This is a genomic window from Bradyrhizobium sp. SPXBL-02 (assembly GCF_051853065.1).
Classification (GTDB): domain Bacteria; phylum Pseudomonadota; class Alphaproteobacteria; order Rhizobiales; family Xanthobacteraceae; genus Bradyrhizobium.
The window spans coordinates 504,806-620,148 of the sequence record NZ_CP182474.1 but is presented as its reverse complement, the minus strand read 5'-3'; the positions used below and the strand labels follow the sequence as shown (position 1 = coordinate 620,148).

Genomic DNA, 115,343 nt, shown 5'->3' with positions numbered 1-115,343 from the left:
TGTCGTTTCCTTGATCTCCTCGGGGACGAGCAGGCCGTGGTCGATCCAATCGCGAAGGCCATCGAGCAACCGGTTTAAGATGCCGGAAGCCTCCGCCTTTAGCTTTGCCGATAGCTGTCTATCAACCTCCTGCTCGGGAACCGTTATTGCCCAGCGCACCATGATCAGGCGGCGCCACGTGCCCTGAGACGCCTCGCCACCGTCCACCTTCGGCCGGTAGTTGCCCGACATCGTCAACTTGAACTGCGGCTTGAAGCTAAAGAAGCCCTTGTTCAGCTCCCGGGCTTGGATCGTGTCGCCTCCGGTCAGAAGCTTGACGTGGCTCTCCGACAGGCGCGCGTTGCGCGCCGGCTCATCAGTATGGACGAACCTAATTCCCGGAAGGAGCGCGAGATCCGGTGTGGCCTGACCTCCGCTTCGCCCCCTGCCATTGTCCATGAAGGTTTCAACGGCAAGCGAGCACGCGTAGTCGCCGTAAATCGACGCCCACGCCTCCACCAGCGTCGTCTTGCCGTTGCGTCCCTTTCCCCAGAAGAACAGCAGCTTCTGTTCTGACGTATCGCCCGTGAGCCCGAGTCCAGCCCATTGGTGCAGGAAGCGCTGAACTCTTGCCGAGGGCTGCACTTTCTTGAGGAAGGAATCGTACACCGGGCACGTCGCGCTTGCCTCGTACTCGGCATCAATAACCTTCGTAATAAGATCAGCGGGATCATGCTCATAAAAGCTAATCGGATCCTCGTCGCCGCAGTTGCGATTGACCTTAAGCGTCCCATTCTTTGTGTTGATCTTCATGGGATCCGCGTCGAGCCGCGCCTGGTCGACCGCCATCATCGGCTCGGCCTGCTTGCGCAATGCCGTCAAATGCCGATCGTTTTCTGTCTCTCGACCCCAATCCCTCAATTTGTCGGATAACCTGATCTCCCGCTCACATTTGGCACCAGGAGAGCGAACTTCGACCACCGTGTCTTCATCGCTTCCGGACAGCGCACTCGCCTCGCGCTGAATCGATCGCGCCACGTACTGCGCTGCAATTCGCGCCGCGTCCTCCGCGCCATTCATCGTCCATCGGCAGCCGTCCCACTGAAACCACCCCCGCGTCGGTACCGCCATCAGCCGATCCTGCATCCGGCGGGCAAAGCGTTCGGCATTGCCTAGGTCCGTCAGGGGACACTGAGCCAGTTCTCCGTCGAGCTGAATCTGGTGATCCTCATCCAAACCGAGGCGCGCGAGAATAGAGGCGGCAATCTTCGGGGCCGCCGGCGCGAGGTCAGCAACCCGCCCAGCAGGCCGATTTTTGGCTCCGCGCGTCGCGACTGACCTCGGCTCCGCGAGACCGCGCGCAAAGCCTGAAGCAATGGTCGTTTTTGACTTTTGAAGATTTGGCCACTGCCCCGCAACGGCCTCAAGGGAAGAGCGGGCAACTATTTCGTCGAGATGCCCGGAGGCTACAAGTTGCGCCAGCTTTATGGAGCTATGAAACAGCGTCTCATTGCGAGTCCCATCGGCCGCGTTTCGCAAGGCGCTAATCTCATCGGCGAGCGCCTTCAACCCGTAGGCCTCCTTAGACGAAGCACCGGCGGTTTGGGGCGCCCTGTAGTGCCGAACTGGTGCCGCCAAAAAGCCCAGCAGTTCGGCCGGCGCCCAGGCCTCAGCAGCATCCTCCTCGCTTTGCCAAGCATAGCCGAAGCCGTCAGACCGAACTGAAGGAGGAACAATGACGTATCCGCCCTCCCCTCTCACATCGACCCGCTTCAAGATGCCGGCACGATTGCGTGGCATCGCCGCGCCACCTTCGGGCAATCGATAGTACAGATGCAAACCGCCGCGCGGAGTGCGGCAGACCCTTGTCGGCGGCAGCGGGCACCCCAGCGTGGCCTCGAGACGACCGAGGATTTCCACGGCGTCATAGACCTCGCCTGTCTTGCTATCCGTTCCGGCGTCGATATCGACCACGAAGGCGCCTATGGGCGTGCCTGTCGGCACCCCTATCATGGCGTTAGGATACTTTCGCCACCAAGCTTCAATCTGCGCCTTGTCAGTAGTGGCCTTCTTGAGGCCGCCGGACGCTGGGATGGCTTTGCCGGTGACCGGATCCGCGTCTGCCTTGACGAGAGGTTGCTTAGTCTCGGGATGACACGGGAAAACCGGCCAGCCCTTCGCCGCGTTCGCCAGCGCCGCGGCCGCCATGCTGCTGCCGGGCTTCCCGGCCCCTTCCCTTTCCCGACTATTCATCGTGCTTCCTTCCACCTCGAAAACGAGGTCGAAGGAGGCCGTCAATCCAATGATTCGCGCCCGCGGCCTACTTGCCGGTTTTTTGAGGAGGTAGGCCTTTTTGAGCGAGGGCTGGGACGAACTTCCCTTCGTGCAGCTCCATTTCCCTCTTTGCTTTCCTTTGGCGCCTTTCGAGATCGTCCCTGGTTGCGTCGTCCTGGCCACTGGAGTTGAGCATCAGCTCAATGTTCCAATATTCAGCCTTGGCACGGCTATAACCGTGCAGCGCGCTAATCAGCTCTCGCAGTTTATATCCAAGGGCCATCTTGTCTTCGTCATGCTCGCCGGTCGCGAACTCGTAGACCATGTGTACGAAGCAGAAAAACGGCGAGCCTTCTGACGAACTGCCACTTCCCGGGTGATAGGCATCGAATACTTCGAAGGCCTCTCGAATGAACCTGTTCTTCACCGGGCCAAGAAATCGCTCTTCATAATTCTGAGCGCCACCTCGGTCAGCGACCTGACCGTCGCCAAACATCGTTTGTAACTTGCCGACAACCCCCTCCATCTGGTCGGCTATGCGGGAGGATAGTCCAACGAATTCACCGGCACTTCCGTCTTCGTAGGACGGCAGCCATCGAGGCTCGACACCATCGCGATGAAGTTCGGAAGGCGTTCGGAGATGGAAGCGGGACCATTCTCCGAGTGAGACAATCGCCAAATTGGCTTCGCGAAGACGGTCTCGGGCTTGGCCGAGTTCGGCGACGACGTCTTTGACCCTTGGTGCCTGACGAGCCCGATACAGCGCACTATTGAGCGCCTCCGCCAAACTGTGGACTTCCGCACAGGCCAAAAGGCGGGGATCCTGTGCCGCCATCACCTCTCGTGCATCCGCTGGGGCATGCGCCTCCAGCCGGCGTTCGAAGGGCGCCAGTAAAGCTACTGCTCCTTCGAACGCATGTTGCGGGCCCTTCGGCTCGATTTCTGCGTTTGGTCCTGGCGCAAAGTGATGGTTAGACATGTTCGTCCGCAGGCCGTGAATCGGTTTCTGTAAACCTAGCCCAGAACGGGTGAGGTTGACCGCCGGACAACTCGCCGAATCATCTGCAAACAGTGCGGATGATCACAGGATCTCCACACATTCCTTCCGCCGACGACCGAATTGCCGAAATTGCCGAACTTTTGGCGCTCGGCCTCAGCCGGATTCAGGCCCGAAAGGCAAGCGGATTTTCCGACCACACGGGAGATGTTTCACTCGACATCTCGCCCGACCAGAGCGGACATGCCGCGCCTTTGGAATGGAGAATGGCGGATGGCTAGCGGCGGCGTTTTGGCGCAGATTTCGGCCCTTAAGACTGCCCCCGTGGGCACGCTGAAGGCGCGCTGGCGCGAGCTGTTCGGCTCGGAGCCCCCTCCCTACAACCGCCGTTTCCTCGAAAGCCGGTTGGCGTACCGCATCCAGGAGCTGGCGTACGGTGGACTGTCAACCGACACCGTCCGGCGGCTGGAAGCCCTGGCGGCCGACCTGCCAACCAAGGGCAGCAAGCGCGTCCGGCATAAAAATTCGGACCGCCCCGTCAGCGGCACCCGGCTCATCCGGGAGTGGAAGGGCGTCGAGCACCGGGTAACGGTCCGCGACGCCGACTTCGAGTACCAGGGCAGGCCATACAAATCGCTTTCTGCGGTCGCCAGAGCCATCACGGGCACGCGGTGGAATGGCCTGATCTTCTTTGGCCTAAAGAGCCAGCGGGCATCCGCATGAGCAAGCCGATCGTCCGCAAGCTGCGTTGCGCGGTCTATACCCGCAAGTCCAGCGAAGAGGGCCTGGACATGGAATTCAACTCCCTGGAGGCCCAGCGAGAGGCATGCGAGGCCTATGTCGCAAGCCATAAGCAGGAAGGCTGGCTTTTCGTTCCTGATCAATATGACGACGGCGGTTTCTCCGGCGGCACGCTGGAGCGCCCTGCTCTCAAGCGCCTCTTGGCCGACATCGAAGCCGGCAAGGTAGACGTGGTCGTAGTCTACAAGATCGACCGGCTGTCGCGGTCGTTGATGGACTTTTCCAAGCTGGTGGAAGCTTTCGACCGGCGCACGGTGACCTTTGTCTCCGTCACGCAGTCCTTCAATACAACGACCTCCATGGGGCGGCTGACACTGAACATCTTGCTCTCCTTTGCCCAATTCGAACGCGAGGTAACCGGTGAGCGCATCCGCGACAAGTTCGCGGCTTCTCGCAAAAAGGGCATGTGGATGGGCGGCTGGGCGCCGTTCGGCTACGAAGTCAAAGATCGCAAGCTGGTGATCAATGACCAGGACGCGGAGACCATCCGGTGGATCTTCCGCAGGTTCGTGACTTTGGGCTCGGCCACTCTCCTCGCCCGAGAGCTTAAGCAGAAGGACCTCCGAAATCGCTACGGCCAGGCCATCGACAAGGGCGTGCTCTACAAAATGCTGAACAATCGGACCTACATCGGGGACGCGGTTCACAAGGGTACGGCCTATCCCGGCGAGCACAACGCCATCATCGAGCGCAAGCTTTGGGACCAGGTGCACTCCATCCTGCAGGAGAGCCCTCGCAAGCGAGCCGCAAAGCACCGGGCGCAGACCCCTGCCCTGCTCAAGGGGCTGATTTTGGACTCAGTTGGCGTTGCAATGTCTCCCACTCATACTCGCCGTCGGGGAAAGCTGTACCGCTATTACGTCAGCCAACAAACCATCAAAGGCGCGGCTGCATCCAGCGCGGCCTTCCGCGTCCCCGCAGGGGAGATTGAGGAGATCGTCGTGGACCAGATCCGCCGCGTGCTTGCCTCCCCTGAGCTGATCGTGGCGACCTGGAAGAAAATGCGAATCCACGCGCCCGGGACGACCGAGCGATGGGTCCGCGATACCCTCGTCCACTTTGATCAGCTGTGGAGCGAATTATTCCCCGCGGAGCAATCCCGCATCCTCCAGCTCGTTGTGGCTAAGGTCGTCGTCGCGGCTGCAAAGGTCGATCTGCATCTTCGGGTGGACGGCTTCGCGACGCTGGCCGCGGATCTCAAGGCCAGCGGGACGCTCGCGGAGGCCGCATGACAAACAAGCCGAAACAGAATGTGCGGCTCAGCCGCGACGGAAGCGAGCTCGTTGTTAGCATCCCAGTCGACTTCCGGCAGAGCGGCGGCCGGAAGCAAATCGTGGTTCCTGCGGGAGTAGAGGACTGGACTGCTCCTCGATCACGCCCAAGCAACAGTCTGATTGCTGCTCTCGCGAGAGCGCATCGATGGCGCCGGCTCATCGAGATTGGACATTATTCTTCGGCCGCAGAGCTTTCCAAACGTGAGGCAGTTAACGAGTCCTACGTCTGCAGGGTGCTCCGCCTTACCCTGCTCGCTCCGGATCTGGTCCAGTCCATTTTGGACGGTCGGCAAAGCAAAACACTTGAGCTGAAATCGTTGCTGAAACCATTCCCCGCGGACTGGCCCGCACAACGAACTCACTTCCGTTTTTGAAGTGCAGAGAGCAAGATGGGCTCGCAGAGGTGTGGTCACGGCCTCAGCTCACTGCGAAAAGCTTTTTTGACATAATGTGCTGGCTAGCAAACGGAGTTCGAGCGCAAGTTAGGTACAGTTGGGTGGGAACCGAGAACCATCGACTTCAGCATTGAAAAAATCAGAGGAACTTCTGCGTTGCTTTTGTAGCAGGGTTTTGTATTCCGTAAAGAGCCTCACGAGAGGTCGTTGTTGGGACTGGCGTGCATGACGTGGCGTAAGGGGTTCTTTCGAGCTTGGGTTGTTCTCGCGGTCCTGTGGGTAGGCCTCGCTGTTCTAATCTCAAAGCCGCAAACGTACGCGGGCCTATGGCGCGCACCGAAATACGAAATTGAATTGGGCAGCGGTCAGCGGATCACCCTAGACACCTCGATGAGACGCCGTGACCTCGCTGATGTCCTGAATGTGGAGCTGAAGCAGGAAGCCACACGACCTGGCGGAAAGGTCGAGACGACCACCCGCGATGATATTCTCACAGCGATAGACGCCAGATACAGTACTGCAGGTGATCAGGCGCAAGAAGCTTGGCTAGTTACCCTTCTGCCGCCTTTCGGCCTACTGATCCTAGGTGGGGCCATCGGTTGGGTTCTGAGTGGCTTTCGCCGGGCCTAGCCCGCCTCAGAGCACCCGCAGCTCTCTGCACAATGGCACCCTCCATTCAACGGTATGTAGACAACGCCGTCAAAGTCAGACGGCCTTTCATCCTCTTGGCTCACCAACGCCGCTACTACCTTTGCAGCAGAGCCTTCATGCTGAGAGCCAAGCCGATACATGGACGGCTGCGCCTTCAGCGCGTCAAACATCAGGCCTCGTCAATGTCATCTTCGTCGTCAGGCGAGAGGCCGAAGTTGGCCGGGTTTTCCAGCCTATAAGACTTTCCTTCACGCGCTAACGTTCCAACCACACGAACGTATAGATGCTGATGGTGGGCCATGACAGCAGTCTGGTAGTCGCGGTCCAGTAAAGCGAGAGTAATTTTGCGCGACTTTCCTTCTACCGGGGCCAACACAGTAACCATACCGAAGGAGGCCGTCTCCTCTCTTTGCAGCTTAATCACGGGCCCTTTGATCTCGTAGTTCTCAACTCGGTCAAATACTCGAAAGAGCCGTGCAGCTTCTTGAAGGGTTGGAACGATGTCACTGCTTATGAGGGTGCGGGAATGGACCTCATTCGGTGTGGGCCGATTTAGCGCCCACGAGACGGAAAGTTCAACGGAGGCTGGGTCGGCCGCAGCAAAGAGGCCAGCTATGCCCTCGCAAAGATTAGCGCTAACGCCGCTAGCAACGGCCTCTTGAAAGGGACTGAAATCAGCTCCCGTGACTGAGCTTTCCGCTGCGCGGACCGCGAGGTGCACGGACCGCGCCAACGTCTGGACCACTCGCCGCTCAAAGGGCTCCTCAGGAAAGAGGTCCGTGTCGCTGTGTGGTGTCAACTGCGGTGCAACCGGTGACAGAAGGGTGAGCACATAGCTCCCATGTTCCGTCTGACCTAGTTTTGCTTTCCTCATATAGTCACTAGCGGCTTGTGGGCGCCGAGAATGGAAGACGGCTTGGGGTTTCACCGTCGAACATGCTGCCGCATACAGCGTGTCTCTAGCCCGTTCGAACAGCAAGACCCCCTCCTCGATGTCGACAGTGCCATCCGCCGTGCGTGTGGATTGAGACGCCAGTCGGACAATATCAAAACCAGAGTTGTACAAGTCGCGGAGGATTTCGAGCTGTGAGCGATTTTCGACAGCCTCAAGCTCGCGGAGAGCTTCGCGAAATAACAATGTATAGTCGGCTGCACTTCGATCCGCCGGGATGATTATCTCCGCTTTGGGATGTGCGGCGTTGTGCCAGACAGTGAACGGCCGCCCTGATGCTTCTCCAAAGCGCTCCCAGCCGTGGGCTCGCAGATATCCAATGGCGTTGAGATGCCGGATCGCGCCAATGGCAAGCTGGTCCTTTATAGAAGCCCTCATAGCTCGATCCCATCAGCTATCTTGGCCATCATCGTTTGCAAGACTTGTGGGCCGAAAACGTTCATTCTGGATATATGAACTGTCTGAGTCGCGGTGTTAGTGCTCGATGGCATCGACTTCAGGGAAACCCAATACGCGCAGTGCCTAAGCAGGAGAGCGTGCTCGGACTGCATGATCCACTCTTGAACATCGTCAGGGACAAGCACCAGAACCAAAATGCGAGGAATGCAGACCTTTACGTCTCTCAAGGCGTCATAGGTATCCAAGTCCAAAGAGTATGATATGGGATCGCTCGTGGCCATACCGCTCCTCTCGCACTTCGCTTGAATGTCGATTTGCGGTTTGTTCAAAATCTTTCCTTGCACGCGCGAGCGCACAAGGTAGTCAACCTTGTCGTTGTCTAGGGTGACGGCCTCAACTCCGCACCCTGCGGCAGCGCAAATCGCGCTTATGTACGATCCAGAAAATGCGTCCTGCCGATGAGAAATGGCTGCGTAATCTGAAACAGCTAACATGAGCCCCTGCCCGCTCGCCCTTCGGCAGTCTTGATTGAATGTTGGCGGCGTGCAATCCCAAAATGTCGTGTTGCCCCTCCTTGGCCCGAACTATCGCCGGCTACTGCGCCGTACGGCCTATTCGCGCCCGCCTTCATCGGCGCTAACCACGAAGCTCGTTCAAAACCCCATGCAAAACGGAATCCGAGGGATTCCAAAACGAGCGTTGTATAAAATCCAAATGGACGACTGGATTTTTTGGCGGTCTTGCCAGGCAAGTAAGAAACGAATTCTTCTGCTTTTCCGACAACTGAAATGCTTGATTTTCAAGGCATTTATCGTCCGTTAGCCGCTCGGAAAGTACAGAGGCTTGGAGAAAGCAGGGCGATGGAGCAGGCTTCGGCTACAGACCTAATTTGCTGAGTACGGTTCAGCGTCAAAAAGCTCGGGAAATCAGCGACAGTAGAAACTTAGACTGGCAGGGAGAGGGGGTTCGAAAAAGGGGACTGGCGGAGGGAGAGGATCTGGAAGGAAAATTGCTCCAGCACTACCTCCCAGGTTCCGCTTGGCAGGCAGGTAGGCCAGCACTGCCAAGCTTCTCCGCCCGGGATGGAGGCGACAATAGGTTCATCGCCGATACCCTTGCGCGGGCCTTCAGGAATTCGCTGCAGATAGCCGGATCAGGATGGAGGTCACCTCCGAAGCACCGCGGCAGGCCCGTAGAGTGGGCTAGAGACCGAGCTCGGCTCGTCCTGGCCCGCTTGCGGGTGCCGGTCCGGGAATCCTAATAGACAGGCGAGACGGGGGAGACAGACCAGCAAGCTCCGGGCAGTCGCCGCCAGCCCCCCAGAGCGGCCGTCTTTTCCAAAACTAGCATCGGGTCTTGATCTCACGCGGGAGTTGCGTTTGGATATGCCCCTTTCTGGGGGGAAAGAAATGCGTCGGCTGAGTTTTGCCATGCTCTGTGTGGCACTAGGGGGATGTTACGCGACAGGCGCAGATGTGCGCGCCAAGCTGGGCCAAGACTACGTCGGGCAGAATGTTGATGCTCATGCCGTTCGGTGGGGGCCGCCAGCCAGCAGCTTCAAGATGAATAGCGGCGATACTGCATATAGCTGGCAACTGGCGTCTGGGAGTTCATTTTCGGTTTCCCGTGATGGCCAATCGAGCGCATCAGGAAGTTCGCGGGCATACGCTTGCAAGGTCAACGTCGTTGCAGCGCCGAACGGAACGATTAAGAGTCTCGATACCGAGGACAAGGATAAAAGCCTCTATTACGGGCCCATCCCTACTGGTGTCCAGCTTGGCAGCGTTTGCGCTGAGCAACTTGGAATGAAGCAGCAGTAGGGCCGCGCGCCGTGGAGCTAGCGTAGTTTGTCGGTCCCGATGTGGAGCGTCCAAAGTGATTTCCAAGGTAGTTTCGCTTTTCATCATCATGCAACTGTTGCATGCCCCGTCGGCACTCGCAGCCTGCGGAGACAATGGAGGTCCGGGCTACCGAAACCAATCTGGAAAGTGCGTCGGTTGGGAAGCGCTTGCGCGCCAGTGCGGCAACCCGCCCTCAACGAAGTGCACACCTGAACGCGTTGCTGAGGACTCTGGAGAGGCTGCGGCGAAAGGGGCAGCCATTCGAACACTAATGGATCACTCACATGATACGAAGAAGATGCCAACTAATCCTTGAGACACGAAGTCACGGTCTCACATTCCGTGCTGCTGCACTCACAGCTACCATCTCATTGCTTGCCATCCCGGCCCTTGCTGCGATTGATCAGACGATCCGCCCGAGTCACATCGGTCAGACCACAGGCGACTTCGATCAATGGCAGCGGATCCCACTTCAGTCCGGGCAGAGGTTTTTGCGTAGGACATCGCAAATCAAAGTCGCTCTTCGAACGGGGGCCCAAGCATGCAAGGGCTGATCCGCATTCCCGGTGCACCCGCTTCCAACTTCGACACGGGGCCAGGCCTGACCATAGTTGACTTGATCAATACCGGAGACGAGATCAGCGGCTATTCCGAGATTTTGGCCTTAGAAATCCTTTTTACGCGGAGAGCTCTTGGACAATCATATGAAGCGTACGTAGCCGACGTTGGCGACAGATAGCAGTCGCCTCTCAAATACGGATCGCATACCCTGAATGCAGGCGTTCTATTTCATGGGGGCAGGATCGGACTAAGTGGAGGTGACGAATGAGTAATGCGCTCGTCATTCACAAGGCTCACCTGCCGAAGGCCCTTCTCGGGGTTAGAGCGGCTCAGTACGTCCGAATGTCTACTGAGATGCAGCATTATTCAATCCAGAATCAGGCTGCGGTCATCGCCGCCTATGCGCACGCTCACAATCTCACGCTCGTCCGAACATACAAGGACGAGGGTGAAAGTGGACTGCTCATCAAGAACCGCCCCGGTCTACTTCAACTATTGGAGGATGTAGAGAATGGGCAAACCGACTTCGGTCACCTCCTGGTTTATGACGTGAGTCGATGGGGCCGCTTTCAAGATGCAGACGAGAGCGCGCATTACGAGTTCATCTGCAAGCAAGCGGGCGTCAAGGTCTCATATTGCGCTGAGCAATTCGACAATGACGGCACCATGCTTGCGAGCATCGTCAAGAACATCAAAAGAGTAATGGCGGCGGAGTACAGCCGCGAGCTTTCGGTGAAGGTCTATGCCGGCCAATGCCGGTTTGCTCGTCTTGGCTACAAGCCGTGTGGTAACCCTGGATATGGTTTGATGCGGGAGCTTGTTGACGAGAAGGAGCAATCAAAGGGCATTCTGAAGAGGGGGCAGCGCAAGTACCTCGCCACTGATCACATCCGAGTTCGTCCCGGGCCCCCGCGAGAGGTAGCCACGGTCAGGTGGATATTCAATCGTTTCCTTGAGGTGAAATGTGAAACGGTTGTGGCTTAGGAGTTAAACAAGAAGAAAGTCCCGAGCCGTTCGGGGACGCCATGGACGCGGGTGATGATAGCGGCCATTCTTCGGGACGAGAGCTACATCGGGAATCTGATCTTCAATCGGCGATCATGGAAGCTGCGCCAAACTCGCACGTACAACCCTCCTGAACAATGGATTAGGGTTGAGGGTTGTCTTGAGCCCATTGTTGACCGCGAGGTGTTCGGAAAGGTCGCCAAGTTCATTAGCGAGCGACGTGTTGATCTTACTGAAGAAGAAATGATTGTCCGGCTGCGAAGAGCTTTGCTCAAGGAAGGGAAGTTGAGCAAGGGCATCATAGACCGCACACCGGGTTTGCCCTGCGTGGCAACGTGCCAGACACACTTCGGTAGCCTGCGGAACCTATATCGATTGCTCGGCTATACTCCCAGGCGGAACTACGAGTTTTTGGAGTCGAGACCTGTTTGGTCCGAACTCAAGACAAGGCTCGCTTCTCGCATTGAAGCCGCCGCTCGAAAGGCGGGCTTTCGGACGAGCACTGGCGGGTGGACAGATTCGCTTCGCGTGAATGGCTCGATTTGCGTTTCGATTAGAGCTGCACGCTGGACCCCGGGATTGGAGGAGACCCATTCCCCACATTGGACCATTCAATGCGATACGCATGTGCCCGCTGGGTGGATTGCTGCCATAAGGCTAGCAGCGCATAACAAGGACGTGCTTGATTACGTGTTGCTGCCGACCGATGGGAAGGTGAAAAGAACAATTAGATTCTCTGACAGGGCCCGGGAACGCCGCGACATCACCTGCTTCAAAAGCCCTGACGCGCTCGTTCGAGCAATCACCCGGAAGTTAACCAGGCAAGCCCGTGCCTTCCGGCCCAAGTTAGGACCGCTGAACAAACAACCGAAAACAGACCTGCCCAGAACCAAGAACGGCCGCGCGCGGCACTGATTGACCGAAGGTAGAGGAATGCGCCGAGTATTTTTCCATAGTTCCTTCGGAAGTCCCCATTGAGCTTCGCGATTTTAGATAACTCAGTAGATGCTTCGACTTCATCAGCCATGCCGCTGGTTCCTTTGAATCGGTGAGCCAGCGCCCTATAAACCACTGTTTTGCCCGACGGCGCAAGCAATGTTTCGTATTTTGCGAATTTTTCGATCTTCGCGACGCAGCCCTGCTTTCAGCTGCGTTGCCTGGATTGCGCCCCTAGAACTGGATCCAACTAGAGGGACGGGTCTCAGGAGCTTTACGGGGCGTGTCTGTCCTGGATCTCGATAACTTCCGAGAGCAGATCAGCTGTGACTTGCAAGCTGTTCCTCACCTCCTCGAGCCTTCGACTGCATAGCAATGCGGGACGGTGCGATAGCCTCAAGACGAACTCGAACACCCGATCCGAGTTGCGCATGAGCTGCAACAAATGCTCGCCGCTTGGACCGTTCGAGCCCGAAAGCCAATTCTTAGCTGTTCTTTCGTTGGCGCCCGTCCATCGCATCAAGGTCTTATGCGCTTGATGCGAGTTGCCAAGCTCGGACTTCAGGATATCGGCAATCAAGCTGGCATATGTCGACGAGGCCGGCACGTCCTCAGCTGGAAACTTCTTGCCCGTTTTCGGAAACATGTTTCCCCCCGAGCTAAGTTATAGTTTCAAGGACTTGACCATACATTCTTGACGCTAGTGGGGCGATGATGTTGCAAGACACGTCTCATTCAGAGACTGAACTCGAAACCCGGACCGGCAAACCCGCTGCGGAATACGTTCGGATGTCGACCGACCATCAGCAATATTCGACGGCGAACCAGTCACAAGCCATTCGCGAGTACGCTGCTCGTCACGGCTTTCGGATTGAAAAAACCTATGAGGATAGTGGCAAGAGTGGCCTCAATCTCGACGATCGCCAGGCCCTCAAGCAGCTCATCGAGGATGTCCAAAATGGCACGGCCGAATTCGCGACCATCCTGGTCTATGACGTCAGTCGCTGGGGCCGTTTCCAAGATGCCGATGAAAGCGCCTATTACGAATACATTTGCAAGCGAGCGGGTATCTCGGTTCGCTACTGCGCCGAACAGTTTGAGAATGACGGGAGCCCGGTCTCGACAATCGTCAAAGGCGTCAAACGCGCCATGGCTGGTGAGTACAGCCGAGAACTTTCGGTCAAGGTCTTTGCCGGCCAGCGGCGGCTGATCGAGCTTGGCTATCGCCAGGGAGGGCCGGCGGGATATGGGCTACGGCGGCAACTGATTGATCAGAATGGCATCACCAAAGCCGAGTTGGTGCGCGGCGAACACAAGAGCATCCAAACGGATCGGATTGTGCTGATCCCGGGCCCGGAGCAAGAGATCGAGACGATCCGCTTCATTTACGAGGCCTTTGTCGCCCAAGGTAGGAGCGAACGGGAAATTGCGGATTGCCTCAACAGCAAAGGCATCACCACCGATCTTGGTCGGCCTTGGACGAGAGCCACCGTCCATCAAATCCTCATCAATGAAAAGTACATCGGCAACAATGTCTGGAATAGATGCTCGTGCAAGCTCAAGGGCCGGCGGGTCTACAATCCGCCCGAGCGCTGGATCCGTCACGACCAAGCCTTTGAGCCCATCGTTGATGAAGAGACATTCAGATCCGCGCAAGCGATCATTTCCGAACGCTGCAAGCGCTACTCTGACGAGGAACTTCTCGACGTGCTGCGCGGCCTGTTGGAGCAGCACGGCTATCTCTCCGGGATCATTATCGATGAACTTGAGATTGGGCCGTCCAGCAGCGCTTATCGCACCCGCTTTGGAAGTTTGATACGCGCCTACGAACTCATCGGCTTTAGCCCAGACCGGGATTACCGCTACATCGAGATTAATCGCGCGTTGCGGCGAATGTATCCTGACTTCATTGCTGCAACGGTGCGCGGAATCGAGGAAATTGGGGGATCGATCCGCCAGGACGCGAAAACTGATCTCCTCACCGTCAATGACGAATTTACCGCTTCCCTTTGCCTGGTCCGATCCCAGGAAACCATGGCCGGCTCCTACCGCTGGAAGATCCGCTTTGATGCGGGCCTGCGGCCGGACATCACGGTGGCCATCCGGATGAACCAGATGAACAGCGCTGTGCTCGACTATTACTTGTTGCCACGATTCGAAATGGAAGCAGAGCAATTGGCTCTCGCTGAACATAATGGCTTGGCACTCGATGCCTATCGCTTCGACACGCTGGACATGTTGTTCGAACTAGCCGCCCGCTCACAATTGATGGAGGTCAGCTATGGGATCGGCTCAATGCATTGAGATCATTCCGGTTGGGGCCATCGACGTGGTCAATCCGCGGGCCCGCAACCGCCGGATTTTCAAGGAAATTGTGACCAGCGTCGCCGAACTCGGCTTGAAGCGGCCGATCACGGTCAAACGCAAGGGTTGCGAAGGTGACCCCCGTTACGATCTGGTGTGTGGCCAGGGGCGCCTGGAGGCCTATCAAGCGCTCGGACAGAGGGAGATACCGGCTGTCGTGGTCGATGCCTCCGCCGAGGACAGTGCGATCATGAGCCTGGTCGAGAACTGCGCCCGGCGGCAGCACCGCGCCATCGACTTGCTGCACGATATCGAGGGACTGCGTGGCCGCGGCTACGATTTCGACGACATCGCGCGCAAGACCGGCCTCAGCATCGAGTATGTCAAGGGGGTGACCAGCCTGCTGGAAAGCGGCGAGCACCGGCTGTTGCGCGCCGTCGAGGCCGGACAGATGCCGGTCAGCATTGCCGTCATGATCTCGCAAGCACAGGATAGCGACATCCAATCCGTCCTGCAGCAGGCCTACGAGGAACGCCTGCTGCGGGGCCAAAAGCTGCTGGCGGCCAAGAAACTCATTGAGCAGCGACGACGTCGCGGCAAGGGCTATAAGACCGGCCCCCGACGGACCGATGGGGCGCCGCTGAGCTCGAATGCGCTGTTACGGGCCTACCGGCAGGATGTTGACCGCAAGCGGATCCTGATCCGCAAGTCCAACAACACCAAGTCCCGCCTGATCTTCATACTTGAAGCCCTACGCAAACTCCTGGTCGAGCCGGACTTTTTGTCGATCTTGGAGGACGAAAAGCTCGATACTTTGCCCAAGAACCTGGCGCTGCGGCTGCATGGGCAGGCATAAGTCATGGCACGCCGCCCCCATATTTCAGTGCGGATGGGCTTTGAGGAACGGACGGCCACGGTCAGACTGGCCGATATCCAGCCCTTAAAGCTCGTGTCCGAGGAGGTGAAGCGTTCGCCAAAATACCGGCAGATCGCAGCCTCCATTGGCGAGATCGGGCTGGTCGAGCCGCCCGTGGTGGCACGCAGCCGCGACAATTCTGGCAAATTCCTGCTCCTGGACGGCCATTTGCGGTTGGAGGTCTTGCGAGACCGTGGACTGCTCGAGGTCGAATGCCTGGTGTCGACGGAAGATGAGGCCTTCACCTACAACAAGCGCGTCAACCGCATAGCCATTATTCAAGAGCACCGCATGATCCTAAAGGCAATCGAGAACGGGGTGTCGGAGGGACGAATTGCCAAGGCGCTCAACGTCGACGTCGCCAGCATTCGCCGGCGCCGCAAGCTGCTCGACGGCATCTGTACGGAGGCAGTCGATTTGCTCAAAGAGAAGCATTTGACCCTCAACTCCTTCTCTGAGCTGCGCAAGCTCGCGCCCTTGCGGCAGATCGAAGCCGCCGAGCTGATGATCGCAATGAACAACTTTTCCAACAGCTATGTGCGCTCGCTGGTGGCGGCGACACCCCGCAATCAGCTGGCGGCCGGCTACACCCCGCGTACGCCGAAAGGGCTGTCGGATGAGCAATTGTCCTTGATGGAACGGGAATCGGCCTCGCTCGCCCGCGAATTCAAAGTGGCCGAACAGACCTATGGCACCGACCATCTCGATCTGGTTCTGGCGGTTGGCTACGTCTCAAAGCTCTTACGCAACGGAAGGGTGGTCGGCTATCTCGCCAAGCACTTCCAGGAGGTGCTGTTCGAATTCCAACGCATCACCGAATCCGAGGCGAATGCGGCCTAAGCCTTTGGGCCGCAATTGAATCGATTTGGCTTCATTCGCGTATGCGTTGTTATGGAAAAACTCAGTCCCTGGGCCTCGCCTAATCGAGCGTACTTAAGCAGTCTGCCTCCGGCGCCTTCCTTTGGAAACCGGTTTGCATACTTCAACGCATCGGCAGGATGTACTGCTTTACGAGGTCACTTAAACCCGCCACCGCGGGCGCGCCTGCTCCAAATCGGCTGACTCAATGGGGAGCGACGCGTTACGCGCACTCACATCCGTGAGGCACATAAGCGAGCCTTCGATTCACACCTGCTGTCGTGCACTCGGCCGCGAACCTCTTATTCTGACACTGCGATCCGAACCGATCACGTCACCACCAACTTCGGTGGGACAGCCGTCCAGAAAGGACAACCACCATGCGCAAGATCCTCATTGCCACCCTGACCGCAGCCTCGCTGCTCTCCCTCGCCACCGCCGCCAACGCGGGCTATTGGCTGCCGGGCCCCTACGTCCCGACCTGCATCTTCACGATCTACGGCCCGGTCTGCGGCTAAAAATCAAAGCCGCTTTATCGACCTGCGGGGCGCCGGCAACGGCGCCCCGTTCGTTTGCCGTTCAGCCAAGGCACTCACTTCCGTGAAGCACATAAGCGAGCCTTCGATTCACACCTGCTGTCGTGCACTCGGCCGCGAACCTCTTATTCTGACACTGCGATCCGAACCGATCACGTCACCACCAACTTCGGTGGGACAGCCGTCCAGAAAGGAACAACCACCATGCGCAAGATCCTCATTGCCACCCTGACCGCAGCCTCGCTGCTCTCCCTCGCCACCGCCGCCAACGCAGGCTATTGGCTGCCGGGCCCCTACGTCCCGACCTGCATCTTCACGATCTACGGCCCGGTCTGCGGCTAAAAATCAAAGCCGCTTTATCGACCTGCGGGGCGCCGGCAACGGCGCCCCGTTCGTTTGCCGTTCAGCCAAGGCACTCACTTCCGTGAAGCACATAAGCGAGCCTTCGATTCACACCTGCTGTCGTGCACTCGGCCGCGAACCTCTTATTCTGACACTGCGATCCGAACCGATCACGTCACCACCAACTTCGGTGGGACAGCCGTCCAGAAAGGACAACCACCATGCGCAAGATCCTCATTGCCACCCTGACCGCAGCCTCGCTGCTCTCCCTCGCCACCGCCGCCAACGCGGGCTATTGGCTGCCGGGCCCCTACGTGCCGACCTGCATCTTCACGATCTACGGCCCGGTCTGCGGCTAAAAATCAAAGCCGCTTTATCGACCTGCGGGGCGCCGGCAACGGCGCCCCGTTCGTTTGCCGTTCAGCCAAGGCACTCACTTCCGTGAAGCACATAAGCGAGCCTTCGATTCACACCTGCTGTCGTGCACTCGGCCGCGAACCTCTTATTCTGACACTGCGATCCGAACCGATCACGTCACCACCAACTCCGGTGGGACAGCCGTCCAGAAAGGACAACCACCATGCGCAAGATCGTGATTGGCACCGTGGCCACGATCCTTCTGCTCGTCGCGACAGCATCCATTTTGGGCGTAGCGGCGGCATCCGATGACGCACGCAGGAGTTTCACTGCGCCGATGTACTCAAAGACACATAGCCAGGCCGGCGGCATCCTGTGCGCCCCTAAACTTTCGCACCGTTGGCAGATCAACCCCCGCGAGCTGAAAGTACTTGAGATTTGCCGCTAGGCCTGCCCCTACTAACAAAAGTTAGTAGTCGGTACTGACAACTGCAGCCCTCGAATCTCTCATACCTACGGCCTATGGTTAGCTCGCTTGACCGGGGTGCTAAGAATGGAAACACCTGTTGACCAACACGCTCAGATATCTAGCTCGATGACGCATGAAGCCCTGAAACGTTCGGCTGGGCGACTTCGCGACTTTTTCAATCCGGCCGCGGCCCTCGATGCATCTAAACGTAACGAGGTCGAGCGTCTTCGACTAAGCGATCTTGCCGGCCGAACACCCTACTGGCTAGCCGTACTGGCGGATGCCTGCATAATTGTATGGTTCTTTGGCACCCGCGACGCTTCTGCTTCCTCTGTGGGAATGATAGCTTGGACCTTCGGCCTGATTGGCGCTCTAATTTCCTATGCATTCCTATCCCGTTGGCTCGCACGCCTACCGGACGACGCTCCACCAGGGGAAATTAGACGCTATCACTTCATCTGGTGCGCATGGCTAACAATCGTTTCGGCCATATGGCTTTCAGGAAACAAAGTCCTTGCGCATCAACCTGCTCCGTACGGGGTCACCTTTGACTTGGCGCAGCAGACGTTTGTGTATCTGACATTTGTTGGCCAGTTTATCAGCGTAATCTGCTTCTCTCCAAGCGTATTGGCCATCTTCGGAGTGATCGTTGTAGCTAACCTTATTCCTTTCGAGCTTCATATCCTCCAGGACCTACGTCACCACAATCAAGGCCTGAGCCTTCTTAACACTCACATCTTCTTCACAGGCCAATTGGTCATGTTCTTCCTCGTTGGCTGGTTTTTTTCAATTAGCCAAAAGCGCTTCTACATTCGCCAGGTACTGCTACGCCACGAAAGGATTCAATCTGAGCTCGAACGTTCTCGTGCTGAAGCGGAAAGAATTCGCGCAAACAGCTTCATCACCGCAGTAGGCCACGACTTAAAGCAGCCGCTTCAAGCGAGCGCTCTCAGACTGAGGTCCCTAAAGAAAAAAGTCGCCAACATGCCCGATCTACGGGAGACCATCGAAGAGCTGGAACGCCAAAACGTCTCCTTGCACGAAATGGTGGATGCTTCCTTCGATCTGTCCCGATTAAATGCAGGCACGTGGAACGTCGAACCAAGGGAAGCGGTCCTGCCTGCGATCGTATCGATGGTGTTGGACGAATTTCAATATCAGGCAACTCACAAGGGCCTTGCGCTGCATAGCGAGCCTATCCCACCCGTCCTGGTGAAGACCGACCCAGATGCACTTGCCAGAGTTTTGCGTAACCTAGTCGGGAATGCGATAAAGTATACTCCCTCCATGTCGAGAGGCGTCGCTGGCCGGGTTGCACTTTCCTGCCGCCAGGAGGACGCGACAATTGCTATCAGCATAACGGACAACGGCATAGGAATTCCTTCTGACCGCGCCCACGAAGTCTTCGAGCCATACGTCCAGCTTGACAATCCGTCTCGCGATCGAGCGAAAGGCTTTGGTTTAGGATTGTCGATCGTAGACCGATTGATCAAGTTGTTGGACGGACACTCAATCCGTCTGTGCCAGCTCCCTGAAGGGGGCTCTCAATTCACCGTAACGCTTCCATTTGTCGCAAGAATTCCAGCCGAATTGTTAGAGCGCGACAACACTGAGCATGCCCCGAACTTGGCGGGGACGAGGGTTGCGATCATTGAAGACCAATTGTCGGTTAGAGACGCAATCAGCGATCAGCTACGCGATCTAGGCTGCAGCGTATATGAAGGAAGCACCGCCGACGAGGCGATGCAAAGCATGATTGACAGCAACGATGCCGACTCTGGCCCTGACTTCATTTTGGCAGACTACCGTCTCGCGGAAGGGATAGACTCAGGCGCTCATACTGGGATTGACGCCATCAAACGGTTACGACTGCAATTTGCCATTGAGATACCCGCTGTAATCTGCACCGCCGAAACGCAGCCCGAAATCCTCCAAATGATCGCTGTCGAAGGGCTTGAAGTCATATCGAAAGGTCCACGAATGTTCGATGAGTTGCTTAACACGTTGACCCGATTGGATCGACGGTCTGTCCCAAAGAATGCGGCCGCATAGCGCGCAGTCGCTGACGTCGACAATGATGGCGTCTAAAGCTTGATCTCTGCCTTCTTGACTACATCTGCGAGAGCAACACGCGAGTTGATGTTCAAGCGCTTATAGATTGACGTTACGATCTGCCGAACGTTCGCTTCTGTCGTGTTCAACTCGTTCGCGATTTGCTTGTTGCGAAGCCCTTTGCTTACTCCTCGCGCCACATCCCATTGGCGCGGACTGAGATCGACAGTGCGCGAATTTGTTGGTTTTAGGAGAAGTGACACTACCTCATGGGGTATCCAAGCCTCACCTGCAAGGATCCTTTCCAACCCCACGAACATCTGGTCGATATCCGCTCCTTTGAAAATGACCGTCTTAGCCTTCAGCCCTAAGCAGGATCTAACCACATCTGCGGCCGCGGCATCTCGTGGAGATATGCCGGTAAAGACGACCACCGCGGCATCCCGCGCATTATGTTCCTGAAATCTTTCTAACGTTCCAATGCTTTGATTCTCAGAATCCAAATTTAGATCGAGAAAAACGAAGTCGGGATTGTAGTCAGATTCAATCGCATCCGTCGCCTGCTTGAGCGTATTAAGCGTTCTCACGTTTACTGGCACACTGGCCGTCTGTTCAAGATATCGCTTAAGGCCGTCACAAATGATCGGATGGTCATCGACCACTAGTATTTCCATGGTCTGCCTCCGTGCAATAAAGGCAACATGATGGCTCAATTTTTGATTGCAATCAATCGCTCGTTTGCCGCACCGCATCAGCGAACGGGCGCACCTTATGCCAGGAATCGATGCTCGAACGAGCCTCGCATCTGCGGCGGCGACAGCGAGCTAGCCAGCTCTCGAAAGACCAGCCTCTCTGAAACGCCTACGACCATCGATTCGCTCGACGAATTCGTTCGCTTATCCATTGTTATGGAAGAAGTCGGCCTTTGACCGATCCGGCCCCGCTGACCAGCCTGCCCGCAAGCTTTGGAAGCTCGCAACTAAAGCGGCCGAGCCAACTCGAGATATCGGCAGAACGCGTTTGCCAATTGCATCTGGCGAGGCGTTCGGCACTCGACCTCGAACAGGCGCGGACAGGCAACCAAAATACAGATGCACTTCGCACGCGAAGTGGCCACGTTCAGCCGATTTGCGCTGTAGAGAAACTCCATTCCCCGCGGGGCGTCGGCGTGAGACGAGGTGGTCATCGAATAGATCACGATCGGCGCCTCCTGTCCTTGAAACTTGTCGACGGTGCCGATACGCGCACCCGGCAATCGTTCCTGAAGTTCGAAGACCTGGGCGTTATAGGGAGCGATGATCAGGATGTCCTCCAGCCGGATTGTCGCTTGCTGGCCTGAACCGTCGACCCAGCTTGTGTTGCCGGCGAGAATTTCATCGACGAGTTTCTTAATCTCGTCCGCCTCTTCGGGAGACGAATTCTGGCTGCCGACATGCTGGACACCAAGATAGCGCAGGCCCACCCCGTTCACTCGGCTCGATGACCGAATCTCCTGCCGCTCTAGTCCCGCACGCGAACGAAGTCGGCCTTCATAGAAGAGCTCCGACGTGAAGGCGCAGATATCGGGGTGTAAGCGCCATGTCTCCTCAAGGAAAAGCCCGTGGTCAGCCCCGATCGTTGCATGTTCACCTAACACATGATCAAGCGCGGACGTTGCAACGCCATCGGGATGGCTTCCCTGTATCGGCTGCTCAAGCTGCCTTGGATCGCCCAGAAGCACGATGCTCTCAGCCGCCTGCGAAACGGCCAACACGTTTGCCAATGACATCTGCGCCGCTTCGTCCACGAACAGAACATCCACGATTCCTGCCGCGTCCGGACGCGCCCAAAACCAGCTGGTGGCACCGCCGACCTGACAACCATTGCCGAGCCCGTCGACGAAGTCCGCGTTCTTCGTCGTTTGCTGCAGTCCCGGACGAGACGTCGGCTCATCCTTGACCTTCTGGATGCATTGAATGGTCAGACTTTGCTCGGCGGCCGCTTCTAGGGATTTATCGAGTAAGTGACGAATGACCTTATGGCTATTGGCCGTAACACCAACCGTCCGCTGGTCACGCATAAGCGCGCAGATCATACGCGCACCGGCATGAGTTTTGCCGGCCCCCGGGGGCCCCTGCACAGGCAACACGCTCTGATCAAGCGAGAGTGCAGCCCGTATTGCGGTCGCTAGCGGCGGCTCGCCGGCTTGTTCGAACACCTGCCCGGACAGACGTGGAGCGACTTTGAGCAGCAAGTCGCGAGCGGCACGATAGGCACCAGGCCCAATGATCCCGCAGTCCGCGACATACTCACCAATCCGGAACACCGATTCAGCGAGAACCTGATTGTCGATGAACTTATGCGCGAACACGGCCTCGGGATGGAAACTCGCCGTATCCTGGCGCTTCTTGATATCGATCGTTCTGGCCTCATCGGAGATCGCTACGACGCAGCCAAGCTTGTCGCCGCCTACGCTTCTTAGATCATCATCAGCGCGAACATCCGTCTCTTGAACCTCGAAGCTATAGCGGTGAATCGGCGTCTTTGCTGTTCCACCAACGTGGCTGACAAAGGTTAGTCCCGCCAACCCTGCACGCTCATACAAGAGATCCTCGGCCGACAAATCGCTCAACCGAAAATACTCCCACCAAACCGCCTTGTTCTCGCGCCCGAAGAAGTCGATTAGGTGAGCCAGCAGCCAGCGCGCCTGCTGCTCTGGGCTTCGTTCGGCGACGTCGTCCGGAACGTCGCCGGTCAACCGTGCGACAAGTCCGGCGACCCGGCGCTTCCAGTCGCTGAGATCCTGGCTAATTTCGGCAGGCTTGGGCGGCGGCCGATCGATCGTTTTCCCCTGGGCGATTAGCCCGCTCCGCACCTCCTCAAGCCAGTCCCTCAAACCGCGAGTCGAGGCGCAGTCATCCCGATTGTATCCGATAATGGCCGCCTGGTCGCCGGCATCAATCGCATCAGCGTCGGCCAGTTCGAGGCTGGCCTGCACGCGCGCCATGGCGCCGCCCACATCGATCAGCGGAACAGCCCGGTCAAACCGGTACAGCGGCTCGAGCTTCTTGATCGAGTAGCTTTCGACGCTGGCGCGAATGCTCTGCCGGACAATGGCATAGAGGTCCACGAATACGCCGGCGCGAAGCAGGTTGTCGACCTCGTCCTCCCGCGAGGCGTATCGCCCCATCAATCGCTTCAGCGCGGCCGGCTCATAGGGTGCGAAGTGATAGATGTGCAAGCCGGGGTGCTTGGCCAGCCGCTCCGTCACGAAGTCGATGAATCGCTCGAACGCGGCGCGTTCGTGCTGCCGTGTGGTCACCCAGTCGCCGACATAGGCGTCTGTGCCGTCGTCATTGGCATAGAGGTAGCCGAACAGGAACTCGAGCCCGCCGCCGTTCACGAACGGGTCGCCCTCGAAATCGAAAAAGATGTCGCCGGCCGAGGGCTCAGGCAGCCGGAACAGGCCAAATTCCGGTAGCCGCGGCAGCGGCTCGTAGAGCACCTCGCCCGCAATACGCCCCTCCACCTGGACCCTCGCCTGCTCGCGAACCTTCTCGTAGCTTGACGGAGTGCCCCGGTCGGGCCGCCACTGCAGCGGAATGGGCAGCGTCGCCAGTGCTGCCATAGTACCCGCACCTCTCCGGAGCAGCTCCTCGATCTGCGTTTTGGCTATCCCTGCGACAAGCGACAGGTGATCGTCGGCCCGCCGCCTCGAAGCACAGGGCTCGCGCCATCGGCAGACCTCGCAGTGCTCGATCGGGTCGGGATAGAGTCCATCAAGCGGGGGCGCAGCCGCAAAGGTCTCCAGGCTTTGCTTGATGCGTCGGTAGAACGCGGCAAAATCGGCCACACGGTAGGCCTCAGGCAGGTACTCCGTGCCGGGCGTGACAACATGGGCCGCCTCAGGGACCTTATGCTGCGTGACCGCCAATAAATCCGAGTAGAGGCTCAGCTGCAGAACCGTGTTGCCCTTGGTCTCGCGGGCCAACTTGGTGTCGGTGACCTGGTAGGACCAGGCGCCCAAACCGCTCGGTGCCTCGACTCGCCGCAGCACGTCTGCGCGACCGCTCCAATGCCCATTCCGTAACGCCGCCTGAACGATTACCGCATCGCCCCGCACCATCGCTTGCCGCGTCTGGTCAACCGAGACGTGATCGACACCGACGCCGGCGATAACTGTGACGGTCCCGCCCTCCTTGGCCAGATGATCGACGAAACCCTGCTCGTGAGCCTTGCCGCGCTGCACCAGGGCATCGAGGGTCGGGTCATCGCGGAGTTTTGGCTTGGCCAGCTCGCCCTGGGCGACCTTGAGGTCGAGGTGTGTGAGGTAACGACAATTCAGATGCCCAACCAGATCGCTAGCGCTGAAGACAATCGTCGCGCCGTGCTTTTGCATAGCCTGTCCCGAGCCTGCTGCCCCATCCTCGGGGGCTTCCGCCAGCAACGATATCGGCCTTCAGACGAGCGCGAAAGGGAGGATGCGATACGCCGCTGCCGAAATAGACCTGTTTAAGGTCCAATCTACGAGGCCGTGGCGTACTAGCAGCGCTTTTGCAGGACTCGCTGCGCGCCTGACCGCATCAGATAATTAGGGAAGACGCTTTGCCCTTGAGTGGGTCGACAGACTATCGACTCGAGGTCGCGACTTCGACTAACCTGTCATTACCGCAGGGGCTGACAGTAATGAAGCTATTCTTCGGGGCCGGCTATGCTCATCCAATCACACTATGCACAGACGTGCGCGACAATCTTCCGCTCGACCGGAAGTACCACTATCGCGACGGACGAAGTATGGCCGAGGCAGCTAAATGCTGGTGCGCCGCAAGCGGATCTCTTCCAGACTCAATTTCCAAGGCAGTCGGAAGCAACGAACTCACGACTGCCCATTTCGAGTATCCGACAAGGGTCTGGGGCGGCGGCGTCTCCATGACAGACATCATGGCTTTCGTTCCTGACGGCATCGTTGCCGTTGAAGCGAAAGTCGACGAACCTTTTGACGAACTCGTGTCCTCCTGGATCTTTGAGGAAGAGCACAAGAATTCCGAGTCCCCGCCTCACCGGACGGCCGTCGTAGAAAGGTATGCTAACGCGCTGCGACTGAACTCTGCACAGCTCTTGGATATAAGATATCAACTCCTACAACGAACTCTTGCTGCTGCGCTCACAGCACGAGAGAACTCCGCTCCTAAAGCGTGGATGATCGTGCAATCCTTCTCGCCGGCTGGCGCTCAGATCAAATCCCAAAATCGAGAGGACTTCGACCGGTTTGTTAAACTGGTCGGGTCGGCACCCACGATTGAAGATGTTCAGGTTCGCCTTGCCTGGGTATCCGATGCTTTCTCGTAATTCATGGATTCTGTACTGGATTCGTGCGCCTCGTTTTGAAAGCCCACTAAAGGGAGCAGTTACTTCATGCCGGAAGACGTTGTCCTTCCTCGCTTGTACGAGAGAGATATCGATGTACTGCTGCAAGAAGAGCTCATATTTAGCCAAGCCGTCCGCGATATATTTTCGAGTCCTTTGGGTTTAGATGGTCCACTACAGGTCACTGAATGCTCACTATCGGTCGTGGACGGCACAGGCGAGACGGATTTATTAGCGCGTTTCCTGGTTGGCGGCAAAAGCGGCGTTCTTTTGATCGAAAACAAAATCGACGCCGCATTTCAACCAATGCAGCCCGAACGGTATCGAGCTCGAGCGAACGAAATGGCCCGCGGCGGTCAACAGGCATATTGTGTCTTGATCGCGCCCAGCAAGTACAGCGAAGGCAATTCAGCAGCGGCACACTTTGACGGCTGTGTTTCCTACGAGGATGTCGCACACGCCATCGGGTCCCAAGACACCGAGCGAGCAAAACATCGAGCCGCATTGCTGCTTCGAGCGGTGCAACAAGCCAAGAGCTCGTACATAGTGATTCCGGCGCCGGAAGTCACAAACATGTGGCAACGAATATATGAGATCGCCCGAACCGAGTTCCCAGCGCTACAGATGAAGCCCCCGACCGACAAAGGCCGAAATTCTTGGTGGGTGATCTTCAAAGGTGATCTGCCAGCCCGAATCACCATTGACTGGAAAGTAAAGAACGGAGTTATGGATCTGTCGTTCTGGAATGGGGCGCGACACAAGCCTTCACCCGAGTCTCAGAAGCCCCCCGAAGCCTCCTTCCTGATCAGTGGAACGACTACAATATTTCGAGTGCTGGTCGAGAAGCCATCGAAGGATTGGGTTGAGTTAACAGACCAGCAAATTCGTAGAACTTTGGCGGTGGCGCAACGATTACTCAATTTCCACAATACTTATGCCAATGAGTTCGAGCCGCACCATAGCGCAGGTCGTTCAACACTCGATGAGGCTGGCAAGACGTGCTGATCTCAGCAAGATGAAACACCAGAAGTAGGTCAGGAACGGCGGAGCACTCGGGGCGAAGCAACTGTTCGTCTTTCAGGAGCCAGAGCCAGGTTCTGGCTGAGCGCCATACGCAGGTCAGTTGTTATGGAAGAAGTCGGCCGGTGGCCTAGCTGCTTGGTAACACAAACAGATCGAGTTTAGAGCTTCTAATCGGTCGAACCGTGCTGCTTCAAGGCAGCTTCGATGTACTCCGACATGGCGTTCAACCACGCTTGTTCATGCTTCGGCAGAAAGTCGGTTAGCCTAGGCATCTTACCGGCGGCGGTGCGAACCGCCGATTCCTTGCCATCCTTCGTTTCCCTGGCGAAACCACTAATCAACTTCGCAAGGCGCTCGTTATAGGCTCTCCCGATATGCGTCCGATCCCACCAACTAGAAGGACCTGTTTCCAAAAAGCCAGACTTGTCAATCGTTCCTAGATTCAGAGGATTCCCTTCCGGGAAGGCATGCTTAAGGTTCAAAGCTCTCTGCCAATCAGCCGTGACTCCGAGCGCATCAGCTTTAGCCAAAAAGCCCTTCAGTATGGCCGACATCCCCGGATTCCGCTTATCGAGAACCTCGTAGAACTCGTCCTCCCCCATGCTTATAAGCCGGGGCTTGTCCGTTAGCCGAGACTCGGCCGCAGCGCCGCTAATGACAATCTGCTGCTCACCCTTGCCGCTGTCCTCGATGCGAACAACTCCACGTTCGATCAACGCAGTCTTTGCGAGCACTGAGGGCGTAACGAACGTGGTTGAACTGTCCGAGCTCGCGTAAATTGCAAGCTCGACGAGAGCAAACGTAAATCGATGGCCTGCGTGAGTCTGAAGTAATTCAGCCAAGAGTTCCAGATCCTCACGGATACCGTCACCTACCACCGCGATGATCGCTCTTCCTCTTTTAAGATTCCTGGCGATCGCGTCTGCGAACTCTGCTTCGTCTACACCCTCATCCCTCTCCTTGACTATCTCGAACAAGGACTTTGAGGCTAAGTTTGCGGTTGTTCTAGCCTGCTCAACAGCCGATTCAAATTGTTCATAGCTCAGCCGAAAGATTGCGGCCGCGTACTCCATTGCTTGTGCCACAACTGTTCGTCGAGCTTCTGGATTGCGCCACAGTTTCGCTTCAACGAACAGCAAGCCACCATCAGCAGTCGCGAAGACGTTATCCATGGCTCCGGTCTTGCCAGCGCCAAACGCAAGGGGAAGCTCGCGACAAAGCGGCACGACATTCCCGAACCCGGGTTCGATCTGCTCCGTGGGCAGCAGTTCTGGATGATCGAACAACAGCTTTTGTAGCCAGGCTTCGTCATACCTACCCGGATTAAGTTTACCTGAGAGATCCACCCTGCCCAAAGGACGCGCTTGGTCGTTAGCGATGATCAGAGGCGTACCGTCGCGACGGCGCATAGCAACTCTCTCAGTAATGAATGGTTAGGCGATCGCACGGACGCCGCGGCTGAAGCGCGTACGCCCTGATGTGAAGAAGCCGCCGCATCGCGCGCGCTCAGAGCACGATCCACATACTTCGACATATCCGTTCTTCCAATCGGAAATCGATTGTACAGCGAATGGCCAAATAGTTCGGTCAAGCGTGCAGCGCGGCAAGTTGTATATCGAAACGTTGATACGTGCGGCGGTGAGAAGCTCGACCGCCTCAGTGAGTTCAGTCCTGTAGTCCATCGGGTCAATCCATAGGAGCGCTTCATTTGCGAGCGCAAAACCCGTATTTTCCATACCCATAATCGCGACATGGTCAACGAACGGAAAATTGCGAGACAACCAGCGGCAAGTCTGTGCGATAGCAGGAGCAGTCAGCGCGTGAAGAACGATCCTGATTTCAACGCGCTGACGACGGTCTTTAAGCTTAAGAATGCCGAGGAGCGTCTCGTCAAAGGCTCCCCTCGCTTGCACGACATGATCGTGAATGTGGTCGACGGCCGAATAGACCGGTATTGCGGCAATCAGGTTTGGGTGCCGAGTCGAACTCCAAGCATCAACGATCTGAGAGTCCGCGAACGCTCTGCCGTTTGTTAGTACTTGAACCGCGGTATTTGGCAACTGGTCGCGGCATTCGGCCATAACCTCCACAAATCTGCGCCAATTAGTCAACGGCTCGCCACCCGTGAAGGTTAGAGCCGGCAACTCCTTATCGAGGAGTGGCAAACTTTCTGAGATCTCATCTAAGATCCAAGAATCGTCTACACTTTTCGGAGGCTGTGAACACATAAGGCAGTAGTTGTTGCATCTCTCCGTGACCAAGAACGAATTATGCTTCGATCCGTGTCGGTAGAGCGAGCGAAAGCGTTTAGAGGCGTGTTGAATGCCGATAACGTCGCCGGGGACCAGGTAGTCAAAATGCTTTGGCAGCACTATCGAGCGTTCCGTCCCCTCTGCAAGGAGCGGCGCCAGTTCATCGCCAAGTCCAAGCACTGAGCGCCAATTATGTAACAGTGCGCGACCAAGCTCTTCGATTGTTCGAACGACCGCGAAATCGAAGGGGCTTACCGCACTGGATCGGTCTGGTTGATTGAGCCGAACCACGGAACGTTCTCGACTTGGATCTAGACCATAACATTCGATGGCCGTCCCAGATAATTGAAGCTTGGTCACGTAGCCCAACTCCGCAGAATTGCTGCATCCGATGGCGCCTCCAACATCCGAAGAAGCAAGCGCATCACACCCTTTTGTCTCGCGCAGAATGCAGACAGCGGCTTGATGCCAAGCGCATCGCCCTGCGTCGCGTGGTGATAAACCGGGTCAGCGCCACAATGGGGTTCAAATACGCAGCTTGAACATTCCGGAGCACATTGAGTTAGCGACGACGAGATTGTGTCGATGAGACGATCCGACATGATTAAGGAGCGATAGTCGTCCTTGTTGACGTGACCGAGACGAAATGTGTTGTCGCCTGCCTCAGCCAGCATACGACCTTCGTCTGACGCAAAAACGCTGCCATCATAGTTGTAAACGAGCGCACCGATTCCGATACCTGCGGGACTACGAAGGTCAACATAACCGATAGGTCGATCCGACATCATCCTAGAGAGGATCAGCGCTGCATAGAACTCTCTGAACGGTTTGCCCGAGCGATTAATCTCGATGATTCGGCGTAGACCATTCTCGTAGAAAGCGAGCCATTTCTCGATATCGTATCGATGATACTGTTTGGTCTTGATAGCGAAGCCGAAAGGCGAAAGCGGCCTGAGGAAGATGCCGTCCAACTCGAGCTTCAGGTACTCATCGATAATGTCGTCGACACGATCCAAGCTCGCTTCGGTTGTCGTCATTAGCGCTCCGACCCGGTCAGGACCAAGCACTTCTTTGGCTCGCCTCAATCCGTTGACAGCAAGCTCGTAGCTATTCCCACCCGGCCTTGGACGATTCTTGTTGTGCAGATCTGCAGGGCCATCCAATGAAGTTGAAATGAGCACATCGTTTTGTTTGCAAAACGCAAGAATCTCGTCGTCCAGAAGGGCGAGATTCGAGGCGATCACAAAATCAACGGCCTTGTTTGTCGTGCTGGACTTGGCCCGCGCCGCCGAAATGATCGTTTTGATTAGCGGAAAGTTTAAAAGCGGTTCACCGCCTTGGAACTCGATTTTTATCCGTGGCGAATGGCTTTGAAACGCAACATCGAGGGAGCGCTGGGCGGTCTCCTCGCTCATGTCGAAGCGGGAGCGATCTGTGCTTTGCCGAGAGACTTGGCAGTACGGGCAAGAGTGCTCGCAGCGAAGGGTGACTACGAAGATGTGCAGAGGCGTGACTTGACGTAGGAACGACATTCGGCTTCGCAGCCGAAGAGCTAGTAGCTGTCGTTGAGATTGCTGACCTTCGCGAGTAACCAAATGAGCGGCATAGGCACGCTCATAAAGTCCATCTCCTGGCTGGAGCTGCAGATCAACGAGCTTATTGAGCTCAGCCTGGGTCAAACGAACAAAGTCGCCGACCAAGTTCGCGACCAGGTAATCGTTGGACGAGCCGATTCGTTCGAAATTGAATGGCAGCAACGTCAATGCGTCGCCTTGAGCACTGAATGCGTCAGGCGGTAGAAACTTGGCCATACCGGATGCCTAGCTAGCTGCCCTGAGATGAGGCGAGGGAGCCGAAGGCAAGTGCAAGGATCACGTTCCGCACACCCTCCGTCCTCTCGGCTACACGCATTCTCAAGTTTTCATCGGAGACGATTTCAAGGAAACGCTCTTTAAGCTCAAGGGAGGTCAACGAAAGGCGCGAAGTCGATTTTGACGCGAGATGGCAGACAAACCGATCCCCATCTCGTTCAATTTGACACGTGGCAATCCCAACTAAGCGATAAACGGCGGCCTCGAGCGCCCCCAGAGTTTGGACGCTCGAGTCGAAATTGACCGTTACACTTACGGTGGGTGCGCTCGCGTTAGTATCGGCTAGAGGCATGAGACGCATGCGAAGCATGAGACGCATGGGAGGCGTGCGACGAATGTCCAGCCACAACGATCGTTCCATCCGAAGTCGTGGTTGTTACAAAGCCAAGCAGATCCTCGCCCGCCCGCACAAAGGTGTTGGGCGTGAGCTTTGCCGTCGCGCTATGTTCGTTTCGGCCCAACGCACCTGCATCGGACGTGGCTGCCGGTGCCGCTTCGGCGACGGGCATAGCAATGGTTGTGAGAGAAGCAAGAGCCGCGCCGAGTGACAGAATGTTCTTATGATTTTTCATCACGTTCCCCCAATGCGTAAAGCGATAATGAGCTACATCAAGATGGCTTCTTGCGTCCAGATGGAATCGCTAACCACCGGTAGATAATTAGTTGGTCACAACCCGTAATTATACGGGTGTTCCAGGAGACGGAACTGCGGCGGATAACGCAAGCACTCGAATTGCGGCAGCGTGAGCGAAATCGGATACCGCGAGAATTTGCACGGGATCGGAGCAACGGCGATGGAGTTCCGAGCATCGGCACTGGTCACACCGCGAAGCCGTACGCCTAGGCCAAACTAGAAAACTGATCTTCGAGAAGCAGGATAACGCGCTCGATAGACCGCACTGCGCCGCCAGGCACGGTGTCGCGCGACGAAATTTGGGTAGAGACTAAAGTGGTACCGATCCATTCGCTTCAGTCTTTGCTTCCTACCAAGGCTTCGCGCATAACTTGCAAAAAGCAGGAAAGAACAATGCGAGACCGTTTGGTTGCTTCTGCCGGGTTTGCGGCACTACTAATTTTCTCGTCGAATGTAGATGCCCCAGCACAAGCGATCGAACTTCTTCAGTCGCGACCGGGACAGCCTCTACCATCTATGGGCGGTTACGGTCGACTTAACCCCGCGGCGAAAGCCGAGGAACGGGCCAAGTACCAAACGTTTCTCGGTGAGAAGCAAGAGCGCGAGATTGCAGCGCTGAAGCAAGGCGACAAGCCTTCCCCTTACATTGGAATAGGACTTTACAACCCTAGCCAATTTCCGACGTTTGATGCCCCCGCTCTTACCCAAAGGCCATGGATCGTTAGCATCGAGGGTGGCAGCCCGGCGTCCGCGGCTCAGCTTCAGCGCGGAGACATAATCAGAGCAATTGACGGAAAGCAGGTTTCTTCACCAGCAGACGTTACGGGCATCGTGGCATCGAAGGGGATCGGGGCCGAGCTGACGCTAATAGTCGAGAGAGACGCGCGCGACATCAATGTGTCCCTCACGATCGGAAGACGGCCCAGCCTCTCAGGCCTCGAGGACGAGGTCGCGAAGAACGTCTACGACCTCTGCATCTCCGGTGTGATCCAAGGCGAAAGCTCAAGCGCGCCAGAGGCGAGCGCTGCGAAGCAGCTTTGTAAGTTAGCGATCATCCAGGCTCACGAAAAGACGAACGAGCCATTCTTCCAAAAGCTAAAGAATCAATTCTCTTCGTGTGACACCTCCATTTTATCCGACCAAGGCAGGCAACAGGTTTACCGTTCGACGAAGGCGATAGATTTGAGCGACGAGGATCTTGCCACGATCCTTCGCGTCGCAGCGTTCTGTCGCATGAACAAGCAGCCCGATCTGCCTGCATCTTTCGCGATGTGGAACGCGTCTTCGTCCGTTTTGGCGACTTACGGCGCCGAACGCAGAAGAGAAACCTCAAGCTTTGTCGAAGCTCGACTCATGGCCGAGCATTCAAAGCTGAAGAATGAGAGGGAAACGCAACACGTCGCATCGTTGACTAGCGCCGGCTACAAGTCAATTTCGATCCGAGAATTGAAGATCGACGCACGTTCCCTTCACGGCAAGAAGGTCGCTGTCACCGGTTTAATGGTGCTCATCGACAACAACACCGCTGCTCTGCTGCAGAACCAGCAGGATACCAACCCTGTCGGAGTTCTGCTCGGGCAAGCGTCTAGAGAGACCAGAGAGCAAACTATCGGCCGCTGCACCAATTCGCGCGGATGTCCGATCGAGATCAAAGGAACGGTAATAGGCGACCGAAACTCCGCATTGATCGCGGCTGACTAATCGACGTCACTGAACCGGTGCCTCTCACCCGCGCAACGGAAATCAAACGAACAAGGCAAGATTTGCAATGAGATGTTGTGGAAGAACTCAGCCGTTGGCTGACGTAAGCGGCCCACCATCTGGTCGCGAAGCCATGAGGGGCCAGGGCAAGCGCGTTCCTAAAGCATCAGCTCGCGAAGCTCTTTGTCGATCGCCTGCCAGGGCGCGTTGAGATCGATCGTGTAGATCGAGACCGTTCTACCTGCGATCTCATATCGCTGCCGAATGTGGCGATCCACACGAGGATAGATAAGCACTCCGCTTGCCTGGATATGCCCCAAGGGACGTGCGTTCAGAAGATAGCTGCATATCTGGTACAGATTGTCGCTGTGAAACTTCTCGGTGCCAAAATAGGACCCGACACTCCGCTGATAAAACTTGGCGTCAATGATGCGATATTCGCCAGGGCGGACGGCTGAAATGTCGGTCTGCATTCTCGGCAGCAACCGCAACTCCGGATCTGTCACACTGGTTGCCTGCCAGGCGATGTTTTCGGCCTTGACCTTCCAATCGGAACATTCGCGCGCGATGAAGTTAAACAGAAAGGACTGAAACAGGAGCGCCATCTTCGTTTCGTCTCGCGTGAAGTCGCGAAACTTCGTCTCCCCAGTCCCTTCATCCACCAACAAAGACTCAAATACAAGTTTGCATACATTCAGCAAAAATCGATAGAAGAGACTATTAGATGTCACGCGCACGGTTTCGAAATCTCTTTGAGAGAGCCGGACGCGGCGTATGCCATGTAATAGTTGGGCTGTGCGATAGGCCCTGTGGCGGAGCCTCGGATCCAAATCCCGTAGCTCGAGCAACGCGACCAGAGTTGATTTCAGGATGCGATTCGCTGGGGTGTCGACCGTCAGCTCATCGAAACGGCAATGAGCCCGTCCTTGGAAGAACAACGAGCGGCGCAGGCTCTGCGATATGTCGATACGGCCGCGAATTCCGCCAATCTCTTCCTCACGAACATCGTAACTCTGCTCCAAGCCGCGACGAGCCAAATGATGAATGCCATCACAAAGCACAAGAGCAAACAAGTCTGCCAGCTCCGTCGACCGCAAGGAACTGACGTCAACTAAGTTCCCCTGATCTAGTCTGTCCCACGCATAGCAGAGCAAATAGTAAAGATTTGCGATCGGAATCGAGGAGCTCATAGCCTAGACCTTGAGCAACTTCTTTCGCCACTCTTCGGCACGCGCACCCTCGTACCAGTACTCTCGAAGCAGAGGAATGATTTCGAGATCAACTACTTCGTTGTAAGCATCTTCGACATCACCGGCCACGGGGAGATCACAGAAAAAGCTGTGCCCAACGACAAAGCCCGGCCCTAGGTCCCGATCTTCGGCGATCATTTTGTTCAATTCACTGAAGCTCTGCTTCAGATGCGAGAAGAGATCGTCTGACATACCGTTAGACAACATGTGGGATCTGAACTGCTCAGTCTCAAAGCCGGGCATGATTGTGAAGAAATCAAACCGGCGTCGTAGAGCATAGTCGACCAGCGCCAAAGATCGGTCCGCGGTGTTCATGAGGCCGATGATATGAACGTTTCCCGGCACATAGAAGCGCGCATCATCGTCAGTCGAGTACGCCAATTCGACCGCATAGAGCTCTGTTCGCTTATCGGCTTCGATAAGCATCAAGAGCTCACCGAAGACTTTGCTTAGATTGGCGCGATTGATCTCATCGATGACAAAGACGTATGGCCGGGCCGGATCTGCGAGCGCGCGTCGACAGAACCGCATGAAAACACCATCCCGCCGTTCAAATCCACCTTTGCCATCGGGCCGGTAGCCTTGGACAAAATCCTCATAAGCATACGAAGCGTGAAACTGGACTATACCGACGCGATCTGATTCCAGCGCTTGAGTTGCTGCTTGCGCTAATCGCCGAGCCAAGAATGTTTTGCCTACTCCTGGCGGCCCTTGCAAGACAAGGTTCTTTTTCAACTCCAATCGCTGGAGTAATCGCTCGAAGAACTCACGCTCAACGAAAATGTCTTTCAAGAGGTCCGCTAATGATAGCTCCTGGACCGACTGTTGATTAATCGTCTCGACTGTCGAATGAAGCGTACGTTCATATCGAGCGATCATAGTATCCAATCGCTCCGTTAGCTTATTCAATTCCAGTCCGTCAGGAACGGTAAATGAGGCATCTACGAAGGAGTCGCCATAGCGCTCTGCCTCTCTGCCATGCTTCTCGCGCAGCAGTTCTGCCACCGTACTTAATTCAGAAGTATGGTCCCAGCTCTTCTCGGGTGGATTGGTTTCGCTCACGCCCAAGGCGAGGATCAGGACCTTTGCTTCCCGATAATAAAGTAGGACCGGATAGATGCCTTCGCTTACTTTCTGGCCAGGAGCCAAGAAGGCAACCCAAGGCACTCGAGAAAAAACGCCCTGACCGAAGCTAACCTTTACTTGAAGACTGCCATACTCCTTCGGATACTCGCTTGTGCGAAGATCTTGGCCAGCATCCGCTTGAGCTAAGAACCTGGAAACGAGATCGCCGATCAAGTCCTTCGGCACTATCGAGAATCCCAGCTTTCTAAGGATTCGAAATGAAGCTGTATCGTCTCCTCCAGAAAACTCGTTCCTGGGCAGCTCCTTGCCGGTGGCATGTTTGTAAGCAAGTGAAAAAACAAGCTTGGGCGGGTATCGCTGGCCATCGTCTACAAGATCGTATTTCGACGACCTCGCATCCGGCGGCACCCCTCCGTTTTTGAGCTCCTGGATCGCTTGCCGCACGTGGCGTGCGGCGATTGCCGAAGTATCAGCTTGCCAATCCTGCTGCCATAGCTCCCGAAGTGGGCTTCTATAGTAGTCCAACTCCGCCGTTCCATATTCTTGCTCGAGCTTGGCTCTCGTCTTGTGCAGCAGCCTGTCAAGCTCTACTGCCGACATCTTGTTCGCTTCTGAAGGGGATGCGCCCGCAAAGCGCTCGGCAAGCGCTTTGCGATCGCCTGCAGAAAATACCCTCTCGAATTCATCAGGGAATAGAAGATGGAGAATCATGTGCCGGAATTGACGCGCTTGCGCGTCCGGCACGGATTGTAGCCACTCTGCGAATTCCCATGGGCTGTCTAGCAGCAGAGCCTGACGATCATCGCTCAGCTGTCGAAACGAAAGAAGAAAATTCAGACAGAACGTTAGCTCTCTTGGCCGGTGATTGCTGTAACCGGGCCCCGCGCTCCCAATACCGGAGAGAACATCATCGGCCAGCCATTCGCTGGTGGCAGGGTATGGCGACTGTGACCACTCCCAGATGGTTCTGATATTCTCGCGCTTGCGCTCCGGAGAGATGTTGCTGGGACACAACAACAAAAGCCATAGTACTTCTGCTGCCAATTGCTTGATCAGACCGGTGCATCCGCTGAGCTGATCTTGAAGTTTCGCAGAGAAGGGCCGATCAGTTTCGTCAGGATTTTGAGTAAAGACCTGATCCAAAACCTGGAGGTTTGCAGTTGACCAAACCTGATCAGCAGTGAAAATCGAATTTTCCCGTCTTAAAGCGACATCACGCCAGTTCTTCGCGGCACGCAGCAATTTCGGAGCACCTGTTGGATAAAAGCGGCTCACTGCTCCCCCTGATTTTCTGTGCTTGCGAATCAGGCTTTCACTCTAATCGAGAAAGCTTTGCTGAAACACTGCCAGCTCTCCGGCCCGGGACTTGTTGAGCATCGCCCCTATTGCAGCGCCGAAACATACGCGGAGTTTGCGAAGGTTCAAAGAAGTCCCATGAGGCGATCCACCCCTCCGGACTTTCTCAATCGAGGAGAAAAAACCTGCACAGGGGGAGTGGGGCCGGTCCACAGCTCGAAGCCCATTGAGGAAGCGACCAGCCCCACCCTGGATCCGCTCCGCTGTCCCTGCCCAAACCGTTCTGAACTCTTTGCGTACGAACCAGGGAGACTGATCCTAGAATCCCGTTCTAGACTTCTGAACACCCCCTCCCCTGTCAACCGGGCTGTCAACCGCGTCAACCTTGTCAACCTCACTTTTCAGCACCTTCAGCTACCGCGGTGGCGGGGTGCGAATTACCCACGGCCGGTCGGAAAGCCAGAGGGACCCGTGAAACAAAAAAGGCCGACCGCGATGAAGCAATCCACCGGCTGGACAGCAGCGTTAGGGGAGCACACATACACTAAGGGCATGGCGCGTACCAGGCATGGTAGCACACCGCCGAGGCGGCTCTCCCGGCCGGTTCTGTCTCACTAGCCACCTGTCGTGAATGGCGTGGCATGGGCAGCTTGTGACCCTGGCTGCGTAAAAACGCGAACAGTCGAAAGCCGGCTAGAATAACGTTCTTTTGTTCGCCATTTCGCTTGAAATTGCTTGCGAGCATGAGCGCTACATCGGCCTTCACTTGTCCTATCGCATTCGACCGTGGGGCGTTTTCACACAGCCAAGACCCGACGCGGAAGTGTCTGATGAACGCTCACTGTTCTGAAACGAGAACGGCTGGACTTTCATCGCTTCTGTCGGCCGGCGCGGCAAAGGCTGCGGTGAAGATCGTGCTATCTTCGGTCGACGTGGCAAAGATCCGTCCGCCATGCGCCCTTGCAATTTCCTGTGCGATGTAGAGCCCCAGTCCCAGTCCCTTCTGGTTAGGGACAACGTCACCTCGCTGAAACGCGGTGAAAAGATGCGGCAGCGCTTGCGCGGGGATCGGCGGTCCTTTGTTGATCACCTGGATCTCAAACCCCGCGTCGCTGGATCTTGCAACAACTCTGATGGGCTCATCGGGCGCGCCATAGGTAATCGCGTTCCCGATCAGATTGGACAACATCTGACCCAATCGGCCCGCGTCGACGTCTATCGCCGCCGGTGCGTCAACATCCGACAAAATGCGGCGCTCGGAGTGAACGCTTTCGAACTCGGAAACGATCTGCTTGATGATGGGTTCCAAGTGCTGGCGTCTGGAGCTCAGTTGCATCCCGGCGCCCATGCGGAAGCGGGCGAAATCCATGACATTGTCTATCAAGACCGCCATCCGATTCACGCTGCCCTGCAAGAGTGCAATCCAATTCTTGCCTTCCTGATCGACCTTCTTGTTCAGGAGCCGCAAGCCGCCCTGGATCGAGGCAAGCGGATTTCTGAGATCATGGCCGAGGACGGCGATGAATTGCTCACGAAGCTCCGCGTTCTTCCGTTCCGCGGCAAGCTTGCTCTCGGTTAACTCCACCCGTTCGGCTGCGTCGAGATGAGCCGCGATCAGCTCAGCAAACAGCTTGAACATGCCGACGACTTCAGGGGTATTTAGCTTGCGCGGTTTCGGGTCGATCGCGCAGAGCGTCCCGAAGAATGAACCATCGGGAAGAATAATCGGCACCGAGATATAGCTCTGAAAGCCGTACTGGGCCGGAGTGTGGTGATTGCAGTATTCTGCGGCCTCGCTGACATGGTCGATAACCACGGCCTCGCGGCTCTGGCGAATTTCGTGGCAAATCGTGCTCTCGACCTTCAGCTCGTCACCCGGTTTCAGCCCAAAGGCAAGGTCGTCTCGCGATGCACAGGTGATCCATCTGTCCTCGGTGACGCGGGCAACCGCGGTGAACCCCATGCCTGTGGTCCGACTTACCACGTCAAGTATGGTCGGTACGGCGGCAATTCCGCTGATTTTGGCGATGTCGCGTGCGAATTCCATTCGCCCCCCGCAACCGGAACTCTTTATCCCGGTCTGAACGGCCCTTTTAGACTAACTGTAATTACCTGTCTGCATGCGAAAGGAAGCAACCAAGCAACCGCTGTTGGCCCAACGCCGCCGTGGATCGGGGTGACCAGTGAGGGCAGCTTTTGGCCCTTAGCTGGCCTTACGGAGACACCGGCGCTAGGTCTGGCGCGGGTTGGAAATCGGACCTCCCATACACCGTCCCCGAGAAAGCGGATGCAGTCCCCATAATGACTAACATCCATTGATTTGGATCAAGTGGGACAAACGTGTGGCGGCGCCGAGTAACGGCGATCTCCGAGTACCGACGTTACGATGACGCGCGATCGACCATGGATAGAGCAGGCGCTCGTTTGGGCCTTGGCCGCGGCCGGATTGCTCGCCGTACTCTCCATGGCCCTATGAGCCTTGCTGAAAGCAGCGGCGGGAGTGGCGCCCAGTTACTAACATGCGAGAGCCCAGCATAGCAGGGGGGCTTATCCGCCTTGAAACTGCACGCCGGACGACCCGTGACAACAGCTAGGATCTTTGATTTCGTCTCGCGATCTTGCCGAATGTTCGGTGGTGAAGGTTTGTTGCGGAGGACATAGGCGAGCTATCCCGGTGCATTCGCATCGAGATGCTTCCCATGTCCTCAGCGATCATGCTCGGCGGAGCCAGGCCCGTCGCTATCGGACCCTGCACTGCCGATGGGGGACGTGCAGGTCGCGTCTACTTACGGCACCGCTCATCGCGCCGGCAGCCACCCTCACGCTTGAGGCCGGGTATACCTTAGCTGCATCCCACGGTAGGTATCATCGTCGACGCCGCCGCCGTTAACCGACCAGCACCAACGAACTCACGAGATTTACTGAACTTTGGCACTCTTGAGCGTTGTCAGAAGATCCGCGAACCTTTCTCTCATCCGCGCACGGTGCGCCTCATCGTATTCCGCTAGAGCTTCAGCCCTTAGTAGCGTCCGTAGCCGAACGACCCGGCTCTGAACTTTGTACGCATCCTCAAGGGCGATACGACGCCATATCGTCGGGTCGGGGCGCCATTGGGTGACATACGCCCGCCCATCCTGTCCCGCTCCAACTTCACCCCTGAGCCACCTGCGATATGATGACGACAGGCACCAAATCGGCACGTCTTCTAAGGTGTCGAAATAGTCCTCTCCGCTCGCCTCAACTCCAAGCTCATTTTGGGGTGAAGACGGTCGCCCCAGCATCATCCTTGCGATAATTGCGAGTAAATCTGAGCGAAGTCGGTGGTCCTTCTTGGCAGTATGGTCACAAAGCTGCTGGAGCTCGGCCACGTAGTTCTCAATCGCTTCCCTCTCTGGGAGGCTCAAGAGCGAGCTGCGGGGCAAGGTTGGAAGGTTCTGATGAAACTTCCCGTCCTTTTCCGATCGCTGCTCGACCATCTTGACTAAGTCGAGCCGCAAGGCGACCCATCCCGGCAAGGACGGCATCTGAGGTAGTTCCCGCACGTCTGGCAGCACCAGCGGCTCCGGAATGACCATTGAATCCATGCCGTCTTTCCAATGCGTTCAGAATCCAATTCCGCCAGGTTGCCGACCAATCGCGCTTCATTGCGCCGGCACCGGACTTAGCGGTCCAATAGTTTGCGAACTTCTCGGCTTCCAGTTGTGTGCGTTCGTTGGTGAGACCGCGCTCTTTGGCGAATCGAAAATCATCTGAAGCCGGAAACCAGTTCGGAGGCAGGCGGCACCCCCGCGCTTGCTTTTGTTTTCGGCTAGGCTGCACTCGCCTGCTGGTCCGTTCGAGTGCAGCAACGAATTGTACTGCACCCTCGACCGAGCCCCCGCGCTCGAAGTAGGCCTCCAGCTCTTGTGCGATCGGCGTCAGCGCCGGAGGGGAGCTTCCGGCTGTAAAGAGGTCGGCGTCTTCATGATCGGTTATCATGGTCGGCGGCTACGATCGCCTACCCTGCCCGACGGTGCCCCTCAGTCCATTCCACAAGATCCTGCCGCCGATACCGAACGGCGCGTCCGAGCTTAATGAACGAAGGGCCAGTGCCGATCCGCCGCCAGGCCTGCAAAGTTCGAAAGGAGATCGAAAGCAAGCGCGCGGCCTGCTTCTCATTCATCAGGGCAATATCGCCGGGTTCAGCTGCAGTCATCCGAGCCTCCAGAGCGCGATTGTGTACGTCTCAGCGCGAGGAGTAATGGGGTAGGAGTGCCGGAGCCAATCCACTTCACGTCCGGATTGGCCAGTTCGGTACGCGGCGGCGTCCGGATTGGCGAATCCAGTCTTGTCAGCGCACGTCGCCAGCCTCTATCAACGCTTCACGAAGCCGGTCGGAGATGGTCTTCGCGGCGAGCGGCTTGCACTTAGGAAATTGATTCGTCCTAGCCTGATTGACGGCGACCTCGATTTTTCTCGCCGTGTTCAGCACCTGTCCTTCTAAGTTCGGAAACCGTTCCCAGAAGTCCTGTGCAATCGCCAGGATCAGCTTCCGCTGGGCGGAGCCCGTTTCTTTCCTGGCCTGCCAACCCTTGGCCCTGTTCTTCCTTGAAGTCTCGCCGTCAATTGCTAGCTCGTTCAGTTCTCCAGCCGCGGAGTGGAGGTGGTAGACGTACATTGCCCGGAATATATCGCTCAACTCATCATCATTGAATTTCGTGTGCAGACGGGTGATCGCGTGCAAAAGCTCGGCCGCGAGGCGATCTACTGTCAAAGGCTCGGTCGAGTCTTGTGCAATGCCGAACCAGAGGTCTTCGTCGGCCACTATCCCGTACTCGTCAGGATCATATCCCCAGTCGCGCTCGATCGGGATGACCTCCGTTTTATCTGTGGGCAAGTCCTTTGCATCCAAGTGAGCGCGTAGCCGATCAGCAAGAGCCGCTAACGCTTCCTTCCCGTTAGGGCGGAATATCCGCTTATGCAACGTGGGCTTGGTGTCCCGAACATCCATATCCCTCAGGAAACCTCTGCTCCTGTAGCTGACGATCACCTCTCCGTCTTCTTCCAAATAGGAAAGCTCTTTCACCTGCTCGAGGGGAACTGCGTTCTCCTCTTTCTTTGCCATGGCCATCCTCTCGGTGATTCGCGTGATAGGTCGCAATTAAAAGCATGTAGTCGTCGCCAATACAGCAAATTCCCCAATCATCCACTGCGCCCGAATGCGACGAAACGCGTTTAAGGCCCATCAACTGCGGAAATTCAAAAACAGCCTGGCATGGGCTCGCCGACGAATGCACTTTCCCGGACATGCAGTCGAAGGCAGATCATCGCAATCGGGACGATTTGGCAGAAGTGGCAGCCATTTTGGCAGCCGGCCTTCTGCGTGTTCTCGACCGGAAGTCCAGTCGAAATTTGGCCCGTGCGGCTAATTCTCCGCTCGACTGTGACGGGCGGTCTGAGGGTGATGTGGTCCGACAAGTCCAGGAAGTTACCCCGTGAAAGCGTCCGTTTTATCGCAATTGGCGGCCCTAAAAGGCGCCCCCGCCCCCGTTCTCAAGGCCCGCTGGCGCGAACTCTTCGATAGTGAGCCGCCCGCCTATAACCGCCGGTTTTTGGAGAGCCGGCTGGCCTACCGCATTCAGGAATTGGCCTATGGAGGCCTGAGCCGGGAAACCACCGAACGGCTCAAGGCTATGGCTGAGCAATATGCCCATCAGAAGCCGGCGGACCGCAAGGCCCGCCCCCCTCTCCGCCCCGTTTCCGGGACCAAGCTGGTCCGCGAATGGGAGGGTGTGGAGCACTGCGTCACCGTTCGCCACGATGACTTCGAATATCTCGGCCGCCCCTACAAGTCCCTGTCTTCGGTGGCCCGCCAGATCACTGGCACAAATTGGAATGGTTGGGTCTTCTTCGGCTTGAAAAAGTCGGCTGGCAAATGAGCTCCCGCAAAACGCAAAAGGGCCGAGCTTCCTTATTCACTAACTCCCTTGAGAGCGCAGCCCCAGGGCGCCCCGACGTCCGTAAGGTCCGTTGCGCCGTCTATACCCGCAAGTCCAGCGAGGAAGGCCTCGATATGGACTTCAACTCGCTCGACGCTCAGAGGGAGTCTTGTGAGGCTTACATCGTGAGCCAGCGAGCGGAGGGCTGGATAGCGATTTCAGAGCGCTACGATGATGGCGGGTTCTCAGGCGGTACCCTCGAGCGACCTGCCCTTAAGCGGCTTGTCGCTGCGGTCCAAGCCGGCAAGTTAGACGTCATTGTCGTCTACAAGATCGACCGGCTGTCGCGGTCGATGCTCGACTTCCTCAACCTTGTGGAGCTCTTTGAACGGTATGGGGTGACGTTCGTCTCGGTCACCCAATCGTTCAATACCAAAGATGCCATGGGCCGCATGGCCCTCAACATCCTCGTGACTTTTGCCCAATTCGAGCGCGAGCTGATCGGAGAGCGCATTCGCGACAAGGTTGCGGCCTCTCGCAAGCGTGGCAAATGGATGGGCGGGTGGACGCCGCTCGGTTATGAAGTCCGCGACCGCAAGCTGCTCGTCCATGAGGCCGATGCCGAGCGTGTTCGGTCCATTTTTCGGCGCTTCGTACAGCTCAAGTCCGCGACCCTGCTGGCCCGCGAGCTCGTTGCGGCCGACGAACGAACGCGATACGGACAGCTCCTGGACAAGGGGGTGCTGTATAAGATCCTTCACAACCGGGTCTATCTCGGCGAGGCCGTTCATAAGGGCACCTCGTATCCGGGTGAGCACCAAGCGATCATCGATCAGAAGCTCTGGGATCAGGTCCATGCCATCCTCAAGGAGAGCCCGCGCAAGCGCGCCAACAACAGCCGGGCACAATCCCCTGCCCTGCTGAAGGGTCTGTTGTTCGGTCCGGATGATGCAGCGATGTCGCCAACCCACACCCGGAAGTCGGGCAGGCTTTACCGCTATTACATCAGCCAGACCGCGATGAAGCAGGGTAGATCGGACTGTCCTGTCAAGTTGATCCCCGCCGCTGAATTAGAGAAAATCATTATCGATCAGGTCCGGCGGTTGCTGCAGGCCCCTGAAGTCATCGTTCAGACATGGCGTGCTCTCCGCAGGCAATCCGCGGAGGTCAGCGAAGCGGAGGTGCGGAGCGCCCTGCTTGGCTTTGACGATCTTTGGGAGGAGCTGTTTCCGGCAGAACAGGCACGGATCGTCGCATTGCTCGTCGAGCGCATCGACATCCATGCCGAACGAATGGACATTACTTTGAAGATCCAAGGCCTTACATCGCTCTCCTCCGAATTGCAGCCTCAGCCCTTCCAGCAGGCCGCCGAATGAACCGCCCGACCACCCTCACACTCGGCCCTATCGGTCAACCCAAGCTTAGCCGCGACGGCAGAACCATGGTCGTGAGCATCCCGTTTTCATTTCGGCGATCGGGTGGACGCAAGCGCGTGGTCACACCTTCCAATGCTGATGCTTGGGCGCCTGCCAAACCGCAGGTGGACAGCACGCTCATCAAGGCGGTGGTTCGGGCCCATCGCTGGCGCAACATGCTCGAGTCCAACATGTTCAGCACGGTGCGCGACCTCGCCAAGGCGGAGAAGATCAACGAGTCTTATCTTTCCCGCGTGCTTCGGCTGACGTTGCTCTCGCCGACCATCACCGAAGCCATCCTGAATGGCGTGCAGCCCGAAGGCCTCGAGCTAGCGCAGCTGTTTAAATCGATCCCATCCGAGTGGGACAAACAAGAAGCCACATTTCGTTAGCAACAGCATTTAGGCCTACCGGTTCTTGAGGGGACAGGTAGCCACCAAAGTTAGAGGCGCGGAATTCGCTAATCGAATGTTATGGAAATTTTACTCCGTAGATAACAGCTCTGCGACCAAAGCTTACAAGTCCAAGCGCTCAGCCGACTCGCGAGGTACGAAGCTCAATACCCCTGCCCGAAACTCTTATCCTAGCGGCGAACTCTAGGTTCGAACAGGTCCTAGTTAATGCTTAGCTGTAAGCATCGCTGCTATCGCAAGGAGAAGCACGAAGCCAGCGATTAGAAGGAGTATTTTGCGCCTGAGAGAGCGCTCTGTATCAAATCGCTGACCGCAAGTTGGACAGAGTGTTCGCAGACCGAAATAGGTTCTCCCGGAAGGGAGTTTGCCGCCGGCAATAACGGCCAAGACCACTAATAAGATCGTTGGTGGCGCACCGAATAAACCCGCTACGCTTGTCCCAGTCCTGACGTTTCTACGGACGCCCTGCCCTTTTGCTAAAGACGCTCCACAATGATAGCAGCCCGCCATGCCTGAACCTCACTATCTACATCGATAGTATGTTGCATTACCCTTAGCGCTCGACCAAGACAGCGCTGCCCCAGAAACAGTGAAACTAATTGTTGCTGGCCACCTATCCGCACCAACCTGACAATGGCCTCGCACCGTCCAGCCAGATCGACTGGGAAGGAAAGCGTCGAACGTGCAGACGCCTCCCTCCGTTCGAGCCTCTTGAGCCGAGATCGTAAGCTGAGTGCCCTGCGTACATGCCGCATCAGTAGCCCAGCCGCCCAGAAATGAGCGATTACGGGCGATTGCCTGAGGCGATTGCAACGCTTGAGTTGTCATCGGGTCCAAACGGCTGTCGGGCGGCAAGTGATTGACGATCTTAAATTCCCGCAATGCGCTGAGCGCGGTGGGGGTCCAGGAGGACTCAATGGACGCGGTAAACCCCAGGTCCTTCAGCCGACCAATCGCAGGATCGGGCATGGCGGTGTTCAGGACCGTTTGGGCGACGCCGAGGTTGGAATCAGTTGGTGGCTGCGGCGGAGGTTTAACCTCACGGGGTGGATCGAGCGGCGGCGCCACCAAGGGAGCAACTGCCGCCTCTATGGTGCTCTTTTGCGGCTCCTGCGGAAGACGCTCGGCTCGCGGCGGGGCAAGTTGCACCGAACTCCCAACCTGAGGCGTTACCGTGGGTTGCGCAGTTATCTTACCAGGAACACTCACGTTGGGCGGACTGCTGCTTGTGCCGGTCGCGAAATTCGGAGCCGCTGAAGGCGCGCTCGCCGACGATCGGGATGGGGGAGGTGTTGACGTTACCGAGGCGGCCCTCGGGCCACTGCTATTTGCACCGGCGACGATGAATGCAGCGAAGCACGCCACTCCAAACACCCAACGTCGAGCAGCGACGTCACCAAACACCCGCACCTTTTCGTCGGCTTCGGCTTGCTTGAATTCAATCCAGATCGCTCGCGCTCGATTGGTAAGATCGGTCCGCGACCGCCCGATTTCTGCCGCAGCCGTCCTGATAGCGATCAAATCGGCCTTCAACGCAGTCTCAAGATTAATGCGCCTTTGGGCAATGTCGGACTTCACTTGAGCGATATCGCTGGGATTAACCGGCTGACCTGGATTGAAGACAAAGCGTCGCTCAAGATCGGAACGCCATGACAGCAGAAGTCCAGCCGTCGCAGGTCCGAAGCCTGGAATTTGCTCGATGCGTTGCCGTGAGATATCTGCCGCGGTATCAATCCCGTGCGACCGCAACGTCGCTTTCCTCGCACTGCCGACGCTCTTAATTTTCGCGTTTACGAGGCTAAACCGCTCGAGAAAATACTTTAGTTGCAACTCCCGCTGCTTGCGAGATAAATCCGCTAATCGCCGTGCTTCTTCATTGGGGAGATCGTTGTATTCGCGAATTCTCAGCTCGGATTGTCGTCTTGCTTCGTTGAAGCGCGATGCATCTCCCTCCGATCTATAGCGCTGATCTACCTGATCCCAAGCTTGCTTGAGCTGATGCGAGCGAGGCCCATTGGCATGCAGTTGCTTCGGATTTTTAAGCGCAAAGTATGCGGCCGCAGCGAGGGCCCCTACGCCAAGCAAGGGGGGAACATACCCCAGCCTCAGAAGGACCGCCGCCGCAACGCCGCCAAGTGTTGCAGTCAAAAATTGTCCCCAGGAAGCATCGAGCGCACCTTTGTTTTGAACACTCGGTGCGCTCTGAACGGCCGGCATTGCAGAATATAGTGCCGGTGCGGTTCCCGGATCACTCACCCCACGGATCGCAGCGATGAGCTGTCCGAGATCCAGTGGGGTCGTCGGATTGATATTGATCGGGGATGGAAATGCAACGAAGCCCGGAATGGCCTTTTCGAGCGCGCACCATGGGCAGTTTGGTGCCGACGAGAAATAAAAGTGGGCCGCCGACGCGGTGCACTTAACGAGCTGCGTCTCAGCCCGCTGTAAAAGCGAGATCCAGTCAGCCGGCTTAGGTCGGCCGTTATTTGCTCCGCCTGGCCCGAAGCAGGCTTCAAATGCGGTCGCCAGCTCCCGTGGGACATAGGAGAGCGTCGGTGCGAATGGTGGAGGCTCGGTTTGAGTGCGGGACTTATCCGACGAGTACGCAAATCGGTACTCAGCTATCGCCCGCTCTTCAGGCATGTCGCCGCGACCAAGATATCGACCAGAAAATGGATGGCGCCCAAGAAACAGCAAACTGAAGATTGCCACGCCCAATCCAAATGCGTCGTGGTTGGGCGTCCGATTTATATTCTCAAGCGACTTCCCTTGTAACTCTGGAGGTGTGTAGTCCGGTACGCCCACCGAACAATAGAAAATCCTCCCGTCCTTTGAGAACTGAAATGAGTCGCAGTCGATGAGAGTCGCGGTAGCGTCGGCGCCAACCAGAATACCAGAGTGATTTAGATCGCCTACAACGCAGCCGGTCGAATGCACCGCGGCAACCGCTCGTGCGATATTCAAGGCTGTTCGAAGTAACAACCGGTAGTCTGCGTTCGGAAACTCATTCCGCCGACTTGCAGGCGAGTACAACTGGTGAACCGGCTTTTGCTTCCCGATGCGCCGCATCGTGAACCCAGCGAACGTGCCAGCCCCTTCATATAATGGAGAAAGGGGGAATGCCGCGTTGGATACTTGGGTCTGTATCCCACTAGCGACCATAGCGGCGATCTTTTGCTGCCGCTCCCGTGCCTTATCGGGGTGGTAAATTTTAGCTACAAGGTCCGGCTCGCCGACTATCTCGAAGACAGCCCCTTCGCCGCCGCGCCCCAACAGCTTACCCAGTGGGATCGCCTTCCTCTGCTGATCAAATATGCTCTTGAGGCGCGACATTGCGGAATCGACGTGCGAGCAGGAGGGTTTTGTCGTCATCAGTCCTGTCGCAAACCGACGGACTATTCAGATAATTGCAGAGATGTCGCGACAACTTTCGATTCTTCCCGGTCACGCCGGACCTGAAGCCGGAGAACATTTGGTTGAAGAAAGGCGAGAACGCACTGCGCGTTGAGAAATTTAAGACGAGATGCTCAATGCCGTCCGTGAAGACAGCTAACTCAGACACGGAGCCCTCAATATCATTCAATTGAAATGAAGGCTCGGGATCGTCCGTTACAAAGTAGGTCGTCGATGCATATTCCCCGTGAGAGGGCCAGCTACCAACGATCCATTCTTCGGAATCGGTCCTGCGATAGACAGCTGCCCCATCGCCAACATGTAGAACTTTGGCGGCGCCATTCCCAATTATGCAGCCAACTAATGTCGCGGCAAAGTCGCGCGGAGCAAGCTCTGCAGCCCTCGAAGTGATCTCAATACGTCCGCGCATGTCGTCGAGCCAATCGCTCGCGATCTCGCGAGACAGACCTCCCAAGGTTCCACCTTCCTCCAGGTAGCACCTTACGCTTCGGCAAAAGGACCGGACTATAATGCGAGAACCAATAGAGGATCGCGGGGCGGATCCCGCCCCATCGGAACAGACCGCGAGTAGCGCGGATTCATTTTTGCCGCGGACAAATAGGCATGCCCCCGCGTCGTCGCAGCCCCGATGAACCCGAAGATGCGAAGTACCCGTTGCGCTCGCAGAAACCCATGCCCAGTCAGGTCCAGTCATCCCGCCGTGGCCCACCCGTCAGGAGCAGTGGGATTCTGAAGGGGCACTTGATCGCCTGGATTAGACTTGGAGACGGATGAAAGCGAGGCCGAGAGCCACTGGAAGAATTCTTTGAACTGAAGACCCTTCAGTTTCAGAGGCTCGCGAGTCGCAATCCTGCGCAAAGTGCCGAAGTCAGCACCTTCCACGCCCACGGCATAAAACATGAAGGATTTCGCCGCCTCTCCCTCGTGGACTAGCTGAGTAGCCCGGCTTACAGAGTCAGTCGGCGAGCCATCGGTGATCAAAAAGACCCAAGGGCGATAATGCTTGACGCCGGCAGAACGGTAAGTGGCCTTCCTTTCCCTCAGCATGTCGAGGGCGCGCTCAATAGCCTCCCCCATCGGAGTGGCGCCCGCGCTTTCGATCCGTGGCGGATAAAAATTATGAACTGTTGCGAAGTCCGATTGCACTTGGACAGGCCCGAAGGTGATGACTGCCACTTCAACCCTCTTGGCCGCCAGGCTGTCCGCCGACAGTTCATCCCGAAACGCTTGAAGGCCATCGTTGAGTTGCTGGATAGGAGCACCGCTCATTGACCCAGAATTGTCGAGAACGAGGATGACCGGGCAACGATTTTCGGGATTTTCCACGAATTCGGTTGCATTGAACGGCTGTTGTGCAAAATCGGCTTCTGACATGCTTGCCCCTCGGAACTCTCAAAGGAAAAAACGATCTCAATCTAGCGTATCGCGCTTTACAGCTAAAAGAAGTACCCTGGCCTGTTTCTTCGACTAAGTGAGGAGACAGACTTCGTGACGCTCCGCTCACATCGCTACTGCCGTCGAGGGCTAAGCTTCTCCTCTGTGGCTCGGCTCTAATAAGCGAGGACAGCGGGTTTAAAAGCGGCGTTATCCAACGGTCGGCCCCGCATTCGTAAGCGCTGACGGCACTTCGATCTCGCTGGAAATAAGGATGTTATCCTTGAGCAGCTCGCTATCCTCCTCCTCGATTGATAGAGTTACCCCCAGCAGGTTCGCTGCTGTTGGCTCATCGGGCGCCGATTCCACCGATGTCAGCGTGCGGTTTACTGCTCGCGTGCGCGTTTTTAGTTCGTCCACAGATCTCGACGCCGTTCCAAGCTGGTTTGATATCTTCTGAACAATCTTGTCATAGCGGCCAAATTCTGTGCGAACCGCACCCAACACCTGCCATACTTCGCTTGAGCGCTTTTCTATAGCAAGGGTTTTGAAGCCCATCTGCAGGGCGCTTAGGAGCGCGGCAAATGTGGTGGGACTTGCCAGAGTTACTCGATACGTTTTCTGTAGATACTCTAAGAGCCCTGGCTGTCGCAACAGCTCTGCGTACAGACTTTCGGTGGGAATGAACAACAAAGCGAAGTCGGTTGTGCGCGGCGGGTTGATATACTTCTCGCAAATTTCCTTAGCAGACGAACGAATTCGATTTTCCAATTGCTTGCGATAGAGAGCAACTGCTTCAGAGTCTCCAGCTTCGGATGCCGCAACTAAGTTGTCATAGTCCTCGCGGGGAAACTTCGCATCGACAGGGAGAAGAACTGTTCCACCGGCATCTTTTCCGGGCAGCTTGATGGCAAATTCGACACGCTCTCCTGTGTTATCTCGCACGGCAGCATTCTTCACGTACTGCTCGGCGGAAAGGAACTCTTCCAGCAAGAGTTCTAGCTGCACTTCACCATACGTTCCGCGGACCTTAACGTTCGTGAGTACTTTTTGCAGATCGCCGACATTTGCAGCGAGGCGCTTCATCTCTCCAATGCCCTCATGAAGCGATTTCAGTTGTTCGACCACTCGCGTGAAGGATTCTCCGAGCCGGGTTTCAAGAGTTGTTTGTAGTCGTTCGTCAACGGTTTGGCGCATTTCGTCAAGCTTTGCCGAGTTCTCCTGACGTATCGCGTCGAGCCGCGCTTCTACACCGGTCCTTAATCGGTCAGTCGCGAGCTCCTGCTTCTCGACTAGAACATTCAACGCAGAGGTGTTTGCGTTAAGTCGCTCTTTTTGTTGCTCACTTGCCTGGGCGAGTGCGTCAGTCACTGTCAGTTTGAGCCGGTGAAAACTCGAATCGATCTCACCTTTCAGACTTTGGGATGCCGCGCTCTGCTTGACGATCGCGTCATCAAGCTTCGCTTCGATGGTGCTCCTAAGCGCGTCGCGGTGGGTGGAGGCTTCAAGTGCGCTCGTTCTAAGATCGTCGTTCAGCTTTTGAGCGATGACATCTACTCGCTTTTCAAGAGCGCCGATGCCAGTGTCGAGTCTCGCGCCAAATGCGGCGAAGCTTGTCTCTGCGCGACTACCGAGCCCGTTGAAAGAGCTTAAGATAAGCTCTTGAAACTTTATCAGCCCGGAGCTGAGTTCGCTTCGGGCGCGCCCGGAATTGTCGTCGAAGGTACGCCGTAAAACCTCACACTCGCTTCTAATTAACGCGGACAGTACTTCCGGTGTCAAAAAAGGTTGGGAAGCAATTTTTCCGATTTGTATGAAAGCGGCAATAGATGACACCGCGGCGATTAGGGCGAGAACTGCCGCGCCCGCGCTTAAGTACAAAGTTTGATCCATCCCGCCCCCCGGCGACTTACAGCTCAGGTTAACCCACTGCTGGTTGCAATCACAATAGACCGCGCGGGAAAAAGTTGCAGATCGACGAGTTAGCTGAAGCAACCCTCGGGAGGCAGAAACCATCACCGCTTCGGCGTCTAAGTTGCTAGGAGCGTCGAAATTTTGCGCCTGCGTCCCTCTCGCGTCAGCGAGAGGGATACAAACCGCCGCGCAGCCAAGCCGCTGATTTTCGGAGAAATGCCGTACTAGACTGATTTTGCGGGTTCAAAGATTCGGAGAAAATTCGGTTCTCCGGATGCATTCAGGCCCTTGTAAGAGGACCGCTGGGAGTTCTCCGTCCGCGGGAATGCAGGAAAACAGCCGAATTTCTGGCCTGTCTGCAGCGCCAAGTACGACCTGTTTCTGATCGGGTGGCGGAGAGAGTGGGATTCGAACCCACGGTACGGTTTCCCGCACACACGCTTTCCAAGCGTGCGCCTTAAGCCACTCGGCCATCTCTCCGGAGCGCCCTCTCTTGAAGGGGCGCCGACGATTTTGCAAGGGATCGGGGGATAAATCAGGTGATTTTCCGCAACTTATTGTATTTACAGCACAATATGAGGCTCGATACGTGCCGGACGGGCCTGCCGGCTGAACCACGGGCGGCCCTGGCGCGACGATTCACGGCAAGCCGCCAAACACGACCGGGGAGGCCATGACCATCACCAAGACCATCGCCGCCTTGAGCCTGATTTCGGTCCTCGGCTCCGCTCTTGCCACGCCGGCCCTGGCTGAGGTCTGCACCCGGCAGGGCGTCGACGTCAGCTGCGACGACGGCCGGCGCGGGGTGCTTTCGGGCGATTCCATCCTCTGGCCGGACGGCACGCGCTCGAGCTCGACGCCGCATCAGAGCGTGATCATCGGCAACAAGAGCTCCGTGCATGTCGGGCCCGGCGTGTTCGTCGGCCAGGGCAAGGGCGTGGTGCCGCTGGACGATCCGAACGCGCCGAACAAGCGGCAATGCGCGATCCTGGATGGCGTGTCGTATTGCTATTGAGGTTGCCGTTTTCACCTCTCCCCGCTTGTGGGGAGAGGGAGACGAGCTAGTCTAGATCAACCGCACGCCTGAGATCGCCGACTTCAGCCAGCGCAGCGCCTGCGGCGGCTGGGCTGCGAGCGGGGCCACGGCCGCCTTCTCGGTGCGGCACTTCTCGAGCTCGGCGACGAAATCGGCGGACCATTGCTGGATGGTGTGGCCGCGCAGCTTCTTCATCATCGCGTCCCAGCGCATCTTGCGCTCGGTGAGCGGCATGGATGCGGCGATCGCGATCGCGCGGGCCATGCCGTCGATGTCGTGCGGATTGACCAGCAGCGCGGCGTCGAGCTCGTTGGCGGCGCCAGCGAACTTCGACAGCACCAGCACGCCGGGATCGGCGGGGTTTTGCGCGGCGACATATTCCTTGGCGACGAGGTTCATGCCGTCGTGCAGCGGCGTCACCACGCCGATCTGCGCGGTGCGGTAGAGACCCGCGAGCACGGCCTGGCTGAAGCCTTTGTTCAGATAGCGGATCGGCGTCCAATCGACCTCGCCGTGGCGGCCATTGACGTCGGAGACGAGACGCGCGACCTCGTTCTGAAGATTGCCATAGGCCTCGATGCCGCCGCGCGAGGGGTTGGCGATCTGGAGCAGCGAGATGCTGCGCGCAAACTGCGGCTGCTCGGTCCAGAGCCGGTCGAATGCGCTGATGCGGTTGACGAGACCCTTGGAATAATCGAGCCGGTCGACACCGATCGCGAGGCGCTCGCCGTTGAGGCTGCGGCGCAGCCGCGACACGTCCGGATGCGCGGCCGACTTCGTGGCATAGGCCGCGAACTTCTCCGCATCGATGCCGATCGGGAAGACTTCGCAGCGCGTGCGACCGTGCTGCGAGATCACGACACCGTCCTCGATGGTGAGGCCGAGCTCGCCGCCGACATAAGAGAGGAAGTTCTGCCGATCTTCCTCGGTCTGGAAACCGAGCAGATCGTACGCCAGCATCGCCGTGATCAGCTCGCGATGGTTGGGCACGCCCTGGATCACTGCGGCGACGGGCCATGGCGTATGCAGGAAGAAGCCGATGGGATCGTCGACGCGGAGCTCGCGCAGCTCGGCGCCGAGCGCGAGGAAATGATAGTCCTGCACCCAGAACGCAGTCCGGGCCTTGCGGAACCGCATCAAGGCGCGCGCCATGAAGGCGTTCACCTCGCGATAGCTGACATAATCCTCGCGCGAGACGCGAATGAGATCGCTGCGCGAATGCAACGCCGGCCACAGCGCTGAATTGGCGAAGCCTTCGTAATAACCGCCGTAATGCGCCGCCGGCAGATCCAGCGTTGCGATCGCGCCTGTCCCGAGCGCCTCGATCTCGGCGAACGGTTCCTTCTGATGGCCATCACGCACCCGGCCGGAGGAACCGACCCAGATCGCACCAGAATGTTCCACCACGGGAAGCAAAGCCGCCGCAAGGCCGCCCGTCATGGGCTCATTGGGTTTGCCGCGGGCGACGCGATTTGAAACGACGATCAAGTTCACAGGTCGTCCCCTCCTGTTCATTCCGCCCCATTTAACTGCCGTTCATCAATATGGTTCCTGATCATCGTTTCAACCAATTGAAACCAAAATCGGGCGTGCGCGTTGGAACTGGTTTTCCTCACGGAACCCGGGAATATCGCTGCAAAGACAGCGTTTCCGGCCCGATTGCGCAGCATGCATCGCGGCGCGCAATGGCGCCGCGATGAAAGCCTTTATGTCTGCGAGATGGCGCTGCCTTGGTTTCACCTGGGATCGAGCAGGTGCGCCAGGAACGCACGCACATCCGCCGGCGCATCGAAGTGGCCATTCACACCCATGGCGCGGCGGCCGACCGAGAACGCAAGCCCGTCCATGTCGGGCATGATCGCGAACACGGTCTCGTCCGTGACGTCATCACCGATGAATAGCGGACGACGTCCTTTGAACGGCGCGTGCTTCATCAATTCGCGCACGCCGCTCGCCTTGGTGAATCCGGAATGCTTGATCTCGCAGACGAACTTGCCGGGCAGCACCTCGATCGGTGCACTCGGCAGATCGGCCCGGATCAGCGAGACGGATTCGTAGATCGCCTTCTCCGCATGCGGCGCCAGGCGGTAATGCAGCGCGAGCGAATAGCCCTTGTCCTCGAGCAGGATTCCGGGGCTGAGCTTGGCAATGGCGGCCAGCCGGCGCTTCAGCTCCTTGTCGAGCGGCGGCGCGTGCAGGGCATCGGCTTCACTGTCCACCGCCAGCCGCATCTCCGCGCCGTGGCCAGCGACGGCGCGGAATACATCGGGCGCGAAGATCAGGTCGATGTCGTTGAGCGAGCGGCCGCTGACCAGCGCCAGCGCCCCGGAGGTGCGCTCGGTCAGATGCTTCAGTGTTTCCGACAGGCCCGGTGGCACCCACACCTCGCGCGGCGTCGGCATCAGCTCGAGCAGCGTACCGTCGATGTCGAGCAGAATGGCGATTTCATCGAGATGCGGCACCAACGCATGCGGCACTGGCACCGTTTCCGGCGTCTCGTCGTCATCAGGTGTGGTGAGCTTCTGGTCCAACGCCATTTCCGCAAGTTCCGATTTCATCAGTCTACTCCATAAAGGCGAGCGGCCGCGCGATATGTTCGAGCGATTTGCGCTCGGCGGCGACGGCATAGCGCCACGCCACGATCGCGGCCGCGATCATCAGGACGGCGCCCAGCAGATAGCCGGCGAACACGCTGGTGCGCGATCCCGTGTCGATCAGCGCGCCGAACAGCGCCGGCCCGATCACGCCACCGATGCCGGTGCCGACCGCATAGAACACTGCGATCGCCAGCGCGCGAACCTCCAGCGGAAACGTCTCGCTGACGGTGAGATAGGCCGCGCTCGCGGCGGGCGATGCGAAGAAGAAGATCACCATCCAGGCGATGGTCTGCCCCTGCGCGCTCAGCACGCCGATCGAGAACAGATAGCCCGACAGCGCCAGCAGCACGCCCGATGCGCCATAGGTGAACATGATCATGGTGCGGCGGCCGAGCGTATCGAACAGGCGGCCGAGCAGCAGCGGCCCGAGGAAATTGCCGGCCGCGAAGGGCAGCAAGTACCAGCCGACGTGATCGGCGCTGATGCCGTAGAAATCGGTCAGCACCAGCGCGAAGGTGAAGAAGATGGCGTTGTAGAAGAACGCCTGCGCGCTCATCAGCGCGAGGCCGACCAGGGCGCGCTGGCGGTAGACCGAGAACAAGGTGTGGACGACCTCGGCGATCGGCGTGTGATCGCGCATTCTCAGGCGGATCTTCGGGAAGCGACCCTCGCCCGTGTCCTGGCCATGCCCGGTCACCGAGCGTTCGATCTCGTCGACGATGGCGTGGGCCTCGTCGGGACGGCCGTGGATCATCAGCCAGCGCGGGCTCTCCGGAATCCACATCCGCATCAGGAGCACGACGAGGCCGAGGATTGCGCCGATCAGATAAGCGAGGCGCCAGCCGAGATCGGGGCCGATAACAGCGGGATCGAGCAGCACGATGGCGGCGACCGCGCCCATCGCAGCGCCGACCCAGAAGCTGCCGTTGATCACGAGATCGGTCCAGCCGCGATAGCGCGCGGGCACCAGCTCCTGGATCGTCGAGTTGATCGCGGTGTACTCGCCGCCGATGCCGGCACCGGTGAGGAAGCGGAACAGCGCGTAGCTCGCGACATCCCACGACAGCGCGGTTGCGGCCGTTGCCGAAAGATAGAGCGCGAGCGTGATGAAGAACAGCTTCTTGCGGCCGATGCGATCGGTCAGCCAGCCGAAGCCGAGCGCACCGAGCACGGCGCCGGCGAGATAGGCGGAGTTGGCGATGCCGAGATCGAGATTGGAGAAATGCAGCGACGGGCTCTGCTTCAGCGCGCCGGAGAGCGCGCCCGCCAGCGTCACCTCGAGACCGTCGAGAATCCAGGTGATGCCCAGCGCGAGCACGACGCGCGTGTGAAATCCGCTCCACGGCAGCGCATCGAGCCGCGCGGGAATGCTGGTCTCGACGATGCGGTCGGTCGCGGCCGCCGGGACGACGGGTGCATAGTTCAGCGCTGGGCTTTGCTGCAATTCCATCGGGTTGCTGCGTCTGATCAATGGAAGCGACCCCGTTTCACACGACGTGGACGGGGTCGATCCGATCATCGGGGTGCGGCAATCTGCCTGCCACCTGCGACAACGTTCGCGATGAGGCCGGGTTCCCGCGGAACGCCCGGGGGCACCGCTCGTTTCCGCTGGAGCCGCAAGGAGTTGGCGCATGGCTCAGGTCAGAAAGACGACACATTCTCGAAACAGCGGCCCGCGCAAGACGGCCCGCAAGGCAAGCACCCGGCGTAGCGCGGCCGCGCCCAAGAGCACGAAACGCGCCACAAGGCGCTGGTCGCAACGCGTGACAGAGATGAGCGATGCGCTCGACCTCAAGCAAGGGGTGTTCAAGCTCACGAGCGCGAAGAGGATCGCGGCTTCGTTGAAGCGCTCGGCCGAGCACAGCTCGCGACGCAAGACCGGCGCCTATCGCTCGGCGCTGTCGATGCTGACCTTCTACATCAACCGCGCCGGCAAGACGCTGCCGAAGACGCAGCGCACGCGGCTGGAGCGCGCCAAGGTCGAGCTGAAGCGGGCGTTCGGAAGGGAGTGAAATTTGTAGGGTGGGTTAGATTAGGCGAAGCCGTAACCCACCGTTCCATTCCTGGCCGTGACATCAAAGGGTGGATTACGCTTCGCCAATCCCCCCTACGCGTTCTTTCCGCGGTCTTTAGGCCGCCCGGATATTGCCCATGAAGCGGTCGAGCTCGGCGCGGAGACGGGTGCTTTCGCTCGACAGCGTCTTGGCCGAGTTCAGCACCTCTTCCGAGGCCGAGCCGGTTTCGGCGGCGCCGCGGTTGACCTGGCCGATGTCGGTGGCCGCGGTCTGGGTGCCCTGCGCGACGGTCTGGACGCTGCGGGCGATCTCCTGGGTGGCGGCGCCCTGCTGCTCCACCGCGCTCGCGATCGAGGTCGAGATCGACGAGATCTGGCCGATCGTCGCGCCGATCTCCTTGATCGCAGCGACCGATTCGGCGGTCGCGCCCTGCATCCCTGCAATGTGCGAGGAGATCTCGTCGGTCGCCTTCGCGGTCTGGCTCGCCAGCGACTTCACCTCGCTCGCCACGACCGCGAAGCCGCGGCCGGCTTCACCGGCGCGGGCGGCCTCGATGGTGGCGTTGAGCGCAAGCAAATTGGTCTGCTCGGCGATCGCGGTGATCAGCTTGACCACCTCGCCGATCTGCTGGGCGGCATGCGACAGCTTGCCGATACGGCCGTCGGTCTCCTTGGCCTGCATGACGGCTGCCTCCGCGATGCGGCGGGAATCGCGCACCTGGCGGCCGATCTCCTCGACCGAGGCCGAGAGCTCTTCTGTTGCGGTCGCCACCGACTGCATGTTGGAGGAGGCCTGCTCGGAGACGCCGGCGACCTGGCTCGACAGGCTCTGGGTGGTCTCGGCGGTGCGGGTCAGCGTGGAGGCCGCCGATTCCAGCTGCACGGCCGAGGCCGAGACGTTGGAGACGATGGCGCCGACCGCGCTCTCGAAATCGTCGGCAAAGCGGATCAGCTCGGCGCGGCGGCTGGCGGCCTGCTCGCGGTTCTGCACTTCGCTCGCGGCGGCGTCGCGCTCGGCCTTGGCAACAGCCTGGATCTTGAACTCCTCGACCGCGCCGGCCATCTCGCCGATCTCGTCCTTGCGGCCCAAGCCGGGCAGCACGACGTCGAAATTGCCCGAGGCAAGCTCGCGCATCGCCTTGCACATCGCGATCATCGGCCGCGAGATGCCGTTGCCGAGCCACAAGGCCAGCACGATGCCGACAGCCAGCCCGCCGAGCGCCATCATCAGCATCAGCTGCTCGGTCTCTCCGATCGTCGCATTGGCGCTCGCCTCGATGCGTTGCTGGTCGGCGGTGAGATCCGAACGCAGCTCGGCCGAGAGCTTGAGGATGGTTGCCGCAGTCTTGGTCATCTCGCCGTTCAGCTTGACGACGACCTTCACGTTCTCGGTCAGCTTTGCGAACGAGGCGCGGTATTGCTTCAGGAGATCGCCGATCTCCTTGACGCGATCCGTGATCTTCTGGTCGTTCGCGTAGACGGAGACCAGCAATGTCTCGAGGAACTTGATGCGGGCGATCACGCCGTCAGCGGTCTTCGGCTCCGGCTTGGCCACGAAGGCGCTGACCGAGGTGGAGACTGCCAGATATTGCGAGGTAATGTCCTTAGCCGTGGTCTGCACCGAGGCGAGGCCCGCCAGCGCCGCGGTGTCGGCGAGATCGTCGAATTTGAATCGGATCTTGTTGCCGACACTGTTGAGCTCGTCGGCCGCGATCTTGCCGTTCTCGCGCGTCAGCGCGATGATCTCGCTGAAGACTTTCGTAAAGCTCTGGAATTCGGCCTCGAGCTTGCCGACCTGCTCACGGCGGGCCGCGCCGGTCGTCGCAGCCATCGACTTTGCGATCGCGTTCTTCAGATTCCCCTCGGCAGCCTTGGCTGCAGTCTCGTCATCCACGGCGCCGGTCAGGGTATAAGCTCGGGTCAGCCCCTGATAGGCGATCAGCTCGCGATCGACCGTCCGCGCCTGGTCGGCTTCCGCTACGCTGGTGCGGTAGGAGGCCACGGCGCCTGCGATCCGCTCGAAGCCGAAATAGGCGAACGCCATGCTGCCGGCGAGGATGGCGAGCACCGCCACGAAGCCGAGGATGATTTTTGCGCGAAAACGCAGCGTTGGCAGCTTCGATTGGCTCGACTTCGATTGGCTCGACTTGGACTTCACCGACATTCCCCCACCCCATTCCATTCGCGGAAAACCAGGCGCAGCCGGGAAGCAGCCCGCTTCCTGACTCGTGTGCACGGTAACCGGCAAAGGATAAGCTGCGGTAAATTTGTGGCGCCGCAACTGGCAGTTAGGTGGCGTAGGGATTTGTTAAGGCGCGCCTTCCTACGCCGCCCGAATATTTGCCATGAAGCGGTCGAGCTCGGCGCGGAGACGGGTGCTTTCGCTCGACAGCGTCTTGGCCGAGTTCAGCACCTCTTCCGAGGCCGAGCCGGTCTCGGCGGCGCCGCGGTTGACCTGGCCGATGTCGGTGGCCGCGGTCTGGGTGCCCTGGGCGACGGTCTGAACGCTGCGGGCGATCTCCTGGGTGGCGGCGCCCTGCTGCTCCACCGCGCTCGCGATCGAGGTCGAGATCGACGAGATCTGGCCGATCGTCGCGCCGATCTCCTTGATCGCGGCGACCGATTCGGCGGTCGCGCCCTGCATCCCTGCAATGTGCGAGGAGATCTCGTCGGTCGCCTTCGCGGTCTGGCTCGCCAGCGACTTCACCTCGCTCGCCACGACCGCGAAGCCGCGGCCGGCTTCACCGGCGCGGGCGGCCTCGATGGTGGCGTTGAGCGCAAGCAAATTGGTCTGCTCGGCGATCGCGGTGATCAGCTTGACCACCTCGCCGATCTGCTGGGCGGCATGCGACAGCTTGCCGATACGGCCGTCGGTCTCCTTGGCCTGCATGACGGCTGCCTCCGCGATGCGGCGGGAATCGCGCACCTGGCGGCCGATCTCCTCGACCGAGGCCGAGAGCTCTTCGGTCGCGGTCGCGACCGACTGCATGTTGGAGGAGGCCTGCTCGGAGACGCCGGCGACCTGGCTCGACAGGCTCTGGGTGGTCTCGGCGGTGCGGGTCAGCGTGGAGGCCGCCGATTCCAGCTGCACGGCCGAGGCCGAGACGTTGGAGACGATGGCGCCGACCGCGCTCTCGAAATCGTCGGCAAAGCGGATCAGCTCGGCGCGGCGGCTGGCGGCCTGCTCGCGGTTCTGCACTTCGCTCGCGGCGGCGTCGCGTTCGGCCTTGGCAACGGCCTGGATCTTGAATTCCTCGACCGCGCCGGCCATCTCGCCGATCTCGTCCTTGCGGCCCAAGCCGGGCAGCACGACGTCGAAATTGCCGGAGGCGAGCTCGCGCATCGCCTTGCACATCGCGATCATCGGCCGCGAGATGCCGGTGGCGAGCAGCAGGGCGAGGACCGCGCCGAGCAGCGTGCCGCCGACGGCCAGCATCAGCACCAGCTGCTCGGTCTGCCCGATGGTCGCCTCCGACTCCGAATCGAGCCGCTGCTGCTCGGCGACGAGGTCCGCCTTCATGGCGGTGGCTCCTTGCTGGATCGCACCAGCCGAGCCGCTCGTCTCGGTGACGAGGTCATCGACCAGCTTGGCGTTGGCGATGAGCTTCTCCAGCGCTTCGCGATAGGCTCCGAGAATGGTCTTGGCGTCCTTCAGGCCAGCGACGATCTTGTCGTCCATGGAATAGACGGCACCGAGCGAGTTCTCGACGAATTTGAGCCGTGCCAGCGCGCTGGTCGCGATCGCCTGGTCGGACGTCAGCACGAAATTGGTCGCCGCTGCGCTCGCAGTCTGGAACTGGGCGTTGACCTGCTTGGTGCCGAACTCGATCGCCTGCGCCTCGGAATCGGAGGCATTGTTGCCGATGTCGTCGAGCTTGTACTTCAGGAGATTGGCCTGGCGCTGCAGCTGGTTCTGCACCAGCAGCGCACTGTCGCGCTTGGCCTGCAGCACCTTGGCGAAGGTCGCGGAGAAATTGGAGAACTCCTTGGCGAGCTTGTTGAGGCTTTCCTGCCGCGCCGGCTTCTTGGCGCCCTTGACGGCCTGATCGACGGCGTTCTTCAGGCTGGCCTCGGCGTCGAGCGCCGCCTTGGCGTCGTCTTCCTTGCCGGTGACCACGAAATATTTGACGGCCGAACGATAGGCGAGCAGCTCGCGGTCGATGTTGCGGGCGAGATCGGCCTCCGACACGCTGCTGCGGTACGATCCGACCCCGGAGGCGACCCGCTCGAAGCCGAAATAGGAGAAGGCCATGCTGCCGGCGGAGATCACCAGCACGGCGGCGAAGCCGAGGATGATTTTTGCGCGGAACCTGAGGGTCGGAAAAAGTGCACGCTTCGACGGCGACGCGGTACGCCCGGACATTCCCAACCCCCAGCTCATGATCTTTCAGCATTCTGCGGTCCGGAAGCAGCCCGTTCCGAACCATGCGCAAAATTAGGGCAGAATCCTCAAGGGGTGGTAAATCCGTGCGGTCTGCGTCCTGAGTGGAGGCGTTCCTCCCGTGCTGATCCGGGCTGGCGCGCGACGGCTGCCGTGTTGCGGCGACCTGCAAAACGCCTTACTCTCGAATACTTATCAGGCACTTGTCAGGCACTTGGCGTTAGACCAAGCCTCGAGGGAGAAACGGAGTGGGGCAAACCGATTTCCGGTTTGGCGGTGCGTCGGGCGTTGCCGTGGCCAAGTCGAAGGCCGCGAGCGTCGATGGCGCCGTGGCCGAGCTCGCGGCCCAGCTCCCGTCCGACGGGCTGGCGCTGATCCTGGTGTTCCTCTCCCCCAGCTACGACCCCCATCGCTTCATCGCCGAGATCAGCCGGCAGTTCGACGACACACAGGTCTGCGGTTGCACCACCGCAGGCGAGCTTGCCCCCGATGGCTGGGACGAGAACAGCGTCGTGGCGCTGGCGTTCAGCCGTGCCGACTTCTCCGCGGTGGTTCGGCCCATCTTCAACCTCGACAGCTTCCGCGTCGAGGACGGCCGCAGGATCGGCGGCGAGCTCCGGCACGAGCTGTTGCGGGCCACGCCGCAGGTCGAGCGCGGCAGTCCCTTCGGCCTGGTCCTGATCGACGGCCTGTGCCGCCGCGAAGAAGCGGTGATGTCCGCGATCTATGCATCGCTGGACGATATTCCGGTCGTCGGCGGGTCCGCGGGCGACGGGCTGCGCTTCGAGAAGACGTTCGTGTTCTTCGACGGCAAGGCACACAGTAATGCCGCCCTGCTGATCCTGCTCAACACCTCGTTGCCGTTCCGCGTCTTCAAGTGCGACAATTTCGAGCCGCAGGCGCAGAAGATGGTGGTGACCGAGGCGGACATCGAAAACCGCACGGTCCGGGAGCTGAACGCCGAGCCTGCTGCGCAGGAATATTCGCGCGTGGTCGGCATCATGGACGCCAAGCTCGATCCGTTCTCCTTCGCCTCGCATCCGGTCCTGGTCCGCGTCGGCGGCGCCTATTACGCGCGCTCGATCCAGCGCGTCGAGCCGGACGGCTCGCTGCACTTCTTCTGCGCCATCGACGAGGGCATGGTGCTGACCGCGGCGACGTCGCGCAGCCTGGTCGGCGCGGCCCGCGAGACGTTCGCCGACATCCGCGACCAGATCGGAGACGTCTCGCTCTATATCGGCTTCGAGTGCCTGCTCCGCCGGCTCGATGCCGAGCAGCATCAGCTCGCCCGCGACATGTCCGAACTGTACCGGCAGAACCGCGTGGTCGGCTTTCACACCTACGGCGAGCAGTTCGGCTCCATGCATGTGAACCAGACCTTCACGGGGGTTGCGATCGGAAGGCGCCCGTCGTGACGGACATGTGGCAGGGGCCTGATGCGGTCGACCAGCTCAGGCGCGAGGCCGCCAAGCTGAGGAAGATCAATGCGGCGTTGATGTCGCGCGTCGAGCGCTCGATGGACCAGCAGCTCAACGCCTTTTCATTGTTCGAAACCGCCATCGCGCTCGACCACAAGGTTCGCGACCGGACGCACCAATTGCGCGAAGCGCTGCATTCGGTCGAGCGCGCCAATGAGGGGCTCTACCGCGCCAAGCAGCAGGCGGAAGCGGCAAGCTCGCTGAAATCCTCGGTGCTGATCTCGGTCACCCACGATCTGTTGCAACCACTCAACGCGGCGCGCCTGACCCTGTCCGCGCTGACGGAGATGATGGAGTCGCAGGAAGCGGGCGTGCTGATCGACCAGGCGAGCCGCTCGCTGGTGATGCTGGAGGACCTGCTGCGCTCACTGCTGGAGATCGCCAAGCTCGACGCCGGCGCGCTCAAGCCCGACGTGCGCGCGATCGCGCTGGCGCCCCTGTTCGAGCAGCTCCGCAACGAATTCGAGCCGGTCACCGCGCGGCAAGGCCTGTCCTTGCGCATCCGCAGCTCAAAGCTGGCGGTGATGTCGGATGCGATGATGCTGCGGCGGATCCTGCAGAACCTGCTCGCCAATGCCATTCGCTACACCCGCAGCGGCGGCGTCGTGATGGGATGCCGGCCGCGCGGCGGCCAGATCTGCGTCCAGGTCTCCGACACCGGACCCGGCATCGCGCAGGCGCAGCAGGAGGCGATCTTCCGCGAATTCCAGCGTGGCGATGCCACGGCGGCCGACCAGGCCGGCTTCGGGCTCGGCCTCTCCATCGTCCGCCGCTTCGCAAGCGAGCTCGGGCACGAGGTGCGGCTGTCGTCGCAGCTCGGCAGGGGATCGACCTTCACCCTGGAGCTGGAGCCGGCCGACCTCGCTGACGTCGCCGACGAGGTGCAGGAGGTCGCGCCCGCCGCGCGTCACTACGATTACAGCGGACTCGAAGGCGCCAAGATCCTGCTGATCGAGAACGATCCGAACGGCTCGGAGGCGATGGCCGCGCTGCTGGAGGGATGGGGCTGCGACGTCGCGACCACGCGATCGGGCGCGGACGCGCTCGTGCGCCTCAACGAGCTCGGCGGCGCGCCCGATGTCGTGATCGCCGACCTCCATCTCGATCACGGCGAGAGCGGCCTGTCGGCCATCACCGACGTGCGGGAGCATTTGAAGCTCGACACGCCCGCCATGATCATCACCGCCGACTATTCCGAACAGGCGGCGAAGCAGGCGAGCCTCCAGGGGCTCGAAGTGCTGAAGAAGCCGATCAGGCCCGCGGAGATGCGGGCGCTGCTGTCGTTCCTGCTGAGCTGAAGCCGCACTTGGCGCACATCAAAAGTTGAAAACAACCCCATGCACCGTACCGGTAGCATCTTACAGCGTGATATGGCTTTGACGTGTCAATGAATTAGCTGCCGCTGCGACAAGTCCCGCCTGGCAAAAAGCGGGATTCTAATCACTGCCGATCCGGCGGAGCATGCTCGCGCCGTGCCGGAGCCCCCTCGCTGGCCAGCGTCGCGAAATCGATCCGGGACATTTCGACGATGGCCTTGGTGCGGCTGAGCACGTTGAGCTTGCGCAGGATGTCGGAGACGTGGACCTTCACCGTGGTCTCGGAGATATTCAGCTCGAAGGCGATCTGCTTGTTCTGCAGGCCGCGCTTGAGCATTTCGAGCACGCGCAATTGCTGCGGCGTGAGCTCGTGCAGGCGTTTCAGGAGATCCTGCGCGGGGCCGGCGGCGCGTTGCGGGCGGACCAGCCCGCGATAGGCGGCAGGGACACAGACCGCGCCGCGCAGCACCTCGCCGATCGACTGCGCCAGATCCTGCTTGGAGGACGATTTGAGGATGTAGCCGGAGACGCCGAGCGACAAGGCGCCGGACATGATCTGCGGATCCTGATGCCCGGACACGATGACGACCGGAATCTTGGGAAAGGCCTTGCGGATGCGGATGATCCCCGAAAGGCCTGTGGTGCCCGGCATCGACAGATCGAGCAGGATGAGGTCGAGCTCGGCAGCCGCCGCGGCCTGCTCGAGCGCACCGTCGACCGACGTCGCCTGAAGGATCTCGGCGGCCGGCGCCACCAACTGGAGCGCGCCCTCGAGGGCCTCGCGAAACAACGGATGGTCTTCGACGATCAGAAATCGCATCACGTGTGAGCCATTCCTGGTTGATCGGCCAGAGGATCGACGGGGTCGGTGTCGAAACGAGAATGTCCCAGCCGGATCAGACCGGCTTGATCCACATCAAGCGGGACCTTCCGCGTCATTGCGGCCGCCCGCGGTCGGCCCGCGCATAAGGCCGGGCCTTGGGATCCGGCAGGTCCATCTTGCCGATCTCGATGATCGCCTTGTTGCGGCTAAACAGGCCGAGCTTGCGCAGAATTTCGGTGATATGCGCCTTCACCGTGGATTCGGCGAGCTGAAGCTCCTGGCCGATCTGCCGGTTCGGATAGCCGCGCCGCAGCAGCTCGAGCACGCGAAGCTGCTGCGGGGTAAGCTCGCGCAGCTTGACCTCGAGCGCCTTGCTGGCCTCGGCCCGGCGCCGCTGCGGCGTTGCCACGAAATCCTTCGGCACCGATACCGATCCATTCAGCACGCCCTCGATCGATTGCGCCAGCTCGCGCTTCGACAGCGACTTCGGCAGATAACCGGCGGCTCCCAGCTCCAGCGCCTCGCGGACGACGCGCTGGTCCTCCTCGCTCGACACGATGGCGACAGGCAGGCGCGGATGGGCCTCGCGCAAGCGCAGAAAGCCGGAGAAGCCGGTCGCATCCGGCAGCGAGAGATCGAGCAGCGCGAGGTCGATGCCCTCGCCCTGCTCGGCCGTCAGGATATGAAGGGCATCCTCGATCGACACCGCCTCGACAATCCGCGCCTCCGGCAAGGCCAGCCGCACCGCATTGCCGAGCGCCTCGCGAAACAGCGGATGATCGTCGACGATCAGGAAGCTGGTCATGGCGCCTTCACAGGACTGCACCGCCGAATGCTGCACCGTATGGGCATCCGCCGCCGCAGCGGAAGAGGCGGAACCATCCGAAATCCGTCCGGCACCGGGATGGTGCCGGATGGACGCTACCACATCCTCCTGATCGGGTTCGGTCAAGACCGTTCAGTCGTTCGATTCGGTCTGGACCGTCAGCAGGAAGGAATAGATGCTGTCGAACTGGTCATCGGTATAGACCTCCTTCCAGGCCGGCATGCCCTTGTTCGGCCGTCCCTCGTGCACGGTCGTCCAGTACTTCTCGCGCATCTCGTCGCCGTAGCGGTGACGCAGCAGCCGCAGATCGATCTTCCGCTCGCTCTGGATCGCGTCGGGACCGTGGCAATGCGCGCAGGTTCCGTTGAAGATCTCCTTGCCCGCGCCGACGGCCTCAGCGCCTGCCGCGGCCGCGTCGCCCTTGGTCTCGGTCGCCACCACATTGGCGACCTGCACCACACCGGCTCCGGTTCCCGTCCCCGTCGTGACCGCCGGCACCGCACCGAAGCGAACCGGCGCGCCGCTCGGCAAACCGTATTTCGCGGCGAGCTCGCCGATCGTGCCCTGAAGCTGCGGCAGCACGGCATTGACGCGGTCGCGCAGCTCGGTCGAGGTCTTGGCGAAGCCGATGGCGGCATCCCATGACAGGCCTTCGCCCTCGGTGAGCTCGATCTGGTAGCGGCCGTCGTAGCTGGTCTTGTTCAGCCAGCCGGCGACCGGTCCCCAGATGAAGGCGACGTCGGCCTTGCCCTGGTCGAGCGCCTGCATGCCCTCCTCGGGCGACAGCACCGTCACCTTCTGGATGTCGTCGCGGCTCGCGAGCAGGTTTTGCGGCGTGCTGGCGAACTGCACGGCGACACGCTTGCCCTTGAGGCCGTCGATGCCGCCGACCGCCGCGCCCTTGGCAGCCACGAGGGCATAGCCCTCCTTCGCAAAGGCCTCGGAGAAGATCACGGCAGGGCCCATGAAATCCTCGGACCGCGGCAGGCCGATCATGGCGTCGCACTGCTTGCCGAGCAGCGTGACGCGCACGGTGCGCTTGCCGAAATAGGATTTGTACCAGTCGTAGGCGATCGGCCGGCCGAGCGCCTGCGCCAGGGCCTGCCCGATCTCGACATAGAAACCCGGCTTCGACGAGCTGTCGCTGGAGAATGGCAGGTTGGTCGGATCGGCGCAGAGACGGAACGGCTGCGCTTCCTCAGCCTGCAGTGACGAGGCCGGACCGATCAGCGCGGCGGCAGCACATGCCAGCAGACCTGCGATGGCGCGATGTCGGCTCGCACCGGTGGCGGAATGATTCGGACGCATCCTCGTCTCCCTTGCGTTGGCTTTGTTGCGCCGGCGCTTGTTGAGCCAGGCACGGCGACACCAGGCACGCCCGATGCCGCGGCTAAAGTCTGGAGAAAGCGCGCGCGTATCCCGTCACCTCGAGGATACGCGCGCGAGTTGTCACTGGACGGAGAACACGAAGAGCGAACCGCCCTCGGGAGCTGCGGCCGTCATCTTCTTTCCTACCTCGCCCAGGAACGCAGGCAGCGCAGCGGTGCGGCCGACGACGATGGCGACATATTGCTTGCCGTCGACCTGATAGGTCACCGGGCCTGCGCCGATGCCGGAGCCGAGATTCTTGCTCCACAGCACCTTGCCGGACTTCGCATCGATGGCACGGAAGTCGCCATGGATGTTGCCGGCAAACACGAGCCCGCCACCGGTGGTCAGCGTGCCGCCGTTGAAGGGCAGGTCTTCCTTGATCGACCAGACCTTCTTCTGCGCGACCGGATCCCAGGCGACGAGCTCGCCGAGGAAGCCGCCGGGGCCTTCCTTGGTCGGGAATTCGGCGCCGAGATAGAACACGCCGCGCTTGTAGGCGACATCGCTGACCGACCAGTCCATGCAGACGTTGTTGGACGGGATGTAGACGAGGCCGGTCTGCGGGTTGTACGACATCGGTTGCCAGTTCTTGCCGCCGATCAGGTTCGGGCAGATGTCCTTGGCCGGATGGTTCGGCCCGGGACGCTTGTCGGGATCCTCGACCGCGCGCATCGTGGCGACGTCCCACTTCTGGGCCCAGTTGGAGAACACGTATTTCTCCGCCGACAGCACCTTGCCGGTCTCGCGATTGGCGACGAAGAAGAAGCCGTTGCGGTCCGCCTTCATGAGGGCCGGAACGGTGCTGCCGCCGATCTTGAGATCCGCGAGCACGGCTTCGTTGACGCCGTCATAGTCCCAGGCGTCGGCCGGCGTGGTCTGGATGTGCCACTTGATCTTGCCGGTGTTGGGATCGAGCGCGAGCGTCGAAGCCGTGTAGAGGTTGGTCAGCTTGCCGAAATTGCCGTCGCCGGTCGAACGCACCGCCGTGTTCCACGGACCGGGATTGCTGGTGCCCCAATAGACCGTGTCGCTCTTCGGATCGTAGGAGCCGACCAGCCAGGCCGCGCCGCCGCCATGCTGGGCGGAATCGCCCTTCCAGGAATCGCCACCGGGTTCCTCCGGCGAAGGAACGGTGTAGGTCTGCCACACCTGCTTGCCGGTGTTGATGTCGAAGGCCAGCAGCGCGCCGCGCACGCCGTATTCGCCGCCGCCGAAACCGGTGATGACCTTGTCGCGCACGACGAGCGGCGGCGAGGTGATGACCGAGCCCTGCTTGTAGTCGACCACCTTCGCCGTCCACAGCGACTTGCCGGTCGCGGCATCGAGCGCCGTCAGCTTGCCGTCGAGGCGGCCGACGAAGATCTTGCCGTCGGCATAGGATACGCCGCGGCTGTTCACGTCGCAGCAGGCGTATTGCAGCACGTCCTCGGGAATGTCGGGCTCCCAGGTCCATTTGCGCTGCCCCGTCGCCGCATCGAGCGCATAGACGTATTTCGGACCCCACGAGCTCGAAACGTACAGCGTGTTGCCGACGACGATCGGCGAGGATTCGTTCGAACGCAGCGACGCCAGCGAGAAGGAATAAGCGAGCGTCAGCTTGCCGGCGTTCTCGGTGTTGATCTGCTTGAGCGGGCTGAACCGCGTGTTGCCGTAATCGTGGCCGGCAACGCCCATTGATTCGAATCGGATTGCGCCTTGAGCAGGGAGTCGTTGGCGCGAACGCCAGGTGTAACGGCGGCAAGCATCGCTATCATGGAGATGCCGGCCAAGAAGCCCTTCGTTCCAAAGGTCATGTATCCCTCCGCGGTGTTGTTGTGCACGCCTCGTTGGGCGCCTGAGCGCGTTGCGCTCGTGATGGGCAGTTCGCCTGCGAGCCATCGTTCGAAATTACAGCATCGCTTTTTCGCGCTTAGTATAGGCGGAAGGTAGTAGTGCAAATCATTGGCGGCTTTCGCCGCTCATCTCGTTGTCGCGCCTCACGTCCTGCCCTTGTTTTGCAGCTCGAAATGCGCCATCGGATGTGGGCAACATCGCGCCGCAATCCGATTCTCTCCGCGCATCGCGGTGTATCGCATATCCTTGTGGCGCTGGCCTGCGCGCACGCCTCGTCCTTCGAGACGGCGCTTACGCGCCTCCTCAGGATGAGGCTAATCAGCATCGGCGCTTGTTGAACCTGCTGCCGCGCACTCCGCCCTCATCCTGAGGAGCCCGCCCAAAGCGGGCGTCTCGAAGGATGGCTGCAGGAAAAAAACTCGGATCCGACAGCCCTGCCGCCCCTGGGTTACGATGATGGCGCTACCACGCCTGCAAAACTTTCGAAGAAGTTCGCGGCGAGTTTTCGCGACGTCGAGTCGATCAACCGCGAGCCGAGCTGTGCGAGCTTGCCGCCGATCTGCGCATCGGCCTCATAGTGCAGGATGGTGACGTCGGGCGCTTCTTCCTCCAGCCTGACCTTCGCGCCGCCCTTGGCAAAGCCGGCGACGCCGCCGGCGCCTTCGCCGACGATGCGATAGCCGTTCGGCGCATCGATATCGGTCAGCGTCACCTTGCCGCTGAATGTCGCCTTCACCGGGCCGACCTTCAGCACCACCGTCGCCGTCATCTCGGTCGGCGATGCCATCTCGAGCGATTGGCAACCGGGAATGCAGCGGCTGAGAATTTCGGGATCGTTGAGCGCAGCCCACACCGTGGCCTTCGACGCCGGGATCCGTTGACTGTCGTTCATCTGCATCGCTTCCACCCTTGTTGCCGTTGCTTGTACGGCTCCACTAGGAGGGCGCGCGGCCGCGTTCAATCGCCAGGAAGTACTAGTGCTGCTTTTTCGGACCATTCACTCGTTGTCATTCCGGGGCGCGCCTCTTGGCGCGAACCCGGAATCCATTTCCGCGCGGACTCTGCGGCCCGATGGATTCCGGGCTCCCTCGCTCCGCTCGGGCCCCGGAATGACGGAGTGGGCTGTACTGGCCGACGCGGCTTGACGGCGGCACTTCGCTGCACTGCCATAAGCAAAATCAAAGACTTAAGCCGTGACGTCCTACTACCAAGATCGCGATTACAAAGGCGGGGGCGCATGCTCCTATTCGCGCAACGAGCAAGGCACCCGAGGGAGGAAGGACGCACGACCGGACCGAAGTCCAGGGGCAAGGGGCTAGGATGACCACGGCACGCGCGACCAGGTCACGCGCCTATTATGGTGGCAGCCGAGCACGCCATCGCAGAGGCTAGTTGCGACTTTCCGCGTGTCTTTCGCAACGTCGCAGCACGTGACGGCGGCGGCACGAGACATCGTGGCCGAATCGCACATCGGCGACCGTCACCACGATGACCCTTCCATGACCGCGGTCAGCAAAAACCCAGTTGCAAAGTTTCGTTCGCGCTGTCTCTAATTAGAACCAATCAAAATCACTTTGGGAGGACTTCAAGTGTCTACAGTCAAACTGACGGTCAACGGCAAGGCCGTTGCTGTCGATGTCGAGGACCGCACGCTGCTGGTCCAGCTCCTGCGCGATCACCTCAACCTGACCGGCACCCATGTCGGGTGCGACACCAGCCAGTGCGGCGCTTGCGTCGTGCACATGGACGGCCGTGCGGTGAAATCCTGCACCATGCTGGCAGCGCAGGCCGACGGCGCCAACGTCACCACGATCGAGGGCATCGCCAAGGGCGACGAGCTGCACCCGATGCAAGCCGCCTTCCGCGACAATCACGGCCTGCAGTGCGGCTATTGCACGCCGGGCATGATCATGTCGGCGATCGACATCGTGCAGCGCCATGGTGGACAGCTCGACGAGGCGACCGTCCGCACCGAGCTCGAAGGCAATATCTGCCGCTGCACCGGCTATCACAACATCGTCAAGGCCGTGCTGGATGCGGCCGGCCGCATGAAGGTCTCGCAGGCGGCCGAGTAACCGGCGCGCCTCGAAACAAGTACCACCGTCGCAGCTGTCGATGGACAGCGCGGTCAAAGAAACTTCCGGTCGGGAGGACCAGACATGGGTGTTGAAGGCATCGGCGCACGCGTGGTGCGCAAGGAAGACAAGCGTTTCATTACCGGCAAGGGCCGTTACGTCGACGACATCAAGTTGACGGGCATGACCCATGCCTATTTCATCCGCAGCCCGCACGCGCACGCGAAGGTCAAGAAGATCGACTCGTCCGCGGCGCTGAAGATGCCGGGCGTGGTCGCAGTGCTCACCGGACAGCAGCTGGTCGACGACAAGGTCGGCAACCTGATCTGCGGCTGGGCCATCACCTCCAAGGACGGCAGCCCGATGAAAATGGGCGCATGGCCGGCGATGGCGCCGGAGACGGTGCGCTTCGTCGGACAGGCGGTTGCGGTCGTGATCGCCGACAGCAGGAATCTCGCGCGCGACGCGGCGGAAGCCGTCGTGGTCGATTACGAGGAGCTTCCCGCGGTCGCCGACATGCACGCCGCCATCAAGTCCGGCGCGCCGCAGCTTCATCCCGAGGCGCCCGGCAACCAGGTCTATGACTGGGTGATCGGCGACGAGGGCGCGGTGAATGCCGCCTTCTCGAAAGCCGCCAATGTGGTGAAGCTCGACGTGACCAACAACCGGCTCGCGCCGAATGCGATGGAGCCGCGCGCGGCGATCGCCGATTACGACACCGCCGAGGAGCACTTCACTCTCTATACGACGTCGCAGAACCCGCACGTCGCGCGTCTCGTGCTCTCGGCGTTCTACAACATCGCCCCCGAGCACAAGCTGCGCGTGATCGCGCCCGACGTCGGCGGCGGCTTCGGCTCCAAGATCTTCATCTATCCCGAGGAAATGGTGGCGCTATGGGCCTCGAAGAAGGTCGGCCGTCCCGTCAAGTGGACCGGCGACCGCACCGAAGCCTTCCTCACCGACGCGCATGGCCGCGATCACATCACCCATGCCGAGATGGCCTTCGACGCCAACAACAAGATCGTCGGCCTCAAGGTGAAGACCTACGCCAATTTCGGCGCCTACATGTCGCTGTTCTCGTCCTCGGTGCCGACCTATCTCTACGCGACGCTGCTGTCGGGCCAGTACAACATCCCGGCGATCCACGCCGAGGTGATCGGGGTCTACACCAACACGACGCCGGTCGACGCCTACCGCGGCGCGGGCCGGCCCGAGGCGAGCTATCTGATCGAACGACTGATGGAGACGGCGGCGCGGCAGCTGAACGTCGATCCGGCCCAGTTGAGGCGGACCAACTTCATCACCCAGTTCCCGCACCAGACGCCTGTCATCATGGCCTACGACACCGGCGACTTTAACGCTTCCCTCGATACGGCGATGAAGGCGATCGACTATGCCGGCTTCCCTGCGCGCAAGGCCAAGGCGAAGGCGGACGGCAAGCTGCGCGGCATCGGCGTATCCTGCTACATCGAGGCCTGCGGCATCGCGCCGTCGAAGGCGGTCGGCAGCCTGGGCGCCGGCGTGGGCCTATGGGAATCGGCCGAGGTGCGAGTCAACCCGGTCGGCACCATCGAGATCCTCACCGGCTCGCACAGCCACGGTCAGGGCCACGAGACCACCTTCTGCCAGCTCGTCGCGGAGCGCCTGGGGGTTCCGATCAGCCAGGTCTCGATCGTTCATGGCGACACCGACAAGGTGCAGTTCGGCATGGGCACCTATGGCTCGCGCTCGGCGGCCGTGGGCCTCACCGCGATCCTGAAGGCGATGGAGAAGATGGAATCCAAGGCCAAGAAAATCGCGGCGCACGCGCTGGAAGCGTCGGAAGCCGACATCGTCATCGAGAACGGCGAGTTCAAGGTAACAGGCACCGACAAGGCGATTGCCCTGCCGATGGTCGCGCTCGCGGCCTATACGGCGCACAATCTGCCTGACGGGATGGAGCCGGGCCTGAAGGAGAGCGCCTTCTACGATCCGACCAACTTCACCTTCCCGGCCGGCGCCTATATCTGCGAGCTCGAGGTCGATCCCGGCACCGGCAAGACCTCCTTCGTCAACTTCGTCGCGGCCGACGATTTCGGCCGGCTGATCAATCCAATGATCGTCGAAGGCCAGGTCCATGGCGGCCTCGTGCAGGGCATCGGGCAGGCGTTGCTCGAGCATGCTATCTATGATGCCAACGGCCAGCCGGTCACGGCCTCGTTCATGGATTATGCCATGCCGCGCGCCGACGACGTGCCGTCGTTCAACCTGTCCCACACCACGACGCTGTGCCCGGGCAATCCGCTCGGCATCAAGGGGTGCGGTGAGGCCGGCGCGATCGGCGCATCGGCAGCCGTGATCAACGCGATCACGGATGCGATCGGCAAGAACAATCTGGAAATGCCCGCAACCCCCGACCGGGTGTGGCGCACGATCCACGCGGCTTAAGGGAGGACCGAAGATGTACCAGACGACCTATCATCGCGCTTCCTCGGTCGACGAAGCCGCCAGCCTGTTCGCCAAGGGCAGCGAGTCGAAGTTCCTCGCCGGCGGCCAGACGCTGCTTCCGGTCATGAAGCAGCGCCTTGCTAGCCCCTCCGACGTCATCGATCTCGGCAAGATCAAGGAGCTGCAGGGCGTCGAGCTGTCGGGCGACACGCTGACCATCAAGGCCGCGACGACCTATTACGACATCATGACGAATGGCGATGTGAAGAAGGCGATCCCCGCGATTGCCTATCTCACCTCGGTGCTCGGCGATCCCGCCGTGCGGTATCGCGGCACGATCGGCGGCTCGATCGCCAACAATGATCCAGCCGCGGATTTCCCGGCGGCGCTGCTCGCACTCGGCGCCACCGTGAAGACCAACAAGCGGTCGATTGCGGCGGATGACTTCTTCCAGGGCCTGTTCACGACGGCGCTGGAAGATGGCGAGATCATCACCGCCGTGTCGTTCCCGGTGCCGGCGAAGTCAGGCTACGAGAAGATGCGGCATCCGGCGTCGCGCTTCGCGCTGACCGGCGTGTTCGTGGCACAGACCAAGTCGGGCGAGGTTCGGGTGGCCGCCACCGGCGCCTCGCAAACCGGTGTGATGCGGGTGCCGGCGATCGAAGCGGCGCTGAAGGCGAACTGGTCGCCGTCGGCGATCGACGGCGTCAGCATCTCGGCGAACGGATTGCTGGCCGACATCCACGGCACGGCAGAGTATCGCGCCAATCTGATCAAGGTGATGGCACAACGCGCGGTCGCCGCTGCGCGCTGACGGTCCGACTAAAGCGCGATGCGATTAGGATGAATCGTCATCGCGCTTTAGGTTATTGTTTGAGCATGATCTTTTCGGAAAACCGCTACGCACTTTTCCGGATCATGCTCTAGCGTCTCCACGCAAATTTTCCGCGGCGCGCACTTCGGTGCGCGCCGTTTTATTTTGGCCGTGCGGCATGAAAACCGCTTGCCTCGTCGGCGTGAAGGCGGGAAAAGTTAATCGGCCGATTAACTCGCTCAACAGAAGAAACGTCAGAGGCGATTGCCGCATCAGGCGCATGCGCCCGCGACCCGAGGAAACAACAACGTGCTCGACAAACCAGCCCCCACCTCCTCCGTCCGCACTTCCGGCCCGCTCTCGGGCTTCCGCATCGTCGAATTCGCCGGCATCGGGCCCGGCCCGTTCGCCTGCATGATGCTGGCCGACATGGGCGCCGACGTCGTCACGCTCGACCGCGTCGGCGCGAAGAAGAGCATGAAGTCGGTGGCGGGGCGCGGCCGCAAGGTGATCGAGCTCGACCTCAAGGACAAGGCGGCGATCGCGCAAGTGCTGGATCTGCTCGCGAGCGCAGACGCGCTGGTCGAAGGCTTTCGCCCCGGCGTGATGGAGCGGCTCGGCCTCGGGCCGGATGTCGTGCTCGCGCGCAACCCGAAGCTGGTCTATGGCCGCATGACCGGCTGGGGCCAGGAAGGCCCGCTCGCCAACGCCGCCGGCCACGACATCAACTACATCTCCATCACCGGCGCGCTTGCCGCGATCGGCACGAAGGAAGCGCCGGTGCCGCCGCTCAACCTGGTCGGCGATTTCGGCGGCGGCGCGCTCTATCTCGTCGTCGGCGTGCTGGCGGCACTGCTGGAAGCGCAGAGGTCGGGCAAGGGCCAGGTGGTGGACGCGGCGATGTGCGACGGCGCGGCCTCGCTGATGTCGTTCTTCTTCGACATGACCACGATGGGACGATGGACCGAGGCGCGCAACCAGAACTTCCTCGACGGCGGCGCGCATTTCTACGGCGTCTACGAATGCGCCTGCGGGCACTTCGTTTCGATCGGGTCGATCGAGCCGCAATTCTACGCGCTGCTGCGCGAGCACGCCGGCCTCACCGACGCCGATTTCGACGCGCAGATGGATCGCAAGGCCTGGCCGGCGCTGAAGGAGAAGCTGAAGGCCGTGTTCAAGAGCAAGACGCGCGAGGATTGGTGCAAGATCATGGAAGGCACCGACATCTGCTTCGCGCCGGTGCTGACCATGTCGGAGGCGACACAGCATCCGCACATGGTCGCCCGCAACGTCTTCATCGAGCGCCACGGCGTGAAGCAGCCGGCGCCCGCGCCGCGATTCTCACGCACGCCGTCGGCGGCGCGCGAGCCGGAGGCGGCGGAGATCGGCGCGGTGATGAAGGCGTGGACGCGATAGATCTAGCGCCGGCAAAGGTCGCGTAGGGTGGGCAAAGGCGCGAAGCGCCGTGCCCACGTCTTCGCATCAGTTCGGCAGGTAGGTGGGCACGCTTCGCTTTGCCCACCCTACGGCAGTGTGCGTGACGGCGGCGGCCTACGCCGCGTTCCCAACCTTCAACACGCCGCGCCGGATCTGGTCCTCCTCGATCGATTCGAACAGCGCCTTGAAATTGCCCTCGCCGAATCCGTCGTCGCCCTTGCGCTGGATGAACTCGAAGAAGATCGGCCCGATCGCGTTGGCCGAGAAGATCTGCAGCAGCACCTTGGTCTGGCCGCCATCGACCACGCCCTCGCCGTCGATCAGGATTCCGTTCTTCTTGAGCCGTGCAACATCCTCGCCATGCCCTGCCAGGCGCGCGTCGATCCGCTCGAAATAGGTGTCGGGCGGCGACGGCATGAACGGCAAGCCGGCCTCGCGCAGACCCTCGATGGTGCGGTGGATGTCGCGGCAGCCGCAGGCGATGTGCTGGATGCCTTCGCCGCGATAGATATTCAGATATTCCTCGATCTGGCCGGAATCGCCGGCGTCCTCGTTGATCGGAATGCGGATCTTGCCGTCGGGGCTGGTCAGCGCGCGCGAGAACAGGCCGGAGGCGCGGCCCTCGATGTCGAAGAAGCGGATCTGGCGGAAGTTGAACAGCTTTTCGTAGAAGCCGGCCCAGACATTCATGCGGCCGCGATGGACGTTGTGGGTGAGATGGTCGAGATAGAACAGGCCGGCGCCAACCGGCTTGGGATCGCGCGCGCCCAGCCATTCGAATTCGGCATCATAGGCCGAGCCCGTGGCACCGTAACGATCGACCAGATAGAGCAGGCTGCCGCCGATGCCCTTGATCGCGGGGACATCGAGCGTCTTCTGCGCAGACGACACATCGGCGGGCTCGGCGCCGAGCGCGATCGCGCGGTCATAGGCAGCCTTGGCATCGACGACGCGAAACGCCATCGACGGCGCGCAGGGGCCGTGCGCGGCGACGAAATCAGTGCCGTGGGTGCCGGGCTCCTCGTTGACGAGATAATTGATGTCGCCCTGGCGATAGACCGTGATCTTCTTGGTTCTGTGGCGCGCGACAGGCGCATAGCCCATCAGCTTGAACAAAGCGTGCAGCTCTTCCGGATGAGGGTGCGCGTATTCGACGAACTCGAAGCCGTCGGTGCCCATCGGATTGTCGGCACTAATAGTGGCCGGCGGTGCATCGTGCGGAAACGGACCCATGGTGTTCTCCCAAATGGCTGCTGGCACGAACTATCCTTCATGGGGCGCGCAAGGAGCGTGCAAACGGGGCACCAATCGGCTATAATATGCACGATCCGTGCATCAAATGGACAGAACGCGCATGATTTCCGTAGATGCCTTCGACCTCAAGATCCTGGGTGCGCTCCAGGACGACGGCCGCCTCACCAACCAGGAGCTGGCCGAGCTCGCCGGTCTCTCGGCCTCGCAATGCTCGCGGCGTCGGATGCGGTTGGAGGAGGAGAAGGTGATCGCGGGCTATCACGCCGACCTCTCCAGCGAGGCACTGGGCTTCGGCGTGATCGCCTTCATCCAGGTCGGGCTTGCGACACACTCGCCGGACAACTCAAAGCGCTTCCGCGCGCTGGTGAACCGGATCGACGAGATCCAGGAGGCGTATTCGCTGACGGGCGACGCCGACTACGTGCTCAAGGCTGTGCTGCGCGATCTCAAGGGTCTCTCCAACCTCGTCAACGACGTGCTGATGCCGCACCAGAGCGTGGCGCATGTGCGCTCCTCGATCGTGCTGGACCGGCTGAAGGAAAGCTCGAAGCTGCCGCTCAAGGAGATCAAGCCCGGCTGAAATCGAGGGAACTGCGGCATTCGCGCGCAGCGCACGATCTGCGATGATCGCAGCTCCATATGCGGAGATTCAACATGGCGCTCCAGCTGCGACCGAACTGCGAATATTGCGATTGCGATCTGCCGCCGAACGCGACCAATGCGCGGATCTGCTCCTATGAATGCACGTTTTGTGCGGACTGCGTCGAGACCAAGCTGTTCAATGTCTGCCCGAATTGCGGCGGCGGGTTTGCCCCGCGCCCGATCAGGCCGGCGCGGGAATGGCGGCCGGGCGTGTGCACGACCAGGCAGGTGCCGTCCGACAAGCGGGTGCATTTGAAGTACAGCGTGGAGGATGTCGCGGCGCATTGCGCGCGGGTGCGCGACGTGCCGCCGGAGAGGCGGTAGGTCTCTCCACGTCATTGCGAGGAGCCCTTGCGACGAAGCAATCCAGACTGCCCCTGCGGAAAGATTCTGGATTGCTTCGCGGAGCCTGTCATCGGGCCGCGCTTTGCGCGGACCCGGTGGCTCGCAATGACGGAAGTCGTGGCGGCGACCGAGGCTACTCCGCCGCCAAAATCGTCCCCTCGACCTCGCCGAACCCGACGCGATAGCCGTTGCCCTGGCACCAGCCGCGCATCACGAGGCTGTCGCCGTCCTCCAGGAACGAGCGCCTGGCGCCGCCGGGCAACTCGACCGGCTCGGTGCCGTTCCAGCTGATCTCGAGCAGGCTGCCGCGCTGGTTCTTCTCCGGCCCGGAGATGGTGCCGCTCCCGAGGAGATCGCCGACATTCATGGCGCAGCCTGAGGAGGCGTGGTGCATCAGCTGCTGCACCGAGGACCAGTACATGTATTTGAAATTGGTGCGGCTGATGCTGGCCGGCGCATTGATGCCGGCAGCGCGCAAGGACACGTCGAGCTCGACATCGTAGTTCTGGGGCTTGGTCTGCTTGAGATAATCGAGCGGCACCGGCTGCTGCTCCGGCCCGTTCAGGCGGAACGGCTCCAGCGCCTCGCGCGTCACCACCCAGGGACTGATCGAGGTCGCGAACGCCTTGGCCAGGAACGGCCCGAGCGGCACATATTCCCATTGCTGGATGTCGCGCGCGCTCCAGTCGTTGAGCAGCACGAAGCCGAAGATCATCTCCTCGGCCTGGGTCTCGGTGAGCATGCCGCCCATCGGCGACGGCTGGCCGATCACGACGCCCATCTCCAGCTCGAAATCGAGCCGCTTGCACGGTGCAAAGCTCGGCAACTCGACATTCGGCGGCTTCAGCTGCCCGCGCGGCCGCTTCACCCTGGTGCCGGAGACCACGACGGTCGAGGCGCGCCCGTTATAGGCGATCGGCATGTGCAGCCAGTTTGGCTGCAGCGCATTGTCCTTGCCGCGGAACATCACGCCGACATTGGTGGCGTGCTCCTTGGACGAATAGAAATCGGTGTAGCCGGCGACGGCGAACGGAAGGTGCAGTCGGGCCTCGCGCATCGGCACCAGGGCCTGCTTGCGCAGCTCCTCGTTGTCGCGCAGCTCCGGATGATCGGCGCGCAAGAGCTCGCTGATGCGTGCGCGGGTCTTGGTCCAGACCTTCGGCCCCAGCGCCATGAAGGGATTGAGCGAGGGGCCCGAGAACACGCCGAGCGCGCCGACGTCGAGCCGGGAATCCTGCTCGAGCTCCCAGAGATCGAGCACGTAATCGCCGATCGCGACACCGACGCGTGGCGTCGGGTTGGCCGCAGTCGAGAACACGCCATAGGGCAGGTTCTGGATCGGGAAGTCCGAGGCGGGATCGACGGCGATGAAGGAGCGGAGGCTGGGGTCGTTGGGATGGGGCATGGGTTTCCCGTGGCACAGCGGTGACGGTGTCACCCTCCCCTGGAGGGGGAGGGTCGGTTCGCATGAAGCGAAGCGGAATGCGAAACGGGGTGGGGTGATCTCTCCACTCGGGCACCGCCTCAGTGGAGAGTCTGTCACCCCACCCCGCTCGCTGACGCGAGCGACCCTCCCCCTCCAGGGGAGGGTAAGAGACCTTACGGCTTGCTCGGATCGAACCGCTTTTCCAGGCCGTTCCAGCAATCGGCGTAATCGTCCTGCAGCGTCGAGGACTTCGCGGCGTGTGCGGTGACGCGCTGCGGGTAACGGGTCTCGAACATGAAGGCCATGGTGCCGGTCAGCTTCACCGGCTTCAATTCGCCGTTGCTGGCGTGCTCGAAGGCGTCGCGGTCGGGGCCGTGCGGCAGCATGCAATTGTGCAAGGAGATGCCGCCGGGGACGAAGCCCTGCGGCTTGGCGTCGTAGACGCCGTAGATCAGGCCCATGAACTCGCTCATGATATTCATGTGGTACCAAGGCGGCCGGAAGGTGTTTTCGGCGACCATCCAGCGCTCCGGGAAAATAACGAAGTCGATATTCGCCGTGCCGGCGGTCTCCGAGGGCGAGGTCAGCACCGTGAAGATCGAGGGATCGGGATGGTCGAAGCCGATCGCGCCGACGGGAGAGAAGGTGCGCAGATCATACTTGTAGGGCGCGTAATTGCCGTGCCAGGCGACGACGTCGATCGGCGAATGCGGCAACGTCGTCTTGAACAGCGAGCCGCCCCATTTCACGTAGAGCTCGGTCGGCGTGTCCTTGTCCTCGTAGTTTGCCACCGGCGTCAGGAAGTCGCGCGCATTGGCGAGGCAATTGGCGCCGATCGGACCGCGCTCGGGCAGCGTGAAGGCGCCGCCGTAGTTTTCGCAGAGATAGCCGCGCGCCGGGCCGTTCGGAATCTCGACGCGGAACTTGACGCCGCGCGGGATCACCACGATCTCGCCGGGCTCGGCATCGATGCGCCCGAACTCGGTGACGAGGCGAAGATTGCCCTGCTGCAGCACGAACATCAGCTCGCCGTCGGCATCGTAGAAATGCTGGTCCACCATCGACTTGGTGATGAGGTAGACATGCGCGGCCATGCCGGCCTGCGTGTTGACGTCACCCGCCGTCGTCATGGTCTGCACGCCCTGGACGAAGGTGACATCCTCCTTCGGCAGCGGCGTAGGATCCCAGCGCAGCTGAGCGATCGGCAGGTCGTATTCATGGCACGGCGCCGAACGCCATAGGCCGGCATCGACCTTCTCGAACCGGCCGGAATGCTTCACCGAGGGGCGGATGCGGTAGAGCCAGGAGCGCTCATTGCTGCCGCGCGGCGCGGTGAAGGGCGAGCCGGAGAGCTGCTCGGCATAGAGCCCGTAGGCGCAGCGTTGCGGCGAGTTGCGCCCGATCGGCAACGCGCCCGGCAGCGCCTCGGTCTCGAAAGAATTGCCGAAGCCGGACATGTAGCCCGGCGTCACCTGGGCCGAGCTGCGGATGATCTGGTCAGGCGAGGTATTGATGTTCATGACTATCCTCCTCCTTGCAAGGCAGCCCACATTTCCTGGTCGCGCTTGTCGGTCCAGATCACGGGGTCGTCGATTCCGGACGCTTCGTCGTAGGCGCGCGACACGTTGAACGGCAGGCAGTGCTCGTAGATGGCAAAGCTCGAGAATTTCGGATCCATCACCTCGCGCGTCGCCGCCATCGATTCCTTCAACGTGCGGCCCTTCGCGACCGAGATCTCGGCGGCGCCGTAGAGCGAGGTGACGAAGTCGCGTGTCATCGCGATGGCCTCGCGCACCGTAGCGGTGCCCTTCAGCGCATCGCCGCGGCCCGGCGCGATCGCCTTCGGATTGAAGTTGCGGATCTCGTTCAGAGTCATCGGCCATTCGCGCAAATGCGCATCGCCGCAATAGCAGGCCGAGTGATATTCGATGAGGTCGCCGGAGAACATCACCTCCGCATCGGGGACCCAAGCGACGATGTCGCCGGAGGTGTGGCCGGCGCCGAGCTGCATCAGGCGCACCTCGCGCTTGCCGAGGTAAATCGACATCTCGCCTTCGAAGGTCAGTGTCGGCCAGGTCAGGCCGGGAATGCTCTGCGCATCCTGGAACAGGCGCGGGAAGCGGCCGTACTCGGAATCCCAATCCTGCTGGCCGCGCTCCGCGATCAGCCGATAGGTCTCCTGCGAGGCGACGATGCCCTGGGCGTGATAGGCGGAGGCGCCCAGCACGCGCACGGCGTGATAGTGCGACAGCACGACATATTTGATCGGCTTGTCGGTGACCGTGCGCACGCGCTCGATCACCTTGTTCGCCATCGCCGGCGTTGCCTGCGCGTCGAACACGAGGCAGCCATCGTCGCCGACGATCACGGCGGTGTTGGGATCGCCCTCGGCGGTGAAGGCATAGAGATCGGTGCCGATCTCGGAGAAGGTGATCTTCTTCTCGGCGAGATCGCCGGTGGATGCGAAGTTCTTCGCCATCAATTCGTCCTTACCCAGTTATTGTTGTTGCTGTTGTTGCTGCTGACCGTCGATCATGCGGCGCTTGGCCAGTCCGATCGCCTCGCGCAGGACGTCGATGTCGCCGATATGGTTGGCGAGGATCAGCACCAGCGCCGCGTCGAAATCGGCGCTCTGCTCCTCGGTCAGACCGCGATGCGCCTCGACGATGGCGCGGAACGCATCGTCGGGGCGTGCGAAGTTCGAGCTGGTGGACAGCGGCATGCGGAACCTCAATTCAGCCCTTCGGCCCGAGACAATGCCGCTGCGATTGCCTGGCGCGTCGGATGGCGGAAGCGCGCCGCCACGTAGCCATCGGGCCTGAGCAGATAGGCTGCGCCCGGCCCCGCGTCGTAGCGCCTGGCGACGAGGCCGGAGGGATCGCCCAGTCCTTCCTCGCCGCCGATGCGAATGTTCTTCACGCTATCGGGCGCATCAAACCCAACGCCATTGCTGAACGACAGCAAGGTGAAGTCTGTTCCGCCCTTGCGGAAGGCATCGGTCAGATAGCCTCGCTGGGCAACGGGCGCATCGAGCATGGAACAGCCGGGCCGAGGCCCACCGGCCCAGGCATCGGCGTCTGGCGACGACAACGGCGTGTCGTAGCTGCACGGCACGGAGAGCCGGCCACCATTGACCATGCGCTTGCCGAACTCGGTCTCCTTGGCCAGCGACAGCACCGCCTTGCGCAGCCGCGCCTCCTGGTGCGAGTTCGGCGCCATGAAGTCGGTCGAGCGGGTGGATTCGCGGATGTTCTCGTCAGCCGCCATGCTGCGCTCGAGATGGTAGCTCTCCAGCAGGCTCGCGGGCGATTTGCCACGCAGCACGCGGTCGAGCTTCCAGGACAGGTTCTCGGCGTCCTCCAGTCCGGAATTGGCGCCGCGCGCGCCGAAGGGCGAGACCTGGTGCGCCGAATCGCCGGCGAAGACCACGCGGCCATGGATGAAGCGGTCCATCCGCCGGCATTGGAATTTGTAGAGCGAGATCCACTCGAACTCGAACTTGTCGTGGCCGAGCATGCGGGCGATCCGCGGCCGCACGTTTTCCGGCTTCTTCTCGAGAACCGGATCTGCATAGCGGTTGAGCTGGAGGTCGATGCGCCAGACATCGTCGGGCTGCCGGTGCAGCAGCGCCGAACGCCCGGCATGGAACGGCGGATCGAACCAGAACCAGCGCTCGGTCGGGAATTCCGCCGTCATCTTGACGTCGGCGATCAGGAACTGGTCCTCGAACACCTGACCGGCGAATTCCGCACCGACCATCTGCCGCAGCGAGGAGCGCGCGCCGTCGCAAGCGATGACATATTGCGCATGCAGGCGATAGGCGCCCTCCGGCGTCTCGATCGTCAGCGCCACGGAATCGTTGCGCTGCTCGAGCGCCGTCACCTTGTTGCGCCAGCGCAGGTCGATATCAGGCAGATCGTTGATGCGATCGACCAGATAAGCCTCGGCGTAATATTGCTGGAGATTGATGAAGGCCGGCCGCTTGTGCCCGTCTTCCGGCAACAGGTTGAACTGATAGAGTTGCGACTCGCCGTGGAAGATCCGCCCCACACTCCACACCACGCCCTTCTCGACCATGCGGTCGCCGACGCCGAGCCGGTCCCAATATTCCAGCGAGCGTTTCGAGAAACAGATTGCGCGCGAGCCCTCGCCGATGCGGTCGGCATCATCCAGCAGCACGACGCGCTGGCCGCGCTGGGCGAGATCGATCGCCAGCGACAAGCCGACCGGGCCCGCGCCGACGATCACGACCGGATGCTCCGCGGGGCTCGACCCGGGGCGGTCCTGATCGGGGTGACGGCGGTAGCCGAACTGGGTCTTGGCGTGAGGGGTATTGGCCGGCGCCATACACGAACCTCGGCTCTGGTCAGGACAGGATCGATCTGCTAGATAGTCTCACGTGCAACTATTTTGGACCGGAGCCGGCCGGCCGTCAACTGGAATTCGGAGCGCTCTCCTTGGCGAGGACATCCAGCGACATCGCGCTCAAAGCGCGCGCGGCCGACGAGGCTTCAACGCGGCCCAAGCCGCGGCTCGATTTGTTCAAGTTCGTGCCGTTCCGCCTCAACCGGCTCGCGGCGGAGGTCAGTTCCGCGCTGTCGGTCGAATATCAGGAACGCCACGGCCTCGACATTCCGGCCTGGCGCGTCATCGCCACGCTCGGCTTCCGTAACGATGCCTGCAGTGCGCAGTACATTTCCCAGTGTACCCGCACGCACAAATCCACCATCAGCCGCGCGGTCACCACGCTGCTCAATGAGCAACTGATCGAGCGCGTCGAGAACGAAGCCGACCGCCGCGAATTCCGCCTGCAATTGACGAAGAAGGGACGCGCGCTCTACGAGGAGCTGTTCCCGCAATTGCTGCGGCGAGAGGACGAGATCCTCGCCTGCCTCTCGGCGCAGGAGCGCAAGCAGCTCTCGGCACTGCTCGGCAAGATCGAAGCGAGCCTCGATCTGATCCAGACCAGCGAAGAGGCCGACGCCAAGCAGGCGTATTAGGGCGCCCACCATAAGGCGCAGACATCAGCTTTTGGGAGTCCGGTTGAGAAAGCTTGGTAGGACCGCGACGGCAGCGACGTATATAGCGACGCTACTTGTGGCGCTTATCGCAACTCGCGCATACGCCGCTGACATAGGTTATCTGGCTCCCCCCGGAGTCGCGGCAAACGAGTTTCCCTCACCGCGGCGCCCTGTTGCACGGATCGTCAGCCCACGCCGCGCCGCCGAAGAGCGCCGCGACGCCCTCAATGAGGCCGGCCAAATCGCGCGTGTTCTTGAACTGAAACCAGGCATGACAGTCGGCGACATTGGAGCAGGCAGTGGCTACCACACGGTCCGGCTCTCGCACCTCGTCGGACCCGCTGGCTCTGTCGTTGCCCAGGACGTCACGCGGGATTACCTCATCGAACTCGCCAGGCGAACAGAACTTCTGAAGTTGACGAACGTGCAATTCGCGCTCGGCGAACCCCACGACCCGCGTCTGCCCGCTTCCTCGCTGGATGCCGCAATCCTCGTTCACATGTATCACGAGATAGCCCAACCCTATGCCTTCCTCTACAACCTCGCACCCGCCTTGAAGCAGGGTGCGCGGGTCGGAATTGTCGATCTCGAGCTTCCGACGTCGAAGCATGGCACGCCAATTGAGCTCTTGCGCTGCGAAGTGACCGCCGTCGGTTATCGCGAGGTCGCCACATATAAGCTAGCAGGTGACGGAGGATATTTGGCGGTATTCTCTCCGCCGGAGGCAGCGGCTCGAAAATCTCCCCGCGATATTGTTGCTTGTAGGAATCCTGCCGGCGCTCGTTGACACCACACCCCCCGATCTCAGAGGCTGAACGTGTCCGAAGCAAGGGGCAGACCGGAAGTCGCCGGCTGAGACTCAAACCGCGCGCTTTTGACCCAAAGCAGTCCTTCCACTCTCCTTCCTTCAAGAAAGTGCTAAGGTCGCCTTCCGTAGGTGTGGTCTCTTGCAGGGAGCGGCACATGCGACGTCGGGAATTCATCGCCGGAGGAAGCGCAGATGAAACGACGTGAATTCATCAGCATCGTCGGCGGTGCAGCGGTAGGGTTGCCATTTGCCGCGATGGCGCAGCGCCAGATGCCATTGGTTGGCTTCCTGAATAGCGCATCGCCCGAGACCTATCGCTTCAATGCCGACTCTTTTCAAGAAGGTCTGGCAAAAGCTGGCTTTGTTGCGGGGCGCAACGTCCGTATCGAGGAACGCTGGGCTCGGGGTGACTACAGCGTGTTACCCCGCCTTGCGGCTGAACTTGTCGCTATGGGCGTCGCCGCGATTGCTGCCACAGGAGATGTCGCCTCTGCTCGGGCGGCGCAGCTTGCGAGCAACACCGTGCCAGTGGTGTTTACTATCGGCGGAGACCCAGTCCGCCATGGACTCGTCGAAAGCATAAACCGCCCCGGCAGGCACGTCACTGGAATCCTTTTCAATCCGAACGTACTCGGCGCAAAGCGAGTTGAATTGCTCCATGAAATTGCCCCGGATATTTCCCGCATCGCACTGCTGATGAACCCCACGAACCCAAACGCCGAAATCGAAGAAGCTGATGCCGAAGCAGGGGCGAGGAAGCTGAGCCTGCAGACCATCACGTTCAATGCGAGAAACGCGAGCGAAATGGAAGCCGCGCTCGAACAGTTGCTGAGGGCGAAGGCCGAAGCATTGATTACCGCGAGTGATCCGATCCTGCTGGATCGGCGCGAGCAGATTGCTTCCTTCGCACTACGGCACAACGTGCTGGCCATAGGCTTTGTGCAACAGATCGCTGCTGCGGGTGGCCTTCTGAGCTATGGTCCGAGCATCAGTTGGATGTACAGACAAGCAGGCGATTACGTCGGACAAATCCTGAAAGGCTCAAATCCGGCCGAAATGCCCGTCCTGCAGCCGACACGCTACGAACTGGTGATCAATCTGAAGACCGCCAAGACACTTGGCCTCACCGTTTCGCCATTGCTGCTCGCTCGCGCGGACGAAGTGATCGAATAAGATGCTACTTCCGGAATTGGCCCGACTCAGACCTCCGACGATGTTCTTTTCGCGCTGCATTCGGGAGCGTAGCGGACATAAGGCCCGCCGGACCGAGCCACAAGAGCGCTCGCGGCGCTGCCCGGCAAGATCGAAGCGAGCCTCGACCCTGATCCAGAACAGCGAAGAGGCGGATGCGAAGCAGGCGTATTAGCCCAATTTGGCTTCCGGGGCGCCGCAAAGCGGTGAACCCGGAATCTCGCGCTACAACCTCCGGATTCCGGGTTCGCGCTCCGCGCGCCCCGGAATGACGGCTTCGCCGTCACCTCGCAAACGACCGCGTCGGCGGCAGATGCAGCGCCCAGACGTCGACCTTGTCGCTGGCGCGCGGGTAGATCTCGGTCACGATCGGATCATGACCGGGGATGTAGCGATCGGGATGGCCGGCGAGGCGCTCGATCGTTTCCCAGCCTTGCGCCATGTCGCCGACATTGTAGACGATCGGGAACGGGCTCCTGCGCTGCAGATTGGCGTAGTAATGCGCGGCATCGGAGGCGAGCACCACGGGGCCGCGCGCGGTGTCGACCCTCACCACCTGCAAGCCGTCGGAATGGCCGCCGACGCGGTGCACGGTCACGCCGGGAGCGACCTCGCCGTCGCCGGAATAGAAGGTGACGCGCTCGCCATAGACGTGGCGCACCATCAGCGTGACATGCTCGACCGAGAACGGGTGGCGCAGCAGGCCGTTGCACATGCAGCGCCCGGTCGCGTAGGCCATCTCGCGCTCCTGCAGATGGAAGCGCGCATTGGGAAAGCGGTCGAGATTACCGGCGTGGTCGTAATGCAGATGCGTCACGATGACGTCACGAATGGCTGACGCCGCGACGCCGAAACGCTCCAGCGCATCGACCGGATTGAGCGTGAGCTTGCGCGCCCGCGCGCTCGCCTCTTCGGCGTTGAAGCCGGTATCGACCAGGATGTCGCGGCCGTGGCCCCGAATCAGCCAGACGAAATAATCGAGGTCCTGCGCCGCGCTGTCATGCGGGTCGGGCGCGAGGAAGTTCATGTGGGGGGTGCGCGGCGACATCGTCGCATAGCGCAGGGCGTAGATCTCGTAGACGTTTCCCATTAGACGTTTCCCATGGGTCTTGCTTTTTTCGCGTTGGATCTTCTGGAGCGATCGCGCCCACCAAGCCATCGCCGGCAGGAAAGGTCAAACGCGGGGCGTTGCAACGAAGGCGGGGCTGCAATGTGAGACTGATCACGTCTTCATCGCCATGGTTGCCTTAACGTCCGCCGATCGCATCGAGGTACCGAGGACTGTCATGACAACCCGTCTATTTTCGCTCGCGGCACGCCCGTCCGTTGCGGTCAATCATCGGATTAAGGTCGAATCTCCAAGTGGTTGACGCCCCCCGTCCCCGGTTTGATAATGGGGTAAGCGTAAGTTAAGGTCGCCGCGGCGCAAGCTGGAACGGCGCCTTTTTGGCTGGACCGCGCTGATTATGAAAATTCGCTTCTTTGTTCTCCTGTCCTTGCTCATCTCGCTCGTCCCGACTGCCCCCTCGCTTGCGGCCGGTGACCGTTTCGCGCTTGTCATTGGCAACGCCAAATATCCGGACGCGGATGCCCCGCTGAAGGAACCGATCAACGATGCGCGCGCCGTCGCCGACGAGCTCAAGCGCGACGGCTTTTCGGTCGAGCTCGGCGAGAACCTGACCGGCGACGCCATGCGCCGCGCCTTCGACAAGCTCTACGGCAAGATCAAGCCGGGCTCGGTCGCGCTGGTGTTCTTCTCGGGTTTCGGCATCCAGTCCGCGCGCCAGAGCTATCTGCTGCCGGTGGATGCGCAGATCTGGACCGAGTCCGACGTGCGCCGCGACGGCTTCAGCCTCGAGACCGTCCTCGGCGAGCTCAACACCCGCGGCGCCGGCGTCAAGATCGCGCTGATCGACGCGTCCAGGCGCAACCCGTTCGAGCGCCGGTTCCGCAGCTTCTCGGCCGGCCTGACCCCGGTGATCGCACCCAACGGCACGCTGGTGATGTACTCGGCGGCGCTGGCCTCGGTGGTCTCGGACGCCGGCGGCGACCGCAGCCTGTTCGTCCAGGAGCTGCTGAAGGAAATCCGCGTCCCCGACCTGATGGCCGAGGAGACGCTGAACCGCACCAAGATGGGCGTCACCCGCGCCTCGCGCGGCGAGCAGGTGCCGTGGATTTCCTCGTCATTGGCCGAAGATTTTTCGTTCATTCCGGGCGCCGGCGGTTCGCGTCCGGCAACGCCGCCGCCGCCCGCGCCTCCCGCCGCGCCGGCCGTCGTCGCCAACACTCCGCCACCCGCCCCTCCCGCGCCGCCGCCGCCGCCGAAGCCGGCCGAGAGCGCTGCGGCCCCCGCTCCCGCGGCTCCGGCGCCTGCGGCTCCAGTTGCGGCGCCTGCACCGGCGCCCGCGCCTGCTCCCACGCCGAGGCCGCAGATCGAGGCCGCCCTGCCCCCGCCGCCACCGCCGGTGAAGCCGGCTGATCCCGCTCCCGCGCCGAGCACGGACGGCGGGCCCAGTGCCGCCGCGCTGGCCGACGATCCCACGATCAAGAGCCTGACCGCCAAGATTGCCGCCAATCCTGACGACGTGAACGCGCTGTACCGGCGCGGCCAGGTCTATGCCAGCAAGGGCGCCTACAGCCTCGCCATCAAGGATTTCGACGAGACCCTCCGGATCAATTCGAAGGACGTCGAGGCGCTGAACAACCGCTGCTGGACCCGCACCGTGGTCGGCGATCTCCAGGGCGCGCTGAAGGATTGCAACGAGGCGCTGCGGCTGCGGCCGAACTTCGTCGATGCACTGGACAGCCGCGGCCTCGTCAACCTCAAGTCGGGCGCAGTGAAGAATGCGATCGCCGATTTCGACGCGGCCCTGAAGATCAACCCGCGCCTGACCTCCTCGCTCTACGGACGGGGCCTTGCCAAGCAACGCAACGGCTCGGCCCAGGAAGGGGCGCTGGACATCGCCAATGCCAAGGCGATGGACCCGAACATCGTTCAGGAGTTCGCAAGCTACGGAGTGCGTTAGTATTTTTTTGAGTTGGGCCCCGCCCAAGGCTCGAACCTTGAACAGCCCTGGGAAGACCAATGGGCGGATGCCGCAACAGGCCTTTTCGGGGGTGGGTTGCTTGAATTTGAGATCACGCGAGCTGGCTGCGCAGGAGGGACTGGCTATGAGATCGGCTGCAAAAGGGCTTACCGCGATTCTGTCCATCATCACCGTCGGCGTCGCGCTGTCGCTGCCGACCTCGGCCGCCTTTGCGGGCGATGACGGCAACAGCAAGAACGTCACCGAGGACGAGATCGTCCGCGCGCTGGCGCCGGCGCCGAAGAAGCCCCTGACCCGCGGCCTCTCTATCGGTCCGCAGACCGAATCCGCGCCGAACGCCGCGGAGACCAAGCTGCTGCAATCCGTGCGCGGCCGCTCGACGCGCTCGCTGTCGTCGACCGAGCGCGAGGAAATCGCCTCCGTCGCCAAGGACAAGCCGAACATCGATCTCGAGATCACGTTCGACTACAACTCCGCCAATATCAGCGCCAAGTCGATGCCCTCAGTGCAGGCGCTCGGCCGCGCGTTGACCAGCACCGACCTGAAGGGCTCGACCTTCGTGGTCGCGGGCCACACCGACGCCGCCGGCGGCGAAGCCTACAACCAGGATCTCTCGGAGCGTCGCGCGGACGCGATCAAGCGCTATCTGGTCGAGAAGTACAGCATCTCCGCCACCGACCTCGTCACCGTCGGCTACGGCAAGAGCAAGCTCAAGGACGCGAACCAGCCGCTGGCGGAGGTCAACCGCCGCGTGCAGGTCGTCAACATGGAAAACAAGACCACCGCATCGAAGTGAGCACGACGTATCCTTTGCAGTGACAAGTCGTGATGTGGTGTAAGGTCTCGCTTCCAAAGCGCGTCCCGCAGCCTTGCGGGACGCCGCTTCATTTCAGGGAAACGCTCCGTTTGGACCGCGCGCGGATGGCCGTGAGCCAGGTCAGGATGATCCGGCGATGAATTTGACTGAATATCTCAAGCCGGCCGGAACCGTGGCGTTCGTCGTCGTGCTCGGCATCGGCTATTATCTGTTCGAGCATCGCAAGCGTCCCGAGCCGAAGGAGACGCAAAGCGAGGCGCTCGTCATCGTGACGAAGTCGACCAATGCCTGCTTCTCCGATCTGGTGCGGGTGACCGGCTTCTTCGTGCCGCGCCGCGAGGCGGTGGTCGTGGCCGACCAGGAAGGCTCCAGGGTCACCGACCTCCTGGTCACCGAGGGCACGATCGTCGCCGACAACCAGGAGCTGGCGCGCCTGACTGCGCCGCCGCAGATTCCGGGCCAGCCGCAGCGGCCCGGCCCACAAGGCCCGATCTCGCTGAAGGCGCCCGCACCCGGCCTCGTCACCGAGGTCCGCACCATCGTCGGCGCGCCGGCCTCCCCGCAGGCCGGTCCGATGTTCCGCATCGCCGTCAACAACGAGATCGAGCTCGACGCCCAGGTCCCGGCGGTACACATGTCCAAGCTCACCTCCGGCGCCACCGTGCGCATCAGCCGCGACGACGCACCGGATCTGATCGGGCGGGTCCGGCTGGTTGCCCCCGAGATCGACCGCACCACGCAGCTCGGCCGGGTCCGCATCAGCGTCACCAACAATCCGTCGCTCAAGGTCGGCGTGTTCGCGCGCGCCTCGATCGACGCCAAGCGAAGCTGCGGCGTCTCGATCCCCAAGACCGCCATCGATCACCTCACGGTGCAGGTCGTCAAAGGCAACATCGTCGAGACACGCAAGGTGCGGGTCGGATTGTCGTCCGACAGCGCGACGGAAATCCTGGAAGGGCTCGAGGTCGGCGAAATCGTCGTGGCCGACGCCGGCTCTTCGCTCCATGACGGCGACCAGATCAAGACCATGTTCGCCGATGAACTCGATCGCACGCGGGTACGCTGATGGCTCTCAATATCTCGGCATGGTCGATCCGTCATCCGCTGCCGTCGGTCGTCTTCTCGATCATCCTGCTGGTGCTGGGCTGGGTGTCCTTCACCAAGCTCGCGATCACAAGGCTGCCCTCGGCCGACATTCCCGTGATCTCGGTCGCGGTGTCGCAGTTCGGCGCAGCGCCGGCCGAGCTCGAATCCCAGGTCACCAAGACGGTTGAAGACGCCGTCTCCGGCGTCGAGGGCGTCAGGCACATCACCTCCTCGATCACCGACGGCCTGTCGGTCACCACGATCCAATTCGCGCTCGAGACCAACACCGACCGCGCGCTCAACGACGTCAAGGACGCGGTGACGCGCGTGCGCTCCAACCTGCCGCAGAACGTCACCGAGCCGCTGATCCAGCGCGTCGACGTCATCGGCCTGCCGATCGTGACCTATGCCGCGATCTCGCCCGGCAAGACGCCGGAGCAGCTCTCCTATTTCGTCGACGACGTGGTCAAGCGCGCGCTGCAAGGCGTGCGCGGCGTCGCCCAGGTCGAGCGCATCGGCGGTGTCGAGCGCGAGATCCTGGTCTCGCTGGATCCCGATCGCCTGCAGGCGATGGGCCTGACCGCGGTCAATGTCAGCCAGAGCCTGCGCGGCACCAATGTCGACGTCGCCGGCGGCCGCGCCGAGATCGGCAAGAACGACCAGGCGATCCGCACGCTCGCCGGCGCCAAGACGCTGGGCGATCTCGCCGGCACCATGATCCCGCTGTTCGGCGGCGGCGAGGTCCGGCTCGACGATCTCGGCACCGTCACCGACACCATCGCCGACCGCCGCACCTTCGCCCGCTTCAACGGCGAGCCGGTGGTCGCGCTCGGCATCAAGCGCTCCAAGGGCGCCAGCGACGTCAAGGTCGCCGAGGCCGTGCAGAAGCGCATCGACGCGCTGAAAGCCGCCTATCCCGAGGTCGACCTGAAGCTGATCGACACCTCGGTGGAATACACCAAGGGCAATTACCACGCGGCGATCTCGACCTTGTTCGAAGGCGCGATCCTCGCCGTCATCATCGTGCTGCTGTTCCTGCGCGACCTGCGCGCCACCATCATCGCCGCGATCTCGCTGCCGCTGTCGATCTTCCCGGCGTTCTGGGCGATGGACCTGCTCGGCTTCTCGCTGAATCTCGTCAGCTTCCTCGCCATCACGCTCTCGACGGGCATTCTCGTCGACGACGCCATCGTCGAGATCGAGAACATCGTCCGGCACATGAACATGGGCAAGTCGCCCTACCGGGCCGCGCTCGAGGCCGCCGACGAGATCGGCCTCGCCGTCATCGCGATCTCCCTGACCATCATCGCCATCTTCGCACCGGCGAGCTTCATGTCGGGCATTGCCGGACAGTTCTTCAAGCAGTTCGGCATCACCGTCTCGGTGCAGGTGTTCTTCTCGCTGCTCGCCGCGCGCTTCGTCACGCCGGTGCTGGCCGCCTATTTCCTCAAGCACAGTACGCATGAGGAGCCACCGCCCGGCCGCATCCTGCGGTCCTATCATGGCATCGTCGCCTGGTCGGTGCGGCACTATTTCATCACGGTGCTGATCGGCCTCGGCATCTTCGCGGCCTCGATCTGGAGCATCACGCTGCTGCCGCAGGGCTTCCTGCCGGCCCAGGACAGCGCGCGATCCCTGCTTGCGCTCGAGCTGCCGCCGGGCACCCAGCTCGCCTACACCGAGAAGGTCACCGAGGACATCGTCGCGCGCCTGCGCAAGCGGCCCGAGGTCAAGAGCATCTTCGTCGATGGCGGGCGCGTTCCGCCGGGCACCCAGGAAGTCCGGCGCGCCGCCCTGATCATCAATTACACGCCCAAGGACAGCCGCGACATCACCCAGCGCGAGCTCGAATTCTCGATCAGCCAGGAGTTGGAGAACGTTCCCGATATCCGCTTCTGGTTCCTGGACGAGAACGGCCTGCGCGCGATCTCGCTGGTGGTGACCGGCGTCGATCCCAACATCGTCAACAACGTCGCGAGCGAGCTTGCGACGCAGATGAAGCGCATTCCCACCATCGCCAACGTCATCTCCGAGACCTCGCTGGAGCGCCCCGAGCTGCGCATCGAGCCGCGCGCCGATCTCGCCGCACGGCTCGGCGTCTCCACCGAAAGCCTGTCGCAGACCATCCGTGTCGCCACCATCGGCGACGTCGGACCGGCGCTCGCCAAGTTCGACGTCGGCGACCGCCTGGTGCCGATCCGCGTGCAGCTCGAGGATGCCGCCCGCGGCAATCTGAAGACGCTGGAGCAGCTCCGCGTGCCGCTCGGCGAGCGCGGCGAGAAGGGCGGCGTGCCGCTCTCGGTCATCGCCGACGTCAAGCTCGACCAGGGTCCGACCAGCATCGGCCGCTACGATCGTGAACGGCAGGCGACCGTTGCCGCCGACCTCGTCGGCTCCGCCGCGCTCGGCGACGCCACCAAGAAGATCTACGAGCTGCCTGTCATGAAGACCCTGCCGAAGGGCGTGAAGGTCTCGCCCTCGGGCGATGCCGAAAGCCTGAACGAATTGTCGGAGGGTTTTGCGACCGCCATCACGGCGGGGCTGATGATGGTCTACGCGGTGCTGGTGCTGCTGTTCGGCACCTTCCTGCAGCCTATCACCATCCTGTTCTCGCTGCCGCTCTCGATCGGCGGCGCGATCGCGGCCCTGCTCGTCACCGGCAAGCAGCTCACCACGCCGGTTTGGATCGGCATCCTGATGCTGATGGGCATCGTCACCAAGAACGCGATCATGCTGGTGGAATTCGCGATCGAATCGATCCACGCCGGCAAGCCGCGCGAAGAGGCCATGATCGACGCCGGCATGAAGCGCGCCCGCCCGATCGTGATGACCACGATCGCGATGGCCGCGGGCATGATGCCGAGCGCGCTCGCCGTCGGCGCCGGCGGCGAGTTCCGCTCGCCGATGGCGCTTGCGGTGATCGGCGGCCTGATCTTCTCGACCATCCTGTCGCTGGTGTTCGTGCCCGCGATGTTCATGGTGATGGACGATTTCGGCGCCCTGATCTGGCGCTTCGCCAAGCGGCTGATCGTGCACAGCGAGGACGCGGAGGTTGCCTCTCATCAGGAGCCAACACCGGCCCACGCGGCATCGGCACCGAAGAGCGTCGCGCGTCCAGCGGCGGAGTAGGCTTACGAAGCGTGCTCGTAAGCCCTACTCGTTCCGCGCGATCGCGGTCAGCTTGGTCATGTTCCGAAGCAGGATCCGGCCGCGCTGGAGATCGAGGATCGCGTCCTTGCGCCAGGCCTGGAGCTGGCGGTTGACGCTTTCGCGGGCGGCGCCGACGAAGACGCCGAGCTGCTCCTGCGAGATGTGGACCTCGGAGCCGAAATCGGCCGCGAGCGCGCACAGCCGCCGCGCCAGCCGCACCGGCAGCGGCTGTAGCATGGATTCTTCCATGCGCTCGCTCTGCCATCGAATGCGCTGGCACAGCAGCGCGATGATCTTGATCGCGACCTTGGGCTCGCGCTCGAGGAAGCCGAGGAAGTCTTCGCGCCGCAGCACGAACAATTCGCTGGCTTCGCCCGCGGTCGCGTCCGCCGTGCGGTTCTGGCCGTCCAGCACCGCGACCTCGCCGAACAGGTCGCCCGGCCCCATGAAGTTCAGCGTCAGCCGGCTGCCGTCGGAGGCGCCGGTTTCGATGCGGACCTGGCCGCGGCGCACGCCGAACAGCGCGTTCCCGGGATCGCCCTTCTGGAACAGCACCTCGCCGCTGGCCAAATGCTGGGTGTGGCAGAGATTGGACAGCCGCTGGAGCTCGTCCGCGCCGAGATCGGCGAACATCGGGTTCATCTTCAGGATGACCGCAAATTCGGCCTGCTTGCTCATTTCAATGTCCTTGTGAACGTCCTGGTCATCGTTCTCGGCAAATCGCTTGAAACCATCGACTTCAGGATCGCGTAAAACCGCGCCGGAGAAGTGTGTCATAAGTCACATAACTTTGCAGCACCCCCCGACTATTTTTACGCGCTTGGAGCCGCTTCCCGTCCGGGGATAAACTCTGGGCGCAAAGGACGGGTGATCTGCCGGTTCGACGCGGATTGTCCGTCGCTTGGAAAGTCGACATGAGAGCATTGAAATTCGTCGGCGGGGCTTTGGCCGCCGTCATGGTCGTGATCGCACTTCTGCTCGTGGTCGGGATCCCCTCGGGCTTCCTGACCTCGACGATCGCCTCGCGCCTCGAGAGTGCGACCGGCTATCGCCTGTCGATCGACGGCACCACCAAGATCAGCCTGTGGCCGACGCTGAACGTCACGCTGAACGACCTCACGCTGGCCGACCCTAAGGACCGCAGCGGCATCACGCGCCTCACAATCGACCGCGTACAGGCCGACATGTCGCTCGCCAGCATATGGTCAGGCAAGCCTGAGATCAGCGAGTTCGTCGTCACCCATCCCGTGCTCTACCAGCCGCTGCTCCGCGAACGCCTGCCGAATGCAACCGCGCCTTCGAAGCCGCTCGCGCTCGACACCAGCGGCGCCACCATCGAGCGCATCAGGATCACCGACGGCGAAGTCGCATTCTCGCGCCTGCGCGACCGTGTCGAGAGCCGCATCAGCGCAATCAACGCCGACGCCGTCATGGACCGCGACCGCAAGGTCAATATCACCGGCACTGCGCGCGTCGGCGAGCATCCGACCAAGTTCGACATCAAGGCGGCCACACCGGCCTCCTCGGTGCCGGTGGATTTCGCCATCGACATGCCCAGCGTGCTGAAATCCCAGCTCACCGGTCACGCCGAGATGCGGCTCAACGGCAATGTCGTGATGATCAACGGCGTGAACGGCAGGCTCGGCGACGGCGCCTTCAACGGCTGGGCTTCGGTCGACATCGCAAGCAAGCCGCTGGTCAAGGTCGACCTCGACTTCCAGCGGCTGACCATGCCACTGGCGAAATCGCCGGAGGGCGCGTCCGGGCAGCCCTGGAGCAATGCGCCGATCGACGTGTCCGGGCTCAATTACGTCGATGCGCAGGTGCGGATCTCCGCGAGCGAGGCCGTGATCGGCGATGCGCGCATTGCGCCGCTGGCGCTCGATGCCAAGCTCGCGGGCGGCGTGCTGAAGGCCGGCACGGCCAATCTCGGCGCCTATGGCGGCCAGGTCTCGGGCGAGGTGATCCTGGACGCGACCACCGGCGCGCCGAGCTTTGCCATGCATTCCGACCTCGTCGGCGTGCGCGCGCTGCCGCTGCTCCAGAGCCTTGCCGAGTTCGACCGCATCGACGGCAAGCTGCAGGCCAAGCTCGCCTTGCGCAGCGCCGGCAACAGCCAGCGCGCGCTGATGGCAAACATGCAGGGAACGGCCTTCGTCAATTTCCAGGACGGCGCCATCCGCGGCATCAATGTCGCGCAGATGATCCGCTCGCTGACGACGGGCACGCTGTCCGGCTGGCAAGACAACCAGAACAGCAGCCAGAACAGCAACCAGGAGCAGAGCACGGATCTGTCGCAGCTCTCGGCCTCCTTCCGCATCGACAAGGGCCAGGCCGTGACGACCGACCTCAACCTGATCGGGCCGCTGGTGCGCGTCACCGGCGCCGGCACCATCGCCCTCGACACCGAGATGATGGGCTTTCGCGTCGAGCCGAAGCTCGTGATGACGACCGAAGGCCAGGGCCGCGCCAACGAGCCGGTCGGCTTCGGCATTCCCGTGATGATCCAGGGCTCCTGGTCGCAACCGCGGATCTACCCTGACATGGCCGGCATGCTGGACAATCCGGACGCCGCCTATGCCAAGCTGCGCGAGATGGGCAAGGGCCTGTTCGGCCCCGACGGCGCCGGGCTCGGCAACATCCTCGGCAGCCTCGGTCTTGGTGGCACCGCCGCGCCGGGCGGCGGCAATGCAACCGGCAATGCCAATCCGCAAGGTCAGCAACCGGGGCAGAACAATCTGCTCGGCGGCCCGCTCGGGGAGGCGATCGGCAATCTGATTCAGCAGGGACTCTCCAGCGGCGCGGGAAGCGGCACTGGCACCAGCCGCAGCCGCAGCCTGCCGGCAACGCCCTCCACGCCGGCGCCGCAGGCCTCCCCTACGGCTCCCGCCCTGGAGGACCCGCCGGTCGCGCAGCAGGACAGTCAGCCAATGAACGACGTGCTGCGGCAGCTCTTCAATCGATAAGCTCCCTCGTTCGAACGGATCGGGCTGCGACAATCGCCGCCGGTCCACCTGCCCAGGAGTCCAACTGGGGGTAACCACACCGGCCGGTCCGCCGGCTGCGTGACGGCCCTTCGGTCCAAATTGTGGTAGAACGGCTTGGAAGGGCCTGTACGGCCCGTAGCGCGCAGCGTCAGTGGCCGCGCGAGAGGATCGGGATGGCAGGAGCGAACGACAAGACACGATCTCTGCGCGAGGGCCTGTTCGCCAAATACGTCGTCTCCCTCGTCGGCCTCGTCGTGTTCGTCCTCGCAGTCAACGGCGCGATGGAGACCTGGATCTCCTATCGCGCCACACGGACCCAGCTGACCGACGGGCTGGAGGACAAGGCGCAAGGCGCCGCCCGGCGCATCGAGCAGGCGATTTCCGAGCTCGACCGCCAGATCAGCTGGGTGACGCGGGCGAGCCAGGACACGCTGGAGAAGCGCCGCGCCGACTACGCCTCGCTGCTGCACCAGGTCTCGGTCGTCAACCAGCTGTTCCAGCTCAACGGCGACGGCCGCGAGGTGCTGCGCGTCTCCCGGCAATCGACCACGACCGGCGGCAACGCCGACCTCTCCCGCGACATGCGCTTCACCGAGGCCGTCGCCCGCGGCGTCACCTACGCGCCGGCCTGGTTCGCCGACCGGACGCCGTTGATGTCGATCTCGGTGGCGCATTCCGGCTTCAATGCCGGCGTCACCGTGGCCGAGATCGACCTCAGCTTCCTCTCCGACTTCCTGTCCGACGCCCAGGTCGGCAAGGCCGCCTTCGCCTATGTCGTCGATCCGCGCGGCCGGGTGCTGGCGACGTCATCGAAGGGGCCCGAGATCGGCGCGGACCTCTCCAAGCTGCCGCAGGTGGCGGCCGCGATTGCGCCCGGTCACGAAGCCGACACGTCGGGCACCGACTTCAACGGCCATGCGGTGATGAGCGCCGCGAGCCTCGTGCCGAAGCTCGGCTGGAGCGTGCTGTTCGAGCAGCCGACCACGCAGGCCCTGATGCCGATCCGCGACCAGCTGGTGCGCATCGCGCTGCTGATCGGCATGGGCCTGATGGTCGCGATCCTCGCCGGCACGCTGCTCGCCCGCCGCATGATCATCCCGATCACGGCGTTGCGCGACGGCGCGCAACTGCTCGGCGCCGGCGATTTCAGCCACCGCATCGACGTGCACACCTCCGACGAGCTGGAAGACCTCGCCGGGCAGTTCAATCGCATGGCCGACCAGATCCAGGAGACCTATTCGAATCTGGAGACCAAGGTCGAGGAGCGCACCCGCGATCTCGCGCAATCGATCCACGAGCTGAAGGTGCTCGAGGAGGTCGGCCGCGCGGTGGCCTCCTCGCTCGATCTCAACGCGGTGCTCGCGACCATCGCCGCCCGCGCGATCGAGATCACCCATGCCGATGCGGTGCTGATCTACGGCTTCGACGCCGAGGCGCGCCGCTTCAACCTGGTCGAAGCCAACGGCATCGACACATCCGCCGACGGCGCGCATGTCACCATCGCGCAAGGCGGCAACATCCTGAGCGATGCCGCCGACAGCGGCGAGCCGATCGCGCTGGCCGAACTCGGCGATGCCGCCGAGCAGCCGCTGCGCGAGGTCGCGCTCGCGGCGGGCTTCAACTCGGTATTGGTGGTGCCGCTGATCGACCAGCAGGGCACGCTGGGCTCGCTCGTGGTGCTGCGCCGTGCCGCCGGCGCGTTCGCGCCCAGCATCATCGGCCTGATGCGCACCTTCGCCAACCAGGCCGTGCTGGCGATGCGCAATGCGCGCCTGTTCACCGAGGTCGACCACAAGAGCCACGCGCTGGAAGCGGCGAACACGACGGTGCGCGCCCAGGCCGACAAGCTCCGCGAGCAGACCGAGCAGCTCAAGGACTGGAACAAGTCGCTGGAGGAGCGCGTCAGGACCCAGCTCGGCGAGATCGAGCGCATCCGCAAGCTCGAGCGTTTCCTGGCGCCGCAGGTGGCGCAGCTGATCGCCTCCTCCGACAGCCCCGAGGGGCTGCTGACAAGCCAGCGCCGCGAGGTCACGGTCGTGTTCTGCGACCTGCGCGGCTTCACCGCGTTCACGGAAGCGACCGAGCCGGAAGAGGCGATGAACGTGCTGCGCGAATATCACGCCGCACTCGGCCAGCTGATCTTCAAGTACGAGGGCACGCTCGACAAATATGCCGGCGACGGCGTGATGATCCTGTTCAACGCGCCGATCCAGTTCGAGGACCACACCAAGCGCGCGGTGAAGATGGCGGTGGAGATGCGCGACACCATCGGCCCCTTGACCGAGCGCTGGCGCAACCGCGGTCACAGCCTCGGCTTCGGCATCGGCGTCGCGCTCGGCTATGCCACGCTGGGCCAGGTCGGCTTCGAGCAGCGGCTGGAATATGCCGCGATCGGCAGCGTCACCAACCTCGCCTCCCGCCTCTGCAGCGAGGCCAAGCCGAACCAGATCGTGGTCAGCCGCCGCGTCTACGGCATGGTCGAGCCCTGGGTCGAGGCCCGCGCCCTCGACGACCTCCAGCTCAAGGGCTTCAATCACCCCGTGCTGGCGATGGAGATCCTGAGCTGGCGCGAGGAGGTGGAGAATGTGGTGGATGCCGCGGCGGTGCGGCGGAGAGGGTAGCCGAACCAAAAAGTGCGAAAACAACCCCATGCACAGTAGGCAGGGGCTGCGAAATCAATGACTTACGGCAGGCCCTGCGCGAGCCCACGCGATTTGCCCCGTCAGTCGAAAACACCGGCAGATTGGCAGCATCCCCGGACGCCTCCCACGAACCACTTCCCTCCTCCCCGCGACCAACCATCGCCTCAACGGCGAGGTTGTTTCTGGGAGACGACCGGTGACGCTTACCCTGCCTTCGCGTGCCTATGACTTGCAGATGCTGGACCGGCCCGCGGATCGCGCGCGCGATCAGGGCTGGGTGTTTGGGCTGCCGCCGGGTATTGCATCCGAGCAATGGCCGCTCGATCCCGTCACCGGTTATCCCTTGATGCATGGCTTCACGCTGTTGCTGCCGGAGGATTATCGGGTGCATGGCGATGACATCGTCGCATTGTCGTTCTTCGCGACGGCGCCCGATCACAATGACGGCGGCGCGCCCGACGATCCCGAGATTCGCGAGGCGGTGCTGGCACGGCCATCGCATCCGCGCCTGTCGCGCATGACCGACATTCTCGACTATTCCTATGCCGCGCTGCTGCTGACGCGGGCCGAATATGACGGCGCATTCGCCGCGCCGCCGGCGCCGCTTGCGCTGGCAACGGTGGAGCGGCCGCGCTGGCTCGATGTCGGCGGCGCCAGCGCCTTCTTCGAGGCCGCGCCGGCCTACGCCAAGAAGATGTTTGCGGCCCCGCCGCGTGCCGATCTCGGCGAAACGCGCGCGATCGCGCTGTCGCCGCGCGCTGATGATCCCAACGCCGGCAAGGGCCCGCAGGACGAGTACGTGCGCGAAAATCCGCCGACCGGCTATCAGCCTTACTATTACTATGTCGGCGGCAAGCCGGGCCGCGACAATTTCCGCCTGCACGACTGGGCCAGGGATCACGCCCCCAACCATCTCGGCGGCACCATGCGGCCCTGCCAGGCCGTGCCGGAGATGAGCCCGTTCTACATCGAGTTCGAGGAGTATTTCGGCGGCTACAATTTCGGCGGCGGCAACGCGCAGCTGGACTTTAGGGATATGAAGTTCGACTGGGCGTGTGGGTGAGATCGCAGAATTCGCGGAGGAGTCCGGACTTGGCGATGATATGAGCGCTCACGGAGTCACGCCGAGAAACGGATTGACGATCGCAAGCCCGCCGATGCTGCGGCTGTGCTGAAGGTCCCAAGATCACCGCTGTCAAAGAACGCGCTCACCCCTCGTTCGCCTCGTCCCGATCGAATTTGTAGCCGGCGGGCAAGGCCGGCCAGTTGCGCGCCTCCATGTTCTCGATCGCGCGCCGACGCCGCTGCTCCTTGGTCTCGATTTCGATCGTGCCTTTGCGGGCGGCCACGACATCGATTTCGTCGCCCTCCTTGAGGCCGAGTTCATCAACTAGCGCTTTGGGCAGGCGCACTGCCAGGCTGTTGCCCCATTTGGAAACCAGCACCAGCACTCTCCGTGATGTGCATCCCTATCTGCATATCATAGGATGATGGCATTCCAAGCTGGCGTCCCCTCACGCCCCCCGCTTCGGCCCGATCGCCTCGAACCCGGCCTTTTGCTCGTCGCTTAAGTCCGCCTGGAAATCGTCGAGCGCGTCGGCGATTGCGCCGACGGCTTGCAGCATCGCCTGCAGCCGCGTCTTCACGGCGGCGAGGCGGGCCTGCTGGGTTGCGGCGGGCTCGGTCGGGCAGGCGCTGAGCGTCTGCATGGTGCGGAGCGTGGTGTCCTGCAGCACCTCGAAGCGGGCGCGGGCGACCTCGTCGAGGTGGAGCGTGGCGGCGATGTCGGCGGCGGGCCATTGCTGCTGGACGAGCTGCTCGTATTGGCGCTGCGCATTCTCGTCAGCAAGAGGATCGTAGTCCGCCTGGCAGGCCTTGGCCGCCTGCGCGTCCCTGGATGCGTCCTTGCTCGCGGTCCTGTCAGCGTTTTTGGACTGGTAGGACGCCAGCGCGGCGCGCCGTTCATGCGCGAGGGCGTTGAGCCGGGCTTTCTGGTCGTCATTGAGCAGGCCGACGAATTTCGACAGCGGCGCCTCCATGGCGTCGACGGCCTTGATCATGGCCTCGATGCGCTCGCGCATCAGGCCGAGGCGCTCCGCCGCACTCGCAGGGACCTGCGCCGGGCAGGCGGTGCGGATGGTGTCGCGCGCGGCATTCCAGGCGGATGAGAGCTCGTCGAGCGCGGTACGCTGCGCTTCGTTCGGTGCAACGGCGCTCGCGATGCGCTCGACCGGCAGGCCGCCGGTGTCGCTGGCCTCGCATATCGTTTCCGCGGCCGGAATTCGTCGCGCGCGACGGCCTTGCGGCACGGTGTAGGCGGCCAGCTCGGTGGCGGCATAGGGCGTGAACAGCGCGGCATAGATGTCGCCGTAGCCGTAGAGCGAGAGGCTGGTGGTGTCGCCGAAGATGATCGCATTGGTGAGATCGTCATGCGCGAACGGCCAGAACACCGGGCCGACCCAGCCGTAGCTGCCGTCGGGATGACGCCACCAACCCTGCGGACGGCGGCCGCCTTGCCATCCCGCCAGCGCAGCCTGCGCCGTGAGGGCCGCACGCAGCACGTAAGGGTTCGATAGCTGGCCGCGCTCGGCCCCGCGCGGGTCTTGCGACCTCAGCGCAGCGGAGCGGTAGCGGCCACCGCGCACCGCCATGCGGGAATGGCGCAGGCGCGACAGGCCGATCACGTGGCCGACGGCGAAACGCGCAACTCCGAGCGGACCGCCGCGCAAGCCGAACTGCGCCTCAGCCCTACCAGGCAGCAGCACGGCCGCAATCAGCAGGGTCGCACCGGCGAGCGCCAATCCCATGCGTCCCGGCATGATCGCTGACCTAACCACGGGCTTGATCACGTCCCTCGCTCCCGCGTGCGCAATGCGTCGCATCTCAATGACGCGCGAGGGAACCGAATGTTCCAGACGGACACAGGACAATGCGTCGCAACGCTGGCCGGCCAATGCCGGTGCAGTGTCACTCCGCCTTTTGCGGCATCACGAAGGTCTGGCCGGGATAGATCAAGTTGGGGTTGTGAATCTTGTCGCGGTTGGCCTTGAAGATCACCCCGTAGCGGGCGCCGTCGCCGTAAGCGAGCCGGCTGAGCGCCCACAGGCTGTCGCCGCGGGCGATGATCCGGCTGCCGCCGGCCTCGGCCGGTGCGGCGGTGAGCGCCTCCGCGGGCGAGGCCGATGCGACCGCGGTGCCTGCCGGCGCATGCGCGAAAGCCTTGGGTTTCGGCGCGCCGCCCAGTTTCGGCCGGGCCGCTTGCTTGTCGGGCACCGAGGCCAGGCGCGGCGAGGCCGACGGCAGGGCGGCGACGACATCCGATTTGTCGTCGGGCTTCTCGGCCTGCTTGGTCTCCTGCTTCGCGACCGGGGGCGTGCGCACGGGCGGCGGCGCCGCCGCGGCGATGGTCACCGGCATGGTCCGGCCGGATTCGGTGACAGTGCCGTCCGGTGCCTTGGCCCGGAGCGTCAGGTCGTAAGAGCCGGCGGGCAGTTGCGGCGGGGTCATCACGAACTGGCCCGAGGCGTCCGCAACCACGCTATCGAGCGGCTTGCCGTCGCGCAGCAGCTCGACCCTCGCACCCGGCGTGGCGCGGCCGGCAATCACCGCCGCCTCGCCGTGCTCGTCGACGCGGGCGACGTCGAAACGGGGACCGGCGTCCGCAGCCGGCGCCGGCGGCTTGACCGGGACGAGATCGCCGAGCGCGGCCACCTGCTTCTGGGTCTCGGCCAGCGGGCCCGCCTTCGGCTCGGGAGCAGGCGGCGCGCTGCCGGCGAGCTTCGGCTGTTCCGGCTCGAGCCCAGGCTTGGATTCTGGCTTGGACTCTGGCTTGGACTCTGGCTTGGACGTGTCCGGCTTGGACTCCACCTTGGCTTCAAGCTTGGGCTCGACCTTGGCCTCGATCTTGGGCTCGGCCTTGGCCTCCGGCTTGGCAGCGACGGTGACCTTGGTCCCGTCCGGCAACAGGCGGCGCAGCTCGGTCGGGCCGATCACCAGCGCGGTGCCGACCAGCGCGAGCAGACAGAAGGCGATGAAGGCCTTGGATGCGGTGATCATTTGAAAAGGACCTTGGGTGGCAAATCAGCCGAGGCCGGCAAGGTGCGCCGATTTGGCTGCCGCAGCAAGACTGCCGATGGGATTATGCCTCCGTCCAGGCGCGCGGGATGAACCGGCGCGATCATGCGGGTGTCCAAGTATCAAGGCCGCCTCGCGGCATTCTTCAAGGGAATTTTTGCCGTGACCGTATTTTCCCGTGCCGCGCGATCGCTGGCGCTGGTGCTGACGCTGGCCGCTTCACCCGCTTTGGCCGCCTCCGGCCCGCCGCCCGGTTACATCCTCACCGACGATGCCGATCTCGCCTTCACCTCGCCCGACGGCGCCACTAGGCTCGAGCAGTACATGAAGGAGGGCGAGGATTTCGACATCAAGTGGCAGGTCTGGGCGCGGCGCGGCGAGGAGATGCGCGAGCTGAAGCCCGAGCAGGGCTATCCGGCCGGCTTCCGTTTCACGGCCGACTCGCAATGGCTGGTGCGCATGCAGAAGACCGGCTCGGGTGAGCAGGATCTCTTTCTCTACCATGTCGAGAATGGCGCCTTCGTCAACGCGACGAAGACATCGCTCAGCGATCTCGCCTGGGCCTATTTCCACAGCCGGCCCGACACTCGCAAGATGAAGCTCGACTACCACATCTCGGCCAATCTGATGAAGGGCACCGAAGATGGATATCGCTGGCTCGGCGTCGACTGGCCCAACGACCGCTATCTCCTGATCTCGCTGTCGGGCGAAATGGATAAGCATCCGAAGAACGTCGCGGCGAAGGGATTGGCGGATTGGAAATGCCGGTATGACCTCAAGACCGGCAAGTTCGACGTCCCGGCGATGTTCGCCAAAGGCAATGCGGAAGCCTTGAGGTGGGAAATCAAGCGCTGAGGGTGCTGCGGTCTCGCCGCAATCTCCCGCGCGATGGAACCAACCCTCTGATTTCGTTCCGATTCATCTTTCCCTAACCGTCAATGGTAACGGGGTCTTGTCGGTTTTGCAGCATCTTGCATCCCACGGGAGGACTGGGATGGGCGCATCGATCCGATGGACCGCGCGAACGCGCGCGTTGCTCCGCCGTTGGCGCGGGGCGCCGCTGACGTGGCTGATCGCCGGCGGCTTCGTGCTGATGCTTGCGACCGCGATCGGCACCGCGCTCACCGTCGACCGCTTCCGGCAAAACGCCATCGAGAGCGGCCGCGACAGCCTGGAAAACGCCGTCCGCATGCTCGCCCGGCATTTCGACCGCCAGTTCGAGGACTTCGCGGTGCTGCAGAAGAGCATCATCGCCGAGCTCGAGAGCCACGGCATCGAGTCCGCCGAAATCTTCCGCAGCGAGATGGGCACGCTCGCCGTGCACGAGGTGCTGCGCGCGAAAGCCAGCGGCTGGTCCGACGTCGCCGGCGCCAATCTGTTCGATTCCAGGGGCGTGCTGATCAATTCGTCGCGGCAATGGCCGGTCGCCGACATCTCGGTCGCCGACCGCGGCTACTTCAACCGTCTCAAGGACGATCCGGCCGCGCAGGAGGACGTGGAGGTCGTGCCCGGCCGGTTCGGCAGCGGACCGGCGATCGTGTTCGCGCGGCGCGTCTCCGGACCGCACGGCGAGTTCCTCGGGCTGGTCACCCGCGCGATCGCGCCCGAGCAGCTCGAATCCTTCTTCGCCTCGACCGGGCTCGGCGAGGATTCCTCGATCGCGATGCACCACCAGAACGGACAGCTGCTCGCCCGCATTCCGCATGTCGAGGCGCTGATCGGGCAGAACTTCCGCAACGGCACGCCGGAGCAGATGGCGGTGTTCGCGCGCACCTTCGTCACCACCCAGCTCGCAAGCCCGATCGATGGCAAGGACCGCATCGTCGCCTCGCGCCTGCTCGCCGGCGAGCCGCTGGTCGTGGTCGCGACCAAATCGCTGGATGCGACGCTGGCGACCTGGCGCACGCAGACGAAATTCTTCGTCACCATTGCCGTGCTGTCGATCGGCCTCCTGGTGCTCACGCTGTTTCTGATCTTCCGCCAGGTGACGCACCGGCTCTCGCTCGAGAAGCAGCGGCTCGACACCGCGATGAACACGATGACGCAGGGCCTGTTGATGTTCGACCAGGACGAGCGGCTGATCGTCTGCAACCGCCGCTACATCGAGATGTACGGGCTCTCGGCCGCATTGGTGAAGCCCGGCGTCCACTTCCGCGACGTGATCCGGCACCGCCGGGACACCGGCTCGTTCGAGGGCGACGTCGAAGCCTATTGCGACGACATCCTGAGCAATATCGGCCGCACCCAGAGCGCCGTCGTCGAAACCGCCGATGGCCGGCTGATCGAGATCAAGAACCAGCCCGCCGCTGCCGGCGGCTGGCTCGCCACCCATGACGACGTCACCGAGCGCATCCGCGCCGACGAGCGCATCGCCCATCTGGCGCATTACGACGCGCTCACCGATCTGCCCAACCGCGTGCTGCTGCGCGGGCATCTGGAGCGCCGCGTCGCCGAGCTCGCGCAAGGCAAGCCGTTCGCGATCCTCTATATCGACGTCGACGAGTTCAAGGGCGTCAACGATTCGCACGGGCACGAGGTCGGCGACGAATTGCTGCGCCAGGTGGCGAGCCGCCTGCGCGCCTGCGTCAGCGGCAACGACATGGTCGCGCGGCTCGGCGGCGACGAATTCGCCATCGTCAAGGCCGCGACCTCCGATCCGGCCGAGCTGACGGCACTGGCGGAAACCATTCTCAAGGCGTTGCGCGCGCCGGTGGACTGCAAGGGGCAGGAGATTCCGACCGATGCCAGCATCGGCATCGCCATCGCGCCCGATCATGGCGACAATCTCGACGATCTGCTCAAGCGCGCCGATCTGGCGATGTATGCGGCGAAGTCGGAAGGCCGCCGCACCTTCCGCCTGTTCGCCCCCGAATACGACGCCAAGGCGCGGCAGCGCCGCCAGCTCGAGCTCGACCTGCGCCAGGCGCTCGCGCGCGGAGAGTTCGAGGTGCACTACCAGCCGCTGGTCGACCTCACCGCCAATGTCGTCACCGGCTGCGAGGCGTTGCTGCGCTGGCGCCATCCCGAGCGCGGCATGGTTTCGCCGGCGGAGTTCATCCCGGTCGCAGAAGACACCGGCCTGATCGGCGAGATCGGCGAATGGGTGCTGAAGCAGGCCTGCGTTGAGGCCGCCTCGTGGCCCGGCCCGATTCACATCGCGGTCAACGTGTCGCCGCTCCAGTTCCGCTCGCGCACGCTGGCGCTCAAGGTCGCCGCCGCGCTCGCGGAGTCCGGGCTCGCGCCGGGGCGGCTCGAGCTCGAGATCACCGAGACGGTGCTGATCCGCGACGACGCGGAGGCGCTGGCGATCCTGCAGCAATTGCGCGAGCTCGGCGTGCGCATCGCGCTCGACGATTTCGGCACCGGCTATTCGTCGCTGAGCTATCTGCACCGCTTCCCGTTCGACAAGATCAAGATCGATCGCAGCTTCATCAGCGACATCGGTCAGTCCGAAGATTCCTCGCCGATCGTGCAGGCCGTGGTGCACATGGCCGCCGCGCGCCACATGGCGACGACGGCCGAAGGCGTCGAGACCGAAGCGCAAGCCGAGGTGCTGCGCCAGCTCGGATGCAGCCAGATGCAGGGCTGGCTGTTCAGCCCGGCGGTGCCGGCCGCGAAGCTGAAGCAGCTGCTCGCGGCGCAGGCGGTCGCGGCCTAGGGCGGCGGCTCCCTCATCGGAAACGTCCGCAGCCGCTCATCCCCTCACCGCCTGCCTTGAAAATTTAGGATCAAACCTTTCGCCTTGCGGTTATCGCCTCGCTGAGACGGTCGGGAACTCCGGCCGACGGGCCCTAGTCGACATTGCATCACGCGCACCACAGGCGGCTTTTCGCCCGCACTGTCGCGCGCGCGTGCGTGAAACGAGCGAGGTGACATGGCGATCTTGGCGTTCAGAATCTTGGCGTTCAGAATGATCCCTCTCGTCGCGGTTGGGGCCCTGATCGGGCTCGCCGCGGAGGCCCGCGACGACGGGCGCTACGCAAACTCTCCCCTCAAGGGCTGGTTCGAGAGCCTGAAGAGCAAGGGCGGCGGCCCCTGTTGTGCCGATGCCGACGGCACCGCGCTCGACGACGTCGACTGGGAGACGCGGGACGGACATTACCGGGTACGGCTCCTCGGCAACTGGGTCGAGGTGCCCGACGACACGGTCATCACCGAGCCCAACCGCGCCGGGCGCACCATGGTCTGGCCTTATTACGTCAACGGCCGTCCGATGATCCGCTGCTTCATGCCCGGCAGCATGACGTGAACCGGGACGAGCGTCCGCAAGGGCGGGACGCTCACATCGATTGTCGGGCCGCCCGCACTTCGGCGAATTCGGCGTCGGGGTGGCTGACGATGGTGGCGACCCAGATGCCGCTGATGATCAGCGACCAGGCGGTGTTCCAACAGATCCAAAACACGATCCAGCCTCCCTCTTCCTTTTCTCACGCGGCAGAGCGATGCCGCCGTCCCCACGCCAAGCCGCCGCGATGGCGGGCGGCGAGGCGTTATTTTGGTTTGGTCGGCGGCGGCGCCCGGTCGGTTTGGCCGGTGTGGCGCTTTGCCACGACGTCCTCGTCGCGCTCGCCCTCGTGCGGGCGCGGCGGAGGCCTGGGCTGGCCGGCCTGACCGCCATGCTTGCCGCCCATGTCTGGCTTGCCTTCGAGATCGTTTTCGCGGGGCATGCCGGTTCAATGCGTTCGCAGCGCATTGGTTCGCAACGGCATCGACTGTTTCGGCCCTGTGAACGGCCTCATAGAACCGCCGCTCTTTGCAGTGCAGGATGGCGGACGCGGCCCTCGGCCGCGCAGCTTGCACCGACGGATTGGCCTGATGCGAAAACGCCTCATCCTCTGGACGCTCATGACGTCCGCCCTGGTCGCGGTGACCGTGTGGACCATGCTCGGGCCGCCGGACCGCCCGCCGTGGCCGCATTTGCCGTCCCGCACTGCGGCGGTGCGCTGACCCGTCATCCCGCGACCGATGCGATTTCGGCATCGATCGATCCCATCTGGATTTTGGTGCGGCGGCGCGTCTCCCGCTATCCTCGCGGCAAAACGACAACGCCGCGAGCCGGCTTTCAGGAGGAGCCCATGTCGAGATCGATCCGACGCATCGTATCGCGCGTGCCAGGCGCTGCGATCGCCGCAACCCTGTTCGCTTCTCTCGCCCTCGTTTCTGGAGTCCGTGCCGGCATGGCCGAAACCTTCGCCTATGTCGGCAATGCCGACAGCAACGACATCAGCGTGTTCAAGATGAGCGAGAGCGGCGAGATGACGCTCGTGCAGACGGCCGCCTTCAAGGGCGTCGAAAGGCCGGGCTCATCGACACCGCTCGCGATCACGCCCGACCACCGCGTGCTGATCGCCGGAATCCGCTCGCAGCCCTATGTCGCAGTGAGCTTTGCGATCGATCCCAAGACGGGCGAGCTCAGCCATCTCGGCAACGGACCGCTCGCCGACAGCATGGCCTATATCGCCATCGACCGCAGCGGCAAGTTCCTGTTCAGCGCCTCCTATGGCGGCAACAAGGTCGCGCTGAATCCACTGCTTGGCAACGGCGTCGCCGGCGAGCCCAAGCAGGTGATCCCGACCGGGCTGAACGCCCACGCCTTCCTGCCCTCGCCCGACAACCGCTTCGCGTTCGCCACCAATCTCGGCTCCGATCAGGTGCTGGCCTTCGCGTTCGATGCCGCAGCGGGCACGCTGACGCCGAGCGATCCGCCGGCGCACAAGGTGCCGGAGAAATCGGGGCCGCGGCACTTCGTGTTTCACCCCGGCGGCAAGTTCGTCTATCTCCTCCACGAGCTGAACGGCGACGTCGCGGCATTCACCTATGAGGCCAGGAGCGGCGCCTGGGACGAGATCCAGCGCACCACCGCGCTGCCGGACGGGTTTTCCGGAAAACCTTGGGGCGCCGACATCCACATCACGCCGGACGGCCGCTTCCTCTACGCCTCCGAGCGCACCACCAGCACGCTCACCGCCTACAAGGTCGACGGCGCGAGCGGCAAGCTGACCACGATCGGCAGCGTGCCGACCGAGAAGCAGCCGCGCGGCTTCCAGGTCGATCCCGCCGGCCGCTACCTCGCCGCCGTCGGCGAGCTCTCGGGCAGCATGACGGTCTATGCCATCGACCAGGGCAGCGGCGCGCTGGCCAAGCTGAAATCCTACCCCACCGGCAAGAAGCCGAACTGGGTCGAGTTCCTGAACCTGCCGTGAGGCGCCGCCACGGACCTACGTAATCATCCGTAATTTCGCGAGGCCCGGCTTGGCGTCATATCTCGGTCATGGACCGGCAGATTGTCTTCAAATGCCCCCAGACGGGCCTGAACGTGCAGCATCGGCTCACCGACGAGCCGGCTGACCGCACGCACGTATCCGTGTCCTGTCCGGCCTGCACGCGTCTGCATCTGCTCGAGCGGGCCAGCGGCAAGCTGCTGGGTGATCGGCGTCGCTGACGGCCTGAGCCCTTCGGGCGAACCTGTTCTCCAATTCCGCGACTCATCAAAGACTTGCCGCGACTGCCGGCGGCCGCGCTGCGTCCTGTTTTGGGACGACGCGGCCGTAGTGCGGGCGGCAGCCATCTGCTATCGATTGGAGGCACAGCCCCCGTGGAATTTCCGATGCGTCATTTGCCCCGCGCCGTTGCTCGAAGCCTGTATCCCGCAGCCGTCGCCGGCCTGCTCGTCCTCAGCTCCCATCCGGCCGGTGCCGCCGATGACGACGCGCCCAAAGGGCCGGCGGTCACGGTGCTGAAGGTCGCGAAATCCTGCTTCTCCGACATCGTCGAGGCCACCGGCTCGATCATCGCGCGGGAGGAAACCTCGGTGCGGCCCGAGCGTCCCGGCCTGAAGGTCACGGACGTGCTGGCCGAAGCCGGCGATACCACCACCGCCGGCCAGGTGCTGGCACGGCTGGCGCTGCCCGAGGGCGGCACGCTTCAGGTCACCGCCCCCGTGGCGGGGGTGATCGCAACCTCGACCGCGCAGATCGGCAACTTCGCCTCCGCCAAGGGCGAGGCGCTATTCACGATCGTGGCGCGCAGCGAGTACGATCTCGTCGGTCTCGTCGCCACCACCGATGTGCGCAAGCTCGCGGTCAATCAGCAGGCCACCGTCCGGATCGCAGGCGCCGGCGACATCAACGGCAAGGTGCGCCGCATCGGCCCGACCGTCGAGCCGAACATCCAGCAGGGGATGGTCTATATCGGCATCTCCTCGCAGAAGCGGCTCTTGCTGAATGCCAGCGGGCGCGCGCTGATCAAGACCGGGCAAAGCTGCAACGTCGCGGTGCCGCTGACATCGGTGCAATATTCGTCCGCCGGCACCGTCGTGCAGGTGATCCGCCGCAACCGCGTCGAGACCAAGCGTGTCGAGGTCGGATTGATGTCGGGCGGCAATATCGAGGTCCGCGACGGCCTCAACGAAGGCGACGTCGTCGTCGCCCGCGCCGGTGCATTGCTGCGCGAAGGCGATCCCGTGCGTCCGGTGATGGCGAGCGCGGAAGCGGCGAAGTAGCGGCCACGATCGTCATTGCGAGGGGCTCTTGCGACGAAGCAATCCAGGGTCTCTCCGCGGAGGGATTCTGGATTGCTTCGCTGCGCTCGCAATGACGATGCAGGTACAGTGTGCCCAAAAAACTGGGCCCCGGCTCAGCGTCGCATCATTGCATGATGCGTCGCGTCCGGGGCACGAGACGTCGCAAGACCTAAGAAAAACTAACCGCCGGCTTCGCCGAAACGGACGTCTTCGAGCAACGACGACGACACGGTCGGGACCTGGTCGCCTTCGCTGGCGCGGGAGATGGCGACGCGGGTCTTGTTGAAGACGCTCTCGGCGCTGCCGGGCTTGCTGAGATTGTTGAGGAATTCGCTGACCAGCACGCTGTGCTCGCCTTTGCCGTCGTCGACGACCTTGCCGGGCGAGGCGGAGGTGAGGATCAACGCATTGTCGGACGCGCTGATCGGCGCGAGACCGTGGCTGTAGGAGCGGAAGCGGCGCTCGTAAGGATTGCGGCGGGAGGCATCGACCACGACGAGCTTGGCCTTGGCACCCTGCTCCTTCATCATGTCGAGCACGCCGTCGATGGAGACCCCATGGCGGCGGACGTCGCCTTCCTTCCAGATCACGGCATCGACCGGCAGCATGTAGCTTTCGCGGCCGGCCTGCACGCCGTAGCCGCCGAAGAACAGCATGACGACGCTGTCGCGCGTGATCCGGGACTTCAGGCGGGTCACGGCACGGACCATGTCGTCCTTGGTCGCGTCTTCCACCATGTCGACGTCAAAGCCGTTCTTGCGCAGCGACGAGGACAGCGCGCGGGCGTCGTTGATCGACTGCGTCAGTGGCGCGCTGGCGTCGGGATAATGGCCATTGCCGATGACGAGCGCGAGGCGCGAGGTCTGGCCGATCGAGCCGGTGATCTGGTCGGTCGAGACGGCCTTGGCGGCATCGATCGCACGCATGTTGAGAGCAGCATGGGCGCCGATCACCAGCGACACCGTGCCGATGAGGGCTGCGGCGAGGGCGATCGTACGTCTGGAAAGGTCGAGCTGCTTTACATTCATCTCGCTTCGTTTCCTGTGCCAAAGACCGGCCAAGCGCGCGCACACTGTTTGAGTAGCGCGATAGCGTCTTTAGGTTTGAGGGATTGGCCGGGGAAGTGCCCCCGAATTGCGCGCAATTTGCGGCGCCGCACCAAACAAACCCTTAACCGGATATAGGCCGTGGGGCAATAGATTGCCAAAAATTTGAGCTAAGTGTCTGAATATGTTCGTTAATTCTCCTGGCTGGATTCCTGCATCATTGGCTTCCCCGTAGCCTTCCGGAGATCGACCATGCAGCCCTCGTGCCGGCTTTTCCGTGACGTTCATCACATTTGTATTTCCTGCGAATCCGGGTAGCCTTTTCAACGACTTGCAAGGGGGTGGCGCGCAGATGCCAGCGCGCCTGATATCCCCGACCAAGGCCCCCGCGACCAGGTATTTCATGAGCTTTCATTATTTTGCCGGCGCCGCCTGCCGGGCGCTGACGGCGCGGAAGGACGGCCCCTCGCTTTACGAGGTCTGCGATCCCGTATTGTCTGATACGGCCAGCGGCGATCCGCATCTGGCCAAATTCTACAAGACCGCGCTCGGCAATCCCGCGCTGCGGATCCTGCTCCGCCGCGCCGGCCTGCCCGAGCTGCGCGACGAGGGGATGCTGACGCGGCTGCGCGCGGCGCTCACCCGGGCCCGCGACGAGGCCGAGCCCGACTGGGCGGCGGTCGGGCAGCCGATCGCCGATCTCGTCGACGGCATCGCGCTCGACCATCCCAGGCCGCCGCCGGTGCCGTTCAACGCCGCCATGCCGCAGAGCGCGCAGATCGACGGCGTGATCCGCGATTGCGCGCAGCATCTGCTCGGCTCCTACCGCCGCAACGGCTTCCTGCCGACCTATGCCGCCTTCAACCTGATCGGCGATCCCGACGTCCGCGGCCGCGAGCTGATCATGGCGCTCACGGGCCTCAACGCGCGCGGCTACAAGAACTCCTCGCTGCTGTTCAACCTCGCCCGCGTCTTCATCGCGCGCTCGCCCGCGCGCGCCGTGGTCAATCCGCCCTGGAAGGGCATTGCCGAGCCGATGTGGGAGCCGGTGCAGATCCGCCATCGCTCGGCCTATTACGACGCGTTCTTCATCGAGGCCCTGCTCAGCTTCGTCGAGACCGGGCTCGCCTCGGTCGCCGACAAGATCGCGGCGGAGCGCGCGATCGCCGACATGGTCGATTTCTGCGTCAACATCAGCCGCGAGGAGGTCGAAGGCTTGGGCGGCGCGCGCTTCAACGTCATCACCGCCCTGGCGCCGGCACCGCATCCGCGCTTCTCGCGCTACTTCGCGCAGATCAAGCAGGACCTCGGCTTCGGCATCTACGTGCCGGATTGCGACACCACGGCCTGCTCGATCTCCGCGGCGACGCAGGCCGGCTGCCTTGATGCCATCATCGACCAGCCGCTCCTGGACTTCTATGCGGGTTATCAGGTGCGCGCCGGCGTCAACGAGCCCCGCGTGACCGTGCCGCTCAACGACAATATCGACTATGAGGGTGGGGTCGCGACCTGGATCGACAATCTCGCCGGCGAGCGCCCTTACGGCAACGATCTCGATCCGACGCTCAACCTCGACATTCTCGAGGTCAGCTTCCGTAACTTGGCGCGCTGGAAGGTCTTGGAGACTCCGGCGCGGCTCGCCACGGTCCATCGCATCATCGGATTCCAGAAGCGCCTCGCGGCCAGCGGCGCCTTCGCCAATCCGCGCTCGCACATCTATTATCTTCCGGAGCTCTACAGCGCCTATTTCGGCCGCTGTTATGCCGCCTTCCTGGCGCTGCCGCTGGCGGCGCAGGCCGCGATTGATCCCGCCGGCGATTTCGACTTCATCCGCCACCGCGTGCTGTCCTACGTCAAGGGCGAGTTGATGGCGGCCGAGATGAACGTGTTCGACGCCGCGCTGGCGCTGATCGCGCTCGGCCATCTCGGCGCCGACCCGCGCACCTTCGCACCGGCGCTGAACGTGATCGTCGCCGGGCTCGGTGAAGGCGGCCGCCGCGGCCCGTTCCGCGCCTATGAATGGAACAAGATGAAGACGCCGACGAGGATCCTTGTCGGCGGGCCGGAGGTGACGTCGGCATTCGTGCTGATGGGGCTGGCGGTGGCGAAGCGGGCGATGGCGCGGGGGTGATGGTCCTTTTACCCTCCCCTGGAGGGGGAGGGTCGATCGCGCGCAGCGCGAGCGGGGTGGGGTGACGGTCCCTCCGCGACGAACAGTGCCCGAGTGGAGAGATCACCCCACCCCGTCATGCAATCTCGCTTCGCTCGATCGCATGCCGACCCTCCCCCTTCCAGGGGAGGGTAAGCAACGCCGCCACAATGACAGGAAGTTGAAAGCCAATCTGTTCGGCCTGCGCTGGCCGGGCGGCCAAAAGCCGACCACAATTGCGCGGCTTATCGAGATTGTCATCACAACCGGACCGGCATGTTGCGAAAAGTCCTGATTGCGCTGTCCTTGTTCGCCATCCCTTCGCTGGCTGATGCCGCCGACATCACCGGCACGGCAAAGGTTCGCGCCGGCGATGCCGTGGTGATCGGCAACACGCGGATTCGGCTCGGCGGCATCGACGCGCCGGCGGTCGACCAGCTCTGCCTCAACACCAAGACCGAACGCTGGACCTGCGGCGTCGCGGCCCGCGACGAGCTCGCCAAATACAGCGAGGGCAAGAATTGGGTCTGCCACACCCGCGCGATCGACCGGCGCGGCCGCACCGTGGCGCGCTGCGAGGTCGGCGGCGAGGACATCCAGAAATGGCTGGTGCGCAACGGCTGGGCGCTGGCCTACACCCGCATCTCCAAGGACTACGAGCCCGACGAGGCTGCCGCGCGTGAGGCAAAGGCCGGCATGTGGCAGGGTGCCTTCATCGCGCCGTGGGACTGGCGGGAGCGCAACAAGAAGACCGCGATCCTCGGCGCGACCAAGCCGCCGGACGGCGCGCATGCGGTGCTGCTCGCTTCGGCCTCGGGGCCGGTCGCGCCGTCGCCGGATTGCACCATCAAGGGCAATGTGAACAGCGCCGGCGAGTGCATCTATCACCAGCCGACCAGCCG

The 115,343-nt window shown here is 61.6% G+C and carries 95 protein-coding genes and 1 tRNA gene (2 of these 96 running past the window's edge); 50 read left to right on the top strand and 46 right to left on the bottom strand.

From position 1 onward, the window contains the following. Positions 1-2,277, bottom strand: the 5' portion of a protein-coding gene (locus ACNJYD_RS02845) for a phage/plasmid primase, P4 family (RefSeq protein ID WP_439365286.1). The gene continues 309 nt to the left of window position 1, outside the view; 2,277 of the gene's 2,586 nt are visible here — the first part of the coding sequence; the start codon lies at positions 2,275-2,277; the stop codon falls past the left edge of the window. A 22-nt stretch (positions 2,278-2,299) separates the two neighbouring features. Beyond that, on the bottom strand, positions 2,300-3,232 hold the full coding sequence (locus ACNJYD_RS02840; protein WP_439365285.1) for a hypothetical protein: 933 nt from the start codon (positions 3,230-3,232) through the stop codon (positions 2,300-2,302). Positions 3,233-3,330: 98 nt separating this feature from the next. Here ACNJYD_RS02840 and ACNJYD_RS02835 point away from each other — a divergent pair, with 98 nt between their 5' ends. The 3 genes from ACNJYD_RS02835 to ACNJYD_RS02825 are packed head-to-tail and all read left to right on the top strand — an operon-like array spanning position 3,331 to position 5,283. Further along, positions 3,331-3,531 (top strand): hypothetical protein, encoded by a 201-nt coding sequence (locus ACNJYD_RS02835; protein ID WP_439365284.1) that lies wholly within the window; start codon positions 3,331-3,333, stop codon positions 3,529-3,531. Continuing rightward, on the top strand, positions 3,524-3,973 hold the full coding sequence (locus tag ACNJYD_RS02830) for a DUF2924 domain-containing protein (RefSeq protein ID WP_439365283.1): 450 nt from the start codon (positions 3,524-3,526) through the stop codon (positions 3,971-3,973). The genes ACNJYD_RS02835 and ACNJYD_RS02830 overlap by 8 nt, the downstream gene beginning before the upstream one ends. Then, positions 3,970-5,283 (top strand): recombinase family protein, encoded by a 1,314-nt coding sequence (locus tag ACNJYD_RS02825; protein WP_439365282.1) that lies wholly within the window; start codon positions 3,970-3,972, stop codon positions 5,281-5,283. Before ACNJYD_RS02830 ends, ACNJYD_RS02825 begins: the two co-directional genes overlap by 4 nt. Positions 5,284-6,540: 1,257 nt before the next feature. Here ACNJYD_RS02825 and ACNJYD_RS02820 read toward each other — a convergent pair. Both ACNJYD_RS02820 and ACNJYD_RS02815 read right to left on the bottom strand, forming a co-directional pair. After that, on the bottom strand, positions 6,541-7,701 hold the full coding sequence (locus ACNJYD_RS02820; protein WP_439365281.1) for a hypothetical protein: 1,161 nt from the start codon (positions 7,699-7,701) through the stop codon (positions 6,541-6,543). Continuing rightward, positions 7,698-8,216, bottom strand: coding sequence for a DUF4365 domain-containing protein (locus ACNJYD_RS02815; RefSeq protein WP_439365280.1), 519 nt, complete (start codon positions 8,214-8,216; stop codon positions 7,698-7,700). Before ACNJYD_RS02815 ends, ACNJYD_RS02820 begins: the two co-directional genes overlap by 4 nt. 891 nt (positions 8,217-9,107) lie before the next feature. On the opposite strand from ACNJYD_RS02815, the gene ACNJYD_RS02810 reads away from it, so the two are divergent. The 3 genes from ACNJYD_RS02810 to ACNJYD_RS02800 all read left to right on the top strand — a co-directional run bounded on the left by ACNJYD_RS02810 (position 9,108) and on the right by ACNJYD_RS02800 (position 12,044). Then, on the top strand, positions 9,108-9,542 hold the full coding sequence (locus tag ACNJYD_RS02810; RefSeq protein ID WP_439367573.1) for a hypothetical protein: 435 nt from the start codon (positions 9,108-9,110) through the stop codon (positions 9,540-9,542). Between the two features lie 846 nt (positions 9,543-10,388). Further along, positions 10,389-11,108, top strand: a complete 720-nt coding sequence (locus ACNJYD_RS02805) for a recombinase family protein (protein ID WP_439365279.1) — start codon at positions 10,389-10,391, stop codon at positions 11,106-11,108. Positions 11,109-11,162: 54 nt separating this feature from the next. Next, positions 11,163-12,044, top strand: a complete 882-nt coding sequence (locus ACNJYD_RS02800; protein WP_439365278.1) for a recombinase family protein — start codon at positions 11,163-11,165, stop codon at positions 12,042-12,044. Between the two features lie 295 nt (positions 12,045-12,339). Here ACNJYD_RS02800 and ACNJYD_RS02795 read toward each other — a convergent pair whose 3' ends face one another. Continuing rightward, on the bottom strand, positions 12,340-12,711 hold the full coding sequence (locus ACNJYD_RS02795) for a hypothetical protein (RefSeq protein ID WP_439365277.1): 372 nt from the start codon (positions 12,709-12,711) through the stop codon (positions 12,340-12,342). Between the two features lie 143 nt (positions 12,712-12,854). Between ACNJYD_RS02795 and ACNJYD_RS02790 the strand changes: the two genes are divergently transcribed. The 8 genes from ACNJYD_RS02790 to ACNJYD_RS02755 all read left to right on the top strand — a co-directional run bounded on the left by ACNJYD_RS02790 (position 12,855) and on the right by ACNJYD_RS02755 (position 19,899). Beyond that, positions 12,855-14,369 carry a recombinase family protein gene (locus ACNJYD_RS02790; protein WP_439365276.1) on the top strand — a complete coding sequence of 505 codons (1,515 nt, stop codon included), beginning with the start codon at positions 12,855-12,857 and terminating at the stop codon, positions 14,367-14,369. Further along, entirely contained in the window at positions 14,347-15,225 is an 879-nt protein-coding gene (locus tag ACNJYD_RS02785; protein ID WP_439365275.1) for a ParB/RepB/Spo0J family partition protein, read from the top strand. The genes ACNJYD_RS02790 and ACNJYD_RS02785 overlap by 23 nt, the downstream gene beginning before the upstream one ends. 3 nt (positions 15,226-15,228) lie before the next feature. Continuing rightward, on the top strand, positions 15,229-16,125 hold the full coding sequence (locus ACNJYD_RS02780; protein ID WP_439365274.1) for a plasmid partitioning protein RepB C-terminal domain-containing protein: 897 nt from the start codon (positions 15,229-15,231) through the stop codon (positions 16,123-16,125). Between the two features lie 398 nt (positions 16,126-16,523). Next, positions 16,524-16,661: a hypothetical protein gene (locus tag ACNJYD_RS02775; RefSeq protein WP_439365273.1), complete on the top strand. Its 138-nt coding sequence runs from the start codon at positions 16,524-16,526 to the stop codon at positions 16,659-16,661. 222 nt (positions 16,662-16,883) lie between these two features. Then, on the top strand, positions 16,884-17,021 hold the full coding sequence (locus ACNJYD_RS02770; protein WP_439365273.1) for a hypothetical protein: 138 nt from the start codon (positions 16,884-16,886) through the stop codon (positions 17,019-17,021). A gap of 221 nt (positions 17,022-17,242) precedes the next feature. After that, positions 17,243-17,380 carry a hypothetical protein gene (locus tag ACNJYD_RS02765; protein ID WP_439365273.1) on the top strand — a complete coding sequence of 46 codons (138 nt, stop codon included), beginning with the start codon at positions 17,243-17,245 and terminating at the stop codon, positions 17,378-17,380. Between the two features lie 221 nt (positions 17,381-17,601). After that, on the top strand, positions 17,602-17,826 hold the full coding sequence (locus ACNJYD_RS02760) for a hypothetical protein (protein ID WP_439365272.1): 225 nt from the start codon (positions 17,602-17,604) through the stop codon (positions 17,824-17,826). Positions 17,827-17,973: 147 nt separating this feature from the next. Continuing rightward, positions 17,974-19,899, top strand: a complete 1,926-nt coding sequence (locus ACNJYD_RS02755) for a hybrid sensor histidine kinase/response regulator (protein ID WP_439365271.1) — start codon at positions 17,974-17,976, stop codon at positions 19,897-19,899. Between the two features lie 32 nt (positions 19,900-19,931). On the opposite strand, the gene ACNJYD_RS02750 is transcribed toward ACNJYD_RS02755, so the two are convergent. Further along, positions 19,932-20,573 carry a LuxR C-terminal-related transcriptional regulator gene (locus ACNJYD_RS02750; protein WP_439365270.1) on the bottom strand — a complete coding sequence of 214 codons (642 nt, stop codon included), beginning with the start codon at positions 20,571-20,573 and terminating at the stop codon, positions 19,932-19,934. 30 nt (positions 20,574-20,603) lie between these two features. Between ACNJYD_RS02750 and ACNJYD_RS02745 the strand changes: the two genes are divergently transcribed. Continuing rightward, positions 20,604-20,828, top strand: a complete 225-nt coding sequence (locus tag ACNJYD_RS02745; protein ID WP_439365269.1) for a hypothetical protein — start codon at positions 20,604-20,606, stop codon at positions 20,826-20,828. Between the two features lie 50 nt (positions 20,829-20,878). Here the strand turns inward: ACNJYD_RS02745 and ACNJYD_RS02740 are convergent, their stop codons facing one another. After that, on the bottom strand, positions 20,879-24,277 hold the full coding sequence (locus tag ACNJYD_RS02740; protein ID WP_439365268.1) for a TM0106 family RecB-like putative nuclease: 3,399 nt from the start codon (positions 24,275-24,277) through the stop codon (positions 20,879-20,881). Positions 24,278-24,564: 287 nt separating this feature from the next. Between ACNJYD_RS02740 and ACNJYD_RS02735 the strand changes: the two genes are divergently transcribed. Together ACNJYD_RS02735 and ACNJYD_RS02730 are read left to right on the top strand one after the other, a co-directional pair. Next, positions 24,565-25,227 (top strand): DUF6946 family protein, encoded by a 663-nt coding sequence (locus tag ACNJYD_RS02735; RefSeq protein ID WP_439365267.1) that lies wholly within the window; start codon positions 24,565-24,567, stop codon positions 25,225-25,227. A gap of 66 nt (positions 25,228-25,293) precedes the next feature. Then, positions 25,294-26,250, top strand: coding sequence for a PD-(D/E)XK nuclease family protein (locus ACNJYD_RS02730; protein ID WP_439365266.1), 957 nt, complete (start codon positions 25,294-25,296; stop codon positions 26,248-26,250). Positions 26,251-26,435: 185 nt separating this feature from the next. Here ACNJYD_RS02730 and ACNJYD_RS02725 read toward each other — a convergent pair whose 3' ends face one another. The 4 genes from ACNJYD_RS02725 to hxsA2 all read right to left on the bottom strand — a co-directional run bounded on the left by ACNJYD_RS02725 (position 26,436) and on the right by hxsA2 (position 30,963). Then, positions 26,436-27,677, bottom strand: coding sequence for a hypothetical protein (locus ACNJYD_RS02725; RefSeq protein WP_439365265.1), 1,242 nt, complete (start codon positions 27,675-27,677; stop codon positions 26,436-26,438). 24 nt (positions 27,678-27,701) lie between these two features. After that, the gene (gene hxsC, locus ACNJYD_RS02720; protein ID WP_439365264.1) at positions 27,702-28,880 is read right to left on the bottom strand and encodes a His-Xaa-Ser system radical SAM maturase HxsC; all 1,179 of its coding nucleotides are present in this window, start codon (positions 28,878-28,880) and stop codon (positions 27,702-27,704) included. Next, positions 28,877-30,331, bottom strand: a complete 1,455-nt coding sequence (gene hxsB / locus ACNJYD_RS02715; RefSeq protein WP_439365263.1) for a His-Xaa-Ser system radical SAM maturase HxsB — start codon at positions 30,329-30,331, stop codon at positions 28,877-28,879. Before hxsB ends, hxsC begins: the two co-directional genes overlap by 4 nt. A 332-nt stretch (positions 30,332-30,663) precedes the next feature. Further along, positions 30,664-30,963, bottom strand: coding sequence for a His-Xaa-Ser repeat protein HxsA2 (hxsA2, locus tag ACNJYD_RS02710; RefSeq protein WP_439365262.1), 300 nt, complete (start codon positions 30,961-30,963; stop codon positions 30,664-30,666). 455 nt (positions 30,964-31,418) lie between these two features. On the opposite strand from hxsA2, the gene ACNJYD_RS02705 reads away from it, so the two are divergent. Then, positions 31,419-32,726 carry a PDZ domain-containing protein gene (locus ACNJYD_RS02705; RefSeq protein ID WP_439365261.1) on the top strand — a complete coding sequence of 436 codons (1,308 nt, stop codon included), beginning with the start codon at positions 31,419-31,421 and terminating at the stop codon, positions 32,724-32,726. A gap of 158 nt (positions 32,727-32,884) precedes the next feature. Here ACNJYD_RS02705 and ACNJYD_RS02700 read toward each other — a convergent pair whose 3' ends face one another. The 6 genes from ACNJYD_RS02700 to ACNJYD_RS02675 form a co-directional block, all read right to left on the bottom strand. After that, positions 32,885-33,916: a 5-methylcytosine restriction system specificity protein McrC gene (locus tag ACNJYD_RS02700; RefSeq protein WP_439365260.1), complete on the bottom strand. Its 1,032-nt coding sequence runs from the start codon at positions 33,914-33,916 to the stop codon at positions 32,885-32,887. 3 nt (positions 33,917-33,919) lie between these two features. Further along, entirely contained in the window at positions 33,920-36,337 is a 2,418-nt protein-coding gene (locus ACNJYD_RS02695) for an MrcB family domain-containing protein (protein ID WP_439365259.1), read from the bottom strand. Between the two features lie 859 nt (positions 36,338-37,196). After that, positions 37,197-38,405 carry a GAF domain-containing sensor histidine kinase gene (locus tag ACNJYD_RS02690; protein ID WP_439365258.1) on the bottom strand — a complete coding sequence of 403 codons (1,209 nt, stop codon included), beginning with the start codon at positions 38,403-38,405 and terminating at the stop codon, positions 37,197-37,199. Between the two features lie 871 nt (positions 38,406-39,276). Further along, positions 39,277-39,942: a hypothetical protein gene (locus tag ACNJYD_RS02685; protein ID WP_439365257.1), complete on the bottom strand. Its 666-nt coding sequence runs from the start codon at positions 39,940-39,942 to the stop codon at positions 39,277-39,279. Positions 39,943-40,355: 413 nt separating this feature from the next. Further along, positions 40,356-40,553 carry a helix-turn-helix transcriptional regulator gene (locus tag ACNJYD_RS02680; protein WP_439365256.1) on the bottom strand — a complete coding sequence of 66 codons (198 nt, stop codon included), beginning with the start codon at positions 40,551-40,553 and terminating at the stop codon, positions 40,356-40,358. 135 nt (positions 40,554-40,688) lie between these two features. Continuing rightward, complete coding sequence (locus ACNJYD_RS02675) at positions 40,689-41,462, bottom strand: hypothetical protein (RefSeq protein WP_439365255.1); 774 nt, start codon at positions 41,460-41,462, stop codon at positions 40,689-40,691. Positions 41,463-41,832: 370 nt separating this feature from the next. Between ACNJYD_RS02675 and ACNJYD_RS02670 the strand changes: the two genes are divergently transcribed. The 3 genes from ACNJYD_RS02670 to ACNJYD_RS02660 all read left to right on the top strand — a co-directional run bounded on the left by ACNJYD_RS02670 (position 41,833) and on the right by ACNJYD_RS02660 (position 44,083). Next, positions 41,833-42,276, top strand: a complete 444-nt coding sequence (locus tag ACNJYD_RS02670; protein ID WP_439365254.1) for a DUF2924 domain-containing protein — start codon at positions 41,833-41,835, stop codon at positions 42,274-42,276. Between the two features lie 134 nt (positions 42,277-42,410). Then, positions 42,411-43,652, top strand: coding sequence for a recombinase family protein (locus ACNJYD_RS02665; protein WP_439365253.1), 1,242 nt, complete (start codon positions 42,411-42,413; stop codon positions 43,650-43,652). Beyond that, positions 43,649-44,083 (top strand): hypothetical protein, encoded by a 435-nt coding sequence (locus ACNJYD_RS02660; RefSeq protein ID WP_439365252.1) that lies wholly within the window; start codon positions 43,649-43,651, stop codon positions 44,081-44,083. Before ACNJYD_RS02665 ends, ACNJYD_RS02660 begins: the two co-directional genes overlap by 4 nt. Positions 44,084-44,626: 543 nt before the next feature. Here the strand turns inward: ACNJYD_RS02660 and ACNJYD_RS02655 are convergent. The 5 genes from ACNJYD_RS02655 to ACNJYD_RS02635 form a co-directional block, all read right to left on the bottom strand. Beyond that, entirely contained in the window at positions 44,627-47,437 is a 2,811-nt protein-coding gene (locus ACNJYD_RS02655; protein ID WP_439365251.1) for a hypothetical protein, read from the bottom strand. Further along, complete coding sequence (locus ACNJYD_RS02650) at positions 47,412-48,212, bottom strand: PP2C family serine/threonine-protein phosphatase (protein WP_439365250.1); 801 nt, start codon at positions 48,210-48,212, stop codon at positions 47,412-47,414. Before ACNJYD_RS02650 ends, ACNJYD_RS02655 begins: the two co-directional genes overlap by 26 nt. After that, on the bottom strand, positions 48,209-48,892 hold the full coding sequence (locus ACNJYD_RS02645; protein ID WP_439365249.1) for a vWA domain-containing protein: 684 nt from the start codon (positions 48,890-48,892) through the stop codon (positions 48,209-48,211). The genes ACNJYD_RS02650 and ACNJYD_RS02645 overlap by 4 nt, the downstream gene beginning before the upstream one ends. Positions 48,893-49,102: 210 nt before the next feature. Further along, complete coding sequence (rmuC, locus tag ACNJYD_RS02640; protein ID WP_439365248.1) at positions 49,103-50,785, bottom strand: DNA recombination protein RmuC; 1,683 nt, start codon at positions 50,783-50,785, stop codon at positions 49,103-49,105. 411 nt (positions 50,786-51,196) lie between these two features. After that, positions 51,197-51,286, bottom strand: a tRNA-Ser gene (locus tag ACNJYD_RS02635). A gap of 193 nt (positions 51,287-51,479) precedes the next feature. Here ACNJYD_RS02635 and ACNJYD_RS02630 point away from each other — a divergent pair. Continuing rightward, positions 51,480-51,821 carry a hypothetical protein gene (locus tag ACNJYD_RS02630; RefSeq protein ID WP_172788248.1) on the top strand — a complete coding sequence of 114 codons (342 nt, stop codon included), beginning with the start codon at positions 51,480-51,482 and terminating at the stop codon, positions 51,819-51,821. Positions 51,822-51,872: 51 nt separating this feature from the next. Here the strand turns inward: ACNJYD_RS02630 and ACNJYD_RS02625 are convergent, their stop codons facing one another. The 3 genes from ACNJYD_RS02625 to ACNJYD_RS02615 all read right to left on the bottom strand — a co-directional run bounded on the left by ACNJYD_RS02625 (position 51,873) and on the right by ACNJYD_RS02615 (position 55,889). Next, entirely contained in the window at positions 51,873-53,336 is a 1,464-nt protein-coding gene (locus ACNJYD_RS02625) for a trehalose-6-phosphate synthase (RefSeq protein ID WP_439365247.1), read from the bottom strand. Positions 53,337-53,578: 242 nt separating this feature from the next. Further along, positions 53,579-54,400, bottom strand: coding sequence for a trehalose-phosphatase (otsB, locus tag ACNJYD_RS02620; protein WP_172788246.1), 822 nt, complete (start codon positions 54,398-54,400; stop codon positions 53,579-53,581). A gap of 4 nt (positions 54,401-54,404) precedes the next feature. Then, entirely contained in the window at positions 54,405-55,889 is a 1,485-nt protein-coding gene (locus ACNJYD_RS02615) for an MFS transporter (RefSeq protein WP_439365246.1), read from the bottom strand. A gap of 181 nt (positions 55,890-56,070) precedes the next feature. Between ACNJYD_RS02615 and ACNJYD_RS02610 the strand changes: the two genes are divergently transcribed. Continuing rightward, a complete protein-coding gene (locus ACNJYD_RS02610; protein WP_439365245.1) occupies positions 56,071-56,451 on the top strand; it encodes a DUF3175 domain-containing protein in 381 nt (126 codons plus the stop codon). Positions 56,452-56,568: 117 nt separating this feature from the next. Here ACNJYD_RS02610 and ACNJYD_RS02605 read toward each other — a convergent pair whose 3' ends face one another. Beyond that, positions 56,569-58,617, bottom strand: a complete 2,049-nt coding sequence (locus ACNJYD_RS02605; RefSeq protein ID WP_439365244.1) for a methyl-accepting chemotaxis protein — start codon at positions 58,615-58,617, stop codon at positions 56,569-56,571. A 159-nt stretch (positions 58,618-58,776) separates the two neighbouring features. Then, the gene (locus ACNJYD_RS02600; protein ID WP_439365243.1) at positions 58,777-60,816 is read right to left on the bottom strand and encodes a methyl-accepting chemotaxis protein; all 2,040 of its coding nucleotides are present in this window, start codon (positions 60,814-60,816) and stop codon (positions 58,777-58,779) included. A 266-nt stretch (positions 60,817-61,082) separates the two neighbouring features. On the opposite strand from ACNJYD_RS02600, the gene ACNJYD_RS02595 reads away from it, so the two are divergent. Beyond that, a complete protein-coding gene (locus tag ACNJYD_RS02595; RefSeq protein ID WP_439365242.1) occupies positions 61,083-62,249 on the top strand; it encodes an FIST N-terminal domain-containing protein in 1,167 nt (388 codons plus the stop codon). A gap of 5 nt (positions 62,250-62,254) precedes the next feature. Then, on the top strand, positions 62,255-63,610 hold the full coding sequence (locus ACNJYD_RS02590; RefSeq protein ID WP_439367572.1) for a hybrid sensor histidine kinase/response regulator: 1,356 nt from the start codon (positions 62,255-62,257) through the stop codon (positions 63,608-63,610). 142 nt (positions 63,611-63,752) lie between these two features. Here the strand turns inward: ACNJYD_RS02590 and ACNJYD_RS02585 are convergent, their stop codons facing one another. The 5 genes from ACNJYD_RS02585 to ACNJYD_RS02565 all read right to left on the bottom strand — a co-directional run bounded on the left by ACNJYD_RS02585 (position 63,753) and on the right by ACNJYD_RS02565 (position 69,373). Further along, positions 63,753-64,448: a response regulator gene (locus tag ACNJYD_RS02585; protein WP_439367571.1), complete on the bottom strand. Its 696-nt coding sequence runs from the start codon at positions 64,446-64,448 to the stop codon at positions 63,753-63,755. Between the two features lie 115 nt (positions 64,449-64,563). Beyond that, the gene (locus ACNJYD_RS02580; RefSeq protein WP_439367570.1) at positions 64,564-65,256 is read right to left on the bottom strand and encodes a response regulator; all 693 of its coding nucleotides are present in this window, start codon (positions 65,254-65,256) and stop codon (positions 64,564-64,566) included. Positions 65,257-65,409: 153 nt separating this feature from the next. Then, positions 65,410-66,585, bottom strand: a complete 1,176-nt coding sequence (locus ACNJYD_RS02575; RefSeq protein WP_439365241.1) for a c-type cytochrome — start codon at positions 66,583-66,585, stop codon at positions 65,410-65,412. A 141-nt stretch (positions 66,586-66,726) separates the two neighbouring features. Continuing rightward, a complete protein-coding gene (locus ACNJYD_RS02570) occupies positions 66,727-68,322 on the bottom strand; it encodes a PQQ-dependent dehydrogenase, methanol/ethanol family (protein ID WP_439365240.1) in 1,596 nt (531 codons plus the stop codon). Positions 68,323-68,929: 607 nt separating this feature from the next. Next, the gene (locus tag ACNJYD_RS02565) at positions 68,930-69,373 is read right to left on the bottom strand and encodes an SRPBCC family protein (protein ID WP_439365239.1); all 444 of its coding nucleotides are present in this window, start codon (positions 69,371-69,373) and stop codon (positions 68,930-68,932) included. A gap of 697 nt (positions 69,374-70,070) precedes the next feature. On the opposite strand from ACNJYD_RS02565, the gene ACNJYD_RS02560 reads away from it, so the two are divergent. From ACNJYD_RS02560 to ACNJYD_RS02545, 4 genes are all read left to right on the top strand, one after another. After that, a complete protein-coding gene (locus ACNJYD_RS02560; RefSeq protein WP_439365238.1) occupies positions 70,071-70,556 on the top strand; it encodes a (2Fe-2S)-binding protein in 486 nt (161 codons plus the stop codon). Positions 70,557-70,640: 84 nt separating this feature from the next. Further along, entirely contained in the window at positions 70,641-72,983 is a 2,343-nt protein-coding gene (locus ACNJYD_RS02555) for a xanthine dehydrogenase family protein molybdopterin-binding subunit (protein WP_439365237.1), read from the top strand. A 13-nt stretch (positions 72,984-72,996) separates the two neighbouring features. Next, on the top strand, positions 72,997-73,797 hold the full coding sequence (locus ACNJYD_RS02550; protein WP_439365236.1) for an FAD binding domain-containing protein: 801 nt from the start codon (positions 72,997-72,999) through the stop codon (positions 73,795-73,797). Positions 73,798-74,106: 309 nt separating this feature from the next. Continuing rightward, the gene (locus tag ACNJYD_RS02545; protein ID WP_439365235.1) at positions 74,107-75,213 is read left to right on the top strand and encodes a CaiB/BaiF CoA transferase family protein; all 1,107 of its coding nucleotides are present in this window, start codon (positions 74,107-74,109) and stop codon (positions 75,211-75,213) included. 135 nt (positions 75,214-75,348) lie between these two features. Here ACNJYD_RS02545 and hppD read toward each other — a convergent pair whose 3' ends face one another. Next, positions 75,349-76,467, bottom strand: a complete 1,119-nt coding sequence (gene hppD, locus ACNJYD_RS02540) for a 4-hydroxyphenylpyruvate dioxygenase (protein WP_439367569.1) — start codon at positions 76,465-76,467, stop codon at positions 75,349-75,351. A gap of 121 nt (positions 76,468-76,588) precedes the next feature. Here hppD and ACNJYD_RS02535 point away from each other — a divergent pair, with 121 nt between their 5' ends. Both ACNJYD_RS02535 and ACNJYD_RS02530 read left to right on the top strand, forming a co-directional pair. Further along, the gene (locus ACNJYD_RS02535; RefSeq protein WP_036045971.1) at positions 76,589-77,068 is read left to right on the top strand and encodes an Lrp/AsnC family transcriptional regulator; all 480 of its coding nucleotides are present in this window, start codon (positions 76,589-76,591) and stop codon (positions 77,066-77,068) included. A 74-nt stretch (positions 77,069-77,142) separates the two neighbouring features. Beyond that, on the top strand, positions 77,143-77,454 hold the full coding sequence (locus ACNJYD_RS02530; RefSeq protein WP_439365234.1) for a DUF1272 domain-containing protein: 312 nt from the start codon (positions 77,143-77,145) through the stop codon (positions 77,452-77,454). Between the two features lie 154 nt (positions 77,455-77,608). Here the strand turns inward: ACNJYD_RS02530 and fahA are convergent, their stop codons facing one another. From fahA to ACNJYD_RS02505, 5 genes are all read right to left on the bottom strand, one after another. Then, the gene (gene fahA / locus ACNJYD_RS02525; protein WP_439365233.1) at positions 77,609-78,880 is read right to left on the bottom strand and encodes a fumarylacetoacetase; all 1,272 of its coding nucleotides are present in this window, start codon (positions 78,878-78,880) and stop codon (positions 77,609-77,611) included. 194 nt (positions 78,881-79,074) lie between these two features. After that, complete coding sequence (gene hmgA / locus ACNJYD_RS02520; protein ID WP_439365232.1) at positions 79,075-80,421, bottom strand: homogentisate 1,2-dioxygenase; 1,347 nt, start codon at positions 80,419-80,421, stop codon at positions 79,075-79,077. 2 nt (positions 80,422-80,423) lie between these two features. After that, complete coding sequence (locus ACNJYD_RS02515; protein WP_439365231.1) at positions 80,424-81,380, bottom strand: MBL fold metallo-hydrolase; 957 nt, start codon at positions 81,378-81,380, stop codon at positions 80,424-80,426. An 18-nt stretch (positions 81,381-81,398) separates the two neighbouring features. Beyond that, positions 81,399-81,623 carry a DUF2783 domain-containing protein gene (locus tag ACNJYD_RS02510; protein ID WP_025032749.1) on the bottom strand — a complete coding sequence of 75 codons (225 nt, stop codon included), beginning with the start codon at positions 81,621-81,623 and terminating at the stop codon, positions 81,399-81,401. Between the two features lie 8 nt (positions 81,624-81,631). Further along, positions 81,632-83,248: an FAD-dependent oxidoreductase gene (locus tag ACNJYD_RS02505; RefSeq protein WP_439365230.1), complete on the bottom strand. Its 1,617-nt coding sequence runs from the start codon at positions 83,246-83,248 to the stop codon at positions 81,632-81,634. Between the two features lie 110 nt (positions 83,249-83,358). Between ACNJYD_RS02505 and ACNJYD_RS02500 the strand changes: the two genes are divergently transcribed. The 3 genes from ACNJYD_RS02500 (at position 83,359) to ACNJYD_RS02490 (ending at position 85,903) form a co-directional block, all read left to right on the top strand. After that, positions 83,359-83,901, top strand: a complete 543-nt coding sequence (locus ACNJYD_RS02500; RefSeq protein ID WP_439365229.1) for a MarR family winged helix-turn-helix transcriptional regulator — start codon at positions 83,359-83,361, stop codon at positions 83,899-83,901. A 97-nt stretch (positions 83,902-83,998) separates the two neighbouring features. Continuing rightward, complete coding sequence (locus ACNJYD_RS02495) at positions 83,999-84,709, top strand: class I SAM-dependent methyltransferase (RefSeq protein ID WP_439365228.1); 711 nt, start codon at positions 83,999-84,001, stop codon at positions 84,707-84,709. Between the two features lie 213 nt (positions 84,710-84,922). Next, positions 84,923-85,903: an ABC transporter substrate-binding protein gene (locus tag ACNJYD_RS02490; protein ID WP_439365227.1), complete on the top strand. Its 981-nt coding sequence runs from the start codon at positions 84,923-84,925 to the stop codon at positions 85,901-85,903. Between the two features lie 301 nt (positions 85,904-86,204). On the opposite strand, the gene ACNJYD_RS02485 is transcribed toward ACNJYD_RS02490, so the two are convergent. After that, the gene (locus ACNJYD_RS02485; RefSeq protein WP_212258983.1) at positions 86,205-87,011 is read right to left on the bottom strand and encodes an N-acyl homoserine lactonase family protein; all 807 of its coding nucleotides are present in this window, start codon (positions 87,009-87,011) and stop codon (positions 86,205-86,207) included. A 376-nt stretch (positions 87,012-87,387) separates the two neighbouring features. Here ACNJYD_RS02485 and ACNJYD_RS02480 point away from each other — a divergent pair, with 376 nt between their 5' ends. The 4 genes from ACNJYD_RS02480 (at position 87,388) to ACNJYD_RS02465 (ending at position 94,000) form a co-directional block, all read left to right on the top strand. Then, positions 87,388-88,947: a caspase family protein gene (locus ACNJYD_RS02480; RefSeq protein ID WP_439365226.1), complete on the top strand. Its 1,560-nt coding sequence runs from the start codon at positions 87,388-87,390 to the stop codon at positions 88,945-88,947. 145 nt (positions 88,948-89,092) lie between these two features. Then, positions 89,093-89,764, top strand: a complete 672-nt coding sequence (locus ACNJYD_RS02475) for an OmpA family protein (protein ID WP_439365225.1) — start codon at positions 89,093-89,095, stop codon at positions 89,762-89,764. 157 nt (positions 89,765-89,921) lie between these two features. Continuing rightward, positions 89,922-90,851 (top strand): efflux RND transporter periplasmic adaptor subunit, encoded by a 930-nt coding sequence (locus ACNJYD_RS02470; protein WP_172789298.1) that lies wholly within the window; start codon positions 89,922-89,924, stop codon positions 90,849-90,851. Next, on the top strand, positions 90,851-94,000 hold the full coding sequence (locus tag ACNJYD_RS02465) for an efflux RND transporter permease subunit (RefSeq protein ID WP_439365224.1): 3,150 nt from the start codon (positions 90,851-90,853) through the stop codon (positions 93,998-94,000). The genes ACNJYD_RS02470 and ACNJYD_RS02465 overlap by 1 nt, the downstream gene beginning before the upstream one ends. Positions 94,001-94,024: 24 nt before the next feature. On the opposite strand, the gene ACNJYD_RS02460 is transcribed toward ACNJYD_RS02465, so the two are convergent. Continuing rightward, positions 94,025-94,699, bottom strand: coding sequence for a Crp/Fnr family transcriptional regulator (locus tag ACNJYD_RS02460; protein ID WP_172789300.1), 675 nt, complete (start codon positions 94,697-94,699; stop codon positions 94,025-94,027). 236 nt (positions 94,700-94,935) lie between these two features. Between ACNJYD_RS02460 and ACNJYD_RS02455 the strand changes: the two genes are divergently transcribed. From ACNJYD_RS02455 to ACNJYD_RS02445, 3 genes are all read left to right on the top strand, one after another. Further along, positions 94,936-96,987 (top strand): AsmA family protein, encoded by a 2,052-nt coding sequence (locus ACNJYD_RS02455; RefSeq protein ID WP_439365223.1) that lies wholly within the window; start codon positions 94,936-94,938, stop codon positions 96,985-96,987. Between the two features lie 194 nt (positions 96,988-97,181). After that, entirely contained in the window at positions 97,182-99,629 is a 2,448-nt protein-coding gene (locus ACNJYD_RS02450) for an adenylate/guanylate cyclase domain-containing protein (RefSeq protein ID WP_439365222.1), read from the top strand. 217 nt (positions 99,630-99,846) lie between these two features. After that, positions 99,847-100,713, top strand: coding sequence for a hypothetical protein (locus ACNJYD_RS02445; protein ID WP_439365221.1), 867 nt, complete (start codon positions 99,847-99,849; stop codon positions 100,711-100,713). A gap of 145 nt (positions 100,714-100,858) precedes the next feature. Here ACNJYD_RS02445 and ACNJYD_RS02440 read toward each other — a convergent pair whose 3' ends face one another. From ACNJYD_RS02440 to ACNJYD_RS02430, 3 genes are all read right to left on the bottom strand, one after another. Then, positions 100,859-101,095 carry an AbrB/MazE/SpoVT family DNA-binding domain-containing protein gene (locus ACNJYD_RS02440; protein WP_439365220.1) on the bottom strand — a complete coding sequence of 79 codons (237 nt, stop codon included), beginning with the start codon at positions 101,093-101,095 and terminating at the stop codon, positions 100,859-100,861. Positions 101,096-101,164: 69 nt separating this feature from the next. Beyond that, entirely contained in the window at positions 101,165-102,469 is a 1,305-nt protein-coding gene (locus ACNJYD_RS02435) for a Spy/CpxP family protein refolding chaperone (protein ID WP_439365219.1), read from the bottom strand. 148 nt (positions 102,470-102,617) lie between these two features. After that, on the bottom strand, positions 102,618-103,706 hold the full coding sequence (locus ACNJYD_RS02430) for a LysM peptidoglycan-binding domain-containing protein (protein ID WP_439365218.1): 1,089 nt from the start codon (positions 103,704-103,706) through the stop codon (positions 102,618-102,620). Positions 103,707-103,886: 180 nt separating this feature from the next. Between ACNJYD_RS02430 and ACNJYD_RS02425 the strand changes: the two genes are divergently transcribed. From ACNJYD_RS02425 to ACNJYD_RS02415, 3 genes are all read left to right on the top strand, one after another. After that, positions 103,887-104,579, top strand: a complete 693-nt coding sequence (locus ACNJYD_RS02425; protein WP_439367568.1) for a hypothetical protein — start codon at positions 103,887-103,889, stop codon at positions 104,577-104,579. Between the two features lie 139 nt (positions 104,580-104,718). Then, on the top strand, positions 104,719-107,382 hold the full coding sequence (locus ACNJYD_RS02420) for a bifunctional diguanylate cyclase/phosphodiesterase (protein WP_439365217.1): 2,664 nt from the start codon (positions 104,719-104,721) through the stop codon (positions 107,380-107,382). A 252-nt stretch (positions 107,383-107,634) separates the two neighbouring features. After that, on the top strand, positions 107,635-107,973 hold the full coding sequence (locus ACNJYD_RS02415; protein ID WP_172789308.1) for a hypothetical protein: 339 nt from the start codon (positions 107,635-107,637) through the stop codon (positions 107,971-107,973). Between the two features lie 31 nt (positions 107,974-108,004). On the opposite strand, the gene ACNJYD_RS02410 is transcribed toward ACNJYD_RS02415, so the two are convergent. Further along, complete coding sequence (locus tag ACNJYD_RS02410) at positions 108,005-108,127, bottom strand: hypothetical protein (protein ID WP_439365216.1); 123 nt, start codon at positions 108,125-108,127, stop codon at positions 108,005-108,007. A gap of 87 nt (positions 108,128-108,214) precedes the next feature. Further along, positions 108,215-108,391 (bottom strand): hypothetical protein, encoded by a 177-nt coding sequence (locus ACNJYD_RS02405; protein WP_439365215.1) that lies wholly within the window; start codon positions 108,389-108,391, stop codon positions 108,215-108,217. Between the two features lie 148 nt (positions 108,392-108,539). Here ACNJYD_RS02405 and ACNJYD_RS02400 point away from each other — a divergent pair, with 148 nt between their 5' ends. The 4 genes from ACNJYD_RS02400 to ACNJYD_RS02385 all read left to right on the top strand — a co-directional run bounded on the left by ACNJYD_RS02400 (position 108,540) and on the right by ACNJYD_RS02385 (position 111,225). Further along, the gene (locus ACNJYD_RS02400) at positions 108,540-108,671 is read left to right on the top strand and encodes a hypothetical protein (RefSeq protein WP_257187544.1); all 132 of its coding nucleotides are present in this window, start codon (positions 108,540-108,542) and stop codon (positions 108,669-108,671) included. Positions 108,672-108,799: 128 nt separating this feature from the next. After that, positions 108,800-109,927 (top strand): lactonase family protein, encoded by a 1,128-nt coding sequence (locus tag ACNJYD_RS02395; protein WP_439365214.1) that lies wholly within the window; start codon positions 108,800-108,802, stop codon positions 109,925-109,927. A 68-nt stretch (positions 109,928-109,995) separates the two neighbouring features. After that, positions 109,996-110,166 (top strand): hypothetical protein, encoded by a 171-nt coding sequence (locus ACNJYD_RS02390; RefSeq protein WP_172789311.1) that lies wholly within the window; start codon positions 109,996-109,998, stop codon positions 110,164-110,166. A 165-nt stretch (positions 110,167-110,331) separates the two neighbouring features. Continuing rightward, positions 110,332-111,225: an efflux RND transporter periplasmic adaptor subunit gene (locus ACNJYD_RS02385; RefSeq protein WP_439365213.1), complete on the top strand. Its 894-nt coding sequence runs from the start codon at positions 110,332-110,334 to the stop codon at positions 111,223-111,225. A gap of 200 nt (positions 111,226-111,425) precedes the next feature. Here ACNJYD_RS02385 and ACNJYD_RS02380 read toward each other — a convergent pair whose 3' ends face one another. Next, positions 111,426-112,274 carry a caspase family protein gene (locus ACNJYD_RS02380; RefSeq protein ID WP_439365212.1) on the bottom strand — a complete coding sequence of 283 codons (849 nt, stop codon included), beginning with the start codon at positions 112,272-112,274 and terminating at the stop codon, positions 111,426-111,428. Positions 112,275-112,695: 421 nt separating this feature from the next. Here ACNJYD_RS02380 and ACNJYD_RS02375 point away from each other — a divergent pair, with 421 nt between their 5' ends. Together ACNJYD_RS02375 and ACNJYD_RS02370 are read left to right on the top strand one after the other, a co-directional pair. Then, positions 112,696-114,423, top strand: coding sequence for a hypothetical protein (locus tag ACNJYD_RS02375; protein ID WP_439365211.1), 1,728 nt, complete (start codon positions 112,696-112,698; stop codon positions 114,421-114,423). Positions 114,424-114,717: 294 nt separating this feature from the next. Next, positions 114,718-115,343, top strand: partial view of a thermonuclease family protein gene (locus tag ACNJYD_RS02370; RefSeq protein ID WP_260381636.1) — the 5' portion only. Its footprint extends 100 nt past the window's final position; 626 of the gene's 726 nt are visible here — the first part of the coding sequence; its start codon is at positions 114,718-114,720; its stop codon lies off the right edge, out of view.

Excerpts from the sequence above, each read along its gene's own strand:
- ACNJYD_RS02605 (WP_439365244.1), bottom strand. The coding sequence starts at position 58,617 with ATGTCGGTGAAGTCCAAGTCGAGCCAATCGAAGTCGAGCCAATCGAAG.
- ACNJYD_RS02430 (WP_439365218.1), bottom strand. The coding sequence starts at position 103,706 with ATGATCACCGCATCCAAGGCCTTCATCGCCTTCTGTCTGCTCGCGCTG.
- ACNJYD_RS02680 (WP_439365256.1), bottom strand. The coding sequence starts at position 40,553 with ATGACTGCAGCTGAACCCGGCGATATTGCCCTGATGAATGAGAAGCAG.
- ACNJYD_RS02795 (WP_439365277.1), bottom strand. The coding sequence starts at position 12,711 with ATGTTTCCGAAAACGGGCAAGAAGTTTCCAGCTGAGGACGTGCCGGCC.
- ACNJYD_RS02800 (WP_439365278.1), top strand. The coding sequence starts at position 11,163 with ATGATAGCGGCCATTCTTCGGGACGAGAGCTACATCGGGAATCTGATC.
- ACNJYD_RS02825 (WP_439365282.1), top strand. The coding sequence starts at position 3,970 with ATGAGCAAGCCGATCGTCCGCAAGCTGCGTTGCGCGGTCTATACCCGC.
- hppD (WP_439367569.1), bottom strand. The coding sequence starts at position 76,467 with ATGGGTCCGTTTCCGCACGATGCACCGCCGGCCACTATTAGTGCCGAC.
- rmuC (WP_439365248.1), bottom strand. The coding sequence starts at position 50,785 with ATGGATCAAACTTTGTACTTAAGCGCGGGCGCGGCAGTTCTCGCCCTA.
- ACNJYD_RS02820 (WP_439365281.1), bottom strand. The coding sequence starts at position 7,701 with ATGAGGGCTTCTATAAAGGACCAGCTTGCCATTGGCGCGATCCGGCAT.
- ACNJYD_RS02630 (WP_172788248.1), top strand. The coding sequence starts at position 51,480 with ATGACCATCACCAAGACCATCGCCGCCTTGAGCCTGATTTCGGTCCTC.
- ACNJYD_RS02530 (WP_439365234.1), top strand. The coding sequence starts at position 77,143 with ATGGCGCTCCAGCTGCGACCGAACTGCGAATATTGCGATTGCGATCTG.
- ACNJYD_RS02760 (WP_439365272.1), top strand. The coding sequence starts at position 17,602 with ATGCGCAAGATCGTGATTGGCACCGTGGCCACGATCCTTCTGCTCGTC.
- ACNJYD_RS02755 (WP_439365271.1), top strand. The coding sequence starts at position 17,974 with ATGACGCATGAAGCCCTGAAACGTTCGGCTGGGCGACTTCGCGACTTT.
- ACNJYD_RS02725 (WP_439365265.1), bottom strand. The coding sequence starts at position 27,677 with ATGCGCCGTCGCGACGGTACGCCTCTGATCATCGCTAACGACCAAGCG.
- ACNJYD_RS02415 (WP_172789308.1), top strand. The coding sequence starts at position 107,635 with ATGATCCCTCTCGTCGCGGTTGGGGCCCTGATCGGGCTCGCCGCGGAG.
- ACNJYD_RS02555 (WP_439365237.1), top strand. The coding sequence starts at position 70,641 with ATGGGTGTTGAAGGCATCGGCGCACGCGTGGTGCGCAAGGAAGACAAG.
- otsB (WP_172788246.1), bottom strand. The coding sequence starts at position 54,400 with ATGAAATCGGAACTTGCGGAAATGGCGTTGGACCAGAAGCTCACCACA.
- ACNJYD_RS02740 (WP_439365268.1), bottom strand. The coding sequence starts at position 24,277 with ATGCAAAAGCACGGCGCGACGATTGTCTTCAGCGCTAGCGATCTGGTT.
- ACNJYD_RS02450 (WP_439365222.1), top strand. The coding sequence starts at position 97,182 with ATGGCAGGAGCGAACGACAAGACACGATCTCTGCGCGAGGGCCTGTTC.
- ACNJYD_RS02385 (WP_439365213.1), top strand. The coding sequence starts at position 110,332 with ATGCGTCATTTGCCCCGCGCCGTTGCTCGAAGCCTGTATCCCGCAGCC.
- ACNJYD_RS02575 (WP_439365241.1), bottom strand. The coding sequence starts at position 66,585 with ATGCGTCCGAATCATTCCGCCACCGGTGCGAGCCGACATCGCGCCATC.
- ACNJYD_RS02600 (WP_439365243.1), bottom strand. The coding sequence starts at position 60,816 with ATGTCCGGGCGTACCGCGTCGCCGTCGAAGCGTGCACTTTTTCCGACC.
- ACNJYD_RS02405 (WP_439365215.1), bottom strand. The coding sequence starts at position 108,391 with ATGCCCCGCGAAAACGATCTCGAAGGCAAGCCAGACATGGGCGGCAAG.
- ACNJYD_RS02660 (WP_439365252.1), top strand. The coding sequence starts at position 43,649 with ATGAACCGCCCGACCACCCTCACACTCGGCCCTATCGGTCAACCCAAG.
- ACNJYD_RS02390 (WP_172789311.1), top strand. The coding sequence starts at position 109,996 with ATGGACCGGCAGATTGTCTTCAAATGCCCCCAGACGGGCCTGAACGTG.
- ACNJYD_RS02395 (WP_439365214.1), top strand. The coding sequence starts at position 108,800 with ATGTCGAGATCGATCCGACGCATCGTATCGCGCGTGCCAGGCGCTGCG.
- ACNJYD_RS02675 (WP_439365255.1), bottom strand. The coding sequence starts at position 41,462 with ATGGCAAAGAAAGAGGAGAACGCAGTTCCCCTCGAGCAGGTGAAAGAG.
- ACNJYD_RS02690 (WP_439365258.1), bottom strand. The coding sequence starts at position 38,405 with ATGGAATTCGCACGCGACATCGCCAAAATCAGCGGAATTGCCGCCGTA.
- ACNJYD_RS02645 (WP_439365249.1), bottom strand. The coding sequence starts at position 48,892 with ATGTCAGAAGCCGATTTTGCACAACAGCCGTTCAATGCAACCGAATTC.
- ACNJYD_RS02380 (WP_439365212.1), bottom strand. The coding sequence starts at position 112,274 with ATGAATGTAAAGCAGCTCGACCTTTCCAGACGTACGATCGCCCTCGCC.
- ACNJYD_RS02815 (WP_439365280.1), bottom strand. The coding sequence starts at position 8,216 with ATGTTAGCTGTTTCAGATTACGCAGCCATTTCTCATCGGCAGGACGCA.
- ACNJYD_RS02830 (WP_439365283.1), top strand. The coding sequence starts at position 3,524 with ATGGCTAGCGGCGGCGTTTTGGCGCAGATTTCGGCCCTTAAGACTGCC.
- ACNJYD_RS02470 (WP_172789298.1), top strand. The coding sequence starts at position 89,922 with ATGAATTTGACTGAATATCTCAAGCCGGCCGGAACCGTGGCGTTCGTC.
- ACNJYD_RS02565 (WP_439365239.1), bottom strand. The coding sequence starts at position 69,373 with ATGAACGACAGTCAACGGATCCCGGCGTCGAAGGCCACGGTGTGGGCT.
- ACNJYD_RS02790 (WP_439365276.1), top strand. The coding sequence starts at position 12,855 with ATGTCGACCGACCATCAGCAATATTCGACGGCGAACCAGTCACAAGCC.
- ACNJYD_RS02750 (WP_439365270.1), bottom strand. The coding sequence starts at position 20,573 with ATGGAAATACTAGTGGTCGATGACCATCCGATCATTTGTGACGGCCTT.
- ACNJYD_RS02810 (WP_439367573.1), top strand. The coding sequence starts at position 9,108 with ATGCCCCTTTCTGGGGGGAAAGAAATGCGTCGGCTGAGTTTTGCCATG.
- ACNJYD_RS02665 (WP_439365253.1), top strand. The coding sequence starts at position 42,411 with ATGGACTTCAACTCGCTCGACGCTCAGAGGGAGTCTTGTGAGGCTTAC.
- ACNJYD_RS02685 (WP_439365257.1), bottom strand. The coding sequence starts at position 39,942 with ATGGATTCAATGGTCATTCCGGAGCCGCTGGTGCTGCCAGACGTGCGG.
- ACNJYD_RS02580 (WP_439367570.1), bottom strand. The coding sequence starts at position 65,256 with ATGACCAGCTTCCTGATCGTCGACGATCATCCGCTGTTTCGCGAGGCG.
- ACNJYD_RS02615 (WP_439365246.1), bottom strand. The coding sequence starts at position 55,889 with ATGGAATTGCAGCAAAGCCCAGCGCTGAACTATGCACCCGTCGTCCCG.
- ACNJYD_RS02480 (WP_439365226.1), top strand. The coding sequence starts at position 87,388 with ATGAAAATTCGCTTCTTTGTTCTCCTGTCCTTGCTCATCTCGCTCGTC.
- ACNJYD_RS02840 (WP_439365285.1), bottom strand. The coding sequence starts at position 3,232 with ATGTCTAACCATCACTTTGCGCCAGGACCAAACGCAGAAATCGAGCCG.
- ACNJYD_RS02655 (WP_439365251.1), bottom strand. The coding sequence starts at position 47,437 with ATGTCGCGCCTCAAGAGCATATTTGATCAGCAGAGGAAGGCGATCCCA.
- ACNJYD_RS02700 (WP_439365260.1), bottom strand. The coding sequence starts at position 33,916 with ATGAGCTCCTCGATTCCGATCGCAAATCTTTACTATTTGCTCTGCTAT.
- ACNJYD_RS02510 (WP_025032749.1), bottom strand. The coding sequence starts at position 81,623 with ATGCCGCTGTCCACCAGCTCGAACTTCGCACGCCCCGACGATGCGTTC.
- ACNJYD_RS02770 (WP_439365273.1), top strand. The coding sequence starts at position 16,884 with ATGCGCAAGATCCTCATTGCCACCCTGACCGCAGCCTCGCTGCTCTCC.
- hmgA (WP_439365232.1), bottom strand. The coding sequence starts at position 80,421 with ATGAACATCAATACCTCGCCTGACCAGATCATCCGCAGCTCGGCCCAG.
- ACNJYD_RS02490 (WP_439365227.1), top strand. The coding sequence starts at position 84,923 with ATGAAACGACGTGAATTCATCAGCATCGTCGGCGGTGCAGCGGTAGGG.
- ACNJYD_RS02585 (WP_439367571.1), bottom strand. The coding sequence starts at position 64,448 with ATGCGATTTCTGATCGTCGAAGACCATCCGTTGTTTCGCGAGGCCCTC.
- ACNJYD_RS02835 (WP_439365284.1), top strand. The coding sequence starts at position 3,331 with ATGATCACAGGATCTCCACACATTCCTTCCGCCGACGACCGAATTGCC.
- ACNJYD_RS02705 (WP_439365261.1), top strand. The coding sequence starts at position 31,419 with ATGCGAGACCGTTTGGTTGCTTCTGCCGGGTTTGCGGCACTACTAATT.
- fahA (WP_439365233.1), bottom strand. The coding sequence starts at position 78,880 with ATGCCCCATCCCAACGACCCCAGCCTCCGCTCCTTCATCGCCGTCGAT.
- ACNJYD_RS02505 (WP_439365230.1), bottom strand. The coding sequence starts at position 83,248 with ATGGCGCCGGCCAATACCCCTCACGCCAAGACCCAGTTCGGCTACCGC.
- ACNJYD_RS02745 (WP_439365269.1), top strand. The coding sequence starts at position 20,604 with ATGGCTCAATTTTTGATTGCAATCAATCGCTCGTTTGCCGCACCGCAT.
- ACNJYD_RS02420 (WP_439365217.1), top strand. The coding sequence starts at position 104,719 with ATGGGCGCATCGATCCGATGGACCGCGCGAACGCGCGCGTTGCTCCGC.
- ACNJYD_RS02465 (WP_439365224.1), top strand. The coding sequence starts at position 90,851 with ATGGCTCTCAATATCTCGGCATGGTCGATCCGTCATCCGCTGCCGTCG.
- ACNJYD_RS02610 (WP_439365245.1), top strand. The coding sequence starts at position 56,071 with ATGGCTCAGGTCAGAAAGACGACACATTCTCGAAACAGCGGCCCGCGC.
- ACNJYD_RS02435 (WP_439365219.1), bottom strand. The coding sequence starts at position 102,469 with ATGCCGGGACGCATGGGATTGGCGCTCGCCGGTGCGACCCTGCTGATT.
- ACNJYD_RS02785 (WP_439365275.1), top strand. The coding sequence starts at position 14,347 with ATGGGATCGGCTCAATGCATTGAGATCATTCCGGTTGGGGCCATCGAC.
- ACNJYD_RS02780 (WP_439365274.1), top strand. The coding sequence starts at position 15,229 with ATGGCACGCCGCCCCCATATTTCAGTGCGGATGGGCTTTGAGGAACGG.
- ACNJYD_RS02475 (WP_439365225.1), top strand. The coding sequence starts at position 89,093 with ATGAGATCGGCTGCAAAAGGGCTTACCGCGATTCTGTCCATCATCACC.
- ACNJYD_RS02775 (WP_439365273.1), top strand. The coding sequence starts at position 16,524 with ATGCGCAAGATCCTCATTGCCACCCTGACCGCAGCCTCGCTGCTCTCC.
- ACNJYD_RS02590 (WP_439367572.1), top strand. The coding sequence starts at position 62,255 with ATGTGGCAGGGGCCTGATGCGGTCGACCAGCTCAGGCGCGAGGCCGCC.
- ACNJYD_RS02375 (WP_439365211.1), top strand. The coding sequence starts at position 112,696 with ATGAGCTTTCATTATTTTGCCGGCGCCGCCTGCCGGGCGCTGACGGCG.
- ACNJYD_RS02650 (WP_439365250.1), bottom strand. The coding sequence starts at position 48,212 with ATGACTGGACCTGACTGGGCATGGGTTTCTGCGAGCGCAACGGGTACT.
- ACNJYD_RS02805 (WP_439365279.1), top strand. The coding sequence starts at position 10,389 with ATGAGTAATGCGCTCGTCATTCACAAGGCTCACCTGCCGAAGGCCCTT.
- ACNJYD_RS02485 (WP_212258983.1), bottom strand. The coding sequence starts at position 87,011 with ATGGGAAACGTCTACGAGATCTACGCCCTGCGCTATGCGACGATGTCG.
- ACNJYD_RS02535 (WP_036045971.1), top strand. The coding sequence starts at position 76,589 with ATGATTTCCGTAGATGCCTTCGACCTCAAGATCCTGGGTGCGCTCCAG.
- ACNJYD_RS02570 (WP_439365240.1), bottom strand. The coding sequence starts at position 68,322 with ATGGGCGTTGCCGGCCACGATTACGGCAACACGCGGTTCAGCCCGCTC.
- ACNJYD_RS02460 (WP_172789300.1), bottom strand. The coding sequence starts at position 94,699 with ATGAGCAAGCAGGCCGAATTTGCGGTCATCCTGAAGATGAACCCGATG.
- ACNJYD_RS02455 (WP_439365223.1), top strand. The coding sequence starts at position 94,936 with ATGAGAGCATTGAAATTCGTCGGCGGGGCTTTGGCCGCCGTCATGGTC.
- ACNJYD_RS02515 (WP_439365231.1), bottom strand. The coding sequence starts at position 81,380 with ATGGCGAAGAACTTCGCATCCACCGGCGATCTCGCCGAGAAGAAGATC.
- ACNJYD_RS02735 (WP_439365267.1), top strand. The coding sequence starts at position 24,565 with ATGAAGCTATTCTTCGGGGCCGGCTATGCTCATCCAATCACACTATGC.
- ACNJYD_RS02400 (WP_257187544.1), top strand. The coding sequence starts at position 108,540 with ATGCGAAAACGCCTCATCCTCTGGACGCTCATGACGTCCGCCCTGGTC.
- hxsA2 (WP_439365262.1), bottom strand. The coding sequence starts at position 30,963 with ATGAAAAATCATAAGAACATTCTGTCACTCGGCGCGGCTCTTGCTTCT.
- ACNJYD_RS02730 (WP_439365266.1), top strand. The coding sequence starts at position 25,294 with ATGCCGGAAGACGTTGTCCTTCCTCGCTTGTACGAGAGAGATATCGAT.
- ACNJYD_RS02550 (WP_439365236.1), top strand. The coding sequence starts at position 72,997 with ATGTACCAGACGACCTATCATCGCGCTTCCTCGGTCGACGAAGCCGCC.
- ACNJYD_RS02765 (WP_439365273.1), top strand. The coding sequence starts at position 17,243 with ATGCGCAAGATCCTCATTGCCACCCTGACCGCAGCCTCGCTGCTCTCC.
- hxsB (WP_439365263.1), bottom strand. The coding sequence starts at position 30,331 with ATGGCCAAGTTTCTACCGCCTGACGCATTCAGTGCTCAAGGCGACGCA.